This is a genomic window from Pseudomonas sp. BF-R-26, assembly GCF_019947395.1.
GTDB classification, from domain to species: domain Bacteria; phylum Pseudomonadota; class Gammaproteobacteria; order Pseudomonadales; family Pseudomonadaceae; genus Aquipseudomonas; species Aquipseudomonas farris.
Window position 1 is genome coordinate 113,889 of the sequence record NZ_JAGYGK010000002.1, and the last position, 115,343, is coordinate 229,231.

Here is a 115,343-nt window from a genome sequence, read left to right on the forward strand (position 1 = left end):
GACCTTGCAGAACCTTGATCAGCCGCCCGCCCACTTCGCCGGCACCGACCACACCGTAGGTGCGCCGAGTCAGGTCGGCACCTTCGATTTCGGCCAGGGTCAACAGGCTGCCCAGCACGTAATCGACCACACCCCGGGCATTGCAACCTGGCGCGCTGGACCAGGTGATATCGGCCTGCTGAAAGTAATCCAGATCCAGATGATCGGTGCCGATGGTGCAGGTGCCGACAAAGCGCACCTTGCTGCCTTCGAGCAATTCGCGGTTGACGTTGGTCACCGAGCGCACCAACAGCACATCGGCCTGCTCGACAGTGGCGCGGTCGATGGCACGTCCAGGCACCCGGCGGATTTCACCGAAACCTGCGAAGAAGGCATCGAGCAGCGGGATATTTTCGTCGGCAACAATCAGCATGGCAGGCTCCTTTGGCGGATCGGCAGTGTAGGCGGAGATGGCCGTGATGGGCCAGCAGGCATTGTTCACCTTAAATGTGAAGGGACCACTCATCCTGTGGGAGCGGGCTTGCTCGCGAAAGCGGTGCGTCAGGCAACATTGATGTCAACTGACACTCCCCCTTCGCGAGCAAGCCCGCTCCCACAGGGAATATCGCAACGTCCGAAAACCATTTACAAATCCGCAACACAGGACTTTTCCTGACCACTGCGTCAAGGCGTAGAATGCGCCGCCTGCGCATCAAAACCCTTTTGGACGTTTCGCCTTGAATTCCGTGACTGACCGCCCCTCCGCTATTTCCCTCAATCGCCCGGCCCGGGTTCGCCTGGAGCTTAAAAACCTGCTCGGCCTGGCGTTGCCGATCATGATCGCGCAACTGGCGACCACCGCCATGGGCTTCGTCGATGCGGTGATGGCCGGTCGGGTCGGGCCTCGAGATCTGGCGGCCGTCGCGCTGGGCAACTCGATCTGGGTGCCGGTGTTTCTGCTGATGACCGGCACACTGCTGGCCACCACGCCGAAAGTCGCCCAGCGCTTCGGCGCTGGCACTCACAGCGAGATTGGCCCGATCGTGCGCCAGGCGTTGTGGCTGGCGCTGGTGGTGGGTTTGATGGCGACCGGCATGCTGTTCAGCGCCGAACCGATCCTGCACATCATGAAGGTCGATCCCGAATTGATCGGCCCATGCATGCAGTATCTGCACGGCATCGCCAGCGGCCTACCTGCCGTCGCGTTCTATCACGTGCTGCGCTGCTTCAGTGACGGCCTGGGTCGCACCCGCCCGGCCATGGTCCTTGGCCTGTGCGGGTTGGCACTGAATATTCCGCTCAATTACATCTTCATCTATGGCCACTTTGGTGTGCCGGCCATGGGTGGCGTCGGCTGCGGCTGGGCCACGGCGATCGTAATGTGGGTGATGGCGCTGGGCATGGCCGGCTGGGAGCGCTGGGCGCCGGCCTATCAGTCGAGTGAGTTGTTCAGCCGTTTCGACTGGCCGCAGTGGTCGGTGATCAAGCGTCTGCTGGGCATCGGCCTGCCGATCGGCATTGCGGTGTTCGCCGAGTCGAGCATCTTCGCCGTGATTGCCCTGCTGATCGGCAGCCTCGGCGCCACCGTGGTCGCCGGGCACCAGATCGCGCTTAACTTCAGCTCGCTGGTGTTCATGATCCCCTACTCCCTCGGCATGGCCGTGACCGTGCGAGTCGGCCAGGCACTCGGCCGTGAGGAACCACGCGAAGCCCGCTTCGCCGCCGGTGTCGGCATGGGCACCGCCCTGGCGTATGCGTGCCTGTCGGCGAGCATGATGCTGTTGCTGCGTGAACCCATCGCTGCGATTTACACCGCCGACCCGACGGTGATTCAGGTGGCGGCAATGCTGATCGTGTATTCGGCGCTGTTCCAGTTTTCCGATGCGATCCAGGTGACGGCGGCGGGCGCACTGCGCGGCTATCAGGACACGCGGGTGACGATGATCCTGACATTGTTCGCGTACTGGGGGATTGGTTTGCCGGTGGGTTACGCCCTGGGCCTGACCGACTGGCTCGGTGCGCCGAGCGGCCCGAGCGGGCTGTGGCAGGGTTTGATCGTCGGTTTGAGTTGCGCGGCGCTGATGCTGTCGATCCGCCTGACGCGCAGTGCACGCAAGCGGATCCGCATCAGTCGTTCGGCGGGTTAGGCGAGTTTCTTACGGATCCAGTAGAGGTAGGTGCCTGCCTCTTCGTGCTGCGCGACCAGTTCGTGGTCGAGAAACACGCAAAACTTGGGGATGTCGCGACGGGTCGACGGGTCGGTGGCGATCACCTTCAGCAGGCCGCCGGGCACCAGGTCACGGATGTGCTGGTGCAGCATCATCACCGGTTCCGGGCAATTGAGGCCGGTGGCGTCGAGGGTGCCGTCTACCGGCGTATCGATCATTTCACTCATGATTTACTCCTGAAACTTGCCGGCATTGTCGCGCATTGCCGGGTGTTCGGTCATCTGTCGCGTACACCGTACCTGTGGGAGCGGGCTTGCCCGCGATAGCGGTTGATGAGCCAGCATAAATGCTGAATGTACCGGCCTCATCGCGGGCAAGCCCGCTCCCACAGAGTCCGTGTACTTTAACGGGATTTCGGTTTCTTCACGTCCAATCGGCGCAAATGGCAGGTCACTTCCTCACGATCGTGATACAGCTGCTTGCAGCCAATCTCGACCCGAATGCCCCGCGCCTTGAACCCGTCGGCAATACGTTCCAGCAAGCGCTTCACTTCGGCATAACGCTGTTTCATCGGCAGCTTGAGGTTGACCACCGCTTCCCGGCAATGCCCCTCGCCAATCCATTCTTCCAGCATCGCCGCGTTGCGCGCCGGTTTCTCGACGATATCGCAGACCATCCAGTCGACCGGTTGCTTGGGCTTGAAGGTGAAACCGTCGGCCATCAAGTGCTGCACCAAACCGGTGTCCATCAGGCTTTCGGCCATCGGGCCGTTGTCGATGGCGGTCACCAGCATGCCGCGGTTGACCAGCTGCCAGGTCCAGCCACCGGGCGCAGCGCCGAGGTCGACACCGGTCATGTCGCTGTGCAGGCGCTCGTCCCACTGGTCCCGGGGGATGAAATGGTGCCAGGCCTCTTCCAGCTTGAGGGTCGAACGGCTCGGCGCTTCACGCGGGAATTTCAGGCGTGGAATGCCCATCGGCCACATCGCCGAATTATTCGATTCCGCCAGGCCCATGAACACTTCGCGACCACTCTTGAAGGTCAGCAACAGCCGTGGCTTGTGGGCGTCTTCCACCAGTTTGCCGGCCGCCATCAGCGCCTTGCGCAGGTGGCCTTCGAATTTCTTGCAGAAGTTCGACAGCTCTTTGCCATCGTTGGTGTCGACCATTTCCAGCCACAGGCTGCCGCACAGCGGGAAGTCCGCCATGTGCGCAAGGATCACGCTGATGCGGTCGGTTTCCGGCAGATCGATGAAGATCCCGCGAGCCCACTGGCGAGGGAAGATCAGGTCAGAGAAACGCTGGCCACGCATTAGGCGCTCGGCGCCGTCTTCTTCGGTGCAGATAAATTCGGCGCAGGCGCTGGCGGTCTTGGCCTTGGCATAGCCGGCCACGTTCAGCCGCGCGGCATGTTCGGAAATCTCGGAACAGACTTCGCTTTCGAAGCCCGGCCGGCAATGCATAAAGAGGGTGTTCATTCTTACTCCTGGGCAGTTGGCGAAGAATTCAGCCACTGCGCGATGCCCAGACTTGCGTTGAAGCAAAGCCTGTCACGAAAACCGGCGCATGATAGCCGAGTTCGGAACCTTGGACTTGTCCATAGAGTCCAGTTATTAGCCAGCTACTGAAAACAGGGCTAGCTTTAATGCTCTGTCCGTCCCCTCAGTCCGTAGCCGTGCGGACTTAAAGGAGTGATCGCAATGCCGTCCCTCGATAGCCTGAACACCCTTAAAACCTTACAAGTCGACGACAAGACCTACCACTATTTCAGCCTGCCCGAAGCCGCCAAAAGCCTGGGCGATCTCGACAAGCTGCCGATGTCGTTGAAAGTGTTGCTGGAAAACCTGCTGCGCTGGGAGGACGAGAAAACCGTTACCGGCGCCGACCTCAAGGCGATTGCCGCTTGGCTCAAGGAGCGTCGCTCCGATCGCGAAATCCAGTACCGGCCCGCGCGGGTATTAATGCAGGACTTTACCGGCGTTCCCGCCGTGGTCGACCTGGCCGCCATGCGCGCCGCCATGGCCAAGGCCGGTGGCGACCCGCAGCGAATCAATCCGCTGTCGCCGGTGGACCTGGTGATCGACCACTCGGTGATGGTCGACAAGTACGCCAGCTCAAGCGCCTTCGAACAGAACGTCGACATCGAAATGCAGCGTAACCACGAGCGTTACGCCTTCCTGCGCTGGGGCCAGAGCGCCTTCGACAATTTCAGCGTGGTGCCACCGGGCACCGGCATCTGCCATCAGGTCAACCTTGAGTACTTGGGCCGCACAGTCTGGACCAAGGATGAGGATGGGCGCACCTATGCTTTCCCCGACACCCTAGTTGGCACCGACTCCCACACCACCATGATCAACGGCCTCGGCGTGCTCGGCTGGGGTGTGGGCGGGATCGAAGCGGAAGCAGCGATGCTTGGCCAACCGGTGTCGATGCTGATCCCGGAAGTGATCGGTTTCAAACTCACCGGCAAGCTCAAGGAAGGCATCACCGCCACCGACCTGGTGCTGACGGTGACCCAGATGCTGCGCAAAAAAGGTGTGGTCGGGAAATTCGTCGAGTTCTACGGCGACGGCCTCGCCGACCTGCCGCTGGCCGACCGCGCGACCATCGCCAACATGGCCCCGGAATATGGCGCCACCTGCGGCTTCTTCCCGGTGGACGAGGTGACACTGGAGTACTTGCGCCTGTCCGGCCGCACACCGGAAACCGTGAAACTGGTGGAGGCCTACAGCAAGATCCAGGGTCTGTGGCGCCTGCCCGGCAAAGAGCCGGTGTTCACCGACAGTCTGGCCTTGGACATGGGCAGCGTCGAGGCCTGCCTCGCCGGGCCGAAACGCCCGCAGGACCGCGTCTCGCTGCCGAATGTCGCGCAAGCGTTCACTGACTTTCTCGGCCTGCAATTCAAACCCTCCAGCAAGGAAGAAGGTCGCCTCGAAAGCGAGGGTGGCGGTGGCGTCGCGGTGGGCAACGCCGATCTGGTCGGCGAAACGGACTACGACCACGAAGGCCGCACATATCGGCTGAAAAACGGCGCGGTGGTGATCGCCGCGATCACCTCTTGCACCAACACCTCCAACCCCAGCGTGATGATGGCCGCGGGTCTGGTGGCGAAGAAAGCCATAGAGAAAGGCCTCAAGCGCAAACCTTGGGTCAAGAGTTCGCTGGCCCCTGGCTCGAAAGTGGTCACCGACTACTACAAGGCAGCGGGCCTGACCCAATACCTTGATGAACTCGGTTTTGCGCTAGTCGGTTATGGCTGCACCACCTGCATCGGCAACTCCGGACCGTTGCCGGAGCCGATCGAAAAAGCCATTCAGAAAGCCGATCTGACGGTTGCCTCGGTGCTCTCGGGCAACCGCAACTTCGAAGGTCGCGTACATCCGCTGGTGAAAACCAACTGGCTGGCCTCCCCGCCACTGGTCGTGGCCTATGCATTGGCCGGCACGGTGCGCATCGACATCAGCAGCGAACCGTTGGGCAACGACAAGGACGGCCACCCGGTTTATCTGCGAGACATTTGGCCGAGTACCAAAGAAATCGCCGACGCGGTGACTCAGGTGAACACTGCGATGTTCCACAAGGAGTACGCCGAAGTGTTTGCCGGCGACGAGCAGTGGCAGGCGATCGAAGTGCCGCAGGCGGCGACTTATGTCTGGAACAACGATTCGACGTATATCCAGCATCCGCCATTCTTCGATGACATCGGCGGCCCTGCGCCGGTGGTCAAGGACGTCGAAGGAGCGAAAGTCCTCGCGCTGCTCGGTGATTCGGTGACCACCGACCACATCTCCCCGGCCGGCAACATCAAGGCTGACAGCCCTGCCGGCCATTACCTGCGCGAGCAAGGGGTGGAGCCGCGGGACTTCAACTCCTACGGCTCGCGTCGCGGCAACCATCAAGTGATGATGCGTGGCACCTTCGCCAACATCCGGATTCGCAACGAGATGCTCGGCGGTGAAGAAGGCGGCAACACGATTTATATGCCGACCGGGGAGAAGCTGCCGATCTACGACGCGGCCATGCGTTATCAAGCGTCAGGTACGCCACTGGTGGTGATCGCCGGGCAAGAATACGGCACCGGTTCGAGCCGCGACTGGGCGGCCAAGGGCACCAATTTGCTGGGCGTGAAAGCAGTCATCGCCGAGAGCTTCGAGCGGATCCACCGTTCCAATCTGGTGGGCATGGGCGTATTGCCGTTGCAGTTCAAACTGGATCAGAACCGCAAGAGCCTGAACCTCACTGGCAGGGAAACTCTGGATATCCTTGGCCTCACTGGCGTCGAATTGACTCCGCGGATGAACCTGACGCTGGTTGTCACCCGTGAAGACGGCAGCAAGGAAAAGATAGAGGTGTTGTGCCGGATCGATACCCTCAATGAAGTGGAGTACTTCAAGGCCGGAGGGATTTTGCATTACGTGTTGCGGCAATTGATTGCCTCGTAACAGCCTCTGACAACGACACCGCCTTCGGGCGGTGTTTTTGTTTACGCGGTGTGCGTCTCTATAATCGCGCGCCCATTAGTTTTGTGTCGATCACAGGACAAATGTGGCCTGTGGTGAGGGGACCTGTGGCGAGGGGGCTTGCCCCCGTTTGAGGGCGTAGCACTCACAAGATCTTTGGTAATCAGAGATTTGGGGACTGCTTCGCAGCCCAACGGGGGCAAGCCCCCTCGCCACAGGGCTCCCACAGGGACTTAGGCAATCCGCAGAATCTCTGAAACAAGGACTTAACATGATCGCTCTGCCATGGACTTATCTGGCACTTCTCTCCATTGGCTACGGCCTGGCGTTGATCTATGGCCATCTCGGTTGGCTCGCTGGTATCTCCTTCGCGTTGCTGCTGTTCGCCGGTTTCGCGGTTCGCCAACAACACGTTCCCATTGGCCGCTATCTCGGCCACGGCTTGTTCATCGTCCTGGCGGTGGCGCTGGCAATGCACTGGCTTCCCGGTTTCTTCAATGGTCGCGCCATTGATCCCCAACGTTTCACCGACGATGCGGTGCCGTTTGCGATGTACCTGAATCAGGACAAACCTCTGATCGGCTTCTGGCTGTTGCTGGTTTGTCCATGGATTGTCGGCCGGCGCTCGTTGCGGCTGTCCGTTTATGCCACCGCCCTCGCCCTGACCGTAAGCGCTGTGCTGGCCTTGGGTGGCGCGCTATTGCTGGGCGTGATCAGTTGGGCACCGAAGTGGCCGGATGAGTCCTGGTTGTGGGTACTGAACAATCTGTTGCTGGTGACGCTGGTAGAAGAAGCGTTGTTTCGCGGCTACATCCAGGGCGGCCTGAGCCGGCAGTTCAAACACCTGCCTTATGGCGAAAATCTCGCCTTGTTGCTCGCATCAATGCTGTTCGGCCTCGTTCATCTGGGCGCTGGCTGGCAATGGGTGTTGTTGGCGGGCCTCGCGGGTGTCGGTTATGGCCTGGCCTACCGTTTCGGTGGATTGGGGGCGGCCATCGCCACCCACTTTGGTTTGAATCTGCTGCATTTCGGGCTGTTCACTTATCCGATGCTCGCCGGCTGACGCAATGGTCGTTTTGCGACACGTCACTGATTTATGAAAAAAACATTTCAATAAATGCCTGACGATGCCGATACCCCGTCAAAGCCTTGCGGATTGAAAAAGCCATGCGTAACAACCAGCCCATTACACAACGCGAACGGACCTTCCCGGCTCAGCAACGGTTGATTTCCACCACCGATGCCAAGGGCGTGATCACCTACTGCAACGACGCCTTCGTCGAAATCAGCGGGTTTTCTCGTGAGGAACTGCTCCGTGCGCCGCATAACCTGGTCCGTCACCCCGACGTCCCGGCTGCGGTGTTCGCGCACATGTGGGGCACACTGAAACAAGGCTTGCCATGGATGGGCATTGTCAAGAATCGCTGCAAGGCCGGTGACCACTACTGGGTTAACGCCTATGTCACACCCGTGTTCGACGGCAATCAGGTGATCGGTTACGAGTCGGTGCGGGTCAAACCCACCGCCGAGCAGATCCGCCGCGCCGAAGCGCTCTACCTACGCATCAATCAGGGCAAGTCTGCGATTCCCTCTACAGACAAATGGCTGCCGGTGCTTCAGGACTGGCTGCCGTTCATTCTGGTCAGCCAGTTGAGCTTCATGATCGGCGCCACCCTGACGTCCCAATGGGGCTTCGCCCTCGCCGCCGGCCTTTCGGTGCCGTTGGGCTTGATGGGTTTGAGCTGGCAACAGCGCGGTATCAAGCGTTTGCTGCGTCTGGCCGAACAGACCACGTCCGATCCGCTGATCGCGCAGATGTACACCGACAGCCGTGGTGCCCAGGCACGCCTGGAGATGTCGATCCTCAGTCAGGAAGCACGCCTGAAAACCTGTTTGACCCGTTTGCAGGACACTGCCGAACACCTGACCGAACAAGCGAAACAGTCCGACGCCCTGGCCCACAACAGCTCCACTGGCCTGGAACGTCAACGCGTCGAAACCGAGCAAGTGGCGACCGCTGTGAATCAGATGGCCGCTACCACTCAGGAAGTCGCCAGCCACGTGCAGCGCACCGCTGACGCCACTCAGGAAGCCAATCGCCTGACCGGTCGCGGTCGCGACATCGCCGGGGAAACCCGCGAAGCCATTCAACGTCTGTCGGTGGTGGTCGGTGAAACCGGCCTGACGGTCACGCAACTGGCCAAAGACAGCGACGAAATCGGCGGCGTGGTCGATGTGATCAAAGGCATCGCCGACCAGACCAACCTGCTGGCCTTGAACGCCGCGATTGAAGCGGCTCGCGCCGGTGAGATGGGTCGTGGTTTTGCGGTGGTGGCCGACGAAGTGCGTCAACTGGCGCAACGCACCAGCGAATCCACCGGGCAGATTCACGCCCTGATCGCCAAGTTGCAGCAAACCGCCAGCACCGCGGTACAAACCATGGAAGCCGGACATCGCCAGGCCGAAGAAGGTGTGGCGCGAGTGTTGGAAGCGGACCAGGCGCTGGTGGGCATCAGCGAAGCGGTGGCCAACATCACCGACATGACCACCCAGATCGCTGCAGCCACCGAAGAGCAAAGCGCAGTGGCCGAAGAAATCAGCCGCAACATCAGCAACATCTCACAACTGGCTGACCAGACCTCGGAACAGGCACAGCACTCGGCGCTGTTGAGTGAAGAACTGACCAAGACCGCGAATACCCAGTATTCGTTGGTGGAGCGGTTTAATCGCTGATAGCGCTTGAAGGCAAAAAAAACCGGACGGCGAAAGCGTCCGGTTTTTTATTATCCCCTTGAAAATTTGTTGCCTGTGAGGCCGCCATCGCGGGCAAGCCCGCTCCCACAGTGAACTGTGGTGTGGCGGGATTTTGGGATCGACTCGAAACCCTGTGGGAGCTGGCTTGCCCGCGAAGAGGCCCGAACTGGCACTGCAAATCTCACTGGAGAAACTCGGACACCTTCCCCGCCGCAGCCGCCAAATGCTGCTCATGCGTAAACCCCGAAGCCTTCAACGGCTTCAAATCATGGTCCCCTGCCGCCAGCCAGAACACCTCGATACTCGGCGCCAACGTGTAAGCCTCGACGGCCGCCAGACTGCCCAACGCATCCCGTTCACCCTGCACGATCAACGTCCGGGTCTTCAGCGCCGCCAGATGCTCGACCCGCGGCTTCTCCGGTTTGCCCACCGCATAAAACGGATACCCCAGGCACACCAGCGCATCCGCGCCCAACTCATCGGCCAACAAACTCGCCATCCGCCCGCCCATGGACTTGCCACCGATGGCCAGGCGCCCAGCGACATGGCGTCGCACCACGGCATACACCTCACGCCAGCATTCCTGCAGTTTGGGTGCCGGGTTCGGGGGACGTTTACCGCCATCGATACGCCGTTGCGCCATGTAGGGAAACTCGAAACGCAGCACGTTGACCCCATGCGCAGCAAGGCGCGCAGCCATGTCGCTCATCCAGCCACTGTCCATCGGCGCACCGGCGCCGTGAGCGAGAATCAGCGTTGCCGAAGCCGGCGCTGTGGCGGCATTCCACAACCATCCATGATCCCGCACACACTGCGCCCATTGATCCCCGTCAATACTGGCCTTGTGCTCTTTGCCCATGCTTGCCTCGCTTTTAGTCTGCCTATAACTCCAGGCGAAGGGAGCGTTGCCTTGCGCAAACGCCCTCACTTCGGCTGAACCGTGGATGGGGAACCATGAACACTTCTATCAGTACCGCCTACAACTACAAGGTGGTCCGCCAATTCGCCATTATGACGGTGGTGTGGGGCATCGTCGGCATGGGGCTCGGGGTTTTTCTCGCCGCCCAATTGGTCTGGCCTGAACTCAACTTCAACCTGCCGTGGACCAGCTTCGGCCGTCTGCGCCCGCTGCATACTAACGCGGTGATCTTTGCCTTCGGCGGTTGTGCCTTGTTCGCCAGTTCTTTCTATTCGGTGCAACGTACTTGCCAGACCCGTTTGTTTGCTCCCGCAATTGCGGCGTTCTGCTTCTGGGGCTGGCAGCTTGTGATTCTCTTGGCGGCCATCAGCCTGCCACTGGGTTACACCAGTTCCAAGGAATACGCCGAGCTGGAATGGCCGATCGACATCCTGATCACCATCGTCTGGGTTGCCTATGCCGTCGTGTTCTTCGGCACAATCATGCAGCGCAAGACCAAACACATCTATGTCGGTAACTGGTTCTTCGGTGGATTCATCATCACCGTGGCGATCCTGCACATCGTCAACAACCTTGAGCTGCCGGTGAGCTTCACCAAGTCCTACTCGGTGTACGCCGGTGCGACCGATGCCATGGTGCAGTGGTGGTATGGACACAACGCCGTAGGCTTTTTCCTCACCGCCGGCTTCCTCGGGATGATGTACTACTTCGTGCCGAAACAGGCCGAGCGTCCGGTGTATTCCTATCGCCTGTCCATCGTGCACTTCTGGGCGCTGATCACCCTGTACATCTGGGCCGGCCCGCACCACTTGCACTACACCGCGCTGCCGGACTGGGCACAGTCGTTGGGCATGGTGATGTCACTGATCCTGCTGGCGCCGAGCTGGGGCGGGATGATCAACGGGATGATGACGCTCTCGGGCGCCTGGCATAAGTTGCGCAGCGACCCGATCCTGCGCTTCCTCGTGGTGTCGCTGGCGTTCTACGGCATGTCGACCTTCGAAGGGCCGATGATGGCGATCAAGACGGTCAACGCCCTCTCCCACTACACCGACTGGACCATTGGCCACGTTCATGCCGGCGCGCTCGGCTGGGTGGCGATGATTTCCATCGGTGCGCTGTACCACATGATTCCGAAAATCTTCGGCCGCACGCAGATGCACAGCATCGGCCTGATCAACGCGCACTTCTGGCTCGCGACCATCGGCACCGTGCTGTACATCGCGTCGATGTGGGTCAACGGCATCGCCCAGGGCCTGATGTGGCGCGCCGTCAACGAAGACGGCACGCTGACCTACTCCTTCGTCGAAACCCTGGTGGCCAGCCACCCAGGCTTCGTCGTGCGACTGGTGGGCGGCGCGATCTTCCTCAGTGGCATGTTCCTGATGGCTTACAACACCTGGCGCACCGTTCGGGCCTCGCAGCCCGCCGAAGCCGCCGCTGCCGCGCAGATCGCCTGAGGAGTCCGCCATGAGACACGAAACAATCGAGAAAAACGTCGGCCTGCTGATGTTGCTGATGGTGTTCGCCGTGAGCATCGGCGGCCTGACCCAGATCGTCCCGCTGTTCTTTCAGGACGTGACCAATAAACCGGTGGAAGGCATGAAGCCCTACACCGCGTTGCAACTGGAAGGTCGCGACATTTACATTCGCGAAGGCTGCGTCGGTTGCCACTCGCAAATGATCCGCCCGTTCCGCGCCGAGACCGAGCGCTATGGCCACTACTCGGTGGCAGGGGAAAGTGTCTGGGATCACCCGTTCCTTTGGGGTTCGAAACGGACCGGACCTGACCTGGCCCGCGTCGGCGGTCGCTACTCCGAAGACTGGCACCGCGCGCATTTGTACAACCCGCGCAACGTAGTGCCTGAGTCGAAAATGCCGGCCTACCCGTGGCTGGTCGACAACAAGGTCGATAGCAGCCACACCGAAACCAAGATCCGCGCCATGCGCACCCTCGGCGTGCCCTACACCGACGACGACATCGCCGGCAGCGTCGCCTCGCTCCAGGGCAAAACCGAAATGGACGCGCTGGTCGCCTACCTGCAAGTGCTCGGCACTGCCATCAAGAGCAAGAGGTGAGCCATGTCCATGCCCTTTGAAATAGTAAGCGAAATGAGCAGTGGAATGATCCGCGGCCTGGGCACGGTCGTGGTGTTCGTGGCCTTCGTCGGCCTGACGCTGTGGGTGTTCAACAGCAAGCGCAATCCGGAGTTCGCCGAAGCGCGTCTGCTGCCGTTCGCCGACGAGCCGCAATCGGAAAACAGCACCCAACAAGAATCCGCCACAAGGAGTACCCGGCCATGACCACCTTCTGGAGTACGTGGATCTGCGTACTGACCATCGGCAGCCTGATCGGCCTGACCTGGCTGCTGATCGGTACGCGCCGAGGGGAAACCAAGGGCAGCACCGACCAGACCATGGGCCACAGCTTCGACGGCATCGAGGAGTATGACAACCCGCTGCCGCAGTGGTGGTTCATGCTGTTCGCCGCAACCTTGGTGTTTGCCGTCGGCTATCTGGTGCTTTACCCGGGCCTTGGCAACTGGAAAGGCATATTGCCCGGTTATGAGGACGGCTGGACCGGTGTCCACGAATGGGAAAAGGAGATGAACAAGGCTGACGCGAAGTTCGGGCCGATCTTCGCCAAATTTGCTGCCATGCCCATCGAAGAAGTAGCCAAGGACCCGCTAGCACTGAAAATGGGCGGTCGCCTGTTTGCATCCAATTGCTCGGTGTGCCACGGCTCGGATGCCAAGGGCGCGTTTGGCTTCCCGAACCTGGCCGACAGCAACTGGCGCTGGGGCGGCGATGCCGAAATGATCAAAACGACAATCATGGGCGGTCGCATGGCCGCAATGCCGGCCTGGGGTGAAATCCTCGGCGATGCCGGCGTGAAGAACGTCGCCGCTTACGTACGTCATGAACTGGCCGGCTTGCCCTTGCCGGAAGGCAGCACAGCCGACCTGCGCGCTGGACAGCAATCGTTCAGCACCACCTGCGTAGCCTGTCATGGGGTAAACGGCCAGGGCACTGAAGCCATGGGAGCGCCGAATCTGACGCAACCGGCCGGATTTATCTACGGTACAAGCCTGGCGCAACTGCAACAAACGATTCGTCATGGCCGCCAAGGCCATATGCCGGCGCAGAACGAACTGCTCGGCAACGACAAGGTGCAATTGCTGGCCGCTTACGTGTACAGCCTGTCTCAAGGCCTGAGCACCGAGCGTTTACAGGCTGAAGGCAAAAGCGAATAAATCTCGTCCGCGCAACGCCGCATTCACCCGGATGCGGCAGTTCCCTGCCCCTTTGCGACGCATTGTCGCACCCTCCCTAGGTCTTCCTTTCGGTTCGCCGGATTCAGGTCTAAGCTTCCCAGCGATGCGGACTGGCCAGCGCCGGTTCCAGGTCGATTCAACCCGATGTGTTCGACGAATTTGCTCGATGACAGGCCGCAAAGGCTGGTAGACACCGGCTATCGTCCCCGTTGCCCTCTGTTACCCGATCGTCGTGTTTGAACATACCCCGTTACAACTGACCTGAACCCCTCGCCTCTTTCATCCGTTGCGACATTTTGTCCGAGGGCAATTTTGTCCTTACGCGGCGCATGGAAAGGCCGCAGAATCAGCTTTTGAAAGCATTGACCCACGTCATGGCGCGTTGCAATGACCCCCCGCTTTCTACATACTTGCGGCCGATTTTTACTCCTAATAAAACACCCAAACCGTGGAACCTTAGAATGAGCACAGCAATCAGTCCGACTGCTTATAACTATAAGGTAGTCCGCCAGTTCGCCATCATGACGGTGGTCTGGGGGATCCTTGGCATGGGGCTCGGTGTCTTCATCGCCTCGCAACTGGTCTGGCCGGAGTTGAACTTCGGTCTGGCATGGACGAGCTTTGGACGCCTGCGCCCGCTGCACACCAACCTGGTGATTTTCGCCTTCGGTGGTTGTGCTCTGTTTGCCACTTCCTATTACGTCGTGCAGCGAACCTGCCAAACGCGACTGATTTCCGACAGCCTCGCGGCCTTCACCTTCTGGGGTTGGCAAGCAGTGATCGTCGGTGCGATCGTTACCTTGCCGATGGGTTTCACTACCACCAAGGAATACGCGGAACTGGAATGGCCTCTGGCTATTCTGCTGGCCATTGTCTGGGTCACCTACGGTCTGGTGTTCTTCGGCACCATCGTCAAGCGCAAGACCAAGCACATCTATGTCGGTAACTGGTTCTACGGTGCCTTCATCGTCGTGACCGCGATGCTGCACATCGTCAACCACGCGTCCCTGCCAGTCAGTTTCTTCAAGTCCTACTCGGCTTACTCGGGTGCGACTGATGCGATGATCCAGTGGTGGTACGGCCACAACGCGGTAGGTTTCTTCCTGACCACCGGCTTCCTGGGGATGATGTACTACTTCGTTCCGAAGCAGGCCGAGCGTCCGATCTACTCTTATCGTCTGTCGATCGTGCACTTCTGGGCGCTGATCACCTTGTACATCTGGGCCGGTCCGCACCACCTGCACTACACCGCATTGCCGGACTGGGCTCAGTCCCTGGGCATGGCGATGTCGATCATCCTGCTGGCACCAAGCTGGGGCGGCATGATCAACGGGATGATGACCCTGTCGGGCGCCTGGCATAAGCTGCGCACCGACCCGATCCTGCGTTTCCTCGTGGTATCGCTGGCGTTCTACGGCATGTCGACCTTCGAAGGCCCGATGATGGCCATCAAGACCGTCAACTCGCTGTCGCACTACACCGACTGGACCATCGGCCACGTACACGCCGGCGCTCTTGGCTGGGTAGCGATGATTTCGATCGGCGCGATCTACCACATGATCCCGAAACTGTTCGGTCGTGTGCAGATGCACAGCATCGGCCTGATCAATACGCACTTCTGGCTCGCGACCATCGGTACCGTTCTGTACATCGCCTCGATGTGGGTCAACGGCATCACCCAGGGTCTGATGTGGCGTGCAATCAACGACGACGGCACCCTCACCTACTCGTTCGTTGAAGCGCTGCAAGCCAGCCATCCTGGTTTCATCGTTCGCGCCCTGGGCGGTGCGTTCTTCGCCAGCGGCATGCTGTTCATGGCCTACAACGTATGGCGTACCGTACGTGCCTCGAACCCGGCTGAAGCCAAAGCTGCTGAACAGATTGCTGTAGTTGGAGCTCACTGATGAAGCATGAAGCAGTCGAGAAGAATATTGGCCTGCTGGCCTTCTTCATGGTTATCGCCGTCAGCATCGGCGGCCTGACTCAAATCGTTCCGCTGTTTTTCCAGGACGTCACCAACAAGCCGGTCGAGGGCATGAAGCCTCGCACCGCCCTTGAGCTGGAAGGCCGCGACGTGTACATCGCCAACGGTTGTGTCGGCTGCCACTCGCAGATGATCCGCCCGTTCCGTGCTGAAACCGAACGTTACGGCCACTACTCGGTCGCCGGTGAAAGCGTTTGGGACCACCCGTTCCTGTGGGGTTCCAAGCGTACCGGTCCGGACCTGGCTCGTGTCGGCGGTCGTTACTCCGATGACTGGCAGCGTGCGCACTTGTACAACCCGCGCAACGTAGTGCCTGAGTCGAAAATGCCAGCCTACCCGTTCCTCGTGGAAAACAAGCTCGACGGCAAAGACACTGCCAAGAAAATGGAAGTCTTGCGCACGCTCGGCGTCCCTTACACCGACGAAGACATCGCCGGCGCCAAGGATGCTGTGAAGGGCAAAACCGAAATGGACGCGCTGGTGGCCTATCTGCAAGGCCTGGGCACCATCATCAAAAGCAAACGGTGATTTAGATGGATATCGGGATGATTCGTGGCCTGGGCACCGTTGTTGTGATGGTGGCCTTCATCGGTCTGGCGCTATGGGTGTTCAGCCCCAAGCGCAAGTCGGAGTTTGAAGACGCGACCTTGCTGCCTTTCGCGGATGATCCCGAAGCCATCAAGCACGTCGAGCAAGCTTCTAGGAGTAACAAAGAATGACTACGTTCTGGAGTCTGTACGTCACAGTCCTCAGTCTCGGCACCATCTTCGCCCTGACCTGGCTGCTGCTGTCCACCCGCAAGGGCCAGCGCAGCGAATCCACCGATGAAACGGTCGGCCACTCCTTCGACGGGATCGAGGAGTATGACAACCCGCTGCCGAAATGGTGGTTCATGCTGTTCGTGGGCACCATCATCTTCGCCCTCGGCTATCTGGTGCTGTACCCGGGCCTGGGTAACTGGAAAGGCCTGTTGCCGGGTTACAACTACCTCGATAACGAGAAGCAGACCGCGTTCGCCAACGGCCAGACTGGCTGGACCGGCGTTCACGAATGGGAAAAGGAAATGCTCAGGTCGGACGCCAAGTTCGGCCCGATCTTCGCCAAGTTTGCTTCCATGCCGATCGAAGAAGTCGCCAAAGACCCGCAAGCCCTGAAGATGGGTGGCCGCCTGTTCGCCTCCAACTGCTCGGTCTGCCACGGTTCCGACGCCAAAGGCGCCTACGGTTTCCCTAACCTGACCGACGCCGACTGGCGCTGGGGCGGTGAAGCGGAAACCATCAAGACCACCATCATGGGCGGTCGTCATGCCGTGATGCCGGCCTGGGCTGCAGTGATCGGCGAACAAGGCGTTGCTGACGTTGCCGCGTTCGTGCTGACCAACCTGGATGGCCGCAAGCTGCCGGAAGGCACCAAGGCCGATCCGGTTGCCGGCCAGAAACTGTTCGCCGCCAACTGCGTGGCGTGCCATGGCCCGCAAGGTAAAGGCACCCCAGCAATGGGCGCCCCTGACCTGACCCACCCGGCGGCGTTCATCTACGGTTCGAGCTTCGCTCAACTGCAGCAGACCATCCGTTACGGCCGTCAGGGCCAGATGCCTGCGCAAGAACAGCTGCAAGGCAACGACAAGGTTCACCTGCTGGCCGCTTACGTCTACAGCCTCTCTCACGGTGAGAAGGCAGCGGACGCGAATGCCCAGTAAGGCAAACGCCTGAAACAAAAAAGGCCCCGCTAATGAAAATTAGCGGGGCCTTTTTTGTTTCAGCAATGTGCTCATAACTTGAGACAAATGCTTAATAGACTCGAATTTCAGTGCCCTGTAGCGTTCATTCCCACCCCGATGATCAACGTCAGGGCCAACTTTCATGGAAGAACCACATGTCAAAGAATGACGACAACATGCCACTTCATCAGCCCTCTCCCTGCCTGCACGACGACATTGAACCAGCGCTTCAGGACGCTGTAGACGTTAAACCTGAAGACTCAGCGACAGGTGCAGGCGCGAAAAATACCCGAATCAGGTCTTTCGCCGACATAACTGACCTGGATGACGCAGATGGCGTGGATAGAAAACGTGATACCGGCAGTGGACTGGATAGCCTGGGAGGCGGCAGGCTGCCCTGATCCCCGGCACGGCCCATCAAACATTTACTGAAGCTACAAAAACGGCCCCTCATCTGATGGGGCCGTTTGCATTCAAGCCGACAGGGTTGAAGGTCGCGATCTCCGAAGCGGGTGACCCGGCAAGGCTGGGTTGAGCACAATAATTTCAACTTGCTGGATCACGAGCAGGGTAACAACGTTTCTACATCGGCATTTTCAGGAGCCTACGCATGGCCATCACCACCATTTCCAGTCGTGAATTCAACCAGGACACAAGTAGTGCCAAAAAAGCCACGCGTCATGAGCCGGGGTTGTCATCACCGACCGTGGCAAGCCTGCTCACGTACTGCTAAGCATTGAGGAGTACCAAAAACTGACTGGCATAAACGCCAACATGGTCGATTTGTTGGTGATGCCAGAAGCGGCAGACATCGAGTTCGAAACCGAGCGCGCCACTATCATCCATCGCCCCGTGCATCTGTCCTGATGTCAATCCATGGGACGAATGAGTTCGCCGCCCCTGCAAAACCGTCCATAATTCACAAGTCAATTGATTCAAGTCATTACACCATCAATTGATTTCTCCCAACGCGACCAAAGGTCGCACCCTTGCGCTAGAGCTACAGGCGTATCATTGCGCCACTGCAACACCTCTTTTTGACCGCGGTCGGCACGTACTGACCGGGGCATTTTTCCACTGCCGTGGGATGCAATGATGAGCAATCAGATTCCGGTACACGACGTTACTCCGCCTGCCAAGAACGCAAACAACAGCGTCGACCTCTACGCCTCTCGAGAAAAGATCTACACCCGCGCCTTCACCGGCCTGTTCCGCAACCTGCGGATGATCGGCGGTGCCGGGCTGTTTCTGCTGTATTTCGGCACGGTGTGGCTGAACTGGGGCGGTCATCAGGCCGTCTGGTGGAACCTGCCGGAACGTAAATTCTTCATTTTTGGCGCGACCTTCTGGCCTCAGGATTTCATCCTGCTCTCAGGTATTCTGATCGTCAGTGCCTTTGGCCTGTTCTTCATCACCGTGTATGCCGGTCGAGTCTGGTGCGGCTACACCTGCCCGCAAAGCGTCTGGACCTGGATCTTCATGTGGTGCGAAAAAGTCACCGAAGGCGACCGCAACCAGCGCATCAAGCTCGACAAGGCGCCGATGGGCGCCAACAAATTCTTGCGCAAATTCAGCAAGCACACGATGTGGCTGCTGATCGGTTTCGTGACCGGCATGACCTTCGTCGGTTACTTCTCGCCAATTCGCGAACTGGTGCTCGATTTCTTCACCGGCCAGGCCGATGGCTGGTCGTATTTCTGGGTCGGTTTCTTCACCCTCGCCACCTACGGCAACGCCGGCTGGCTGCGTGAGCAGGTATGTATTTACATGTGCCCGTACGCACGCTTCCAGAGCGTGATGTTCGACAAGGACACGCTGATCGTCTCCTACGACCCGCGTCGTGGCGAAAGCCGTGGGCCGCGCAAGAAAGGCATTGATTACAAGGCTCAGGGCCTGGGCGATTGCATCGACTGCACCATGTGCGTCCAGGTCTGCCCCACCGGCATCGACATTCGCGACGGCCTGCAAGTCGAATGCATCGGCTGCGCGGCGTGTATCGACGCCTGCGATAGCATCATGGACAAGATGGATTACCCGCGCGGCCTGATCAGCTACACCACCGAGCACAACCTGTCGGGGCAAAAAACCAATAAACTGCGTCCGCGCCTGATCGGCTATGCCACGGTGCTGCTGGCGATGATCGCGTTGCTGATGACCGCGTTCTTCATGCGTTCGCTGGTCGGTTTCGACGTCAGCAAAGACCGCGTGTTGTACCGTGAGAACGCCGAAGGCCGGATCGAAAACGTCTACAGCCTGAAGATCATGAACAAGGACCAGCGCGACCATACGTACGTGCTGGAAGCCACCGGCCTGCCGGATCTCAAGCTGCAAGGCAAGCGCGAGATCAAAGTCGCCGCCGGGGAGATTTTCAGCCAGCCAGTCGAACTGTCCAGCGCACCGGAACAACTGCCGTCGAGCACCAACGAGGTGAAATTCATCCTCAAGGATGCCGATGACGCCAACGTCCACGTTGAAGCCAAGAGCCGATTCATCGGCCCACAAATTCGTTGAGAGAAGTGATCATGCCCGCAGCAACTGCCGCAAGTCCTTGGTACAAGCATCTTTGGCCGTGGATCATCATCGCCATCCTGGCCTGCTCGGTGACCTTGACCCTGTCGATGGTGACCATCGCGGTGAACAACCCGGACAACCTGGTCAACGACAACTATTACGAAGCCGGCAAGGGCATTAACCGTTCGCTGGACCGCGAACTGCTGGCCCAGACCCTGCAACTGCGTGCCAGCGTGCACCTGGATGACGTAACCGGCGAAGTCGACCTGCGCCTGAGCGGCAACAGCCAGCCGAAAACCCTTGAGCTGAACCTGATTTCGCCAACCCAGCCAGAGAAAGATCGCAAGATCACCCTGGCCCGCAGCGAAACCGAACAGGGCCGCTACATCGGCCAGTTGAGCGACAGGATTGAAGGTCGTCGCTTCGTCGAATTGCTGGGCGTGCAGGATGACAAGATCTGGCGCATGTTCGAAGAAGAACAGGTCAGCCATGCCAAGGATCTGCTGCTCGGTGATGAGCCGCTGCAGGGTGCGGAAGACCTGAAAAAATAAAGTCGCGATTCGCGCATCGCGAGCAGGCTCGCTCCCACAGTAGATCTGCGGTGTACATGAATTTTGTGCACGACATCGATCAAATGTGGGAGCGAGCCTGCTCGCGATGAGGCCCTCCCGGACGATATAGATTCCAGCTCATGAGTACTCCTACCCCCTGCTACCACTGCGCCCTGCCCGTCCCGGCCGGCAGCCGCTTCACCGCCGCCGTCCTCGGGGATACCCGCGAGTTCTGCTGCCCGGGTTGCCAGGCAGTGGCCGAGGCCATCGTGGCCGGTGGGCTGGAAAGCTATTACCAGCATCGCAGTGAAGCCTCGGCCAACCCCGAAGCCTTGCCGGTACAGTTGGTGGACGAGTTGGAACTCTACGACCGCGCCGACGTGCAGCAACCTTTTGTTCGCCACGAAGGCGAACTCGCCGAAACCACCCTGTTGATGGAAGGCATCAGTTGCGCCGCCTGCGGCTGGTTGATCGAGAAACACCTGCGCGCCTTGCCAGCGGTGGCCGAAGCACGCCTGAATCTGTCCAACCATCGCCTGCATGTACGCTGGGCCGACGCGCAATTGCCATTGAGCCAAGTGCTCAGCGAATTGCGCCACATCGGTTACGCCGCCCACCCTTATCAGGCCGACCGCGCCAGCGAACAACTGGCCAGCGAAAACCGCCTGGCCCTGCGTCAACTCGGTGTCGCCGGGCTGCTGTGGTTCCAGGCGATGATGGCGACCATGGCCACCTGGCCGGAATTCAACATCGACCTCAGCCCAGAACTGCACACCATCCTGCGCTGGGTCGCGCTGTTTCTGACCACCCCGATCGTGTTTTACAGCTGCGCGCCGTTCTTCAAGGGCGCGATGCGCGATCTGCGCACCCGTCACCTGACCATGGACGTCTCGGTGTCGCTGGCGATCGGCAGTGCCTATATCGCCGGGATCTGGACCTCAATCACCGGGGTTGGCGAGCTGTATTTCGATGCGGTAGGGATGTTCGCGCTATTCCTGCTGGCCGGGCGTTATCTGGAACGTCGTGCCCGGGAACGCACCGCCGCCGCGACCGCACAGCTGGTCAATCTGTTGCCCGCCTCTTGCCTGCGGCTGAGTGCTGATGGCCAGAGCGAGCGGATTCTGCTCAGTGAGTTGCGCGTGGGCGATCAGGTGCTGGTGCATCCCGGAGCAATTCTGCCGGCCGATGGCAAAATCCTCGACGGTCAATCGAGCATCGACGAATCCCTGCTGACCGGCGAATATCTGCCACAGCCACGAACCCCGGGCGATGCCGTCACCGCCGGCACCTTGAACGTCGAAGGTGCGCTGACCGTGGAAGTCCTGGCGCTGGGACAGGACACCCGACTGTCGGCCATCGTCCGCCTGCTCGATCGCGCCCAAGCCGAAAAGCCGCGACTGGCGGAAATCGCCGACCGCGCCGCCCAATGGTTTTTGCTGTTGTCACTTATCGCGGTGGCCGCCATCGGCCTGCTGTGGTGGGAACTGGATTCTTCGCGAGCCTTCTGGATCGTCCTGGCGATGCTGGTTGCGACGTGCCCGTGCGCCTTGTCGCTGGCCACGCCAACCGCCCTCACCGCCGCCACTGGAACGCTGCACAAGCTCGGTCTTTTGTTGACGCGCGGTCATGTGCTGGAAGGCCTGAACCAGATCGACACGGTGATATTCGACAAGACCGGCACCCTCACCGAAGGTCGCCTGGCCTTGCGTTCGATCCGCCCGCTTGGCCCCCTGACCAGCGATCAATGCCTGAGCCTCGCCGCCGCTTTGGAAAACCGCTCCGAGCACCCGATTGCCCGGGCTTTTGGCCGCGCACCGCTGGCCGCCGAAGAAGTTCACAGCACACCGGGCCTGGGTCTGGAAGGGTTGGTCGGCGCACAACGCCTGCGCATTGGCCAACCGGGTTTTGTCTGCGAACTCAGCGACGCTCAAGTGCCAGTAATGCCCGATGAGGCCGGCCAATGGCTGTTGCTCGGCGACAGTCAAGGGCCGCTGGCGTGGTTCGTACTCGATGACCGTTTGCGCGCCGACGCGCCCGCCCTGCTCGCAGCGTGCAAGGCTCGTGGTTGGCGCACGCTGCTGCTGTCCGGCGACAGCTCGCCGATGGTCGCCAGCGTCGCTGCCGAACTGGGCATCGACGAGGCCCGTGGCGGTTTGCGTCCGGACGATAAACTGCAGGTGCTGCAACAGCTGCACAAGGAAGGTCGCAAGGTGTTGATGCTCGGTGACGGGGTCAACGATGTACCGGTGCTGGCCGCCGCCGACATCAGCGTGGCGATGGGTTCGGCCACCGATCTGGCGAAAACCAGTGCCGACGCGGTGCTGCTGTCGAACCGTCTCGACGCGCTGGTGCAAGCCTTCAGCCTGGCCCGTCGCACCCGTCGGGTCATCATCGAGAACTTGCTGTGGGCGGCGCTGTACAATGGCCTCATGTTGCCGTTCGCCGCCCTCGGCTGGATCACTCCGGTATGGGCTGCGGTCGGCATGTCGATCAGTTCGTTGACCGTGGTGTTGAATGCCCTGCGCCTGACTCGCTTGCCGAGCGCGCCGGCCGTCAGCACCACGCCAGAAACCCGCCCGCTGCCGGCCTGAACCGCGCAGGCATGGAGTCCAGATGCCAGCTCTCTACGTGATGATCCCGGCCGCGCTGCTGATCGTGGCCATCGCTATCTATATCTTCTTCTGGGCAGTCGACAGCGGTCAGTACGACGACCTCGACGGCCCGGCCCACAGCATCCTGTTCGACGATCAGGACCCGAACCACAAGGCAGCGGTCGACGAGGCCAGCGGCCATCCGGCCAAACCGGACGACAAGGCGCCGCCCCATGCTTGAGTTGGCGCCACTGCTGGTGTCTGCGCTGATCCTCGGCCTGCTCGGCGGCGGGCATTGCCTGGGCATGTGTGGCGGCTTGATGGGCGCCCTGACCCTGGCGATCCCCAAGGAGCAACGCAGCCGACGCTTTCGATTGTTGCTGGCCTACAACCTGGGGCGAATTCTCAGCTACGCCGCGGCCGGCCTGCTGATCGGTCTGGCCGGCTGGGCCGTGGCCAATAGCCCGGCGGCGATGTTCATGCGCATCCTCGCCGGACTGCTGCTGATCGTCATGGGGCTGTACCTGGCCGGCTGGTGGAGCGGCCTGACCCGCATCGAAAGCCTCGGCCGTGGCCTGTGGCGGCATATCCAGCCGGTGGCCAACAAACTACTGCCAGTGTCGAACCTGCCCCGCGCCCTGCTGCTGGGCGCACTCTGGGGCTGGCTGCCGTGCGGGTTGGTTTACAGCACATTGCTGTGGTCGGCGAGCCAGGGCAATGCGCTGGACAGTGCGTTGCTGATGCTGGCATTCGGGCTGGGCACCTGGCCGGTGCTGCTCGCCACAGGGCTGGCGGCCGAGCGCGTCACGGGGTTGTTGCGCAAACGCAGCGTACGCATGACAGGTGGCTTGCTGGTGATGATGTTCGGCATCTGGACCTTGCCTGGGCCGCATCAACATTGGCTCATGGGGCATTAGATCGGCGGTGGCCCCATCGCGGGCAAGCCCGCTCCCACAGGACTTGAGGATTACCTCAATTCTGTGATCCAAACAAAGACCCTGTGGGAGCGGGCTTGCCCGCGATGGGGCCGGTACCAGCACCACAAATCCCGACCCTTGATGCAAATCAAGATGCCTTTGCGCACTTCTCCCTAGACTCGCCCACATGCCAGCCTATCTCGGGGGAATGCCCGCATGCTCGACGCCATTCGTTGGGACACAGATCTGATCCGCCGTTATGACCTGGCGGGACCGCGCTACACCTCGTACCCGACCGCCGTGCAATTCGACAGCCAGGTCGGCACCTTCGACCTGTTTCATGCCCTGCGCGACAGCCGTAAAGCCCTGCGGCCGCTGTCGCTGTATGTGCACGTGCCGTTCTGTGCGAACATTTGCTACTACTGCGCCTGCAACAAAGTCATCACCAAGGACCGTGGCCGCGCCCTGCCCTATTTGCAGCGCCTGGAACAGGAAATCCAGTTGATTGCCTGTCATCTCGACCCCTCGCAGAAAGTCGAGCAACTGCATTTCGGCGGCGGCACGCCGACCTTTCTCAGCCATGACGAACTGCGCCAGTTGATGGCTCAGCTGCGCAAGCATTTCAATTTGCTGGACGACGATTCCGGCGACTACGGCATCGAGATCGACCCTCGCGAGGCTGATTGGTCGACCATGGGCCTGCTCCGGGAACTGGGCTTCAACCGGGTCAGTATCGGCCTGCAAGACCTCGACCCGGCGGTACAACGGGCGGTCAATCGCCTGCAAAGCCTGGAAGAAACCCGCGCGGTGATCGACGCTGCCCGGACCCTGCAATTTCGCTCGATCAACATCGACTTGATCTACGGCCTGCCGAAGCAGACGCCCGAAAACTTCGCCCGCACCATCGACGAAGTCATCAGCCTGCAACCGGATCGGCTCTCGGTGTTCAACTACGCCCATCTGCCGGAACGCTTCATGCCGCAACGGCGGATCAACAGCGACGAACTGCCGACCCCGGCGCAAAAACTGGAAATGCTCCAGGGAACCATCGAGCAGCTGACCAAGGCCGGTTATCGATATATCGGCATGGACCACTTTGCGCTGCCCGACGATGAACTGGCGATTGCTCAGGAAGAATCGACCCTGCAACGTAACTTCCAGGGCTATACCACCCACGGTCATTGCGATTTGATCGGTCTGGGGGTATCGGCGATCAGCCAGATCGGCGATTTGTACTGCCAGAACAGCAGTGATCTGAACCAGTACCAGAATGCGTTGGCCAGCGCACAGCTGGCCACCAGCCGTGGCCTGCTGTGCAACGCCGATGACCGCCTGCGACGTGCCGTCATCCAACAACTGATCTGCACTTTCGGCCTGGAATTCGCCCAGATCGAACAAGCCTTCAACATCGACTTTCGGGGTTACTTCGGCGAACTCTGGCCACAGTTGCAGGGAATGGCCGACGACGGACTGATCGAACTTGATAACGAACGGATTACCGTACTGCCCGCCGGACGATTGCTGGTGCGTTCGGTGTGCATGGTGTTCGACGCGTACCTGGAACAGCAAAATCGCCAGCGGTTTTCACGGGTTATCTAGCCATCAGCTCACTGGCCGGTCTGCGAAACGTTTATTTTATGACCCTGCGACAAAATCGCCGCGTGCCTGAATGTCCTCCCGTGGGTTACCCTTACAGCTTATGTGTGTTTTCCCACAAGGATTAAAGAAATGTCCGAGCCAGTAAAGCTGCGCGCTCATAGCCAGGCCCATTGCAAGGATTGCAGCCTGGCCCCCCTCTGCCTGCCACTTTCTCTGAATCTGGAAGACATGGATGCGCTGGACGATATCGTCAAACGTGGTCGCCCGCTGAAAAAAGGCGAGTTCCTGTTTCGCCAGGGCGACACGTTCGATTCCGTTTATGCAGTACGCTCCGGCGCCCTGAAGACTTTCAGCCTGAGCGATGGCGGCGAAGAGCAGCTCACCGGTTTCCATTTGCCGAGTGAACTGGTCGGCCTGTCGGGCATGGACACTGAAAAGCACCCGGTCTCGGCGCAAGCCCTGGAAACCACCTCGGTGTGCGAAATTCCTTTCGATCGCCTCGACGAACTGGCCCTGCAACTGCCACAACTGCGCCGTCAGTTGATGCGGGTGATGAGCCGCGAGATTCGCGACGATCAGCAGATGATGTTGCTGCTGTCGAAGAAAACCGCCGACGAGCGCATCGCCACGTTCCTGGTCAACCTGTCGGCCCGTTTCCGCGCCAGGGGCTTCTCGGCCAACCAGTTCCGGTTGAGCATGTCGCGCAACGAAATCGGCAATTATCTGGGCCTGGCGGTGGAAACCGTGTCCCGGGTGTTCACCCGTTTCCAGCAAAACGAACTGATCGCCGCCGAAGGCAAGGAAATCCACATCCTTGATCCGATCCAGCTCTGCGCCCTGGCCGGCGGCTCGCTCGACGGCTGATCGTGGCGACGGCGGCTGAGCGAAACGGTTCAGCCGCCGTTATACTGCGACGTTTGCAGCCCGCCAGGACACCTCGACGATGGTCTTCGACTCCTTCGACATCAAATCCCTGATCCGCCCCGTGATCGACTTCCCCAAGCCGGGCGTGATCTTTCGCGACATTACCCCATTATTCCAGTCACCCACGGCCCTGCGCCTGGTGATGGACAGCTTTGCCCATCGTTACGTCGAAGCGGACTTCACCCACATTGGCGCCATGGATGCCCGTGGCTTTCTGATCGGTTCGATCCTGGCCTATCAGTTGAACAAACCGCTGGTGCTGTTCCGCAAGCAGGGCAAATTGCCGGCCGACGTGCTGGCCGAGGGTTATCAGACCGAGTACGGCGAAGCCTTTCTCGAAGTCCATGCCGACAGCCTGTGTGAGGGTGATGCGGTGGTGATGTTCGATGACCTGATTGCCACCGGCGGCACGCTGATCGCGGCGGCGAACCTGATTCGGCGCATGGGCGCGCGAGTGCATGAAGCGGCGGCGATCATTGACTTGCCGGAGCTGGGTGGTTCGCAGCGGCTGGATGACATGGGGATTCCTACTTTTTGCCTGACGCAGTTTGCCCTTACCGATAAATAAGCAGCGTCTGTACTGACGTCATCGCGGGCAAGCCCGCTCCCACAGGGATCACCTGAGACCTGTGGGAGCGGGCTTGCCCGCGATGGCGTCAGCCGCAACACCGCAAAACTCAAAGCCCCATCTGCTTACTGATGATCTCGTTCATCACTTCCCGCGTCCCGCCGCCGATCGACAGAATCCGGTTATCCCTATACAGCCGCTCCACCAGACTTTCACGCATGTAACCCAGACCGCCCAGAATCTGCACCGCATCGGTCGTAATGCGATCAGCCGTGTCGGTGGCGAAATTCTTGGCCATGGAAATCTCCTTGATCACGCTCTGCCCCGCGGCCATTTTCGCCGCCTGGCGATAGGTGAATTCCCGTGACACCTCCAGCGCCGTGGCCATTTCCGCAAGACGGTGCTTGAGCACCTGGAACTTGCCGATAGGTTTGCCGAAGGCTTCACGCTGACGGGCCCACTTCAGGCTCTCCTCCAGCGCCAACTGCGCGGTCATGTTGGCCATCAGCGCCAGGGCCAGACGCTCGCTCTGGAAGTTGCCCATGATGCAGGCGAAGCCCATGTTCTCGGCCCCGATCAGATGGCCCGCCGGTACTCGGCAATCATCGAAAAACAGTTCGGCGGTGTCCGACGCCCACCAGCCCATTTTTTTCAACTGACGACCGACGGTGAACCCGGGCGTGCCCTTCTCGATCAGCAACAAACTGATGCCGCCAAACCCCGGCTCGCCGGTGCGCACCGCGACGGTGTAGAAATCCGCACGAACGCCGCTGGTAATGAAGGTTTTGCTGCCGCTGACCCGGTAAAAGTCGCCGTCACGTATGGCGCGGGTTTGCAGGTTGGCGACGTCGGAGCCGCCGCTGGGCTCGGTGACGGCCAGGGCGCTGATCTTCTCGCCTGCGAGCACCTGAGGCACAACGCGATCGCGGACTTCGGACCTGGCCCACTTGAGGATCGGCGGCAAACCAATGTCCAGCGAGCCCAGCCCCGCGACCAGACCACCGGAACCGCAGCGCATCAGCTCTTCACTGGCAGCGATTTTGGCGAACACATCACCTTCGTGACTGCCACCCAAGGCTTCTGGATAACCAATGCCCAAAATCCCCGCCGCGCCGGCCTTCAGGTAGAGCTCACGGGGGAAGCTTTCGGCTTCTTCCCACTGGTCGATGTCCGGAAGAATCTCGCGCTCGACGAAACGTCTGACGCTGTCGCGGACCAATTGGTGGCTGGGATCGAAGTATTCCTGAAAGGCAGGCATCGGCGAGCTCCACTGAAGGTTCAGCGAAGTTAACCGAGCGCTTGCTTGGTTTTCAATAGAAGGAGTCGCGGAAGATCAAAAGATCGCAGCCTTCGGCAGCTCCTACGCGCCTGTGGGCGCCGCCGAAGGCTGCGATCTTTTGATTTTGATGCGGTTACAGCGAGATCGGCTTACGCCCGGCAAACGAATGCGCCAATGTCCCGCCGTCCACCAGTTCCAGCTCGCCACCCAACGGCACACCATGGGCGATGCGCGAGGCGATCAGGCCTTTGTTGCTGAGCAACTGGGCGATGTAATGCGCCGTGGCTTCGCCTTCCACCGTCGGGTTGGTGGCGAGGATGACTTCGGCAAACGTACCCGCCTCTTCGATCCGCGCCATCAATTGTGGAATGCCGATGGCGTCCGGCCCCAACCCGTCGAGGGGCGATAGATGGCCTTTGAGCACGAAGTAGCGACCGCGAAAACCGGTCTGCTCCACGGCGTAAACGTCCATCGGACCTTCCACCACACACAGCAAGGTGTCGTCGCGGCGAGGATCAGCGCATTGCGGGCACAGATCGTCTTCGGTCAGCGTGCGGCACAAGCGGCAGTGGCCCACTCCTTCCATGGCCTGGCTCAGCGCCTGGGCCAGTCGCGAACCGCCGCTGCGATCACGCTCAAGCAGTTGCAACGCCATGCGCTGGGCAGTTTTCTGACCCACACCCGGCAAAATTCGCAGGGCATCGATCAGTTGGCGAATCAAAGGGCTGAAGCTCATGGGGAAAAGTCCGACATAACAACGAGACGCGGTTTATACCCGCGCCTCTGTTTAGCGTCAAATAGCACCGTCAATTACTCAGTCTGCGCGACCCGCACCACCAGTTTGCCGAAGTTGCGTCCCTCCAGCAGACCGATGAATGCCTGGGGCGCGTTCTCCAGACCGTCGACCACGTCTTCACGGAATTTCACCTTGCCGTCCCGCACCCACGGGGCCATGGCGCTGATGAACTCCGGCTGACGATCACCGTAGTCATCGAACACAATGAAGCCCTGAATCCGTACGCGCTTGGTCAGCAGTGTGCGTTGCAACTGAGGCAAGCGATCCGGCCCGCTAGGCGCTTCATTGGCGTTGTAGGACGCAATCAGACCGCAAAGAGGAATCCGCGCCTTGGGGTTGAGCAGCGGCAGCACCGCATCGAACACCTTGCCACCGACGTTTTCAAAGTAGATATCGACGCCTTTGAAGCAGGCCAGCGCCAACTCTTCGGCGAAATCCGGGCGCTTGTGGTCGATGCAGGCATCGAAGCCCAGCTCCTCGACCACGTAGCGGCATTTGTCCGCACCACCGGCCACACCGACCACTCGCAAGCCCTTGATCTTCGCCACTTGGCCGACCACCGAACCCACCGCGCCGGACGCAGCCGCTACCACCAGGGTTTCGCCCTCCTTGGGCTGGCCGATGTCCATCAACCCCATGTAGGCGGTCATACCGGGCATGCCCAGTACACCCAGGGCCATCGAAGGACTCTGCAGCCCGGACGGGATCGGAATGATGTTGCGCCCGTCGCTGATGCTGTGGCTTTGCCACCCCGTGACGCCGACCACCAGATCACCCTCATGGAATTTCGGATGCAGCGAGCGTTCGACACGACTGACAGCCCCACCGGTCATCACCTCGTCGATTTCTATCGGTGCAGCGTAGGACTGCGCGTCGCTCATACGACCGCGCATGTAGGGATCGAGCGACAGATAAAGCGTCTTGAGCAACACCTGACCGTCGGCCAGGTCTGGCAGTGCTACCCGTTCCAGGCGGAAATTCTCTGGTGTCGGCGCGCCCACCGGGCGGGACACCAGAACGATTCGTTGGTTGAGGGTCAATGCTTGTGGCATGTGAGCGTCTCCTTGATCGATGAATTTCAGCGGTATAGGGAGCAGACATTTGTGGCGGTGTCGGGTTCGAAGTTTCGTCAGTTGTACCGAGGTGATTTCATCGCGGGCAAGCCACGCTCCCACAGGATTCAGGTGATCACTGTGGGAGCGGGCTTGCCCGCGAAGGCTGCCTCACCGGCACCATACTTCCAACAGACAGAAACAAAAATGCCAGGCGCGATGCCTGGCATTTTTTTGTAACCCATCCGATGCGCGTTGGCGAATCAGAATGGCAGTTTCATACCCGGTGGCAATTGCATGCCAGCGGTCACGCCGGACATTTTGTCCTGGCTGTTGGCTTCGATCTTGCGCACGGCGTCGTTTACGGCTGCGGCGAATACCGCCTCCAGCATTTCCTTGTCGTCTTCGCTCAGGCCTTCGACCAGGCTTGGGTCGATGGTCACGCGCTTGACGTCGTGACGACCGGTCATCACCACGGTGACCATGTCGCCGCCGGCTTTACCGGTGACTTCGGCGTTGGCCAGTTCTTCCTGCATCTTGGCCATTTTTTCCTGCATCTGCTGCGCCTGCTTCATCAGGCCGGCCATGCCACCTTTCATCATGGGAATCACCTCAAAAGTACTTGGATAAAAACAGCGCCCGGCGAATGCGGCCAAGCGCCTTCAGTTATTAGTCCTGACTGACCAGGGCCTCGACAGGTTCAATAGTATCGTGACGGACCACCGCCCCGAACTGCTGCATCATTTGCTGGATGAACGGATCGCCGTGGATCGATTCCTCGGCCTCGCGTTGACGGTTGGCACGCCGGCGGGATGAGGCCTGAGCCGGGGTTTCCTGCTCGGGCTTGATCAGCTCCATGCTCAGGGTCAGCGTGCGCCCGTGGAACTGGTTCAGTGCATCGTTGAGGCGACGTTGCTGTGTCGCGTTGAACAAGGCGCTGTGAGCCGGGTCCAGGTGCAACAACCAATTGTCGCCATCGACGGCGATCAGCGTGCAGTTGGCGGCGATGCTGGCGGTCATGCCGGACACCGGCAGTTTCGGGAACACCTCCAGCCATTGCAGGGCCAGACCCGTGGCCGGCATCGCGGCCGGTTCTGGCTCGGGTTCCGGCGCAGGTTCGGCGGTGTGCTCGCTGGCCAGTTCGTCGAGATAGCTATAGGCCGAATCCATGTCCGGCTCTATGTAATCCTCGTCCAGCGGCGGCTCGTCGTCCTGATCCATGCCAGGCGTGGCGGCATCGACTTCGGCCATGGACGGTTCCGGAATCGGCGCAGCGGCCCATTCCGGCGCGTCCGGCACCACACTGTCCGGCGTCGGCATGGGCATCGGTGGCAATTCGGGTTGTTCGCCAGCCGTTTCCAGCACCGGCTCGACCGCGGGCTGCTGGACAACTTCCGGCTCTACCGGGTCGTTCCACGGCAGATCGACGACTTCTTCGACCGCTACGGGTTCGGCAACAGGCTCGGGCTCGGGCTCAGGCTCAGGCGCGACCACGGGCACAGCCACGGGCGCGACCGGCTCAGGCGCAGCTACCGGGACAGGGGCCGGCGCCACCACGGGCGCAACAGGAGCCGGTGTAACGGCCGTAGCGACTACCGGCGCAACAACCGGCGCGGCAGCCACTGAATTTGCGGAATCAACTGTGGCCTGGCTGATCCCCACTGTCTTTAGCGGTTGCCTCGGCGCGTCCGCAGTGTCTGCCGGCCGGAACGCGAGCATTCGCAGCAGGACCATTTCGAAACCGCCGCGCGGGTCCGGCGCCAGCGGCAAGTCCCGGCGACCGATCAGGCCCATCTGGTAATAGAACTGCACGTCTTCAGCCGGCAATGCCTGGGCCAGAGCCAATACGCGATCACGGTCACCATGACCGTTGTCGACGCCTTCAGGCAGGGCCTGGGCGATGGCGACACGGTGCAGCACATTGAGAATTTCCGAGAGCACGCCGTTCCAGTCCGGGCCTTGTTCGGCCAGATGGCGCACGGCTTCGAGCAATGCCTTGGCGTCGCCTTCGATCAGCGCATGCAGGACGTCGTAGACCTGGCCGTGATCGAGAGTACCGAGCATGGCCCGCACGTCGGCGGCCATGACCTTGCCTTCACCGAAAGCAATGGCCTGATCGGTCAGGCTCATGGCGTCGCGCATCGAACCGTCGGCGGCGCGGCCCAGCAGCCACAGCGCGTCGTCTTCGAACGGCACGTTCTCGACGCTCAGCACGTGGGTCAGATGCTCGACCACCCGTTCCGGGGTCATGTTCTTCAGGGAGAACTGCAGGCAACGCGACAGAATCGTTGCAGGAAGTTTCTGCGGATCGGTGGTCGCCAGGATGAACTTGACGTAAGGCGGCGGCTCTTCAAGGGTTTTCAACAGCGCATTAAACGAATGGCTGGAGAGCATGTGCACTTCGTCGATCAGGTAGACCTTGAAGCGCCCGCGGCTCGGTGCGTACTGCACGTTGTCGAGCAGTTCGCGGGTGTCTTCGACCTTGGTCCGGCTCGCGGCGTCGATCTCGATCAGGTCGACGAAGCGGCCTTCATCGATTTCGCGGCACACCGAGCACTCGCCACAGGGGGTTGAAGTGATACCTGTTTCACAGTTCAGGCATTTGGCGATGATCCGCGCGATGGTGGTCTTGCCAACCCCGCGGGTACCGGTAAAAAGGTACGCGTGGTGCAGCCGTTGGCTGTCCAAGGCATTGATCAGAGCCTTGAGCACATGGGTCTGGCCGACCATTTCGCCGAACGAGCGCGGACGCCATTTACGTGCAAGAACCTGATAACTCATCGAAAACCGTCGCAACGAAGGAACAGAAGCGGCTAATGCTAGCGGAGCAAGGCCAAAATTGCATCCGGTGCGCTCGTCTATTCTGGCTAAGCTGCACTTTAAGGGGCTTTTAATGGCTCAGGTTTGAGCCGTACCGGAGCGTTTATGCGTTTTGCCTTGGGGGCACTGCTGTTGGTCAGCCTGAACGTCTCAGCCGCCGAGGCGCCGTTGCGCTTTGTCGTGTCCGACAGCTGGGCCATGCCCATGGCGCAGATGGAGCGCGGCGGCCGACCGACCCAGGGCATTCTGCACGACATCATGCTCAGCCTGGCGACACAGGTCGGCATGCCGGCGCAATTTCATGTCTTGCCTCGGGCACGGGTGCAAAACGCCATGGAACACGGCGAAGTCGATGTGCGCTGTTATATCTCAAAATCCTGGTTGCCGAACCTGTCCGGCAACTATATCTGGAGCGTTCCACTGCTGGTTCAGCGCGACTTGCTGATTGGCCGGCGAGGCTCACCCGACACGGTCAACCCGGCAGAGCTGCCGCAGCAGTCGATCGGCACAGTGCTCGGCTATAGCTACCCGACCCTGCAACCGCTGTTCGACGCCGACCGCCTGCACCGCGATGACGCGCGCAATCAGGAACAGGTGCTGGATAAACTCCTGGCCGGACGCTACCGATATGCCGTGAGCAGCCAATGGACCCTGGACTGGTTCAACCAGCGCCTGCTACCCGACCGACAACTGCAAAGCGTAGCGCTGGTACACGAACAAACCGTCGGCTGCTACGTGCGCAACGACCCCAAGGTGCCTGTGCAACGCATTCTGGACACGTTGCTGCAAATGAAAACGTCCGGGGAGATTGATGACATTATCCGGCTCTATACCGGTAACCCTGCTGCCAACCAGTAGCAGCTGCATGATGTCTCAGGCTGTCTGGCCGAGCGCCTGCCATTGCGACGGGGCGACAAACCCTGCCACCCAGCCAGGCACCTCACCGGGAGGCATCGGGCGGGCGATGAAATAGCCTTGAGCGACTTCGCATCCCAGCCGCAACAGCAATTCACCGTGCTCAACGCTTTCCAGCCCCTCGGCAATCACCTGCCGGCCGAACGCACGGGCCAGGCCAATCACCGCCGTGGTCAGAGCCAGGTCGTCGTGATCATTCAGAATGTCACGCACGAACGACTTATCGATTTTGATGGTTTGGGTACGTAAACGCTTGAGGTAACTCAGGGACGAGTAACCCGTGCCAAAGTCACCCAACGAGAACTGCACCCCCAACGCCTGACAGGCCTGCAAACAGGCACTGACATGCTGGATATTCTCGATCGCCACTGACTCGACGATTTCCAGATCGAGCATCTGCGGGGCGACTTGGGCATGTCGAGCGAGGACCTGCCTGAGCCGGTCGACAAAATCGGCGCGCTGAAAATGTCGCGCCGCGATATTGATACTGATCGGCCAGCCCTGCCCCGCTTGCTGCCAACGGTGCAACTGCGACAAAACCTGATCCATCACCCATTCGCCGATATCGATGATCAGGTCGGTGTCCTCCACCAGCGGCAAAAACTCCCGGGGTGGCACCATGCCGTTTTGCGGGTGCTCCCAACGCAACAACGCCTCGAAACCGACGACCACGCCGCGGCGCATGTTCACCTTGGGCTGAAAATGCAGGCGTAACTCACCGGCGACCAGCGCCTGACGCACCCGCTCGACGGTCTGGTGCGTGGCCTTGACCTCCTGATCCCGAGAGACATCGAATAGATGAAAGCGGTTTCGCCCGCTCTGCTTGGCCACATACATCGCCTGGTCGGCATGACGCAGCAGGGTTTCGGCATCTTCGTTATCGTGGGGAAACAGGGTGACGCCGATACTGGCGAACACATTGATGTCCTTGCCATGCAGTGTGTAAGGCGCCGAAATCGCCCCCAACACGCGATTCAGCGCCGCGCGCAACTCCTGCAGATCACGCACATAACGCAGCACCAGCACGAACTCGTCACCGGCCAGTCGGGCCACCACGTCTTCGCCGCGCACAATGTCGCGCAAACGCTTGGCCACTTCCACCAGCAACATATCGCCACTGGCGTGACCGTAACCGTCGTTGACCGCCTTGAACCCGTCGAGGTCAAGCATGCACACCGCCAACGGAATATTTTCATGCCGGGAGAATTCCAGCGCCTGATCCAGTAAATCCGACAGGAACGCGCGATTGGGCAGCCCGGTCAGCACGTCGTGCCCGACCCGCCATTGCAAGGATTGCAGGAGTTGGCGTTTTTCGCTGATGTCGAACCGAATCGACAGGTATCGGTGAATGCGCCCGGTGGAATCATCGAGCACCGGCACCATGGTGCTGTCGACCCAATACAGGCTGCCATCCTTGGCGCGATTACAGATTTCGCCCTTCCAGATATTACCCAGGGCGATGGTGCGCCACATGGCGGCGAAGAAGTCGGCGGAATGCAGGCCGGAGTTCAGCAGGCGATGGTTTTGCCCCAGCAGTTCCTCACGGCTGTAGCCGGACACGGCGCAGAATTGATCGTTGACATAGGTAATCCGGCCGTTCAGATCGGTCTCGGAAAAAATGGCGGCTGCATCCACGGCCCTGCGGTATTTCTCATCCATGAGTCAGGCTCACTGTCGCTAGCGGTGGTACCGCTCGACCAGCACAGGATGCCCGGAAGAGGTGTTTTGAGACGTACTGCGCAGAGACACGTTATCACTCCATGAACAGCATTTGATGGCCCCGGACCGCCGAAGATCCAGGGCAAAGTAGCAACACCGACTCTGGTAATATTTCGCGAGGTTTCAGACCGTCAGCGGCCTCTGTGCATACCCGGCAGGGAACGCAATGCTGGCTTTTTCATATCGCCTAAACTTCAGAAAGCAGATCACCCAATAACCCTTCGAAGCGGCGATTCTACGAAATGCATCACATTTTGCAAAGCAAGGTGATGGATCATGCAGTTGCCTAATGCAAAAATCTATCGTTAAGTTCTTGATTCTAAATGGGAATTGAGCGATGCAAATTTCAAGTTTGGGTCCAGCCATCCGACGCTACCGTAAGGTCGCAGGGCTTACTCAGGCTGAACTCGGCGAAAAAACCGGTTTTGACCCCAAAACCATCAGTCGCTTCGAAACCGGCACCTATACCCCCAGCGTGGAAGCATTGTTTTTGCTTGCCGACGTGCTGGGCGTGAAGCTGAAAGCCTTTTTCGCAGATCTGGAAGACGAAGATGAACAGCGGGCATACCTGTTCAGCGTCATACACAAAGCCACCCCGAAGGATCTGGGAAAGCTGATCGCAGCGGTTGACCAGGCCTTGTCCAAGCCTAGTGCCAGTAAATGAAAAAAAGAGGCCGATCTGTCGAATGCGACAGATCGGCCTCCTTTTTATATCCCGTACTTTAATTCGGAAACGACGAAACACCGCCCTGGATGAGCTCCGTGGCAGGGGACAAAACAGAATTTTTAGATAGAAAACACGAAAGAGCGTTCGTGTTGCGTTATGGAGGCAACCCCACCAGCCACACCCCGGCACACAATGTTCCCGCTGTGGCTGCTTCCTTCCGGATCTGACCAGGTTCACGGGTAATCGTTGCGGGGGGACCGATGGGGTCACCATAACGACGCTCACCTGACGGCGAGCCGCGCCATTGTACCTATCTGAGACGAAGTTACAACCGTTCGGGTGGATTAAAAAATATGAGCTGCGTCAAGGACATGCGCTGACCCTGAAACAATGCGACCTGTAGCAGCTGGCGCAGCCTGCGTTCGGCTGCGAAGCGGTCGTAAACCCGGTGTTCGCGGCTTATGTAAAAACCGGGCTGCCTGACTTCACGACTGCTGCGCAGCCGAACGCAGGCTGCGCCAGCTGCTACAAGGCTGCGATCTTTTGATCCTATTGCGCCAACACCTCATCCGCCCTGCCGCCCTCTTGCTGGATCACCAGATGAATGAAGTGCAGCTTGGCAATCACCGCCGGCGGCAGGACGAACGGATAGAAATCCGGTTGGCCCATGCTGCGTGACAGTTCGTTGAGCATGCCGGCCAGCTCGATCCATGCGTTGACGAACGACAGGAACGCCGGGCCTCCGGGGTGCTGCGGGTCGAATAGCGTGCTCGGCGGAAACGGCTGGTAGTCGAAATCCATTTCCTGCGCACTCATGCCAAAACCCAGGGCGGTGTCCACTGCATCCATCATGTGCAGGTAGTGAGCCCAGGTTTCGGCCCAGTCTTCCCAAGGGTGCATGGTCGCGTAGGCGCTGACGTAATGTTGCTGCCAGTCGAGCGGTGCGCCTTGCTGATAATGCCGCTCAAGGGCGTCGGCGTAGCTTGTTTGCTCGTCACCAAACAGATCGCGGAACGGTTCCAGCCAATGACTGTTGGCGACCAAGCGGTCCCAGTAGTAATGCCCTACCTCGTGACGAAAGTGCCCGAGCAGCGTGCGATAAGGTTCGTGCATCTGCACGCGAACTTGCTCGCGATGGGCGTCGTCGGCTTCCTTGATATCGAGGGTGATCAGACCGTTGGCATGCCCGGTGGTCGGCGGCTTGCCTTCGAGGTCGATACCGATGAAGTCGAAGGCCAGACCGATGTCTTCGTCCATGGATTTCGGAATGACCGACAAGCCCAGGCTGATCAACTGCGCCACCAGACGACGCTTGGCGATTTCCACTTTGCGCCAGCGCTCGTGGTTCTCGGGGATCGACAGGTCAGGGATGGTGCGATTCAGGCTACACGCAATGCATAACGCATCGTGATCATTGGCCGGCAGCAGCCAGTTGCATGCGGCTGGAGAGTCGAGATTGGCGCAGCGGCGGAACACCCCCGCGTCGGGATCGGCGTCGAGCAACCAGGTATCCGCTTGCGGGCCGGGTTGCAGCGAAGACAAGCGACTCTGCTGCGGCTGATAGCCCAGCGCTGCCGAACAGGCCAGGCACTGACTGTTGCGAAAGAACAGCGACTGCCCGCAACGGCAATGCCAGACCTTGCTGTTGCGCAAACGCTCACCCATGAAGGGCGCGGCGATGCGTGAACTGAGCTGTTCGAAGAAGCGGTACATGGCGATCTCTCCCTGGGGCCTGCCAAGACTAGATCATTCTTGTACCGTGATCGTTCCGCGTTCTTTGTGGCGAGGGAGCTTGCTCCCGTTGGGCTGCGTAGCGGCCCCAGAACCGGCAACCGCGATTTGTCAGACATACCGTGCAAGCAGGTCTTGCGACGGCTTCGCCGCCGAACGGGAGCAAGCTCCCTCGCCACAGGTCCCGCGCTAGATCGAGATGTTGTATTCCTTCAGCCGAGCCACAAACGCCTCTTCATCCAGCACCTTCAACCCCAGCTCATTGGCCTTGGCCAGCTTCGATCCCGCGCCCGGGCCGGCGACCACGCAATGGGTCTTGGCCGACACGGAACCGGCCACCTTGGCGCCGAGGCTTTCAAGTTTGTCCTTGGCGACATCGCGACTCATCAGCTCCAGCGAACCGGTCAGCACCCAAGTCTGCCCGGCCAGCGGCAACCCTTCGACGACCTTTTTCTCGCTCTGCCAATGCATGCCGAAATCACGCAGCTGCTTTTCGGCGGCCTCGGCGAGTTGACGATTTTCGGTCCCCGCAAAGAACTCGCGAACCGAAGTCGCCTGCTTCTCCGGCAATGCCTGACGCATGTCCAGCCAATCAGCACTCATCACCGCTTCGAGCGAGCCGAACTTGTCCGCAAGCTTCTGCGCCCCGCCCGGCCCGACCGACGGAATGTGCAACTTGTCGAGGAAACCGCCCAACGTGGTACTGGCGGCAAATTCGGCACCCAGCTCGCCCTGATCCTGAATCTGCAGGCCGTGCTTGAGCAGATCCTTGATCACCTGCTGGTTATGCGTGTCTTCAAAGAAGCTGTGAATCTCGTGAGCCACTTCCAGCCCGACATCCGGCAAGTACGTGAGTACTTGCGGCAACGCCTGCTGAACCCGCTCCAGAGAGCCGAGAGAACGTGCGAGGACCTTGGCCGTCTCTTCGCCGACATCGGGAATGCCTAAGGCGTAGATGAACCGCGCCAGGCTCGGCTGCTTGCTGTCTTGAATAGCGCCGAGCAGGTTCTTGCTCGACAGTTCGGCAAAGCCTTCCAGGTCGACGATCTGCTCGAACGTCAGGGCGTAGAGATCGGCCGGCGAACTCACCAGGCCTTCGTCCACCAGTTGCTCGACGCTCTTCTCGCCCAGACCTTCAATGTCCATGGCGCGGCGCGAAACGAAGTGAATGATCGCTTGCTTGAGTTGCGCACCACAGGCCAGACGCCCGACGCAGCGATACACCGCGCCTTCGCTGATGGTCTCGCGGCCCTTGCTGCGCTTGACCAGTTGCGTGCGCTCGACATGGGAGCCGCAGACCGGGCACTGCTCGGGAATCTGCACCGCCCGGGCATTCTCCGGACGGCGCTCGGTGACCACTTGCACCACTTGCGGAATCACATCGCCGGCGCGACGAATGATCACGGTGTCGCCGATCATCAGGCCCAGTCGCGCAACTTCATCCATGTTGTGCAAAGTCGCATTGGCCACGGTGACACCCGCGACCCTGACCGGCTTCAAGCGTGCCACCGGCGTCACGGCACCGGTACGGCCTACCTGGAATTCCACATCGAGCAGTTCGGTGAGTTCTTCCATCGCCGGGAATTTGTGAGCAATCGCCCAACGCGGTTCGCGAGCACGGAACCCCAGTTCACGCTGGGAAGCAATGCTGTTGACCTTGAACACCACGCCGTCGATTTCATACTGGAGCGCATTGCGACGCTCACCGATGTCGCGGTAGTAATCCAGGCATTCTTCGATGCCGTGCGCCAGTTTCAGCTCATGACTGATCGGCATTCCCCAGGCTTTGAGTTGCTGCAGAATGCCAATGTGCGTGTCGGCAATATCGGCCGAAATCTGGCCGATGCCGTAGCAGCAGAATTCCAGCGGACGGTTGGCGGTGATCTTCGAATCCAGCTGCCGCAAACTGCCCGCTGCCGCGTTACGCGGGTTGGCGAAGGTCTTGCCGCCCACTTCCAGTTGCGTGGCGTTGAGCCGTTCGAAACCGGCCTTGGACATGAACACTTCGCCACGCACTTCCAGGGTCGCCGGCCAGCCGGTGCCATGCAGCTTGAGCGGAATATTGCGCACGGTGCGCACGTTGACGCTGATGTCTTCGCCAGTGGTGCCATCGCCGCGGGTCGCGCCGCGCACCAGCACGCCATCCTGGTACAGCAGACTGACCGCCAGGCCATCGAGCTTGGGTTCGCAGCTGTACTCCACCGCTGCGCCACTGCCAAACAAGTCGCCGACCGGCAGATCCAGCCCTTCCGTCACCCGGCGATCGAATTCGCGCATGTCGGTTTCTTCGAAGGCGTTGCCCAGGCTGAGCATCGGCACTTCATGACGCACTTGGGTAAACGCCGACAGCGCCGCGCTGCCGACACGCTGGGTCGGCGAGTCACTGGTGATCAATTCGGGATGGGCCGCTTCGAGGGCCTTGAGCTCGTGGAACAGGCGATCGTATTCGACGTCCGGAATGCTGGGCTCGTCCAGCACGTGGTAGCGATAGTTGTGCTGATCGAGCTCGGCACGCAGCTCTAGAATGCGGTTTTTGGCGGCGGTCATGGGTGTTCTCTCATAAAGCAAAAGAGCAGCCGAGGCTGCTCTATCTCATCTCATCAAGATCAAGAGATCGCAGCCTCGTTTCACTCGACAGCTCCTACAGAAAATCGCGAACCCTGTAGGAGCTGTCGAGTGAAACGAGGCTGCGATCTTTTGACTTTAACGCTTCTGGGTCAAAGCGCGACGCTCGAACTCGACGATGCGCTGACGGTAGTGCTCAATCGTTTGGGCGGTCAGCACGCTGCGCTGGTCGTCTTTCAGTTCGCCGTTCAGCTCCTGGGACAGTTTGCGTGCCGCAGCCACCATCACGTCGAAGGCTTGCTTCGGATGACGCGGGCCTGGCAGACCGAGGAAGAAGCTCACTGCCGGGGTGCTGAAATGATCGATGTCATCCAGATCGAAGACGCCCGGCTTGACCGCGTTGGCCATGGAGAACAGGACTTCGCCGTTACCGGCCATGCTTTCGTGACGGTGGAAAATGTCCATCTCGCCGAAACGCAGACCGCTTTCCAGAATGTTCTGCAACAGCGCCGGACCCTTGAAGCCGGCCGGGTCGCGGCAGATCACGCTGATCACCAGCACTTCTTCGGCTTGCGGCTGATCTTTCTCGGTCGAGCTGGCGGGCTTGGTGTCATCCGGGAAATCGTCACGGCTGTTGAAGCTCGGGCCGCCGTCCAGGTCCAGGTTGAGGTTCAAGTCGCCTTGCGATGGCTCGCCATGGCCACGCTTGCCGCGCTTGGAACCCGACTCGCGGGGTTCACGGGCAGGCATGCTCACCGACGGCAGATCATGCTCGTCCAGTTGCGGTTCTTTGTGGTTATCCAGCACGCGGGGCGGGCCCAACAGCTCGGCGCTGGTGTCCTCGTCCGGCAAATTGGACAAACTTCGGTCAAGACGGAATTTCAGTTTTCCCTTGCCGCCGCGCATGCGACGCCAGCCATCGAAAAGAATACCGGCAATGACAATAATGCCGATGACGATCAGCCACTCGCGCAGACCGATTTCCATGTAATCCCGTGCCTCTATAAAAAATGCTGAAAAATAAGGGGTTTACATTGTGTAAACCGCTTTAAAACGTGGCGCCAACTCTATGTTCTGACAGGCGTTTTGCCCACGTATACGAAAAATTGACATTAAACTAGCACGACCAAAGGCAACTTTACACCGTCTGTCACAGTGGCTTGCGCGAATTATGTCGATTGGCCAGCAAGTCAAGGCAAGTAAAAAGCCCTACAGCTCAAAAATACCTGCCCTACAAGCAATGATTCAGGCATCCACCATTGCCATCGCCTCCTCCACATCCACTGCCACCAGACGCGAGCAACCGGGTTCGTGCATCGTCACCCCCATCAATTGATCGGCCATTTCCATGGCGATCTTGTTGTGGGTGATGTAGATGAACTGCACCGTCTGCGACATCTCTTTGACCAGCCGTGCGTAGCGTCCAACGTTAGCGTCATCCAATGGCGCGTCAACCTCATCGAGCATGCAGAACGGCGCCGGATTCAACTTGAAGATGGCAAAAACCAGGGCCAATGCGGTCAGGGCTTTTTCGCCACCGGAGAGCAAATGGATGGTGCTGTTCTTCTTTCCTGGCGGCTGCGCCATGATCGTTACCCCTGTATCGAGTAGATCTTCGCCCGTCAGTTCCAAATACGCGCGTCCTCCACCGAAAACTTTTGGGAAAAGGGCCTGTAAACCACCATTGATCTGATCAAAGGTATCTTTGAAGCGGTTTCGGGTTTCCTTGTCGATCTTGCGAATCACGTTCTCGAGCGTATCCAGCGCTTCCACCAAATCGTCGTTCTGCGCATCCAGATAACGTTTGCGCTCGGATTGTTGCTGGTACTCGTCGATGGCCGCGAGGTTGATCGCGCCGAGGCGCTGAATTCGAGCGGCGATGCGCTCGATTTCTTCTTCGGCGTCTTTCTCGTTGGCTCCGGCCAGCAGCGTGGCAAGCACGCCGTTGAGATCGTAGCCGTCCTCGAGCAATTGATCCTGCAAAGTCTTGCGCCGCACCGTCAGCGCTTGCCATTCCATGCGCTGCTGTTCGAGCTGGCTGCGAATCAACTGGGATTGCTGCTCGGCCTGAGTGCGGCGCTTTTCGGCGTCGCGCAGTTCGCGGTCGGCGTCTTCCATGGCGATTTGCGCGGTCTTGAGTTCTTCGTCGACGGTCATGCGCTTGTCGAGCAGCTCTTCGAGTTTCAACCGCAGCTCTTCCAGCGGCGCCTCGCCCTCTTCGAGGTTGAGGCTCAACTGTTCGCGCTTCTCGGTCAGGCGCTCGGACTGCATTTCCAGCCGCTCAAGGGCCTGACGAGTGGAATCATGTTGCGCCTTCAGCGAACCGAGGCGCACCGCCAATTGATGCGCATGATCCTTGTGCTGCCGGGCTTCCTGACGCACCCGGTCGAGGCGTTCGCGCAGGCTGTCGCGCTGGGCCAACAGCAACTCACGCTGCTCGGTGTCCAGCGCCATGCTGTCGAGGGCTTCCTGCAATTGCAGGCGCGCTTCGCCGATGTTTTCGTGTTCCAGGGCGCGCTGTTCGCTCAGCTCGGTGAGTTCTTCATCGAGACGGGTGCGGCGCAGGGTCAACTGCTCGACCTTGGCTTTGCCGGCGGACAACTGGGCTTTCAATTCGCCTTGCTGACGGGCTTCGTCTTGCAGCAAACGGCGTAAATGTTCGCGACCGTTTTCCTGCTGACGCTGTTGCGCCCGCAGGTTTTGCAATTGAGTTTCGAGGGTTTCGACCGTGGCTTCGCGCTCTTCGCGCTCAAGACCCAACCGCTGGATTTCCTGACCACGGGCGAGTACACCGCTTTCCGCTTCGCTGGCCCGGCGCACACGCAAAAAGTGTCGACCGACCCAGTAACCGTCGCGGCTGATCAGGCTTTGCCCGGCGGCCAATTGCCCGCGCAAGGCCAAGGCCTGCTCAAGGCTGTCGACCGGTTTGACCTGCCCCAGCCATGGCGACAAATCAATCTGCGCCTCGACCTTGTCGAGCAAACTGCCAGGCATGCGCACGCCATCGGTGGCCGGGCTGAGCAGGCGCAAATCGCCTTGGGCAAACCCGGCCAGATCGAAATCACCGAAGTCATCCACCAGCACCGCTTGCAGGTCGGCGCCGAGCACGGTTTCCACCGCCAGCTCCCAACCGGCCTCGACCTTCAGGCCTTCGGCCAGACGCGGACGATCCGCCAGATGCTGTTCGCGCAGCCATTCGGCAGTGCCGGTGCCTGGATCGAGCGCGGCTTGCTGCAAGGCTTCCAACGACGCCAGTCGACCGTTGAGCCGCTGTAAATCACCTTGGGCTTGCTGCTGCGCCGAGAGCGCTTGCTGCAGCTCCTGACGCAGTTGCTCGAGGCGCTCGACCTGAGCCTCCTCACTGGCTTGCAAGTCTTCGAGCGTGGCCTCGGACGCGGCCAACTGCTCGCTGAGTTCCATGATCGCCGCGTCTTCCGGATCCGCCGACAGCAACGCACGCTCTTCACCAAGACGTTTCTGGCGATCGGCCAAACGTTCCATGCTGGTTTCCAGCTGCTGGATCCGCGACTGCTGAACTTCAGACTGACGGCGTGGCTCGGCGGCGGTGAGGTTGAAGGTGTCCCACTGCTCCTGCCAGCCGTGCATGGTGGTTTCGGATTCTTCGAGCGCGGCAGCAGCTTCTTCGGCAGCGGCGCTAGTGACTTCCTGTTCCGGCGTGAGCATGTCCAGCTCTTCGCCCAAGGTCAGCAGCAAGGTGCGGTCGTGGCCCAAGTGAGACTCGGTTTCCAGCCGCGCGCGCTCGGCTTCCTTCAGGTCGTCCTGCAACTGACGCAAACGCTGCTGACCGTGCTGGATGCTCTGTTCGACCCGGGCGATATCACCGCCGACCGAATAAAAACGCCCCTGCACCAGATTGAAGCGTTCGGAGAGATCGTGATGACCGTCACGCAGGCGTTCGATGGCCGCGTCGGCATTACGTTGCTCGGCCACCAGGGCTTCGAAGGTGACCTCCTGAGTGCCGATGATCGACTCGCGCTGGCCGACCTGTTCGTTCAATGCCTGCCAGCGCAGGGCCGACAGCTGGGCCTTGAGCTGGCGCTCTTCGCCTTTGTATTCCTGATACTTCTTGGCGGCCTCGGCCTGGCGGTGCAAGCGTTCAAGCTGACGCTCGAGCTCTTCGCGCAGGTCGGTCAGGCGGGCAAGGTTTTCGTGGGTACGGCGGATACGGTTTTCAGTCTCGCGTCGACGTTCCTTGTACTTGGAAATACCGGCGGCTTCTTCGATGAAATTGCGCAGGTCTTCGGGCTTGGACTCGATCAGCTTGGAGATCATCCCCTGCTCGATAATCGAATAGCTGCGCGGGCCGAGGCCGGTACCCAAAAAGATGTCGGTGATATCGCGGCGACGGCATTTGGTGCCGTTGAGGTAGTAGGTGGTCTGGCTGTCGCGGGTCACTTTGCGGCGAATGGAAATCTCCGCATAGGCAGCCCATTCGCCAAGCAGGGTACCGTCGGAGTTATCGAACACCAGCTCAATGCTGGCCTGGCTCACCGGTTTACGGCTGGTCGAGCCGTTGAAGATGACGTCGGTCATCGACTCGCCGCGCAAGTTCTTGGCCGAGCTCTCGCCCATCACCCAACGCACGGCGTCGATGATGTTCGACTTGCCGCAACCATTGGGGCCGACCACTGCCGCCATGTTACTGGGGAAGTTCACCGTGGTCGGGTCGACGAAGGATTTGAACCCCGCCAGTTTGATGCACTTGAGCCGCACGCTTAAGCGACCGTCAGGGCAGAGACCACCAGATCGCAGCTGCGCTGGGCATACGCCGTCAGCACCACGCGGATCTGCGCAAAGTCACGAGCCAGCACGGCAGCGAGCAAGCGTTCGAACAGCTCGAGGAACTCGCTCATCGAGGCCTTGCGCTGATCCAGCGCAAGGAAATACGCGCGGCTCATGGCCGGTTGCAGATTCTCGACGGTTTCCTGCAAGTACGGGTTGTTGGCGAACGGATAGGCGGCGCGCATCACACTGAAGCTGTCGTCGACGAACGTGCGGATGTCCTGGCGTTCGTAGCTGTCGGTCAGGCGCTGCTGGATCTGCACGAACGGCGCCATGTCGGCCTGGACTTGCCAGCCGCTGGCCACGGCGTTGCCGAGCAGAATGTACAACTCGCTCATCAGCGTGCACAGGCTCTGCACCTTGTGCGCCGTGAGTTCGGTCACGTGGGCGCCACGTCGCGGCAAAATCGCGATCAAGTGACGGCGCTCGAGAATCAGCAAGGCCTCACGGACGGAACCGCGGCTGACATTGAGCGCCAGCGTGACCTTCTGTTCCTGAATGCGCTCCCCAGGCTTCATTTCGCCGCGAATGATACGTTCGGCGAGGTGGTGAGCGATTTGCTCGGCGAGGCTGTCCGGCGCCTTGAACGTCATGGTTGTCCTTCAAACTCTTCGATCTGCACAAGCGGCGCAGTGTAGCGCAATTGATGGGTCATGGCGGAGTGCCCACCCAGCGGTTTTTGGCACGATTCAAGCAAAAGGCAAGCTATCCCGTGAGGGTCAATAATGAAGGAACGAGTCGTTGATCGACAAAACACTATTTCCTGACCTTTAAGTCAGAAAATCATTGACCGAAAAGTCAGACCTGATAAATTCGGCTCATGTCGGTTAACAACAATAATGAGTTTGCGAGGCCTTCCGTGATCCAGTTTTTACTAAACCAGGAACTCCGTAGCGAGCACGCCCTGGACCCGAACCTGACCGTGCTCAATTACCTGCGCGAACATGTGGGCAAACCCGGCACCAAAGAAGGCTGCGCCAGTGGCGACTGTGGCGCCTGCACCGTGGTGGTCGGCGAGTTGCAGACGGACGACGATGGTCGCGAACATATTCGCTATCGCAGCCTCAACTCGTGCCTGACGTTCGTCTCCTCCTTGCACGGCAAGCAACTGATCAGCGTCGAAGACCTCAAGTACCAAGGCGAACTGCACAGCGTGCAAAAAGCCATGGTCGAGTGCCACGGCTCGCAATGCGGTTTCTGCACACCCGGCTTCGTGATGTCGCTGTTCGCGCTGCAAAAGAACAGCGATCAACCGGATTCTCACAAGGCTCACGAAGCGCTGGCCGGCAACCTCTGCCGCTGCACCGGCTATCGGCCGATCCTCGCCGCTGCCGAACAATCCTGCTGCGGCAAACAACCCGACCAATTCGATGCTCGCGAAGCGGACACCATCGCTCGTCTGAAAGCCATCGCTCCCACCGACATCGGCGAACTCAATAGTGGCGACAAACGCTGCCTGGTGCCGCTGACCGTGGCCGATCTGGCCGACCTCTATGACGCTTATCCACAGGCCCGCTTGTTGGCCGGTGGCACCGATCTGGCACTGGAAGTCACCCAGTTCCACCGCACCTTGCCGGTGATGATCTACGTCGGCAACGTCGCTGAAATGAAACGCATCGAACGCTTCGACGATCGTCTGGAAATCGGCGCCGCCACCGCCCTCTCCGACTGCTACGACGCCTTGAAGGCCGAGTACCCGGACTTCGGCGAATTGCTGCAACGCTTCGCGTCCTTGCAGATCCGCAACCAGGGCACCCTCGGCGGCAACATCGGCAACGCCTCGCCGATCGGTGACTCGCCACCACTACTGATCGCCCTCGGCGCGCAGATCGTCCTGTGCAAAGGCGAAGCCCGCCGCACCATGGCACTGGAAGATTACTTCATTGATTACCGGGTCACCGCACGTCAGGAAAGCGAGTTCATCGAAAAGATCATCGTGCCGCGCGCCAGCGTTGAACAGCTGTTCCGCGCCTACAAGGTGTCCAAGCGTCTGGACGATGACATTTCCGCCGTTTGTGCCGCGTTCAACCTGCGCATCGACACTGGCGTGATCGCCGACGCCCGCGTTGCTTTCGGCGGCATGGCGGCCATTCCAAAACGCGCCAAAAACTGCGAAGCCGCCCTGCTGGGTGCGCCGTTCAACAACGCCACCCTCGAACGCGCCTGCGCTGCATTGGCCGAAGACTTCACGCCACTCTCGGACTTCCGCGCCAGCAAGGAATACCGTCTGCTCAGCGCGCAGAATTTGCTGCGTAAATACTTCATCGAACTGCAAACACCGCACATCGAGACTCGGGTGACCGCTTATGTCTAATCATCACGCTGTAGAGAAGACCCAAGCCGAACTGGCTGAATTGTTCGCCAAGGACCTGACCACCGGAGTCGGCCGCAGCGTCAAGCACGACAGCGCCGACAAGCATGTGTCCGGTGAAGCGCAGTACATCGACGATCGGCTGGAATTCCCCAATCAGCTGCACGTTTACGCACGGCTGTCGGACCGCGCCCACGCGAAAATCGTCAGCATCGACACCAAGCCCTGCTATGCCTTCGAGGGCGTGCGCATCGCCATCACCCACGACGATGTGCCGGGCCTGAAAGACATCGGCCCACTGTTGCCGGGCGACCCGTTGCTCGCCATCGATGACGTGCAATTCGTCGGTCAACCGGTACTCGCCGTGGCGGCGAAAGACCTGGAAACCGCGCGCAAAGCAGCCATGGCTGCAATCATCGAATACGAAGATCTGGAACCGGTTCTGGACGTGGTCGAAGCCCTGCGCAAACGCCACTTTGTGCTCGACAGCCACACGCATCAGCGCGGCGATTCGGCCACTGCGCTTTCTACTGCAGAGCATCGCATTCAAGGCACACTGCACATCGGCGGCCAGGAACACTTTTATCTGGAAACCCAGATCTCTTCGGTGATGCCGACTGAAGACGGCGGCATGATCGTTTACTGCTCGACCCAGAACCCCACTGAAGTACAGAAACTGGTGGCGGAAGTGCTGGACGTGTCGATGAACAAAATCGTCGTCGACATGCGCCGCATGGGTGGTGGTTTCGGCGGCAAGGAAACTCAAGCGGCAAGCCCGGCATGCCTGTGCGCGGTGATTGCGCACCTGACCGGTCAGCCGACCAAAATGCGCCTGCCGCGTGTCGAAGACATGCTGATGACCGGCAAGCGCCACCCGTTCTACGTCGAGTACGACGTGGGCTTCGACAGCACCGGCCGCCTGCATGGCATTGCGCTGGAACTGGCCGGCAACTGCGGTTGCTCACCGGATTTGTCGGCATCGATTGTCGACCGTGCGATGTTCCATGCCGACAACTCGTACTACCTGGGCGACGCGACCATCAACGGTCACCGCTGCAAAACCAACACCGCGTCGAACACCGCTTACCGTGGCTTCGGCGGCCCGCAAGGCATGGTCGCCATCGAAGAAGTGATGGACGCGATTGCCCGCCATCTGGGCCTCGATCCACTGGCGGTGCGCAAGGCCAACTACTACGGCAAGACCGAGCGCAACATCACCCATTACTACCAGACCGTCGAGCACAACATGCTCGAGGAAATGACTGCTGAACTGGAAGCCAGCAGCCAGTACGCCGAGCGTCGCGAAGCGATTCGTCGCTACAACGCCAACAGCCCGATCCTGAAAAAAGGCCTGGCGCTGACTCCGGTGAAATTCGGTATTTCCTTCACCGCCAGCTTCCTCAATCAGGCCGGTGCACTGATCCACATCTACACCGACGGCAGCATCCACCTGAACCACGGCGGCACCGAAATGGGTCAGGGTCTGAACACCAAGGTTGCGCAAGTCGTGGCTGAAGTGTTCCAGGTGGAAATGGACCGCGTACAGATCACCGCGACCAACACCGACAAGGTCCCGAACACTTCGCCAACCGCCGCTTCGAGCGGCGCCGACCTCAATGGTAAAGCGGCGCAAAACGCGGCGGAAATCATCAAGAAACGCCTGGTGGAATTCGCCGCGCGGCAATACAAGGTCAGCGAAGAAGACGTGGAATTCCACAACGGTCACGTGCGGGTTCGCGATCATATCCTGACCTTCGAATCGCTTATCCAGCAGGCGTATTTCGCCCAGGTGTCGCTGTCGAGTACCGGCTTCTACAAGACGCCGAAAATCTACTACGACCGCAGCCAGGCCCGTGGCCGGCCGTTCTACTACTACGCCTTCGGTGCGGCCTGCGCCGAGGTGATCGTCGACACCCTGACCGGCGAGTACAAGATGCTGCGCACCGACATCCTTCACGATGTCGGCGACTCGTTGAACCCGGCGATCGATATCGGTCAGGTCGAGGGTGGTTTCATCCAGGGCATGGGTTGGCTGACCATGGAAGAACTGGTGTGGAACAACAAAGGCAAACTGATGACCAACGGCCCGGCCAGCTACAAGATCCCGGCGGTGGCAGACATGCCATTGGACCTGCGGGTGAAGCTGGTGGAAAACCGCAAGAACCCGGAAGACACGGTGTTCCATTCCAAGGCCGTGGGTGAGCCGCCGTTCATGCTCGGGATCGCCGCGTGGTGCGCGATCAAGGACGCCGTGGCCAGTTTGGGCGACTACCAGCATCAACCGAAAATCGACGCACCGGCGACCCCGGAGCGGGTGTTGTGGGGCTGCGAGCAGATGCGGCAGTTGAAGGTGGCCAAGGCTGCCGAAGCTGAGCCGGAGTTGGCTTCGCTTTAAGACCGCGTTGCGGCCATCGCAGGCAAGCCAGCTCCCACAGGTACGATGCAATCCTTGTGGGAGCGTGGCTTGCCCGCGATGAGGCCCGAACAGACAACAATGTTGTAGGGGTGAAAACATGTACAACTGGATCGACGCCCTCGCCGACCTGCAAACCCGGGGTGAACCCTGTGTGTTGGTGACTATCATCGAAGAGCTCGGCTCGACGCCGCGTAATGCCGGCTCGAAAATGGTCATCAGCGCCACGCAAACGTTCGACACCATCGGTGGCGGGCATCTGGAATACAAGGCCATGCAGATCGGCCGCGAGATGCTCGCCAGCGGCCGACAGGACACCCATCTGGAGCGCTTCAGCCTCGGCGCCAGCCTGGGCCAGTGCTGCGGTGGCGTGACCGTATTGCTGTTCGAACCGATGGGCCAGGTCCAGGCGCAAATTGCCGTATTCGGCGCCGGCCACGTCGGTCGGGCGCTGGTACCGCTGCTCGCCAGCCTGCCCTGCCGGGTGCGCTGGATCGACTCACGGGAAGCTGAGTTTCCCGAACAGATTCCCCACGGCGTACGCAAAATCGTCACCGAAGAACCGGTGGATGAAGTCGATGACCTGCCCGCCGGCAGCTACTGCATCGTCATGACCCACAACCACCAACTCGACCTCGAACTCACCGCCGCGATCCTCAAGCGCAACGACTTCGCCTACTTCGGCCTGATCGGCTCGAAGACCAAACGGGTGAAGTTCGAACACCGCCTGCGTGATCGAGGTTTCGACAGCAGCGTGCTGCAACGCATGCGTTGCCCGATGGGCATCGGCGAAGTCAAAGGCAAGTTGCCTGTGGAAATCGCCATCTCCATCGCCGGCGAAATCATCGCCACCTATAACGCGAATTTCGGCCAGCACACCGCCAGCGCCGGATCATCGATCGCCAAACTGCTGCCTGCTTCACGCCGCAGCCAAGCTTTGAACTGAAAAGCTTCGAACTAATTGAGAACTCACATGCCTCTGACTCGCAAAGCCTACCGCGCCGCCCTCCTGCACAGCATCGCCGATCCCGCCGAAGTGGGTATCGAAGCCTCGTACGAGTATTTCGAAGACGGCCTGCTGGTGGTCGATAACGGCCAGATCAGCGCCATCGGCCACGCCAGCGAATTGCTGCCCACGCTGCCGGCCGACATCGAGATCACCCATTATCAGGACGCACTAATCACCCCGGGCTTTATCGACACCCACATCCACCTGCCGCAAACCGGCATGGTCGGCGCCTATGGCGAACAGCTTCTGGACTGGCTGAACACCTACACCTTCCCTTGCGAAAGCCAGTTCGCCGACAAGGCCCACGCTGACGAAGTCGCGGATATTTTCATCAAGGAACTGCTGCGCAACGGCACCACCACTGCACTGGTGTTCGGCAGCGTACATCCGCAATCGGTGAACTCGTTCTTCGAGGCCGCCGAACAGCTGGACCTGCGGATGATCGCCGGCAAGGTGATGATGGACCGCAACGCACCGGACTACCTGACCGACACCGCCGAATCGAGCTACGTCGAAAGCAAGGCGCTGATTGAGCGCTGGCACGGCAAGGGTCGCCTGCACTATGCGGTCACCCCACGCTTCGCCCCGACCAGCACCCCGGAACAACTGACCCTCGCCGGCCAGTTACTCAGCGAATATCCGGATCTGTACATGCAGACCCACATCAGCGAAAACCTCAAGGAAGTCGAGTGGGTCAAGGCGCTGTTCCCGGAGCGCAGGGGCTACCTGGATGTCTACGATCACTACCAATTGCTCGGCGAGCGCTCGGTGTTCGCCCACGGCGTGCACCTGTGCGACGACGAATGTGCGCGACTGGCGCAGACGGGTTCAGCGATTGCGTTCTGCCCGACCTCGAACCTGTTTCTCGGTAGCGGCCTGTTCAATCTGCCGATGGCCGAGAAGCACAAACTCAATGTCGGCCTCGGTACCGACGTCGGCGGCGGCACCAGTTTCTCGCTGCTGCAAACCCTGAACGAAGCCTACAAAGTCATGCAACTGCAAGGTGCGCGGCTGAGCCCGTTCAAATCGCTGTACCTGGCCACCCTCGGCGGCGCCCGCGCCCTGCGCCTGGAAGACAAGATCGGTACCTTGCAACCGGGCACCGACGCGGACTTCCTGGTGCTGGACTACAACGCCACGCCGCTGCTCAGCTATCGCCTGAAGCAGGCCAATAACATTGCCGAGACGTTGTTTGTATTGATGACGCTGGGGGATGACCGGACGGTGTTGCAGACGTATGCGGCGGGGAATCTGGTGCATCAGCGCTAGTTTTCTCCAAGCATAAAAAATCCCCCGTAGCCGTACAGCCCGGGGGATTTTTATTGCCTGTCAGACCGCTATCGCGAGCAGGCTCGCTCCCACATTTGAAATGCATTCCCCTGTGGGAGCGAGCCTGCTCGCGATGGGCGCGACTCGGTCTATCAGAGTTTCGCGACCGGCCGCCCAGGCTTCTTGGTCTGCAACAAATGCGAAAACACCGCATGCAAATCATCCGACGCGCTTTCTTCGTCGAGGTTGAGTTTGCTGTCGATGTGGTCCATGTGGTGCATCATCAGGTCCACCGCCAGCGTCGCGTCCCGCGCTTCGATCGCGTCGATCAACTGGGTGTGTTCATCATACGAACAGTGGGAACGGTTGCCGCTCTCGTACTGGGCGATGATCAACGAAGTCTGGGACACCAGGCTGCGCTGGAAGCTGATCAGCGGCGCATTTTTCGCTGCTTCGGCCAGCTTCAAATGGAACTCGCCGGACAGACGGATACCGGCACCACGATCCCCACGGGAAAAGCTGTCGCGCTCGTCGTTGACCATCTGCCGCAGTTCGAGAAGTTGCTCGGCGGTGGCGTGCTGAACCGCCAATTCAGTGATCGCCCGCTCCACCAGACGCCGCGCCATAAATACCTGACGGGCCTCTTCCACACTCGGGCTGGCGACGACAGCGCCGCGATTCGGTCGCAGCAACACCACGCCTTCATGGGCCAGACGCGACAGCGCGCGGCGAATGATGGTGCGGCTGACCCCGAAAATTTCCCCCAGCGCTTCTTCGCTCAACTTGGTGCCGGGCGCCAGACGCTGTTCGAGGATGGCCTCGAAGATATGCGCGTAGACAATATCGTCCTGGGTACCGCTGCGGCCGGCTTTGCCTGCTCGCGGTTGTTTCTTGAGGGGTTGCAACTGTTCGTTCATGGGCACTCGAGTCGGGAGAACTGCGGCGAATTGACCGTGACTGTAATACGGCACAGTGGGTCGCTGGCAAGTATCGCGTAAAAAACACCGCGATTGTACACAATGGACGGTGGCAACACGACTGTACGGCTGTTTGTCGCCCTCGCTGTATTGCAACGACCGGTTACTTTTCAGTTTAGGCTTGAACGCAGAATCCTGTAGGAGCTGCCGAGTGAAACGAGGCTGCGATCTTTTGATCTTGGAAAATCCACATCAAAAGATCGCAGCCTCGTTTCACTCGACAGCTCCTACATTGGAAGACTTCACTTCGGAACATCTTCATACGTAAAAAGGAACACCGCTGTCATGACCGACGCCACGCACACGCAGCTTCGCCCCCTGACTGACACATCACCCTCGGCCATCGTCGCCGGGTTCATCGCCATGATGACCGGCTACACCAGCTCACTGGTGCTGATGTTCCAGGCCGGGCAAGCGGCGGGGCTGACTAGCGGGCAGATTTCGTCGTGGATCTGGGCGATCTCCATAGGCATGGCGGTGTGCTCGATCGGCTTGTCCCTGCGCTATCGCACGCCGATCACCATCGCCTGGTCGACCCCCGGCGCGGCGTTGCTGATCACCAGCCTGGGCGGTGTCAGCTACGGCGAGGCCATCGGCGCCTACATCACTTGCGCAGTGCTGGTGACCATTTGCGGCCTGACCGGCAGTTTCGAACGGTTGATGAAAAAGATTCCGGCCTCATTGGCGGCGGCATTGCTGGCGGGGATTCTGTTCAAGATCGGCAGCGAGATTTTCGTCGCCGCCCAGCACCGCACTGCACTGGTCCTGGGGATGTTCTTCACGTATCTGGTGGTTAAACGCCTGTCACCGCGCTACGCCGTGCTGGCCGCGCTGTTGATCGGCACTGCGTTGTCGGGGTTTATGGGTTTGCTGGATTTCAGTGGCTTCCACCTGGAAGTCGCGATGCCGGTCTGGACCACGCCGCATTTCTCCCTGGCCGCAACCATCAGCATCGGCATCCCGCTGTTCGTGGTGGCGATGACCTCGCAGAACATGCCGGGCATCGCCGTATTGCGCGCCGACGGCTACAACGTGCCGGCCTCACCGCTGATCACCACCACCGGCATCGCCTCGTTGCTGTTGGCGCCGTTCGGCTCCCATGGGATCAACCTGGCCGCCATCAGCGCGGCTATCTGCACCGGGCCGCATGCCCATGAGGATCGCAACAAGCGCTACACGGCCGCCGTCTGGTGCGGGATTTTCTACGGGATTGCCGGAGTGTTCGGCGCGACGCTGGCAGCGTTGTTCGCCGCATTGCCTAAAGAGTTGGTGCTGTCGATTGCCGCGCTGGCGCTGTTCGGCTCGATCATCAATGGGTTGAGCATTGCCATGGCGCAAGTGCAGGAACGGGAAGCAGCGCTGATTACCTTTATGGTGACGGCGTCGGGGCTGACGCTGTTTTCCATCGGTTCGGCGTTTTGGGGGATTGTCGCGGGGGTGTTGACCTTGCTGATCTTGAACTGGCGTAAAAGCTAAAAGATCGCAGCCTCGTTTCACTCGACAGCTCCTACACAGCGCCTACCTTCGTATGCGTTGCCCTGTAGGAGCTGTCGAGTGAAACGAGGCTGCGATCCTTTGATCTTCACAAAAAAAAACGGCGACCCTTGGGGCGCCGTTTTTAGAACATCAAGCTACCGGATTGATCGGCTTTTCCGGGTACCAGACGTCGATCAGCGGGCTGACGGTTGCTTCGGTCAGTTCGCTGCGGCCTTTGAGCCAGGCTTCAACAGCAGCACGCTGCTCTTCGGAAACCGAGCCACGCTTCTGCAGGCACACCAGACCGAAGTCGTCGCCGCCAACATAGCCCAGACCGTTGGCTTCCATGGCTTCTTTCAGGAACGCGTCGAGGAAAGCATCAATGGCTTCATCAGCCAAATCTTCTTTGAAATCCAGGTTCAGTTCGAAACCCAGCTCTTGAAATTCATCGACGCACAGTTTTTTGCGCAGACGCTGGGAACGGTTAGTCGCCATTGGAACAATCCTCATAAGTAATAACGGGCCGCACTTTAGCAGTTTAAGGCGCCGATTGCCCGTCTCAGAACGGCGCTACGCCTACCGTCGGTAAAAAAATAGCGGATTAGACGACCGGGGTACGGCACAAGCTGTTGCACCTTGGGGCATAATGCCGACACTTTCATGACCGCTGAGGGAATTTATCTCCATGCCCTCGTCTTTTTCCCCCTCGGCTGTAGGGTTTTATTTCAGATGATCAAATCTTTGCGTCCATTGCTGCTGGCCAGCCTTCTTCTGCCCCTGGCCCTTCCCGTTTCCGCCGCTTCGATCAACACCGCCCTGTCGCCCAACGTCGAAAAGGCTCTCAAGGCCAGCAAACTGCAGGACAGTGCCCTGTCGCTGGTGATGATCCCGCTCAATGGCCCGGGCACCCCAACCATTCATAACGCTGACGTTTCGGTTAACCCGGCCTCGACCATGAAGCTGGTGACCACGTACGCCGCGCTGGAAATGCTCGGCCCGAACCACCAGTGGAAAACCGAGTTCTACACCGACGGCACCCTCAGCGGTGGCATCCTCAACGGCAACCTCTACCTCAAGGGTGGCGGCGATCCGAAGCTGAACATGGAAAAACTCTGGCTGCTGATGCGCGATTTGCGCGCCAACGGCGTGACCCAGATCACCGGCGACCTGGTGCTGGACCGCGGCTTCTTCGTGCAACCGCAACTGCCTGAATTCAACGACGACGGCAATGACGAGAACAAACCGTTCCTGGTCAAACCCGACGCGCTGCTGGTCAACCTCAAGGCCCTGCGCTTCGTGGCCCGCAACGACTCGGGCAAGGTCCTGGTGTCGGTCGAGCCGCCGATTGCCAGCATCCGCATCGACAATCAGGTCAAGGCGCTCAACTCCAAGCAATGCACCGGTGGCGTACGTTACAACCCGGTGCCCCAGGCTGATGGCAGCGTCACCGTGACCGTCGGTGGCCAGTTGGGCGAAGGTTGCAGCTCCCAGACCTACCTGTCGCTGCTCGATCACGCGACCTACACCGCCGGCGCTGTGCGAGCGATCTGGAAGGAATTGGGCGGCAGCATCCAGGGCCAGGATCGTTTGGCACCGACGCCGAGCAACGCCAAGGTACTGGCCCGGGCCTATTCGCCAGATCTGGCGGAAATCATTCGCGACATCAACAAATACAGTAACAACACCATGGCTCAGCAGTTGTTCCTGAGCCTGGGCCAGAAGTTCCGCACAGACGCCGACGGTGACGACGCCAAGGCGGCTCAGCGCGTGGTGCGTCAGTGGCTGGCGAGAAAAGGCATCACTGCGCCGCACCTGGTGATGGAGAACGGCTCCGGCCTGTCCCGTGCCGAGCGAGTGAGTGCCCGTGAAATGGCCGCGATGCTGCAAGCCGCCTGGCGCAGCCCGTATTCCGCCGAGTTCATCAGCTCGATGCCAATCGCCGGCACCGACGGCACCATGCGCAAACGCCTGAAGACCACCGCGATGCGCGGTGAAGCCCACGTCAAGACCGGTACCCTGAACACTGTGCGCGCCATTTCCGGCTACAGCCGCGACGTCAATGGCAATACCTGGGCGGTGGTGGCGATCCTCAACGACAAGGCACCGTTTGGCGCCTCCTCGGTGCTGGATCAGGTGCTGCTGGATCTGTATCGCCAGCCGAAACTACCGGAAACGGCTTCGGTGTTGTAACCCTCTAAAGTCAAAAGATCGCAGCCTTCGGCAGCTCCTACATGGGAATGTGTACACCCCGTAGGAGCTGCCGAAGGCTGCGATCTTTTCCTCTCACCACAAACATCCTGCCTGACCTAACTCATCTGCCCCTCAACCCGATCCCTTCCCGCCTGTTTCGCCGCATACACCCCTGAGTCCGCCCGCAACAGCAGCGCATCCGCGCCCTCTCCGGCCCGCCAGCTGGCAATCCCGAAACTCGCGGTGACGATCCCGACCTCGTCGATCGGCGCACTGCGCAACCCCTGCCACAACTCAACGGCCAACACATGGGCCTGTTCGCCGTCGATATCCGGACAAAGCACCATGAACTCTTCACCCCCCAGGCGACAGAACACATCAGTGCGCCGCAGGCGACCGCCAATGCGCTCGCACACGGCCTGCAATACCCGATCACCCACGGCATGACCGTGCTGATCATTGATGCGTTTGAAGTGATCGATGTCGAGCATGATTACCGACAACTCGCCACCGCCGCGCTCGACCCGCGCCATTTCGGTGGTCAGGCGCTCCTGGAAGTAGCGACGGTTATGGATCCCGGTCAGGGAGTCGGTCACTGACAGTGCGCGCAACTCCTCTTCCACCCGCTTGAGGTCGGAGATGTCCGAGATGAAACCATGCCATAGCACACCGCCACCGGGCAGTTCTTCAGGAGTCGCTTCACCGCGGACCCAGCGCAGACCACGCTGGGGCAATTGCACGCGGTACTCTTCACGCCAAGGGCTGAGGGTGTCAGCCGACGCCAGGATCGAAGCGCGGACCCGACGTGCGTCCTGAGGATGAATCCGCGCGAACACCGCTTCGGCGTTGAGCAACAGCACGTCCGGCTCGAGTTCGTAGATATCGCGCATGCCGTCGCTGGCGTAGATCACGCTGAAGCGCCCATCGAATTCCATCTTGAACTGGTAGATCCCGCCGGGCACATGGGCGCTGAGTTTCTTCAACAACAGGTCCCGTGCCGCCAGGGCTTCATGGACGCGCTTGCGCTCGGTGATGTCGATACAAATCGCCAGGTGCCCGACCCACAAGCCTTGCTCGTCGAGTACCGGGGTCGCCAGCATGTTCACCGTCAAGTGACTGCCGTCGTGGCGCACCAGTGTCCACTCCCGGGCTTCGTGACCGCCCTCTTCCCCCCCTTCGACCAGCATCGCCTGACACGTCGGGATCGGCTTGCCATAACGCGCGCTCAACTCCGCCGAGCGCGCTTCGAGTTCCCGGGGCAGGTGCAGATTTTCCAGGGTCATGTGACCCACAACCTGCGCACTGAAGTAACCGAGCATCTGCTCTGCCCCAGCGTTGAAGGTGCTGATGATTCCGCGCAGATCGGTGGCGATGATCGCCACCTGAGTCGCGGCTTCCAGCACACCGCGCAACTGGCCATGCGTGCCGCGCAACTCTTGCTCACGGTCGTGAAGTTCCTGGGTCCGCTGCGCCACCATTTTCAGCGCCCGCTGGCGCTGGCTGACCAGCACATAGAGAAACACACTGAGCAGCAGGCTGAGCAAACCGCCGAGCACCACCAGGCTGGCCACCGAGGAATGGTTGGCTTTCAGGAACGCGGCGCTGGGGCGCATATCCACTTGATAATCATGGTCGGCCAGACGCAGCAATCGCGTGGAGGACAAGTCACTGGCCCCCACCGTGTTGGTCGACTCGTACAGCACTTCGTGTTGATCATCGGTAGACAAGTCGAGGATACGCACCGAGAGAGAGTCATGATTCTCTTCCGGCAGCCCGTCCGCCAACAGCTGGCGCATGCTGATCACCGCCATGACATACCCGGCGGGCGCGGCGCTCGGGAGGTTCTGATAGATAACTGGCGCTACCAGCAATACGCCCCGCGAATAGGCAGGCTCGATGCCTACCAGATGCAACGGTTGCGACACGGCCATGCGGCCATTGCGATTGGCCCGTTCCAGGGTCGAACGACGCAGGGGTTGAGCCAGCAAATCGTAACCCAGCGGCGCGGGCAGTCGGCTTTGGGTTTGGGTGTAGAGCACCGGTACGTACTCGTCGCGCTCTACGGCAGGTTGCAACTGGCCGTCGGCGGTAAGTTCGCGGAAGGTGAAACCGCTCAAGCCTTCTTCTCGCACCACGCGTTCAAGCAGGGGACGTTCGGCGCGGGAAACCCGGGGAGCCCAGGAGTAGGCCTGGGTGCGACGTAAAAGAGGTTTGGCGTAACCGTCGAATTCCTCGCGGGACACCGATCCGGAATTGATGAAGAACCGGCGCAGGCCGTCGAGGCGCTGCTCCTGATCTTCGAAACGTTCTTCGATACGGCTGTAACGTTCACTGGCGAGCAGCTGGAAACGTTGCCGCACTTGCTGATGAAATTGATTGAACGTCGCCCAAGCCAGCAATCCCGTGAGAATCCCGCCGACGAGCAACGCCAGCAGCGCGACCAGCCAGGCCGAAACATCTTCGCGGATAAAACCCAGGATCTTGGGGCGCACGGCGTGCAACGACATAGATACAACTCAAAACGCCAGGTGCCGGAAAAGCCCATTGGCCATGCGTTGAGTTATAGCTATTAGCCACTAATTTGACCAGCACTGAAAGAACCCAAGAGCCTTTAAAAATCAAGGCTCTGTGGATCCAATCAGGCTCAAGTGTCAGCGAGCAGTGATCTTCCAGGCACGGTGGATCTTGCCATTACGGGCAAAATCCGGATCGATGGTCTGTGCGGTGATTTCTTCAACGGCATATCGCTCGGTGAGGTTTTCCTCGAGCTGGAACTTGCGGAAGTTGTTGGAGAAGTACAACACCCCGCCCGGCGCCAGACGCGCCATCGCCAGGTCGATCAACTGCACCTGATCACGCTGCACGTCGAAGATCCCTTCCATGCGCTTGGAGTTGGAGAAGGTCGGCGGGTCGATGAAGATCAGGTCGTACTCGTCACGGCAGGCATCGAGCCAAGCCATCACATCGCCCTGCTCCAGACGGTTCTTGTCGGAGAAACCGTTCAGCGACAGGTTGCGACGCGCCCAATCCAGGTAGGTTTTCGACAGGTCGACGCTGGTGGTGCTGCGCGCGCCACCCTTGGCTGCATGAACGCTGGCCGTCGCGGTGTAGCAATACAGGTTGAGGAAGCGCTTGCCGGCCGCCTCTTTCTGGATTCGCATGCGCATCGGCCGGTGGTCGAGGAACAGCCCGGTGTCGAGGTAGTCGGTGAGGTTCACCAGCAGCTTCACGCCGCCTTCGTTGACCTCATTGAACTTGCCCTGTGCACTCTGGCGTTCGTACTGCTTGGTGCCACTCTGACGCTCGCGACGTTTGACCACCACGCGGTTCTTGTCGATGTTCAACGCTTGCGGGATCGCCGCCAGGGCATCGAACATCCGCGCCGAGGCTTTTTCCGGATCGATGGATTTCGGTGCGGCGTATTCCTGAACGTGGACCCAGTCGTGATACAGGTCGATGGCCATGGAATATTCCGGCATGTCGGCATCGTAGACGCGGTAGCAGTCGATGCCTTCACGCTTGACCCACTTGCCCAGCGCCTTGAGGTTTTTTTGCAGGCGGTTGGCAAACATCTGCCCGCCTTCGCTCAAGCGCGGTTGCTCGATCACCACCGGGGCCGGTTTGATCGGGTTGCCGTTCTTGTTGTACTTCTCATACTTGCCCGGCGCTTCGATGTTCGACGGCGCATCGGACTCGGCCTGTTCGCGCTCGATCTGGCGCTGTTCCGGAGTACGACGCTCGCCGGTTACGAACTGGTCCGGCGTGACCTTGATCAGCAGCAATTTGCACGGCAAGGCACCGTTCCAGAACGAATACTGCTTGTGGCTGCGGATACCCATGCGCTTGCCCAAGTCCGGGGCGCCGGTGAACACCGCCGCTTCCCAGTTCAGGCACGCCTGACGCAGACGTTCGCCGAGGTTCTGGTAGAGATAGAGCAGACTCGCCTCATCGCCCAGACGCTCGCCGTACGGAGGGTTGCAGATCACCAGACCTTTCTGGTTCTGGTCCGGGCGCGGCTCGAATGTCGCAACTTCGCCCTGATAGATCTTGATCCACTCGCTCAGGCCGGCACGTTCGACGTTATTGCGGCCCGGTTGAATCAGGCGTGGGTCAGCTTCATAACCGCGAATCCACAGCGGTGGCTTGGCCAGGCCGGCTGCGGCGCGTTCGGTGGCTTCTTCGTGGAGCTTTTTCCACAACGCAGGCACGTGACCGAGCCAGGCGGTGAAGCCCCATTGCTCGCGACGCAGGTTCGGCGCCATGTCGGCGGCGATCATCGCCGCTTCGACCAGGAACGTACCGACACCGCACATCGGGTCAGCCAGCGCGCCGCCATCGGCGGCAATTCGTGGCCAGCCGGAACGGATCAGAATCGCCGCCGCGAGGTTTTCCTTCAGCGGCGCCGCGCCCTGCTGCAAGCGGTAACCGCGCTGGTGCAGGCTGTGGCCGGAAAGGTCGAGGGACAAAATCGCTTCGCCACGGTCCAGGCGCAGGTGAATGCGCAGGTCGGGGTTGAGCTTGTCGATGGACGGACGATCGCCTTGCGGGGTGCGCAGTTTATCGACGATCGCATCCTTGACCTTCAAAGCGCCGAAGTGCGTGTTGTCGATACCCGAACCGTGACCGCTGAATTCGACGGCCAGGGTGCCATCGTTGAGCATGTGGTCTTGCCACTCGATATCCAGCACGCCGTGGTAGAGGTCTTCGGCGTCCTTCATCGGGAAACGCTTGAGCACCAGCAGCACGCGGTTCGCCAGACGCGACCACAGACACAGGCGATAGGCGGTTTCCATGGTGGCCATGCCGCGCACAGCCGAGGTGTGCTCACGTGCTTCCTCAAGGCCAAGCCCGACGGCTTCCTCGATGAGCAGGCCTTCAAGGCCTTTGGGGCAAGTGAGGAAGAGTTCGAAACGATCGGACATGGTAATTCCAGAGCCTTTAGCTAAGTGAACCGGCAACGCATTGCCGATCCGGTTTTCAATCAGGCGTTTTTCTAACAGAACGCCCGCGTGGCACGAAGGTGTGCCGTCCCACCCTGACTGCTCGGGTTAAAAGAGCTTAGATGCCAGGACAGATATAAAAGTTGATGCAACAAAATGTCATAAGTCGACCCTTCGTCGAATAGTCCCCAGGTGAACGGGTGTCATTCTCGTTAAAGGCCTCACCCCTCTCATCCAGCGCAGGGCCGATCATACCGGGGTTTGGCCAATAAACACGGGACAAATATCGTGTTACTTATGGCCATAGCATCTTTATGGTTACGTTCTTATGACAAAACGATCATTCCCTCGATGTGACGCATTGGTTAGAACTCAACACAGGTTGACGTCGCAACGGCGTCAACACCTTGGCTCGCGACGCCGGCAGCGAGCCGCCAACGGCAGGATTTTTCTGCCTGACCTCGATTGAGGTCGACGCGATAAATACAGTCAACAAGTGAGGGCAACACCCTATGAGAAGACTTAAGCGTGATCCGTTGGAAAGAGCATTTTTGCGCGGATATCAATATGGCGTTGGTGGTAAATCCCGTGAGCTTTGCCCTTTTACTCTACCGTCGGTACGCCAAGCCTGGATCAATGGCTGGCGAGAAGGACGCGGCGACAACTGGGACGGTATGACCGGCACTGCGGGAATCCACAGACTCAACGAACTTCACGCCGTCGGCTAATACAGGGCACACACTCCGACACGACAATCTGATTACGCAACGACTTAACCACGCACGTCCCATCCGGACGGCGGGCTTCGGCCCAAGGGCTCCTTCGAGGAGCCCTTTTTTATGTCTGATCCAAATTCAGCGAAGAAACAAATTGTGGCGAGGGGGCTTGCCCCCGTTGGGCTGCGAAGCGGCCCCAAAATCAGACAACGCGGTGAATCAGAGAGAACACGGACACAGGGTTTACGACTGCTTCGCAGCCGAACGGGGGCAAGCCCCCTCGCCACACAAGCCCTCGCCACAAGTCTCCTACCCTGGGATTAGCGCAGCGCGGCGATGGCATCCACCGATTCACGAATCAACGCCGGGCCTTTATAGATGAAGCCGGAGTAGAGCTGCACCAAACTCGCACCCGCGGCGATTTTCTCAGCCGCGTGCTTGCCTTCAGTGATGCCGCCCACGGCGATGATCGGCAAACGACCGGCCAGTTCCGCCGCCAGCACCTTCACAGTGTGAGTGCTCTTGTCGCGAACCGGTGCACCGGACAAACCGCCCGCCTCGTCACCATGTTCCATACCTTCGACACCGACGCGACTCAGGGTGGTGTTGGTGGCGATCACCGCGTCCATCCCGGTTTCGATCAACGCTTGGGCGACTTGAGCGGTTTCTTCATCGGTCATGTCCGGTGCGATCTTGATCGCCAGCGGAACATGCTTGCCGTGACGCAGGGCCAGTTCCGCCCGGCGGGTGGCCAGGTCGGCGAGCAATTGCTTGAGCGAATCGCCGAATTGCAGGCTGCGCAGGCCCGGGGTGTTCGGCGAGCTGACGTTGACCGTCACGTAGCTGGCGTGGGCATAGACCTTATCCAGGCAGATCAGGTAGTCGTCGACCGCACGCTCAACCGGCGTATCGAAATTCTTGCCGATGTTGATGCCCAGCACGCCCTTGTACTTGGCTGCCGCCACGCGAGTGAGCAAGTGATCGACGCCGAGGTTGTTGAAGCCCATGCGATTGATGATCGCCTCGGCGTCCGGCAAGCGGAAAATCCGTGGTTTCGGGTTGCCCGGTTGCGGACGCGGCGTAATGGTGCCGATTTCGACGAACCCGAAACCCAATTGGGCAAATCCATCGATCGCTGCGCCGTTTTTGTCCAGACCGGCCGCCAAACCCACCGGGTTCGGGAACTCCAGGCCCATGACCGTTACCGGCAGTTTCGCTGGCGCCTTGCACAGCAAGCCGTTAAGGCCCAAACGCCCGCCCGCGCCGATCAGGTCCAGGGACAGATCGTGGGAGGTTTCCGGGGAAAGTTTGAACAACAGCTGACGGGCCAGGGTGTACATGGGCAGGCTTGACTCGGTTGGCGATGAGAGGCGGCGATTATAGCCGCGCATCAGGGCTTCACGCGAGGCGCGCAACAAAATCAGCCAGCGATGGCATATGCCTTGCACCGTCAGAGGCATCAGCACTCATGCCAACGGCGGGATGAGTGGAAGGACAATGGCGTCGTCACCCGGCTTTGCCCACGCAAGGGCCTTGGGACGACGCTTTTTTTTGGAAGGTGCGAAATCGATGAACGAACCATCAGCCGGCCCACTGGCCTGGGTCAATGGCAGCGATGCCCCGGAAAAAACCGCAATCAACCTCGGCTTCATGGCCCTGAGCGACTGCGCCTCAGTGGTGGTCGCGGCCACTCAGGGCTTCGCCCAACCGTACGGCCTGACCCTGAACCTCAAGCGCCAATCGTCCTGGGCCAACCTGCGAGACAAACTGGTCAGCGGCGAACTCGACGCCGCCCACAGCCTGTACGGCCTGATTTACGCCGTGCATCTGGGGATCGGCGGCGTAGCCTCCACCGACATGGCCGTGCTCATGGGCCTGAACCAGAACGGCCAGAGCATCAACCTCTCCCACGGTTTGCAGGCCCTGGACGTGACCAGTCCTGAAGCACTGGACCGGCACGTGCACCAAAGTCGCCCAAAATTGACCTTCGCCCAGACATTTCCTACGGGCACCCACGCCATGTGGCTGTATTACTGGCTCGCGAGCCAGGGTATTCATCCATTGCAGGATGTCGACAGCGTAGTGGTGCCGCCGCCGCAAATGGTCGCGCACCTGCAAGCCGGGCGCATCGACGGTTTCTGCGTCGGCGAACCATGGGCAGCCAGTGCGGTGCAACAGAATCTCGGGTTTACGATGGCCACCAGCCAGACCCTCTGGCCCGATCACCCGGAAAAAGTCCTCGGCTGCACCCGCGCGTTCGTCGAGCAATACCCCAACACCGCCCGGGCGTTGGTGATGGCGATCCTCGAAGCCAGCCGATTCATCGAAGCCAGCCGCGAAAATCGCCGCAGCACCGCGCAACTGTTGAGTGCGCCTGAGTATCTGGATGCACCGCTCGATTGCATCGAACCGCGCTTGCTCGGTGACTACGCCGATGGTTTGGGCAATCGCTGGCAAGACCCGCACGCCATGCGTTTCCACGGTGGTGGCGAGGTCAATTTTCCGTATCTGTCCGACGGTATGTGGTTCATGACCCAGTTCCGCCGCTGGGGTTTGTTGCGTGACGACCCGGATTACCTCGGCGTGGCCCGTCAGGTCCAGCAACTAGACTTATACCGTGAGGCCGCCACCGCTGTCGGTGTGCCCGCCCGGTGCCAGGAAATGCGCAGCAGTCAACTGATCGACGGCAAAGTCTGGGACGGCTCGGACCCGGCCGGCTATGCCCGCAGCTTCACGCTGCACGCCATGAGCGACAGCGCTCCCCTTCTCGCCAGCCGCTGACAGGAGCCTACGAATATGTTGCGTATCCTGCTGATCAATGACACTGCGAAAAAAGTAGGGCGTCTGAAGGCGGCCCTGACCGAAGCCGGGTTCGAGGTCATCGACGAGTCCGGCCTGACCATTGACCTGCCCGCGCGCGTCGAAACGGTGCGCCCGGACGTGATCCTGATCGATACCGAGTCACCGAGCCGCGATGTGATGGAGCAAGTGGTGCTGGTGACCCGTGACCAACCACGGCCGATTGTGATGTTCACCGACGAGCACGATCCCGACGTGATGCGCCGCGCGATCAAGTCCGGCGTCAGTGCCTACATCGTCGAAGGCATTCACGCACAACGCTTGCAGCCGATTCTCGACGTGGCCATGGCGCGCTTTGAAAGCGACCAGGCCCTGCGCGCGCAACTGCACGCCCGCGACCAGCAACTGGCCGAGCGCAAGCGCATCGAGTTGGCCAAGGGGCTGCTGATGAAGATGAAGGACTGCAACGAAGAAGAGGCCTACACCCTGATGCGCCGCCAGGCCATGAGCCGCCAGCAGAAGCTGATACAGGTGGCGGAGCAGATCATTGCCATGAGTGAGTTGTTGGGCTGATCCGATCATTGTGGCGAGGGGGCTTGCCCCCGTTGGGCAGCGAAGCGGCCCCTTAAACTCCGTCATATAGACCTCGCACAAAGGTCTTGCGACGGCTTCGCCGCCGAACGGGGCGATGCGGCGTTCCGACAAGCCCCCTCGCCACAAAAGCAGATTGTTGGCACAAATCTCGCTAAGTAAATCACTGCAAGGTAACCAACGGCGGTTGCCCCACCTACGACAAAGACGTCGCTCACCTCATTCGCCCCCTTGGCGGATCGGGTAGCGGCGTTTTTCCGTTTTGGCCCCAGAGACCGGGGCTGGTGGTGCGGCCTTTGTGGCGCCCCACCTGCAAGCTCATGACTCCTTCTTGATACGCCTGACAGCTGAGGTGCGCGATGAATTCAAGCTTCTGGAAATCCGGCCATACCCCGACCCTGTTCGCAGCCTTCCTCTATTTCGACCTGAGCTTCATGGTCTGGTACCTGCTCGGCCCAATGGCGGTGCAGATCGCCGCCGATTTGCACCTGACCACCCAACAGCGCGGGCTGATGGTGGCCACGCCGATTCTGGCCGGGGCCGTGTTGCGCTTTGCGATGGGCCTGCTGGCTGATCGCCTGTCGCCAAAAACCGCCGGACTGATCGGCCAGGTGATCGTCATCTGCGCCCTGTTCGTCGCCTGGAAAGTCGGCATCCACAGTTACGAGCAGGCGCTGTTGCTGGGCCTGTTCCTCGGCATGGCCGGTGCATCCTTCGCCGTCGCCCTGCCGTTGGCCTCGCAATGGTATCCGCCCCAGCACCAAGGCAAAGCCATGGGCATCGCCGGTGCCGGTAACTCGGGCACCGTCCTCGCAGCCTTGATCGCCCCGGTACTGGCCGCTGCATTTGGCTGGAGCAACGTGTTCGGCTTCGCCCTGATCCCGCTGATCCTGACCCTGATCGTCTTCTACTGGCTGGCAAAGAATGCGCCTGAGCGCCCGAAACCCAAGTCCGTGTCTGACTATTTCAAGGCCCTGGGTGATCGCGACAGCTGGTGGTTCATGTTTTTCTACAGCGTGACCTTCGGTGGCTTCATCGGTCTGGCCAGTGCCCTGCCCGGCTACTTCAACGACCAATACGGCCTGAGCCCGGTGACCGCCGGCTACTACACTGCTGCGTGTGTGTTCGGTGGCAGCCTGATGCGTCCTTTGGGCGGCGCGCTGGCGGATCGCTTCGGCGGGATTCGCACCCTGCTGGCGATGTACACCGTGGCGGCGATCTGCATTGCGACAGTGGGTTTCAATCTGCCAAGTTCCTACGCTGCATTGGCGCTTTTCGTCTGCACCATGCTCGGTTTGGGTGCAGGCAACGGTGCGGTATTCCAGTTGGTCCCGCAGCGTTTCCGTCGGGAGATCGGTGTGATGACCGGGCTGATCGGTATGGCCGGCGGCATCGGTGGCTTCGCATTGGCAGCCGGCATGGGCGCAATCAAACAAAGCACTGGCAGCTATCAACTGGCGTTGTGGTTGTTCGCCAGCCTTGGCGTACTTGCCTGGTTCGGTCTGCACGGTGTGAAACGTCGCTGGAGAACCACTTGGGGTTCGGCAGCCGTCACCGCTGCACGGGTGTGAGGACTGAATGAGCCTGCAACTGAGCTTCGCCGAACACAGCGCCATCGGCCCCCGCGAGGAGAACCAGGACGCTCTGCGCCTGGTCACTCCGGCCCCGGCGCTGGCGGCGAGCAAGGGTTACCTGTTCGCCATCGCCGACGGCGTCAGCCAATGTGCCGATGGCGGGCTCGCAGCCCGTTCAACCTTGCAGGCCTTGGCGCTGGACTACTACGCCACCCCGGAAACCTGGGGCGTCGCCCAGGCATTGGACCGTCTGCTACTGGCGCAAAATCGCTGGTTGCAGGCTAACGGCGGCGGGCAACCGCTGCTGACCACGGTCAGTGCTTTGGTGATGCGCGGCCGGCGTTTCACCCTGGCGCATGTCGGCGATTGCCGGGTTTATCGCTGGCACGCCGACACGCTGCAACGGGTGAGTGAGGATCACGTCTGGGACCAACCGGGCATGCAACATGTGCTCAAACGGGCCTTGGGGCTGGATCAACACCTGGTGCTGGACTTTCTCGATGGCGAACTGCGCCTGAACGAGAGTTTCGTGCTGCTCAGCGACGGCATCTGGGCCGTGCTGGGCGACACCGCCATTGCAGGCATTTTGCGGGATCAGCCTGACCTGAACAGTGCCGCGCAGACCCTGGTCAGCGCTGCGCACCTGGCCGGCAGTCAGGACAATGCCAGCGCCCTGCTGGTGCGGGTCGATGCCCTCGGTGAAACCAGCATTGGCGATGCACTGATTCATCTGCAGCAATGGCCACTCCCGCCGGCGCTGAAGCAGGGCCAGACCTTCGAAGGCTGGCAGGTCGAAGGGATCCTCGGCCAGAGCCAGCAATCGCTGCTGTACCGGGTGCGCGACGCACAACAACAGCCCTGGCTGCTGAAAACCTTGCCCAGTGCGCTCCGCGACGATCACCAGGCCGGGCAGGCGTTGTTGTCGGAGGAATGGTTTCTCAAGCGTGTGGCTGGGCGGCATTTTCCTGAAGTCCATGCCGCCAGTCAGCGTCAGCATTTGTACTACGTGATGCGGGAATATTCCGGATCTACCTTGGCTGAGCTGCATGAGCGTGTCGCAACGCTGCCACTGGCTCAATGGCTGGACCTGGCCGAACGCCTGCTGCGGGCCATCGGCATCTTGCATCGGCGGCAGATTCTGCATCGCGATATCAAACCGGAGAACCTGCTGCTGGGGGACGACGGCGAGTTGCGCCTGCTGGATTTCGGCCTCGCCTACTGCCCCGGGCTGTCTGAAGATCAAACCTGCGCCCTGCCCGGAACGCCCAGCTATATCGCACCGGAAGCCTTTCGAGGTGACGCTCCTACACCGCAACAGGATTTGTATGCGGTCGGCGTAACCTTGTATTACCTGCTGACCGGGCATTATCCCTACGGCGAAATCGAAGCGTTCCAGCGCCCTCGGTTTGGTGTGCCTGTCAGCGCCAGTCGCTACCGGCCCGACCTGCCGGAATGGATTGCGCAAAGTCTGGAGCGCGCGGTGGCGGCGGCTCCAGATCAGCGTTTTGAAACGGCGGAAGAATGGTTGCTACTGCTGGAACAGGGAGAACGACGCAGCTTGAGCGTGCGCCCCAGACCGTTGCTGGAGCGAGAACCGCTGAAGGTCTGGCGGACGTTGGCGCTGGTGTCGTTGCTGGTAAATCTGGTGCTGCTGTTTTTGCTGTTTCACGGTTGAGTTTTGCACTGAACCCAAAAGATCAAAAGATCGCAGCCTGCGGCAACCCTACGGGTGCCCACGATCTCCTGCAGGAATGACCGCAGGCTGCGATCTTTTGACTTTTCTGCTTCAAAAACGGGCATAGCGCATTGAACCGGTGCACGCAAACACCCTCCTCCCACGCTGAAAGCCCATAAATTCGGCATTTGTGCGACTTGGCACAACCGCTGCATTACCTTTCCCAACATACATAAAGCCCAACCTTCAACGTGGAAGGCTGCGCTGCCCGAGAGAACGGGACAAGGACAAAGGCGTCCTCGCTAGTTAACTAGCGGGACGCCTTTTTTTGTTTGCGCAAAATTTTGTCGAGCAAGGCCTGAATGCCCTGATGAGGCAGGCCCGAGCTCCCCGGAGAACCTGATGAAAAAACTAAAACTAGTGATGATCGGCAACGGCATGGCCGGGGTTCGTACCCTGGAAGAACTGCTCAAGCTGAGTAATGAGCTGTACGACATCACGGTCTTCGGCGCCGAACCCCATACCAACTACAACCGCATCCTGCTGTCGCCTGTACTGGCTGGCGAACAGACGTTCGAAGAGATCGTGCTCAACGATCTGGACTGGTACCTGGAAAACAACATCAAGCTGCTGCTCAACCGCAAAGTGGTGGAGATCGACCGGGTCAAACGCCGGGTCATCGCCGAGGACGGCACCGAGGCCGAATACGACCGCCTGCTGATTGCCACCGGTTCGACCCCGTTCATCCTGCCGATCCCCGGCAATACCTTGCAGGGCGTGATCGGCTACCGCGACATTGCCGACACCCAAGCGATGATCGACACCGCCAAGACCCACAAGCACGCAGTGGTCATCGGCGGCGGCCTGCTGGGTCTTGAAGCCGCCAATGGCCTGATGCTGCGCGGCATGCACGTCACCGTGGTGCACATCGGCGAATGGCTGCTGGAACGGCAACTGGACAAAACCAGTGGCCAACTCCTGCAAACCGCCCTGGAAGCCCGAGGCCTGCATTTCCGCCTGTGCGAACAGACCCAGGCCCTGCACGCTGCCGGCAATGGTCGGGTCGGCTCGGTGCAGTTCAAGAACGGCGACATCATCCCCGCCGATCTGGTGGTGATGGCCGCCGGTATTCGCCCCAATACAGAACTCGCGGAAAAATCCGGCATCCCGTGCAATCGCGGGATTCTGGTCAACGACACGATGCAAACCTACGACCCTCGGGTCTATGCCATCGGCGAATGCGCCAGCCACCGTGGCATCGCCTACGGCCTGGTCGCGCCGCTCTTCGAACAGGCCAAGGTATGCGCCAACCACCTCGCCCAACTGGGTTTCGCCACCTACAAGGGTTCGGTGACTTCGACCAAATTGAAAGTCACCGGCATCGACCTGTTTTCTGCCGGCGACTTCATGGGCGGCGAAGGCACCGAGACCATCACCCTCTCCGACCCGATCGGCGGGGTCTACAAAAAACTGGTGATCAAGGATGACGTGCTGGTCGGGGCCTGTCTGTACGGCGATACAGCCGATGGCGGTTGGTATTTCCGGCAGATCCGTGAGAACCATGGCATCGGCGAGATCCGCGATCACCTGATGTTCGGCGAAAACGCCTTGGGCGACGTAGGACACCAAGGCCAGGACAAAGCCATGAGCATGGCCGACACCGCCGAAGTCTGCGGCTGCAATGGCGTGTGCAAGGGCACCATCGTCAAGGCCATCCAGGAGCACGGTCTGTTCAGCGTCGATGACGTGAAAAAACACACCAAAGCCGCCAGTTCCTGCGGTTCCTGCGCCGGTCTTGTCGAACAGATCCTGATCAACACCGTGGGCGGTGCGGCGGACGTCAAACCGAAAAGCGAAAAAGCCATCTGCGGTTGCAGCGACCTCAATCACGGGCAAATCCGCCAAGCCATCCGCGACCAGCACCTGCTGACCATCGCCGGCACCATGAGCTACCTGAACTGGCGCACCCCGAACGGTTGCGCCACGTGTCGTCCGGCCCTCAACTACTACCTGATTTCCACCTGGCCGGGCGAAGCCAAGGACGATCCACAATCGCGCCTGATCAACGAACGCGCCCACGCCAACATTCAGAAAGACGGCACTTACTCTGTAGTCCCGCGGATGTGGGGCGGTGTGACCAATCCTTCAGAGCTGCGGCGCATTGCCGACGTGGCCGATAAGTACAACGTGCCAATGGTCAAGGTCACCGGCGGCCAGCGCATCGACTTGCTGGGGATCAAAAAGCAGGACCTGCCAGGCGTCTGGAAAGACCTGGACATGCCCTCCGGCCACGCCTACGGCAAATCCATCCGCACCGTAAAAACCTGCGTCGGCAGCGAGTTCTGCCGCTTCGGCACCCAGAACTCCACGCAACTGGGCATCGAGCTTGAGCACGACCTGTTCAACATGTGGTCGCCGCACAAAGTGAAACTGGCCGTCTCCGGTTGCCCACGCAACTGCTCGGAAGCGGGAATCAAGGACGTCGGAATTATCGGCGTGGACTCCGGCTGGGAGATGTACATCGGTGGCAATGGCGGGATCAAAACCGAAGTCGCGGAGTTCTTCGTCAAACTGAAAACCGCCGAAGAAGTGCGCGAATACAACGGCGCGTTCCTGCAGCTGTATCGCGAAGAAGCCTTCTACCTCGAGCGCACCGTGCATTACCTGCAACGGGTCGGCATGGAACACATCAAGAAAGCCGTGCTGGAAGACCCGGAGCGGCGCAAGGCATTGAACGATCGCCTGCAATTTTCCCTGTCGTTCGAACAGGACCCCTGGAAGGAACGCCTCGAACAGCCGCTGCTGAAAAAAGAATTCGAGGTCATTCCCGTGAAGAACCTGGAGGTGTCGGTATGAACTGGCTGGATATCTGCGCACTGGAAGAGATCAACACCCTTGGCTCGCGGATCATCGCGGGCCCGAAAGGCGACATCGCGATTTTTCGTACGAGCGACGATGAGGTTTTCGCCCTCGACGACCGCTGCCCGCACAAGGGCGGGCCGCTCTCCCAGGGTTTGATCTACGGCAAACGAGTGGCCTGCCCGCTGCACAACTGGCAGATCGACCTGGAAACCGGCGAGGCCCAGGCCCCGGATATCGGCTGTGCCCACCATCATTCGGCACGGGTCGAGAACGGCCGCGTGCTGCTGGCCCTACGGGAAGCAAGCTGATGGACCGTCAAATCACCGCCTCGACCTGCTGCTACTGCGGGGTCGGCTGCGGCGTGCTGATCGAACACGACGGCGAGCGCATCCTCGGCGTCAGCGGCGATCCTGCGCACCCGGCCAACTTCGGCAAATTGTGCAGTAAAGGTTCGACCCTGCACCTGACCGGCGACTTGGCAGCACGGGCGTTGTACCCGGAATTGCGCCTGGGCAAAGGCCTGGCCCGCAGCCGCACCGACTGGGACACGGCTCTCGATCACGCCGCCAGCGTCTTCGCCGAGACCATCGCCGAGCACGGCCCGGACAGTGTCGCGTTCTACATCTCCGGGCAGTTGCTGACCGAGGATTACTACACTTTCAACAAACTGGCGCGAGCGCTGGTGGGCACCAACAACATCGACAGCAATTCGCGGCTGTGCATGTCTTCTGCGGTGGTTGGCTACAAACGCAGCCTCGGCGCCGATGCTCCGCCTTGCAACTACGAAGACCTGGAATTGAGCGACTGCGTGATGATCGTCGGCAGCAACATGGCCTACGCCCATCCGATCCTCTTTCGTCGCCTGGAAGAAGCCAAATCCCGCCGCCCACAGATGAAAGTCATCGTCATCGACCCACGGCGCACCGACACCTGCGATTTGGCCGACATGCATTTGGCGATTCTGCCCGGCACCGATGTCGCCTTGTTCCATGGGATTTTGCACCTGTTGCTGTGGGAAGACTGGGTCGACCGCGATTTCATCAAGGCCCACACCGAAGGCCTCGCCGAGTTGAAAAACCTGGTGCGTGATTACACCCCGACAATGGTTTCGCAACTCTGTGGCATCAGCGTCGAGCAACTGCATCAATGCGCGGAATGGGTCGGCACTTCACCGAGCTTTCTGTCGCTGTGGTGCATGGGGCTGAATCAGTCCACCGCCGGCAGCGCAAAAAACAGCGCGCTGATCAATCTGCACTTGGCCACCGGGCAAATCGGCCGGCCCGGTGCAGGACCTTTCTCGCTGACTGGTCAGCCGAATGCCATGGGCGGCCGGGAAACCGGCAGTTTGTCGAACCTGCTGCCAGGCCATCGCGAAGCGGCCAATGCCGAACACCGCGCACAAGTGGCCGACTACTGGGGCGTTGATCAACTGCCCGCGAACACCGGGCTGACGGCCATCGAACTGTTCGAACAGATGCGCAGCGGCAAGATCAAAGCCCTGTGGATCGCCTGCACCAACCCTGCACAATCGCTGCCGGATCAGACCGCTGTGCGCGCGGCACTGCAAGCCTGCCCGTTCGTGGTGTTGCAGGAAGCCTTTCGCACCACCGAAACCGCCGCGTTCGCCGACCTGCTGTTGCCCGCCGCCAGTTGGGGTGAAAAGGACGGCACGGTCACCAACTCCGAACGGCGCATTTCCCACGTCCGTCAGGCCATTGGCGCACCCGGTGAAGCACGGCCCGACTGGGCGATCACCGTGGATTTCGCACAGCGCCTGGAAAAACATCTGCGCCCTGAAGCAACCAGCCTGTTTGCCTTTGAAACCCCGGCGCAGGTCTTCGACGAATACAAACATCTGACGCGCGGCCGCGACCTCGACCTGTCCGGGATCAGCCATGAATTGATCGACCAGCTCGGTCCGCAGCAATGGCCCTTCCCCGCCGGTGCCCGTGAAGGCACGGCGCGACTGTATCTCGACGGAGTTTTCCCTACTGCCAGCGGGCGTGCACAGTTCGTCACCGACCCGTATCGCGCCGCCAAGGAGCAACGCGATGCGCGCTTCCCGCTGACCCTGATCACCGGCCGACTGCGCGATCAATGGCACGGCATGAGCCGCACCGGTACCGCCGCGCAGTTGTTCGGCCATGTCAGCGAAGCCGTGTTGAGCCTGCACCCGGATGAACTGCGTCGGCATCGCCTGCAACCGGGCGATCTGATCAATCTGAAAAGTCGCCGGGGCTCGGTGATCGTGCCCGTCAGCAGCGATGACAGCGTACGTCCGGGCCAGGCGTTTCTGCCGATGCACTGGGGCGACCGCTTTCTCAAGGGCGGTGTGAATACCCTCACCCTTCCCGCCTTCGACCCATTGTCGAAACAACCGGAACTCAAACACAGCGGCGTACGACTCGAGCCTGTGCAATTGCCTTGGCAGCTTTTCGCCCTGATAGAGGGCGATGTTCAACAGCACTTGGAGACGCTACGACCGCTCTGCGAGGCGTTTTCCTACGCAAGCCTCAGCCTTGCCGGCCGTGAGCGCCCTGCACTGCTGATACGCGCCGCCAGCGCCATCGCGCCAGAGCCGCAGCTGTTGCGTGATATCGATCAATGCCTGGGGCTCAACGACGGCCCAGTATTGGCCTACGACGATCCTCGACGCTCGATCGGCAAGCGGGTACGGATCGAGAACGGTCGGATCACCGCGATTCGCCTGGCCGGTGAAACCCTCGCTCAGCACTGGCTGCAAAGCCTGTGGCTCGAAGGTCGCGCCGACGAACAGCTACGCCGTTGGCTGCTGGCGCCTTTGAGTGCGCCACCGGGCAGCGCTGGCGGTCCGGCATCGGGCACCAAAACCCTGTGCAACTGCATGAACGTCAGCCAGAACGCGGTCTGTGCCGGCATCAGCCGTGGTCTGGATTTGCAGGGTTTGAAACAAGAATTGGGTTGTGGCACGCAATGCGGCTCCTGCGTCCCGGAAATCAAGCGTTTGCTGGCCGCCAATGCGCAGCCAGTCGCCGTCATCTCGTGAGGAAAACACTATGAGCGCAAAAGTCTGGCTGGTGGGTGCGGGTCCTGGCGACCCTGAATTGCTGACCCTCAAGGCGGTTCGAGCGTTGCGCGAAGCGGACGTGGTGTTGATCGACGATCTGGTCAATGACGCGGTGCTGGAGCATTGCCCGAATGCGCGAATTATTCCTGTGGGTAAGCGCGGCGGCTGTCGCTCCACGCCTCAAGCTTTCATTCATCGCCTGATGTTGCGCTATACACGCCACGGCAAATGCGTGGTGCGACTCAAGGGTGGCGATCCGTGCATCTTCGGGCGCGGCGGTGAAGAAGCGCAGTGGCTACGTGAGCGTGGCGTCGAGGTTGAGCTGGTCAATGGCATCACTGCGGGTCTTGCCGGTGCGACCCAATGCGATATTCCGCTGACGCTGAGAGGTGTCGCGCGTGGTGTGACACTGGTCACGGCGCACACTCAGGATGACAGCAGCCTGAACTGGCAGGCCCTGGCTCAAGGAGGCACCACACTGGTGATCTACATGGGCGTGGCGAAGCTCAGTGAAATCCGCGAGCAACTGCTGGCCGGCGGAATGGCTGCCGATACGCCTGTGGCGATGATCGAAAATGCTTCCCTGCCGCACCAACGGGAATGTCGGAGCGACTTGGCAGCCATGGAACTCGATGCCTGCGCCTTTGAATTGAAAAGCCCAGCCATTTTGGTGATTGGAGCCGTGGCAGCCTGTGCAACGTCATCTCTGTGGGAGCGTGGCTTGCCCGCGATGGCGGCCGATAAATCAGCCTGAATCTACCTGCCACCCCCTCATCACCAAATCCCAGACAAAGAAAAGCCCGGCCTAAGCCGGGCTTTTCCAGAGCTACGAGCTAATTACTTAGCGCTAGCTTCAACCTGCGCTTCTACGCGACGGTTTACAGCGCGACCAGCGTCAGTTTTGTTGTCAGCAACTGGGCGGGATTCGCCGTAGCCAACAGACTGAACGCGGGAAGATTCAACACCGTACTGGTTGGTCAGAACTTGCTTAACGGCGTTTGCACGACGCTCGGACAGTTTCTGGTTGTAAGCGTCAGGACCGACGGAGTCAGTGTGACCTTCAACAGTAGTAGTGGTGGATGGGTACTGCTTCATGAAGTCAGCCAGGTTCTTGATGTCGCCGTAGCTGTTAGGCTTGACTACCGACTTGTCGAAGTCGAACTTCACGTCCAGCTCAACACGAACAACTTCAGCAACTGCTGGGCAGCCATCAGCGTCAACAGTTACGTTGGCTGGGGTGTCCGGGCACTTGTCAACGTTGTCGCAAACGCCATCGTTGTCGCTGTCGGCGCAGACTTCAGCTGGTGCTGGAACTGGAGCAGCAGCAGGCTTGGAGCCGCCACCGAAGTTCACACCGATACCGACGCTAGGAGCCCACTCGGTGTCGCCCTGGTCGATGTTGTACTGAGCTTCAACGCCAGCACGGGCGTAGAAGTTGTCGGTGAAGTACAGCTTGGCACCGCCGCCAACGTTGGCGAAGGTGGAACCGTTACGACCACCGGAACCGTTCTGACCGATGCTCTGGTCGGAGAAGCCAGCCGATACGTACGGACGCAGCATGTCGCCCGGGTTGTTGAAGTGGTACAGAGCATCCAGAGCGGTGTTGGAGCCCTTGATGTTACGGCCATCTTCAGCACGTGCGTTGTGTACTTCGTCGTAGGCCAGACGCAGTTCAACGTCGTCGGTCAGGAAGTAACCGATCGAACCGCCGAACAGGTTGCCGTTGTTCTTGAAGTCACGAGCGCTATCGAACATTTCTTTCTTAGCGAAGCCTTCGATTTCAACTGCGCCTTGGCCTTGTGCCAGAGCGCCGAACGAAGTGGCAGCAATAAGAGAACCAATGGCCAAGCCCAAGGTGTTTTTCAGTTTCATCCGTTAAATCCCCATCTGGTGATTGTGAAGCAGTCCCGCAAACCGGGGGACAACTCGGCGGCAAGTCTATCAGAACTTGCCTACACGTAAGAGATATTTGCGCCGAACTAAGTTTCAGCAATGCCTGCAAATTTCTCACGCAATTTGTCTAGAGCGCGTTTGTAACGCATTTTTGTCGCACTCAAACCCATGTGCATTATGTCTGCGATCTCCTGAAATTCCAGCTCTGCGACAAATCGTAGCACCAGAATCTCACGGTCGATCGGGTTCACATACACCAGCCAGCGATCAAGTCCGCCCTTCTCCTCGGGTTTCGGCGTCTTTTCTTCAGACGCTTCCTCGAGGGGGTCCAGACTCAAAGCGTCCATCAAGCGACGCTTTCGCCGTTCCTTCCGATACTGCGTGATGCATTCGTTGTACGTGATGCTATATAGCCACGTCTTGAACTTCGATTTCCCCTCGAAGTTCTTCAGGCCGTACAGCACCTTCAACATCACTTCCTGACAGACATCGTCTGCATCACGATCGTTCCCAAGATACCGTGCACAAACGTTAAATAATGTTCGCTGGTAACGCCGCATCAGTTCTTCATAAGCGCGCGTTACGTGAAACAGCTCGTTATGCGAGCGCGCGACCAACTCCTCATCAGAGAGCTCGCGGGGGTCGTAGCGCGTGGAGAGCGATTGAGCTTTATTCAAAACAAGTCTGGCCGACAGTCAGGTCAATGTCCGCCGCAGCCCCTCAGGGCATTTTTGCGGCGGCATACATTAGCAGGATTTGCCGGGTTAGCGGCTACTCACATGCTGCTCCAAGAGAATCCGATTCGAGAGAGAGACTAGCTCACCCTCGTCGGTGAGCACGGTGGTTTTAACCGTGCCGATCTCTTCGATCTGACCTTCGACCTCGCCAACTCGCACTTGTTGCCCAACCTGATACAACTCACGCACATAGATTCCCGCAAGAATCTGCCCGGCAATTTCCCGGCTTCCCAACCCCATGGCCAGCGCAACCGCCAGACCAACGGTAATCAGGACGATCACGATCACATGGTTTAGCAGGTCAGTCTTGACCTCCAACTGGCTGATCGCAACCGAAATACTGATGATGATCACCAGGCCTTGGGCAATTCGCCCCAGGCCCGCCGCGTAATCAAGCCCTACACCTTCTGCCGCGCCACGCACCAGCCCATTGGCCAGTTGCGCCAGCAAGACACCCACCAGCAGCACCAGCGCAGCGCCAAATACTTTCGGCAAATACAGCGCCAACATGTCCAGCGTAGCCGAAACTCGCTCAAGTCCAAGTGATTCTGCGGCAGAAACCAGAAAAATCAGCAGAACGAACCAATAAACGATCTTGCCGATCAATGTTGAGATAGGCACCTGAAGGCCGGCGCGGGACAGCAACTTGGTCAGTCCGGTGCCGCCCATCAAGCGATCGAGGCCCAGTTTGGCAAGCAATTTGGAGAGCAGCGTGTCCAGCAGTTTGGCCACGACAAAACCCAGCAGCAGCACAACCAGTGCGCCAAACAGGTTCGGAATGAAGTTTGCAACCTTGGTCCATAACGCAGTCATTGCAGTGACGAGGCTCTGAGTCCAGAGATCAAGTTCCATATTCAATCAGCCTTATCAGCAGTGCGAGCGGTAGGTTTACGAAGACGGGAAACCGGCGAGATATGGGCCGATCCGTTATTCAGGGCGATCATCAGCGCGGGCAACCAGCGGCCCAGCAGGCTGAACAGATCGCCGGCGCCGACCTGGCGGTTGGCGGTTTTCAGCACGCGACCCAGGCAAGCATCGTCGTCACGACTGGACGGCGAAGCTTTGAGCATGTCACGCAAAGACTGTTCAAACGGATCGTGCATATGCACCTCTCGTGATATCTGTGAAAGACGCGGTCAAATTTGGTCGGGTCACATGACTCATCATCAGAACCAGCGCAAACGTCGGAATAGCCACCACTGCCCCAGCGCTACCGAGCCTGCCAGCAAGCAGGCGATCAGGAAGCCATAAGGGCTGGTGGAGAACGGAATACCGCCGACATTGATACCCAAAAGTCCGGTCAGAAAACTCATCGGCAAAAAGATTCCGGTGATGATCCCGAAGCGGTACATCGTGCGATTCATACGCACGCTCAGACGCCGGTCTTCGGCCTCCAGGACCAGCCCCACGCGCTCCCGGGTCAATTCCAGCTCCTCGAGATAACGGGTCAGGCTGTTGTTCAATTCGTTCCAGTAATCGCCATCGTCTTCGACGAACCATGGCAGTTTTATCCGCGTCAGCTGACCGAAAATATCCCGCTGCGGTGCCAGAAAACGTTTCAGTGCGGCCGCCCTGCGACGGATCTGCAAAACAGCCCCATGCTCCGGTGTATACCGTTCGTCGGTATCCAGCTTTTCTTCTTCCTCATCGACGATTTCCGAGAGGCAGCTGATCAGATCCTGCACTTTGTTAGTGAGGTATTGCGCCATATAAAGGATCAGTTCGGAGGCGGTTCTCGGCCCTTTTCCTTCGGCCAGTTGCACCAGCAACTCATCGGTGGCGCGCAACGGCCGCAGACGCAGGGAGATCACCCGCTGGGCCGAACCGAAGATCCGCACCGAGACCATGTCTTCCGGCTCGGCACCTGGATTGAGGTTGATCCCGCGCAGAAACAGCAACAGCTCAGAGTCCGGCAGCGGCAAAAGGCGCGGCCGGGTGTTCTCTTCCAGCAACAAGTCGCAACTAAATTCACTCAGACCGCTGTATTTACGCAGCCAGGTCTGGGTTTGCGGGTGACTACGATCCCAGTGCAACCACAGGCTTTCATGGGCCTGCAACTGCAAGTCATCGAGTTCAGTCCGGGCTATCGAACGCGCACCGCCTTTACCGTCCAGCACGAGGGCATGCACCAGCCCCCACTGCGCGTTTTCTTCCTCGAACATCCTCACCCCTTTATTGAAACGCGCTTTATTCAGGCATCTTCAGCGGGCTTGGCGAAATGATCACGCCGTTGTTGTCCGCATAAACATAGTGACCCGGGTGGAAGGTCACACCCGCGAAGGTCACGGCAATATTGAGTTCGCCAACACCGCGCCGGTCGGTTTTCATCGGGTGACTGGCCAGGGCCTGAACCCCCAGATCGGTTTGCGCGATGACGTCGACGTCGCGGATGCAACCGTAGATCACCAGCCCTTCCCACCCGTTATTGGCGGCTTTCTCGGCCAGCAGGTCACCCAACAGCGCGCGTCGCAGGGAACCGCCACCGTCGACCACCAGCACTTTACCGTTCCCCTTGAGCGCGACTTGCTCCTTGACCAGCGAATTATCTTCGAAACATTTGATGGTCACGATTTCGCCACCGAAAGAATCACGGCCACCGAAATTGCTGAACATCGGTTCCAGCACCTGCACCAGCTCCGGGTAGGCGTCGCACAGATCAGGCGTGATGTAATGGTTCATCGAGAAACTCCTGTAAGAAGGAAGACAATCGAATAGGCAGCATACGCGGGCCAAGGCTGAACGGCTGCAAACGCGCCGATCGAGTCGACCACCAAAAGTGACCAGAACCGCTTAATGCGTCATATCTTAGCCGCAAGCCGTTCCGAGCGAAATGCCCTTGTTAGAGCATCAGGCTCAAACTGCCGCAGCCAAATCCGGCTTTCCACCCAGCAACGGCGTCTGTTGATCCGCCAGCCAACGCGCCACCAACGGCCAGACTTCAGTCTGCGCAGCCTTGCTGACAAGCATTTCCACATGACCGAAATTATCGCCAAAGCCTTGCTCGCGGCCAAGGGTGATGAACTGCTTGTGCTCGGAGCCAACCTGATCGAACAGCTTGTGGCAGGCCCAGGTCGGGTCTTGATGATCGCCCGCGGCGCTCACGGCCAGCACTGGCAACTGGACCTCGGCCAAACCCGCCCACCAGTCCTTGTCGGCATCACCAAAACGGCCGAACAGCCCGTACCAGCGCATGCTTTCCAGGGCCAGGCCAATCGGCTCGTCCTCCGGGCCGCGCTTGAGCCGTGAACCTGACAGTTGGGCAAATCGCTTGAGAATGAAGCGCCCGCTCCACTCCACCGGCGGAAACTTCAACGGCCAGTAGGTGCGGCTGACCTGAGTGCCAAAAAACGCCGCAGACGCGACGACAGGCTCGCCGATGTATTCCCCACCCAGCGCCGCCGCCAGCGTAATGCCACCCAGCGAATGACCGATCCAGTGTGGGACCTGGCCGCTTTGTTCGCGCACGAACGCGCCAATGGCCGGCAAATCGTAACGCGCGTAGTCGGCGACGCGGTTTTTACGATAATCCTGATTGCGCTGAGACAGCCCATGACCGCGCATTTCCGGAATCCACACATCGAACCCCAGACGCGTCAGATAAGCCCCCAACCCCAGACCTTTGGGAGAGAACCAGAACCGTCGATTGGAAAAGCTGCCGTGCAACAGAATCACCGGCACGCCACGCACCGCCGGCTCATCGGCCAGGCCCAGGCGCGTCACAGCCAGTTCGACGGTGCCGTCGGGGCTGTTGCCGGGTTTCAAACGATAGACGTCTTCGCTCAAATCACCGCGCCGCTCGGCGCTGATCAGGGCGACAGGAAATAGGTTGCTGCTGCTTTGCATAATGCTCTTGCACAAAAAAGGGCGGCATCCAGAGGAGCCCGCCCTACTTGAATCTCTAAAAGGGCCGATCACAGATCGGCCCTTTCACTCACACCATCAGGCCGGAGCCTGACCTTCAGCCAGGAAGAACCAGGTTTCCAGCACGGAATCGGGGTTCAGCGAAACGCTTTCGATGCCCTGCTCCATCAGCCACTTGGCCAGATCCGGGTGGTCCGAAGGGCCCTGACCGCAGATGCCGATGTACTTGCCGGCCTTGTTGCATGCCTGAATAGCATTGGCCAGCAGCTTCTTGACCGCAGGATTACGCTCGTCGAACAGATGCGCGATGATCCCGGAGTCACGGTCCAGGCCCAGTGTCAGCTGAGTCAGGTCGTTGGAGCCGATGGAGAAACCATCGAAGAACTCGAGGAACTCTTCAGCCAGGATCGCGTTGGAAGGCAGTTCGCACATCATGATTACGCGCAGACCGTTTTCGCCACGGGCCAGACCGTTTTCGGCCAGCAGATCGACCACCTGGCTTGCTTCGCCCAGGGTGCGAACGAACGGCACCATGATTTCGACGTTGGTCAGGCCCATCTCGTTGCGCACGCGTTTGAGGGCGCGGCACTCGAGCTCGAAGCAGTCGCGGAACGATTCGCTGATGTAACGCGAAGCGCCACGGAAGCCCAGCATCGGGTTTTCTTCTTCCGGCTCGTAGAGTTTGCCGCCGATCAGGTTCGCGTATTCGTTGGACTTGAAGTCCGACAGACGCACGATGACCTTTTTCGGCCAGAACGCTGCCGCCAGGGTACTGATGCCCTCGACCAGTTTTTCGACATAGAAGCCGACCGGGTCGTTGTAACCGGCGATGCGCTTGTCGACGCTGTCCTTGATCTCTTGCGGCAGGCCGTCGTAGTTCAACAGCGCTTTCGGGTGTACGCCGATCATGCGGTTGATGATGAATTCCAGACGGGCCAGGCCCACACCGGCGTTCGGCAGTTGCGCGAAGTCGAAGGCGCGGTCCGGGTTGCCGACGTTCATCATGATCTTGAACGGCAGATCCGGCATGGCATCCACGGAGTTTTTCTTGATGTCGAAGCCCAGTTCGCCTTCGAAGATGTAGCCGGTGTCGCCTTCAGCGCAAGAAACAGTCACACCCTGGCCGTCTTTCAACAGCTGAGTCGCGTTGCCGCAACCGACCACGGCCGGGATACCCAGCTCGCGAGCGATGATCGCCGCGTGGCAGGTACGGCCGCCACGGTTGGTGACGATAGCGCTGGCGCGCTTCATGACCGGTTCCCAGTCCGGGTCGGTCATGTCGGAAACCAGAACGTCGCCCGGCTGGACTTTGTCCATCTCGGACACGTCCTTGATGATCCGCACCTTGCCGGCGCCGATGCGCTGGCCGATGGCGCGACCTTCCACCAGCACGGTGCCGGTTTCTTTCAACAGGTAACGTTCCATGACATTGGCCGAAGTGCGGCTCTTCACGGTTTCAGGACGGGCCTGAACGATGTAGAGCTTGCCGTCGTCACCGTCTTTGGCCCATTCGATGTCCATCGGGCACTTGTAGTGCTTTTCGATGATCATCGCTTGCTTGGCCAGCTCGCTGACTTCGGCGTCGCTCAGGCAGAAACGTGCACGATCAGCCTTGTCCACGTCGATGGTCTTGACCGACTTACCGGCCGTGGCCACTTCGCCGTAGATCATCTTGATGGCTTTGCTGCCCAGGTTGCGACGCAGGATGGCCGGACGACCGGCTTCCAGCGTGCCTTTGTGGACATAGAATTCATCCGGGTTCACCGCGCCTTGTACGACGGTTTCACCCAGGCCGTAAGCGCCGGTGATGAACACCACGTCACGGAAGCCCGATTCGGTATCGAGGGTGAACATCACGCCGGCGGTGCCGGTTTCGGAGCGGACCATGCGCTGCACGCCAGCCGACAGGGCAACCAGCTTGTGGTCGAAGCCCTGGTGGACGCGATAGGAAATCGCACGGTCGTTGAACAGGGAAGCGAACACCTCTTTGGCGGCGCGAATAACGTTTTCGACACCACGGATGTTCAGGAATGTTTCCTGCTGGCCAGCGAAGGAAGCGTCCGGCAAGTCTTCGGCGGTAGCGGAAGAGCGCACGGCAACGGCCATGTCAGGGTTGCCGGCCGACAGCGTGGCGAACGCGGTGCGGATCTCGGCGTTGAGCTTCTCGGGGAATTCGGCTTCCATGATCCATTGACGGATCTGGGCACCGGTTTTGGCCAGGGCGTTGACATCGTCGACATCCAGCGCGTCGAGGGCGGCATGGATCTGATCGTTCAGACCGCTCAGTTCCAGGAAATCACGATATGCCTGAGCTGTCGTGGCGAAGCCACCGGGCACCGATACACCGGCACCTGCAAGGTTACTGATCATCTCGCCCAGGGATGCGTTCTTGCCCCCCACATGCTCTACATCATGGACGCCGAGCTTATCGAGGGAAACTACGTACTCTACCAAGGTGATCTCTCCACTAACTGTGTTGGAAAAGCTCAGAAGCCGGCGACTCGGGGGAGCATTTGCCGGCTGTATGGCCTGGACCTGGAAAATAAGTGAGAATGCTGGCCACTGGCGGCCGACAAATCGCGCCTACTATATCCAAGAATCGTCACTAGCTTAAGGCCCAAGGTGCAAATGAAACGATCTGCTTTCTTTATCTCCGATGGCACGGGCATTACGGCCGAAACCCTGGGTCAAAGCCTGTTGGCGCAGTTCGAAAACATTACCTTCAGCAAAATCACGCGGCCCTACATCGACAACGCGGATAAAGCGCGGGCCATGGTACAACAAATCAACAAAGCCGCCGAAAACGATGGTTTTCGTCCGATTATTTTCGACACCATCGTCAATCAGGACATTCGTGAGATTCTCGCAACGTCGAATGGTTTCATGATCGACATTTTTTCGACCTTCCTGGCCCCGCTGGAACAGGAACTGACCGAGCATTCTTCCTACACCGTCGGCAAATCCCATTCCATTGGTGGCAACTCCAATTACATGGAGCGCATCGAGGCGGTGAACTTCGCCCTCGACAACGACGATGGCGCCCGCACGCACTATTACGACAAGGCCGACTTGATACTAGTGGGCGTGTCGCGATGTGGTAAGACGCCGACGTGTCTGTACATGGCCATGCAATTCGGCATCCGTGCGGCCAATTACCCGCTGACCGAAGATGACATGGAGCGCCTGCAACTGCCAACCGCCCTGCGCGCCCATCATCACAAGCTGTTCGGCCTGACCATCGACCCGGACCGGCTCACCGCGATCCGCAACGAACGCAAGCCCAACAGCCGCTATTCGAGCTACGCACAGTGCGAATTCGAAGTGCGCGAGGTGGAGAATCTGTTTCGACGCGAGAACATTGCCCACATCAATTCCACGCATTTCTCCGTGGAAGAAATCTCTGCGAAGATTTTAGTAGAGAAAGGTGTGGAGCGACGGTTCAAGTAATTTCCGGCGTCTGCTCCACCGCCATCGCGGGCAAGCCCGCTCCCACAGGGATCTGTGTTGAATGCAAAATCCAAACAATGGAGAGCCTGTGGGAGCGGGCTTGCCCGCGATTGAACGATGACGCGGTGTAACTAGATCACAAACAAATCCACAAACCGGTTCACCGCCGTCTCCTCAAGCCGCGCCTGGTCCTTGCACAACGCAAAGATCTCGGCACTCCGCTGCGCCGTGAAGCGCGTCGCCAGATTGGCCTTGAACTTCTCTTCCAGCAGCGGAATGCCATCGGTGCGGCGACGGCGATGGCCGATCGGGTACTCCACCACCACGTTCTCGGTGCTGGAGCCGTCCTTGAAGAACACCTGCACCGCATTGGCGATGGAGCGTTTATCCGGCTCCAGGTATTCGCGGGTGAAGCGCGGGTCTTCGACGATGGCCATTTTGTCGCGCAGCACGTCGATGATCGGATGCACGGCGTGGAAGTCGTCTTCATATTGCTCGGCCACCAGATTACCGAACACCAAGGGTACGGCGGTCATGTACTGGATGCAGTGGTCGCGGTCCGCAGCGTTGGCCAGCGGGCCGACCTTGGAGATGATGCGGATCGCCGATTCGTGGGTGGTGATGACGATCCTGTCGATTTCGTGCAGGCGATTCCTGACCAGTGGGTGCAAAGTGACGGCGGCCTCGCAGGCAGTTTGCGCGTGAAACTCGGCGGGAAAGCTGATCTTGAACAGCACGTTTTCCATCACGTAGCTGCCGAACGGCCGAGAGAATCTGAAGGCCCGCTTGTCTTCAGGCTTGAGCGCCATGTCATTGTTGGTGTGGCTGAACAGTACGTCGTAGAAACCCCATTGTTTGGCGGTCAGTACACCGGGAATGCCCATCTCCCCGCGCATTGCAATGTCCGCCAGACGCACGCCACGACTGGACGCATCCCCCGCTGCCCAGGATTTACGCGACCCGGCATTTGGCGCATGCCGGTAAGTACGCAGCGCCTGGCCGTCGGCAAAGGCATGGGACAACGCCGACAGCAGTTGCTCGCGATTGGCGCCCATGAGCTTGGCGGTGACCGCGGTCGAGGCGACTTTCACCAGGATGACGTGGTCGATGCCGACGCGATTGAAGGAGTTTTCCAACGCAATCACGCCTTGAATCTCGTGAGCCATGATCATCGCTTCCAACACCACGCGAAGGGTCAGCGGTGCGTCGCCATTGGCCTGGCGTTTTTGCGACAGATGGTCGGCCACCGCAAGAATGGCGCCGAGGTTATCGGACGGATGACCCCATTCGGCGGCGAGCCAAGTGTCGTTGTAATCAAGCCAGCGGACGATGCAACCGATGTCCCAAGCGGCTTTGACCGGATCAAGACGATAACTGGTGCCCGGCACGCGAGCACCGAAGGGAACGACAGTGCCTTCGACGATAGGTCCAAGGTGTTTGATGCATTCGGGAAAACGCAGGGCCAGCAGACCGCAGCCGAGGGTGTCCATCAGGCAATTGCGGGCGGTATCCAGCGCTTCTGGAGATTCGATTTTGAAGTTGAGGACGTAGTCGGTGATGTCCTGCAGGACCGTATCGTAGTCGGGGCGGTTGTTCAGGTCGACGTTGGCGCTCATGTTCGATTCACTCGGTCAGTGGTTCGCTGATGGGACCTCGGTTCAGGATCAATCTTAGTTGGTGACGCCATTCTTGTTATTGAAATGCAGTCCACTGTGGGAGCGGGCTTGCCCGCGATAGCGGTGTATCAGCCGACATAGATGTTGAATGTGAAGGCCTCATCGCGGGCAAGCCCGCTCCCACAGGGTTTTGGGTGACGTCTAAACTTATGTCAGAAACAATCCCCCGGCACGCGGACATAGCCTTCCATCAACACCCGCGCACTGCGGCTCATGATGGCTTTGTTCACGGTCCATTCACCGTTGACCTGAGTGGCCTCGGCGCCCACGCGCAAGGTCCCGGAGGGATGACCGAAGCGCACCGCGTTGCGTTCGATGCCGCCCGCCGCCAAGTTCACCAACGTGCCGGAAATCGCCGCCGCCGTGCCGATGGCCACCGCTGCCGTGCCCATCATCGCGTGGTGCAGTTTGCCCATGGACAGCGCACGCACCAGCAAGTCAATGTCGGTGGCCGCAATCGCCTTGCCGCTGGACGCAATGTACTCCGCCGGTTTGGCGACGAACGCCACCTTCGGCGTGTGCTGACGCTTGGCCGCTTCGTCCAGGTGCTGAATCAGCCCCATGCGCAACGCGCCGTAAGCGCGGATGGTTTCGAACATCGCCAGGGCCTTCAGGTCGCCATTGATCGCGCCCTGCAATTCGGTACCGGTGTAGCCGATGTCTTCGGCATTGATGAAAATGGTCGGAATGCCGGCGTTGATCAAGGTCGCCCTGAGCGTACCGACGCCCGGCACTTCGAGGTCATCTACCAGATTGCCGGTGGGGAACATCGAACCACCGCCACCCTCTTCTTCCGCCGCCGGGTCCATGAATTCGAGCTGCACTTCGGCCGCCGGAAAGGTCACACCGTCGAGTTCGAAATCGCCGGTTTCCTGGACCTCACCGTTGGTGATCGGCACATGGGCGATGATGGTCTTGCCGATGTTGGCCTGCCACACGCGCACCACCGCCACACCGTTGTGCGGAATGCGGCTGGCATCCACCAGGCCATTGCTGATGGCGAACGAACCGACCGCCGCCGACAGGTTGCCGCAGTTGCCGCTCCAGTCGACGAAAGGCTTGTCGATGGAGACCTGACCGAACAGGTAATCGACGTCATGGTCGGCCTTGATGCTTTTCGACAGGATCACGGTTTTGCTGGTGCTGGACGTCGCACCGCCCATGCCGTCGATTTGCTTGTCGTATGGGTCGGGACTGCCGATCACTCGCAGCAATAACGCATCGCGAGCCGGGCCGGGAATCTGTGCCGCTTCGGGCAGGTCTTTCAGGCTGAAGAACACGCCTTTGCTGGTGCCGCCGCGCATGTAGGTGGCGGGGATTTTGATCTGAGGTGCGTGAGCCATTGGTGCTCCTTATAGATAGACAGACACGGGCCTGAAATCCCGTGTCCGCACATCGTTGTTAAACGGCAACCGCCGATTCTTCGAGGAAGTCCTGAGCGAAACGCTGCAACACGCCGCCGGCCTCGTAGATCGACACTTCTTCAGCGGTGTCGAGGCGGCAGGTCACCGGCACTTCGACGCGTTCGCCGTTTTTGCGATTGATCACCAGCGTCAGCGTCGCACGCGGGGTGCGGTCGCCGATCACGTCGTAGGTTTCGCTGCCGTCGATGGCCAGGGTGTGACGGTCGGTGCCCGGTTTGAACTCCAGCGGCAACACGCCCATGCCCACCAGGTTGGTGCGGTGGATGCGCTCGAAACCTTCCGCAGCGATTGCTTCCACACCTGCCAGACGCACACCTTTGGCTGCCCAGTCACGGGACGAACCCTGACCATAGTCGGCGCCGGCGATGATGATCAGCGGCTGCTTGCGTTCCATGTAGGTTTCGATGGCTTCCCACATGCGCATGACCTGGCCTTCCGGCTCGACTCGCGCCAGGGAACCCTGCTTGACCTTGCCGTTTTCCTGAACCATTTCATTGAACAGTTTCGGGTTGGCGAACGTCGCGCGCTGCGCGGTCAAGTGGTCGCCGCGGTGCGTGGCGTAGGAGTTGAAGTCTTCTTCCGGCAGGCCCATTTTCGCCAGGTATTCACCGGCGGCGCTGTCGAGCATGATCGCGTTGGAAGGCGACAGGTGATCGGTGGTGATGTTGTCCGGCAGCACCGCCAGCGGGCGCATGCCCTTGAGCGGACGAGCGCCGGCCAGCGCGCCTTCCCAATACGGCGGACGACGGATGTAGGTGCTCATTTCGCGCCAGTCATACAGCGGCGTGACCTTCGGACCGGTATCTTCGTGGATGGCGAACATCGGAATGTACACTTGGCGGAACTGCTCCGGTTTCACCGAAGCCTTGACCACCGCGTCGATTTCTTCGTCGCTCGGCCAGATGTCTTTCAGGCGGATTTCCTTGCCGTTCGCGTCCAGGCCCAGCACATCTTTTTCGATGTCGAAACGGATGGTCCCGGCGATGGCGTAAGCCACCACCAATGGCGGCGAAGCCAGGAACGCGTTTTTGGCGTATGGGTGAATCCGCCCATCGAAGTTACGGTTACCGGAAAGTACGGCCGTGGCATACAGATCGCGATCGATGATCTCTTGCTGGATCACCGGGTCCAGCGCGCCGGACATGCCGTTGCACGTGGTGCAGGCGAAGGCCACGACGCCGAAGCCGAGTTGTTCCAGTTCTTTAGTCAGCCCGGCTTCATCCAGATACAGCGCCACGGTTTTCGAACCCGGCGCCAGCGAGGATTTGACCCATGGCTTGCGGGTCAGCCCGAGCTTGTTGGCGTTGCGCGCCAGCAGGCCAGCGGCAATCACGTTGCGTGGGTTGCTGGTGTTGGTGCAACTGGTGATGGCGGCGATGATCACCGCGCCGTCCGGCATCTGGCCGGGCACGTCGTCCCACTGGCCGGAGATGCCTTGCGCCGCGAGATCGGACGTGGCGACACGGGCGTGCGGGTTGCTCGGGCCGGCCATGTTGCGCACCACCGAGGACAGGTCGAAGCTCAGCCCTCGCTCGTATTGCGCGCCTTTCAGGCTGTCGGCCCAGAGACCGGTCTGCTTGGCGTAATTCTCCACAAGCTGCACTTGCTCGTCTTCACGGCCGGTGAGTTTCAGGTAGTCGATAGTCTGCTGGTCGATGTAGAACATTGCCGCCGTGGCGCCGTATTCCGGGGCCATGTTGGAAATGGTCGCACGGTCGCCCAAGGTCAGAGCCGAAGCCCCTTCACCGAAGAACTCCAGCCATGCGCCGACGACTTTTTGTTTGCGCAGGTATTCGGTCAGCGCCAGCACCATGTCGGTGGCAGTGATGCCCGGTTGCAGCTTGCCAGTGAGTTCGACACCGACGCTTTCCGGCAGACGCATCCACGATGCGCGACCAAGCATGACGCTTTCCGCTTCCAGACCACCAACACCAATGGCGATCACGCCCAGCGCATCGACGTGCGGGGTGTGACTGTCGGTGCCGACGCAGGTATCGGGGAAGGCCACACCGTCACGCACCTGAATCACTGGCGACATTTTCTCCAGGTTGATCTGGTGCATGATCCCGTTGCCTGGCGGGATCACGTCAACGTTCTTGAAGGCTTTTTTGGTCCAGTTGATGAAGTGGAAACGGTCTTCGTTGCGACGGTCTTCAATGGCACGGTTCTTTTCAAACGCTTCCGGGTCGAAGCCACCGCGCTCAACGGCCAGGGAGTGGTCGACGATCAACTGAGTCGGCACCACCGGGTTCACTTGCGCCGGGTCACCACCTTGCAGGGCGATGGCGTCGCGCAGGCCGGCGAGGTCGACCAGGGCGGTCTGGCCAAGAATGTCGTGGCACACCACGCGGGCCGGGAACCACGGGAAATCGAGATCGCGTTTGCGCTCGATGAATTGCTTCAAGGACTCAGTGAGCGTGGCCGGGTCGCAGCGACGCACGAGGTTTTCCGTCAGCACGCGGGAGGTGTACGGCAGGGTGTCGTAGGCGCCAGGCGCAATGGCATCGACCGCCGCGCGGACGTCGAAATAATCCAGATGGCTGCCGGGCAGCGGTTTGCGGAATTCAGTGTTCATCGTCAGGACTCGGTCACGGTGGTTTCAAAGGGTGGGGCCTGGCGCAGCTGTTGAAGCAAACACAATCCACTGTGGGAGCGGGCTTGCCCGCGATAGCGGTGTATCAGTCGACATCCATGTTGGATGTCAGTCCGTCATCGCGGGCAAGCCCGCTCCCACAGGGACCTGCGTTTTGTTCAGGTTCCTGTGCCGGCGCCCTCCCGGTCAGCGTTGTTCGATTGGCACGAACTTGCGCTGTTCGACGCCGACGTATTCGGCGCTCGGGCGGATGATGCGGTTGTTGGCACGTTGTTCGAACACATGCGCCGCCCAGCCGGTCAGGCGCGAGCAGACGAAGATCGGTGTGAACAACTTGGTCGGGATGCCCATGAAGTGGTACGTCGACGCATGGTAGAAGTCGGCGTTCGGGAACAGCTTCTTCTGTTCCCACATGGTTGCGTCGATGGCTTCGGAAACCGGGAACAGCACGGTGTCGCCCACTTCGTCGGAGAGTTTTTTCGACCAGGCCTTGATCACCTCGTTGCGCGGATCGTTGTCCTTATAGATCGCGTGGCCGAAGCCCATGATCTTGTCCTTGCGCGCCAGCATGCCGAGGGTGCCCTCGACCGCCTCTTCAGGCGACGAGAAGCGCTCGATCATTTCCATCGCCGCTTCGTTGGCGCCGCCGTGCAACGGGCCGCGCAGGGAGCCGATGGCCGCCGTGATGCAGGAATACAGATCCGACAGGGTCGAGGCACACACGCGGGCGGTGAAGGTCGAGGCGTTGAACTCGTGCTCTGCGTAGAGGATCAGCGAAACGTTCATCACCTTGACGTGCAACTCGCTCGGTTTCTTGTCGTGCAACAGGTGCAGGAAATGGCCGCCGATGCAGGCTTCGTCAGTCACGCAATTGATGCGTTTGCCGTCGTGGCTGAAGCGATACCAGTAGCACATGATCGCCGGGAACGCGGCCAGCAGGCGGTCGGTTTTGTCGTGCTGCTCGGAGAAGTCTTTCTCCGGTTCGATGTTGCCCAGGAACGAGCAACCGGTGCGCATCACGTCCATCGGATGGGCGTCGGCGGGGATGCGTTCCAGTACTTCTTTCAGCGCTTGCGGCAGGTCACGCAGCTTGCTCAGTTTGGTCACGTAAGCGGCGAGTTGCGCTTTGGTAGGTAGCTCGCCGTACAGCAGCAGGTATGCCACTTCTTCGAATTGGGCGTCAGCCGCCAGTTCGCGAACGTCATAGCCGCGATAGGTCAGGCCTGCGCCCGACTGGCCCACGGTGGACAGTGCGGTTTGCCCGGCAACCTGGCCACGGAGCCCGGCGCCACTGAGTACTTTTGCTTCGGCCATTGCTGTCTCCAGTTTTCTTGAATTTGTTAGGGAATCGGCAAATTGTGTTTCATCAGGTTCTTTGGGGATTGCCGAAAAGATCGCAGCCTTCGGCAGCTCCTACATTGACTGCGTTCGACAACAACCCTGTAGGAGCTGTCGAGTGAAACGAGGCTGCGATCTTTTGATCTTTTGATCTTTATTTCTTCGCCGCAAACAACGCATCGAGCTTCTGCTCGAAGGTGTGGTAATCGATGCGATCGTAAAGCTCCATGCGCGTCTGCATAGTGTCGATGACGTTCTGCTGCGTGCCGTCGCGGCGGATCGCGGTGTAGACGTTTTCCGCGGCTTTGTTCATCGCGCGGAACGCCGACAGCGGGTACAGCACCAACGACACGTCGGCAGCAGCGAGCTGCTCGGTGGTGTACAGCGGCGTCGCGCCGAATTCAGTGATATTGGCCAGGATCGGCGCTTTCACGCGGCTGGCGAACAGCTTGTACATCTCAAGCTCGGTGATGGCTTCCGGGAAGATCATGTCGGCGCCGGCTTCGATGCACGCGGCGGCGCGTTCCAGCGCAGATTCAAGACCTTCCACCGCCAGGGCGTCGGTGCGGGCCATGATCACGAAGCTGTCGTCGGTGCGGGCATCGACGGCCGCTTTGATGCGGTCGACCATTTCCTGCAGCGAGACGATCTCTTTATTAGGACGATGACCGCAGCGCTTGGCGCCGACCTGGTCTTCGATGTGGATTGCCGCCGCGCCGAACTTGATCATCGACTTCACGGTACGGGCGACGTTGAACGCCGAGGAACCGAAACCGGTGTCCACGTCCACCAGCAGCGGCAGGTCGCAGACGTCAGTGATGCGACGCACGTCGGTCAGCACGTCATCCAGACCGGTAATCCCCAGGTCCGGCACGCCGAGGGAGCCGGCAGCCACCCCGCCACCCGACAGGTAAATAGCCTTGAAACCGGCGCGCTTGGCCAGCAGTGCGTGGTTGGCGTTGATCGTGCCGACCACTTGCAGCGGATGTTCGCTGGCGACCGCATCGCGGAAACGCTGGCCTGGAGTGCTCTTGTTGGAACTCATGACTCACCTCGTTCAGTGGCTGTCGGGTTAGCGCCGTCCTGGTAGTGACGGGCGATATTGCGTTTGGAGGCGCCGATGTGACGGCGCATCAACAACTCGGCCAGCTCACCGTCACGGTCGGCGATGGCATCGAGAATTCGGTGGTGTTCGGCAAACGCCTGGCGCGGCCGATTGGGCGTGGTGGAAAACTGGATGCGGTACATGCGCACCAGCTGATAGAGCTCACCGCACAGCATCTGGGTCAGGGTGCGGTTGCCGCTGCCCTGGATGATCCGGTAATGAAAGTCGAAATCGCCTTCCTGCTGGTAGTAACCGACACCGGCCTGAAACGCCGCATCGCGCTCATGGGTTTCCAGCACCCGACGCAGTTCGTCGATTTCTTCGACCGTCATGCGTTCAGCCGCCAGACGGCACGCCATGCCTTCCAGGGATTCGCGAATTTCGTAGAGTTCCAGCAGTTCGGCGTGGCTCAGCGATACCACCCGCGCCCCGACGTGCGGCACGCGAACCAGCAGGCGCTGGCCTTCCAGACGGTGAATGGCCTCACGCAGCGGCCCGCGGCTGATGCCGTAGGTGCGCGCCAGCTCGGGCTCTGAGATCTTGCTGCCCGGGGCGATCTCGCCTTTGACGATGGCCGCCTGAATACGTCGGAAGACGTTTTCGGAAAGTGTTTCCGAGTCGTCCTGAACTGTGACCGGGGGATCGAGTTGATCCAGCATATTGTCGACACCTTGAAAACCAATGCCGCAAAAACTAGCGAATATGGCCAGATACGTCAAAGGATAATTCGATATTGTCGACAATCGTCTAATAACCACGCTGCACCATAAGGAAGCAACCCCTCAAGTTATAGCCGTCGGCCAACGCTGGCGCCATAAACCCACCGTGCTAGAATGCCGCCCGCATTTGCTTGTCATCTGCATTGCCTGTCATAAAAAACGGATAGGCATACGAGGGAGCTTGTGCAGCAATGCCAGGGCCTTGAATTGAAGAACGGACCGCTGCGCACCAGGATTTATGAGACTCAAGCCCTTCACCACATTCCTTTGTCTTTTTGGTCTGCCAGGTTTCGCCGCGGCAGGGGAAAAGACTGTGTACGGCCTCAATGAGTACGCTTCGCTGGAAGGCATCAATCTGGAAGTCGCCGCCAAACTCGACACTGGGGCGAAAACCGCTTCGCTGAGTGCCCGCGACATCAAACGCTTCAAACGCAATGGCGAGTCCTGGGTGCGCTTCTATCTGGCTATCGACGCCGCGCATTCGCATCCGATCGAACGACCGCTGGCCCGTGTCAGCAAGATCAAGCGCCGGGCCGGTGACTACGACCCGGAAGAAGGCAAAAAATACACCGCCCGTCCGGTCATCGAGCTGGATATCTGCATGGGTTCGGCTTTACGCAGCATCGAAGTGAACTTGACCGACCGCAGTGCCTTCCAATACCCGCTCTTGATCGGCTCCGAAGCGCTCAAACGCTTCGATGCGCTGGTCGACCCCAGTCTTAAATACGCTGCTGGCAAACCCGCCTGCGCCACCGACGCACATACCGCAGAGTAATTCCAATGCGCTCTCTTACCCTCCATCTGAAACTGCTGATCGCCATCCTGGTGGTGCTGGGCATTTCAGTTACGGCCTATCAGATTTTCGTGCTCGGAATTCCGGTGACCGAAGACGCTACCGACGACTTGTGGAACATCGACGCCAAGGTCGAGTTCGTCGCCAACGCCAAGGATCCGATCAAGATCCAGATGTTCGTGCCGCCGCTGAGCCGCGACTACGTGAGCCTCAACGAGAGTTTCATTTCCAATAATTACGGCGTGGCAGTGAACCGTGCCGATGGTAACCGCAAGGTCACCTGGTCGGCGCGTCGGGCCAAAGGCAACCAGACCCTTTATTACCGACTGGTGCTGACCAAGCGCTACAGCGGCGAAAAATCCAAGATCAAAGGCCCGACCTTCCGCGACAGCATTGCCGTCGAAGGCCCGGAAAAAATCGCCGCCGAAGCCTTGCTCGCGCCGATCCGCCAACACTCGGCCGACGTCGAAACCTTCATCGGCGAAGCCATCAAGCGCGTCAACAACCTCAACGACGACAACGTAAAACTGCTGCTGGCCGGCGATCCGTCCACCGTGAACAAAGCCAAAATCGTCGAACTGGTACTGTCCATCGCCCACGTGCCGGTGGAAAAGGTCCACACCATTCGCCTGGTAGCCGATCAGCCGCAAATGCCTGAACTCTGGTTACGCAGCTTCAACGGCACCGACTGGCTGTACTTCAACCCGGAAACCGGCGAACAGGGCCTGCCCACCGACCGCTTGCTGTGGTGGACCGGCGACGAAAACCTGATCACCGTCGATGGCGGTAAAAAAGCCAACGTCACCTTCAGCCTGAACAACAGCGAAATGAACGCCATTCGCCTAGCCAAGCTGACCGACGAAAACTCCGACGCCAACTTCCTCGATTACTCGCTGTACGGTCTGCCGCTGGAAACCCAGCAGACCTTCATGATCATGGTGATGATCCCGATCGGCGTGCTGGTGATCCTGATCCTGCGCAACCTGATCGGCATTCAGACACTCGGCACCTTTACCCCGGTGCTGATCGCCCTCGCCTTCCGGGAAACCCAGCTCGGCTTCGGTATTGTGCTGTTCACCATCATCACGGCGCTGGGGCTGTCGCTGCGCTCCTACCTTGAACACTTGAAGCTGCAAATGCTGCCGAGGCTGTCGGTGGTGCTGACCTTCGTGGTGGTGCTGATCGCGGCTATCAGCCTGTTCAGCCACAAACTCGGCCTGGAACGCGGCTTGTCGGTGGCGCTGTTCCCGATGGTGATTCTGACCATGACCATCGAACGCCTGTCGATCACCTGGGAAGAGCGCGGTGGCGGCCACGCGATGAAAGTGGCGATCGGCACGTTGTTCGCAGCCGCCCTGGCGCACCTGATCATGAGCGTGCCTGAGCTGGTGTACTTCGTGTTCACCTTCCCGGCGATCCTGCTGATCCTGGTGGGTTTCATGCTGGCCATGGGTCGCTATCGCGGTTACCGCCTGACCGAACTGGTGCGTTTCAAGGCTTTCCTCAAGAAGGCTGACGCCTGATGTTCGGTCTCTGGAAGACCTGGAAAGCCCTGGAGGCCCGGGGCATCATGGGGATCAATCGGCGCAACGCAGACTATGTACTCAAGTACAACAAGCGCAGCCTGTACCCGATCGTCGATGACAAGATCATCACCAAGGAGCGCGCCATCGCCGCCGGCATCCACGTGCCGGAGCTGTACGGCGTGATCTCCACCGAGAAGGAAATCGACAACCTCAGCGAGATCATCGGCGGGCGTACCGATTTCGTGGTCAAGCCGGCCCAGGGCGCTGGCGGTGATGGCATTCTGGTGATCGCCGACCGCTTCGAGGGCCGCTATCGCACGGTGTCGGGCAAGATCATCAGCCACGAGGAAATCGAGCATCAGATTTCCAGCATCCTGACCGGCCTGTACTCGCTCGGCGGTCACCGTGACCGCGCGCTGATCGAATACCGCGTGACCCCGGACCAGATCTTCAAAAGCATCAGCTATGAAGGCGTGCCGGACATTCGCATCATCGTGCTGATGGGCTATCCGGTGATGGCCATGTTGCGCTTGCCGACTCGCCAGTCCGGCGGGAAGGCCAACCTGCACCAGGGCGCCATCGGCGTCGGTGTCGATCTGGCCACAGGCCTGACATTGCGCGGCACCTGGCTGAACAACATCATCAACAAACATCCGGACACCACCAACGCAGTGGACGGCGTGCAACTGCCCTACTGGGACGGTTTCATGAAGCTCGCTGCCGGCTGCTATGAGCTGTGCGGGCTGGGTTACATCGGTGTCGACATGGTGCTCGACCAGGAAAAAGGGCCGCTGATTCTTGAGCTTAACGCCCGGCCCGGATTGAACATTCAAATCGCCAACGATTGCGGATTGACGTTGCGTACCCACGCGGTCGAAGCGCGGCTGGAAGAATTACAGGCCCGCGGGATAATCGAAACAGCGCAGGAACGCGTGGAGTTCGTTCAGGAAATGTTTGGGCATATTCCTGCGGTTGAGGGCTGACCTGTGGCGAGGGGGCTTGCCCCCGTTCGGCTGCGCAGCAGTCGTCAAACCAGCCGATGCGGTCTGTCTGATACGACCTGATTTTGGGGCCGCTTCGCTGCCCAACGGGGGCAAGCCCCCTCGCCACAGGCAAACCTCCCTCGCCACAGATGTATCTCTTGCCGACATCCCCTCTAGGAGCAAATCCTGCAGAGGACTACAATCGCTCCCCCGCCTCGATGGCTGATCTGCCCCGCCCATGTTGACCTGTTCCGTACACCCGCTGCCCTATCGCGCCAACCCCGCCGAATACTTCGCGGCGATTCGTCATGCCCCCGGTGCCGTGCTGCTCGACAGCGGCCGGCCGAGCGCCGAGCGTGGGCGTTTTGACCTGCTCAGCGCCTGGCCGCTGGAGCAACTGGCTGTATTACCGGATGAAAGCGGCAACCATTTCCTGCAACGCCTTCGCGACACTCTGACGCGACTCGGCGAAGCCACTGTTCCGTTCGACCTGCCTTTCGCCGGTGGCCTGATCGGTTATCTGAGCTATGACTTCGGCCGACATCTGGAAAACCTGCCGAGCCAGGCGCGGGACGACCTGCAATTGCCCGACGCACGTTTCGGGCTGTACGACTGGGCCCTGATCAGCGATCACCACCAGGCCACCAGCCAACTGGTGTTCCACCCAACGCTGATCGACAGCGAACGACAGCGGCTGATCGAACTGTTCACGCAACCTGCACCTCAGAAAATCGAGCCTTTCAAACTGGACGGCCAGATGAGTGCCGACCTGAGCGCCGACGACTATCGACAAGCCTTCGAACGCATTCAGCAGTACATCCAGGCCGGCGACTGCTATCAGGTCAACTTCGCCCAGCGCTTCCGCGCGCAATGCCAGGGTGATCCGTGGGCCGCGTACTGCGCGCTGCGGGCGGCGTGCCCGACGCCGTTTTCCGGCTTCCAGAGTCTGCCCGACGGCGACGCCGTGCTGAGCCTGTCGCCGGAGCGCTTCGTCAAAGTCAGCGAGCGCCACGTCGAAACCCGCCCGATCAAAGGCACCCGCCCCCGCGGCCTGAATGCAGTTGAAGATGCGGCGAACGCCGCCGAACTACTGGCCAGCCCCAAGGATCGTGCGGAAAACCTGATGATCGTCGATTTGCTGCGCAACGACCTCGGTCGCACCTGCCGCATCGGCTCGGTGCGGGTGCCGGAGTTGTTCAGCCTGGAAAGCTATCCGAACGTGCATCACTTGGTGAGCAGCGTTACTGGCGAGCTGGCGGATGACAAGGATGCGCTGGATTTGATTGCCGGCAGCTTCCCCGGCGGCTCGATTACCGGCGCACCAAAGATTCGCGCCATGCAGATCATCGACGAACTGGAGCCGACCCGTCGTGGGTTGTATTGCGGTTCATTACTGTACCTGGACGTGCGCGGCGAGATGGACAGCTCCATCGCCATTCGCAGTTTGCTGGTCAAGGATGGGCAGGTGTGTTGCTGGGGTGGCGGCGGGATCGTCGCGGATTCGGACTGGCAGGCGGAATATCAGGAATCGATAACCAAGGTGAAGGTGCTGCTCGATACTTTGGGGGGCCTTTAAAAGCTTCGCGGGCAAGCCCGCTCCCGCAGGATTTGTGTTGATCGACACATAACCTGCGGGAGCGGGCTTGCCCGCGATGGGGCCATCCCTGACGACTACAAACTCAACGCCCGATTCGAAGCCTTGATGAACTCTTGCTTCAACTCCGCAAAGCTGTGCACCGCCGGGAACTGTGGAAACTCACGAATCACATTGTCCGGCGCATGGAACAGAATCCCGGCATCCGCCTCGCCCAGCATCGTCGTATCGTTGTAGGAATCCCCCGCCGCGATCACCCGATAGTAGAGGCTCTTGAACGCCAATACCGACTGCCGCTTGGGATCTTTCTGACGCAACTGATAGCCCGTGACCCGACCGGCATCGTCGGTAATCAGACGATGGCAAAGCAAGGTCGGAAAGCCCAGTTGACGCATCAGCGGCTGGGAGAATTCGTAAAAGGTGTCCGACAGAATCACCACCTGAAAGCGTTCACGCAGCCAGTCGACGAATTCGCTGGCGCCTTCCAGAGGCTTGAGCGTGGCGATCACTTCCTGGATGTCGGAAAGCTTCAGGCCGTGCTCGTCGAGAATCCGCAAGCGCTGCTTCATCAACACGTCATAGTCGGGAATGTCCCGAGTGGTGGCCCTGAGGGAGTCGATCCCGGTTTTTTCGGCAAAGGCGATCCAGATTTCCGGGACCAGCACACCTTCAAGATCCAGACAGGCAATTTCCACAAGACACTCCCATTTTGTACTGTTTATTGAGTCGAGCGAGCAAAAGGACTGCCGAACTCTAGCGACTCGCCCTCCTCTGTGCAACGCAGAGGGCGCACCAGCCGCCGCAGGATTTTGTTACCATCAGGCATATATAGAGCGCCCAGCGCCACCGACCTGTAGGAAGCCGCCCTGATGAGCCCATCGTTCGATGTCGTGGAACTCGCCACGACCTATGCCAACAAATCCGCCCAGGACATCCTGAAACTCGCATTCGCCGAGTTCGGCGATGACCTGTGGATATCTTTCAGCGGCGCCGAGGATGTAGTGCTGGTGGACATGGCCTGGAAGCTAAACAAGAACGTCAAAGTGTTTAGCCTCGACACCGGCCGCTTGCACCCCGAGACCTACCGCTTCATCGAGCAGGTGCGCGAGCACTACAAGATCGACATCGAAGTGGTATCGCCGGACTACACCAAGCTCGAACCTTTCGTGAAGGAAAAAGGCCTGTTCAGCTTCTACAAGGACGGCCATGGCGAGTGCTGCGGCATCCGCAAGATCGAGCCATTGCGTCGCAAGCTGTCGGGCGTGACTGCGTGGGCCACCGGCCAGCGTCGGGACCAGAGCCCGGGCACCCGCAGCGCGGTCGCGGTGCTGGAAATCGATACCGCGTTCTCCACCCCGGAACGCACTCTGTACAAATTCAATCCGCTGGCGCAAATGACCAGCGAAGAGATCTGGGGCTACATCCGCATGCTGGAGCTGCCATACAACAGCCTGCATGAGCGCGGCTTCATCAGCATCGGCTGCGAGCCTTGCACCCGTCCGGTGCTGCCGAACCAGCATGAGCGCGAAGGTCGTTGGTGGTGGGAAGAAGCCACGCAGAAAGAATGCGGGCTGCATGCCGGAAACATCATCAGCAAATCCAAGGCTTAAAAGATCTCATCCCGCAACAGCTCCTGTAGGAGCTGGCGAAGCCTGCGATCTTTTGATCTTAGAAAAAAGTGCACACAGATATATCTGTGTGCACTTTTTATTTTTGCGCCCCAAAAAATTACATTTTTCTGTCTTGACTCCCTCATTCGATCATTCCCAGCCCCCCTCGTCGAAATAAATAGCTGTTCAATCGGCCCGTCCTGGCGCCGGTGCCAGGTTTCGACAGCGTCTCGCTGTTCTCCTGGCTGATTGGCGTCACGATTGCAGGGATGCTCTACCTGATCATCGCCAAACGGCAGCCTTACTACGCAGATGTCAGCGGTGAAGCCATCGCGGTCGATAACGTCAGCCATTGATCTCCGGGTGGCCCGGCAACGTCGGGCCGCAGAACCACTTCGCTATAAAAGGACCTCCCATGCGAATTCTCGTGGTCAACGTCAACACCACCGAATCCATTACCCAAGCCATCGCCCGCCAGGCCCAATCCGTGGCTTCGCCCGGTACGGAAATCATCGGCCTGACCCCGCATTTTGGTGCCGACTCCATCGAAGGCAATTTCGAAAGTTATCTGGCTGCTATTGCGGTGATGGATCGGGTCATGTCCTACGATCAGCCCTTCGATGCGGTCATCCAGGCCGGTTATGGCGAGCACGGCCGCGAAGGTTTGCAGGAGTTACTCAACGTGCCGGTGGTGGACATCACCGATGCCGGCGCCAGCACTGCGATGTTCCTCGGGCATGCCTATTCGGTGGTCACCACCCTGGACCGCACCGTGCCGCTGATCGAGGATCGCCTCAAACTGTCCGGTCTCTGGGACCGTTGCGCGTCGGTGCGGGCCAGCGGGTTGGCAGTGCTGGAGCTGGAGTCCGATCCAGAGCGTGCGCTGGAGGCGATTGTTCGGCAGGCGGAACTGGCGGTGAGTGAAGACAAGGCCGAGGTGATCTGCCTGGGCTGCGGCGGCATGGCCGGGCTGGATGAGCAGATTCGTCAGCGCACCGGCGTACCGGTGGTGGATGGGGTGACGGCGGCGGTGACCATTGCTGAATCGCTGGTGCGGTTGGGGTTGTCGACGTCGAAAGTGCGGACGTATGCGACGCCTCGGCCGAAGACCATTATTGGTTGGCCGGGGCGGTTTGGCAGGTAGACCGCGTTATCGTTCTTCGCGGGCAAGCCACGCGCCCACAGGGTTTTGAGTCGTCTCGTAATGATGTAAACGACACAAAACCTGTGGGAGCGTGGCTTGCCCGCGATGGCCACACCTCGGTCTTAAGCCAGGTTCAGAGCGCACTGAACCGCTGCCCCAACCCCTGCTCTGCAAACTGCTCAATGATGAAATCGACAAACGCCCGGGTCTTGCCCGGTAGCAGTTTGTGTTCGGCGTAATAGATGGAGATGTTGCCGTCGTCGACATACCAGTCGGGCAACACCCGCTGCAACGTTCCGGCATCCAGATAGCCCACGGCAAACGGCATGCTCACCAATGCAATGCCCAACCCCTGAGCCGCCGTGGCGCAGGCGGCTTCAGAATCGCTCATGGTCATCCGCGCCTTGAGCGTCAGCGGGCTGTGTTGCCGGGTGCGACTGGTCAACTGCCAGGAACGCACGCGCCCCGTCTGCGGCGAGCGTATCAAGATGCCGTCGTGGTGTTTGAGGTCGTCGGGCTCGACGATCGTCTCGTGCCCCGCGAGGTACTCGGCTGAAGCCACCAACACTCGATGGGCGGGCGTCAGCTTGCGCGCCACCACGCCTTGGGGCAGTTCGAATCCGCCACCAATCGCCGCATCGAAACCCTGGCCGATCAGGTCGACCTGGCGGTTATCGAAATGCCAGTCCGGGTTGATCGCGGGAAAGCGCCGCAGAAACTCTCCCAGCAACGGCACGATGTACAAACGCCCGAACACTGTGCCCATGCTGACCTTGAGCGTACCTGCCGGACGTCCTTCGGCGCTGGCCAGGTTGGCCACGGCATTCTGGATCGTGTGCAGGCTGGCGCTGACTTCGCCGAGAAATAGCTGACCGGCCTCAGTCAGCGTCAAGCTGCGCGTGCTGCGCTGGAACAGCCGCACACCCAGTCGCGCCTCCAGCTTGGCGACGCTCTTGCCCACCGCCGCCGGCGTCAGACTCAAGCGCCGCGCAGCTTCGGCGAAGCTGCCAACCTCGGCGCTACGCACGAAGCATTCGATACTGCTGAAGGTTTCCATAAGCGCCACTATAAACTTTTGGTTTACACAGACTATAGCAATGACGGTCTACCCGCAGGGTTATGCGAGGCCGATACTCGACTCCAACAACAAGGCAGCCCGCCTTGAATTTCTGGAGATCGACATGACCACTCAACACCTCAGCGGTAAAGTAGCTCTGATTCAAGGCGGTTCACGCGGCATCGGTGCTGCCATCGTCAAACGCCTGGCCGCGGAAGGCGCTACCGTCGCCTTCACTTACGTCAGCTCCACCGCCAAAGCAGAAGAGTTGCAAAACAGCATCACCAGCGCTGGCGGCAAAGCCCTGGCCATCAAGGCCGACAGCGCCGATGCCGTCGCGATTCGCAATGCCGTTAATGCCACCGTCGAAGCCTTCGGTCGCCTGGACATCCTGGTCAACAACGCAGGCGTTTTGGCCGTCGCACCGCTGGAAGACTTCAAACTCGAAGACTTCGACCAGACCCTGGCCATCAACGTGCGCAGTGTGTTCATCGCTACCCAGGAAGCGGCCAAACATATGACCGAAGGCGGTCGCATCATTAACATCGGCAGCACCAATGCCGAGCGCATGCCCTTCGCCGGTGGCGGTCCGTACGCCATGAGCAAATCGGCGCTGGTCGGCCTGACCAAAGGTCTGTCTCGCGACCTCGGCCCACGGGGTATCACCATCAACAACGTGCAACCGGGCCCGGTCGACACCGACATGAACCCCGCCAGCGGCGACTTCGCTGAAAGCCTGATCCCGCTGATGGCTGTGGGCCGTTACGGCAAAGTGGAAGAAATCGCCAGCTTCGTCGCCTACCTTGTCGGCCCCGAAGCCGGCTACATCACCGGTGCCAGCCTGACCATCGACGGTGGTTTCGGCGCCTGATACAGGTCACTTGTGGGAGCGGGCTTGCCCCCGTTCGACTGCAAGCAGTCGTAAAACCAGTCACCGCTGTCTAACTCAAGATCGCGGTGACTGGTTTCAGGGGTGCTTCGCGCCCCAACGGGGGCAAGCCCCCTCGCCACACAAGCCCGCTCCCGCATTTACCGGCATTAAGCCCAATCGAGTGCCGGCAGGCCACATGCTCCGGGCTTGAACGCCTTCAACGTACGAAGAATGCCATCGGCATGTGCGTACTTTTCGTCGGCCATCGCCGCATCCGGAATCGCAATCGCCGTCATCCCCGCCGCTTTCGCTGCGGTGACGCCGAACGGTGAATCCTCGAACACCAGGCAATCCTCAGGCGCAACACCCAGGCGCCGTGCCGCTGTCAGGAAGATATCCGGCGCTGGTTTGGCCGCGCCCACTTCCGGGTCATCAGCTGTGACGATGAAGTCGAACAGCGCGAACCAGTCGCGGTGCAAGGTGGTTTTCTGGCCGAACGACTGACGTGAAGAACTGGTGCCCACCGCAATAGGAATGTTGTTGGCCTTCAAGTGCCGAACCAGCTCCTCTGCGCCAGGCATCGCCAGCGCCGTTGGAAAACGCTCGCGCATCAACGGTTCGCGGATCACCAGAAACTCTTCGGCTGTAATCGGCAGGTCCAGCGCCTCGACCACATAGCGCGCCAGATCACCCGCGCCACGACCGATGATGTTCTGTTTGACGCTCCAGTCGAAGGTCCGGCCATAACGCTCGGCAATGATGGACGTGACCTCGGTGTAAATGCCCTCGGTGTCCAGCAACAAGCCGTCCATGTCGAAAATCACGGCCTTGATCGGGCCGAACTCATCCAAGGGTGCATTCATCGCATCTGATCCGTTTTCTCATGACATCCCAGGAGCGGCTAAGGCACGACCGGGTCCGTGATGGATTAAAGGGTTCAGCAGCATAGCGAGCGCGGTTGGCAGAGAGCAACGGGCAATGCCTGGCGGATACAAAAAACTGTGTCGAGACGCCCGCGATGATTTAGCGATTTCCCCTACACCAAACACCTCCTTTCCCGACTTCTTTCCTTGTTGATCCCCCGCAAAGTCTTGCGCTCCAGATTAATCAGCGCGAGGGACTGCGAATGTTCGAACCTGACAAGGTCCTGGCCTTGAACAATGCCATCGGCCTGCTGGTGGTCGCCGCCATGAACCCAGAGCAGCCGGACGTCGAAGCGTTGCTCGGTGATTTTCGACTCTGCCTCAACGACTACGACGCCTGGGCGGAAAACTTCTGGACCGGTGGGGCGCTGAATGTCGAGCAAGTGTTCAAGGTCGGCAATGAAGTCCGGCTCAGCGCCCCGAAGGACTCCACCCTCCCTGTCAGTTCGACGCTCGCCATATGTCCGGCCAGCGGTCCATTGACCCTGGTGCACCTGTTTGAGGCCACGCGTTTCGTGCCGATCGGCAATACGCCGGTGATGCTCGAACCGGTTATCTCGCAGCGTAATGGTGAACTGACGTTCGGTGAGCCCGTCCACAAAACCATCGGCCCCGGCGGCATCCTTGAAATCCCCGAATGCTGGCGTGGCCAGCGCTATCGCATCACCTTCTTTCCCAATGTTTGCGCTGAGCACGTCAAAGCGCTCTATGCCTCTTATCAAGGTGTTATCGGCGAGCTCGAAGGCTGGTTGCGCAATGAATGGACGAGCGAATTCCAGCCCCTGTGGGCAGGCTTTTCCCAGGCAGGGTTCACCCAGCGCTACGGCATGCTGCAACAGGCCGACTGGCGCGGTTTCGAGCGTTCGCTGCACGGTTTGTGGGATGACGTGAAGCAGGTCTACGCCCTGCTGGCAGACCTGCAAACCAATAGCGAAAAACTCCTTGAGTACCTGACCCAAGGCGAGCTTGGGACGCTGCTGAACGCCTCGGCTGAAGCCATCGCCAATGTGTTGCTGATGTTGAGCGATGAGCCGTTGATGTTCATCCATCTCGCGGCTTTTACCAGTTGGTTGAGGATGCTGCCGCCGCAGTACATCGCCGAAGTCGTGGCGCAAATTCGTACAGAACTGTTGATCAGTTTCCTGCTGGTACGCCTCACCGGCCCTACGGGTCTGAAGCTCGGCATGAGCGCCAAAGTATTGGACAAGATCAAGTCCCAGCAGGCTCGGCAGTGGTTGGCGGCGGCCAGTTTGCGGTTGGCCGAACTGACGGCCAGATCTGACCTGACAGCCCACGCTGGCGTGCTCAAACCGCTCGTGGTCAGCGCGCGGAATGCACCACTGAAACCGGCACCGACGGTTCCGCTACAGATCCGTGCCGGCGACTCTCCAGTTGTACAGGTGAACAATCCGGTTGCCATTGCTCGCGACAAGTCCAACGCCATGACCCGACTGGGGCGACACGAACCTCACGACGATGCATCGAGTCAGGCGAAAAACCCCAACGGCGACAGTGCCACTTGCGTGCCGTCCACCTGCAAGAACGGTTGCCCGGTGTCGATGGTCACCGGCGAAGAACTGCTGACCCTGACCGACGGTTCGCTGGACGGGATTCTGCCGTTCGACTTCACCCGGCTCTATCGCACCAGCGCCGCCGAGATCGATTGCGGGCTGGGTTGGGGCTGGAGCCATTCGCTGGCGCAGCGGTTGGAGCTGGACGATGAACAGGTCGTCTGGGTCGACCATGAAAACCGTCGTACGACGTTTCCGCTGCCGAGCGTCGAGCGCCCGGTGATCCACAACAGCCTGTCGCGGGCAGCGATTTACCTCGGGAACGAGCCCGAAGAACTGATCCTCGCCCAGGCCGGCGACGACGCGCGTTTCTACCACTTTCACAACGGTCGGCTGACGGCGATCAGCGACGCGTACGACAACCGCTTGCGTATTACCCGCGACCGTCAGGATCGTATTCAACGCCTCGATAACGGCGCCGGTCGTTCGCTGCTGTTTTGCTACGAGCGCAGGCACCTCGTCGCCATCGAATATCAGTCGTTTCATCCCATCGATGCCGTGGGTGAAGCCTGGCATACAGAGCAAACACTGGTTTTCTTTCGATATGACGCCCGCCAACGCTTGATCGAAGCGACCAACGCCGCGGGTGAAAGCGAGCGTTACGACTACGACGATCAGCATGTGATTTTGCAGCGGCAACTGGCCGGTGGCGCGAGTTTTTTCTGGGAGTGGGAAAGGTCTGGCAAGGCGGCGCGCTGCGTCCGGCATTGGGCGTCGTTTGCACAGATGGAGGCGCGCTACGTCTGGAATGACCAGGGCAGCGTCACCGTCCAGAACGTCGATGGCAGCGAAGAGGTTTATGTCCACGATGACCGTGCACGACTGGTGCGCAAGGTCGAGCTGAATGGTGGCGAACACCTCAAGGCCTATGACGATCAGGGCCGCTTGCTGGCCGAACAGGATCCGCTCGGGGCCGTCACTGAATATCGCTACGACGAAGTCGGGCGGTTGGTGGCGCTGATCCCGCCGGAAGACGAGCCAACATCCTACGAATACCGCAATGGTTTCCTGCATGCGCGCTATCGCGGTAAAGCGGTGTGGAAATATCAGCGCAATGCTCAGGGGGATGTCACCGAAGCCACCGATCCGGATGGCCAAGTCACTCACTATCACTACGACGCTCAGGGGCGTTTGCTGTCGATCCGTTACCCGGACACCAGTCGGCATGTGTTCGTCTGGGATGGTTTGGGCCAGTTGCTTGAGGAAACGCTGCCGGACGGTGGTCAGCGGCGGTTTTCCTACGATGCGCTGGGGCGTCAACTTACCCGTCAGGACGAACACGGTGCTGTCACCCAGTACCAATGGGACGCCGTCGGCCGCCTGATTCAGACGACGCTGCCGACTGGTGCCAGCCGCGCCTTCAGCTACAACGCCTACGGCAAGATCACTGCCGAACGTGATGAGCTGGGCCGCGTTACGCGCTACGAATACGTCGACGATCTGCACTTGGTCAGCCGCCGCATCAATGCCGACGGCACCCAGCTGAAATATCGCTACGACAATGCGCAGCTGTTGCTCACGGAAATCGAGAACGAATCCGGCGAGAAGTATCGGCTGGACTACACCCCCGGCGGCTTGATCCGACAGGAAACCGGATTCGATGGGCAGCGCACCGCCTATGCCTACGACCTCAACGGCCATCTGTTGGAGAAAACCGAGTTCGGTGATGACGGCTCGCAGCTGATCACCGCTTACGAGCGGGATTCTGCCGGGCGACTGCTGGTCAAAACCCTGCCCGACGGCATCAAGGTCGAATACCGCTACGACAGCCTCGGCCGCCTGATCAGCGTCGACGACGGCCACGACCATCCGCTGGAATTCGAATACGACCAACAAGACCGGCTGATCACCGAGCATCAGGGCTGGGGCACCCTGCGTTATGCCTACGACGCCTGCGGCCAACTCAATCGCCTGCGCCTGCCGGACGGCAGCAAACTCGACTACCACCACGCCAAGGGCGGTGCGCTGACCGCCATTGACCTCAATGGCACACGCCTCACCACCCACCAGTTTGCCTTCGGTCGCGAACAAAACCGCCAACAGGGTCTGCTGCTCAGCGAATATGCCTACGACGACCAGGGCCGGCTGAAAGCCCATGCCGTCAGCCAACATCAACATCCGCTGTACCGTCGCGATTATGCCTACAGCGCCAACGGCAATCTCGACCACATCGCCGACACCCGCCATGGCCAGCGCAGCTATCAGTATGACTCGCTCGACCGCCTGATCCGCGTCCGCCATTCCCGTGACCAATCGCCGGAAACCTTCGCCCACGACCCGGCGGGCAACCTGTTGATGCAGGATCGCCCCGGCGTTGCGAAGGTGCTGGGTAATCGCCTGCTGATGCAAGGTGACCGGCATTACGACTACGACGCCTTCGGCAACCTGATTCGCGAACGCCGCGGCACCGCGCAAAAACTCGTCACCGAATACCACTACGACTGCCAGCACCGGCTGATCGGCGCCACCCTGCCCAATGGCAGCCAAGCCACTTACCGCTACGACGCCTTCGGCCGCCGTATCAGCAAATCCGTCGACGGCAAAACCACCGAGTTCTTCTGGCAAGGCGACCATCTCGTCGCTGAACACAGCCAGGATCACCATCGCAGCTACATCTACGAACCCGGCACCTTCCGCCCGCTGGCCATGCTCGACGGCAAAGGCCCGCGCCAAGCGTGCCCGTTCTACTACCAACTCGACCACCTCGGCACACCGCAAGAACTCACCGACTACAGCGGCGACATCATCTGGGCCGCCCGATACACCGCCTATGGCCGCCTCACCCGCCTCAACCGCGACACCCACCAGATCCTCGATCAACCGCTGCGCTTTCAAGGGCAGTATTTCGACGCGGAAACCGGCCTGCACTACAACCGGCATCGCTACTACAATCCGGATGTCGGGCGGTACCTGACGCCGGATCCGAGCAAGCTTGCGGGTGGGTTAAACGGCTATCAGTACACGCGCAATCCGGCGGGCTGGGTTGATCCGTTGGGGTTGAGTGATTGTCCGGGGGGCGATGGATGTAAGAAGCCGTCGTTTGGGGATGAAGATCCGGCGGGTAAGGTGGGGGTTGATGAGGGGGAGCCCGGCCCCCCAAATCCAAAACAAGAGAACTATTATTTATACCGTGGTGACGACCGAGAACCATGGGAGATATTTGAGGCAGGATTTGAACCCTTGGGAGACAGTACAGATCTGTTTTTGCATGCATCAGATAACAGAAGCCCTCCCAGTTACTTTGTCAGCACTACGACAAACGAAAAAGAGGCAAAAAAGTTTGCCACAGGGTACGGTCTTGCCGACGGCTATATATATGTGCTGAAAAACATTCGCGGCATCGATGTAAATAAAGAACTGGGCATGATGTCACCACATCGGCGTGAGGTTGAGATAGCGTTCCCAGGAGGAATAAAAAATCACGACATCGTGGGCGTCACCCCCGTTTACGATGATGGTAGCTATAAGGGCTACTCAATACCCAACCCTTTCAGGAGGTAACCATGAAAACAATAGAAATTTTAATAAACAATCATGGGATCATAGAAAGGGCCACAATCGAATGCGACAGAAAAAAACCGACACTCACATTCACGATGCAAAGTGGTTTAAAAAAAGTTTATACAGCCTATGACCTTTACGTATGCTTTGGCATGTTAAGAGCCGACTATCCTGAGATAAAATTTCTGTGCAAAGGAGCCAAATTAAATGTTCATCCTTCAAGAATGTCGTCCCAAATGTCTAGCGGCTTAGTCGCATACGAACTTAAACTTGGAAAACCTAGCGAAGAAGAGGACATAGTAAGAATTTTCGACTACGAAGACAAAAACATTACTAGCAACATTGAAGAGCAAAAAACCTTCTATAAAAACTGGATCGAGTCATTAATTATTACAACGCAAAAAAAACCTGAAGATAATACTCAATAAAACAACCAACAACATAGAATCATGAACTCACGTAACACGCTCATCGAGCAAATGCGTCAAGCATCAGTGACGCCTGTGAAAAGCATCCAAAGCCCAGCTCGACGCTGGGCTCAGTTGTACAGTAAAAAAACTCTGACTTAACCGCCAGAACCACCGGTTTTACCTCCACTTCCTACTCCACCACCGCTCTCATCAATTTTAAAATCACCTGATTCTCCAGACCCACTTCCAGAACCACTCCCCATCGAACTTCCATCGCTCATCGACCCACTTCCCTTCCCCGGGCTGGTGCTACTTCCATTGGCATCGCCGCCATTCCCACCACCAATGGTATCCGGTGGCGGCGCCTTTCCGTCCGAGGTACCCGCATTCATTTCCGAGTAAGGTGGCATCCCGCCCTTGTCGACCGGCGCATCGCGGCCGGAAGATTGAGCAAATGCCGCCAATGAACTGATCGACAATAAGCCGACCACCGTCAGGGTCGTCAGTTTTGACCTGATCATGGCGCACCTCCATTAAAGAGTGCTTTACCTGATGTCTGGCAGCGGTCGCTTTTTTAAGGTGCCGCACAATCGACGAGCGGCGATGGATCGCTGCGCAGGCTTCAGCTCGGTTCTCCCGATAGATCGTCACCGGCAATGTCCGGGTCATCGGGATTGGCCTCCACATCCCCGCGCTCCACATCATCGGTATCGGTGGGCACCTGCTCCACGCCGGTGTCGTCATCGTCGGGCGGGCGCTGATCGCGACTCAGGGAGTCGGTGGGTGAAGGCAGCGGATACTCGGGGGTATCGTCGTCGATATCAGAGTCTTTTGGATCAGCGTTCATAACGCACCTCTCAATGGACCTGAAAAGCAGATCCTGACATTTCGAGGACAACACGATAGACGCGGTTCGATCAGAGGGACGATCGGTTGGCCCGCCCCCCCTGTCACTCGTCGTCTTCCTCGTCGTATTCGTCGTACTCGATATTGCCCACATCGCCTGCGTCATCGGCATCGTTGAGCGGCACCGTGGCGTCGTCCATCAGAGACCCCGGATCTTCGTTGCCAGGATCGTTGATCGGACCTTCATCTTCCATGCCTTCGGTTTCCGGAGTCATGACATGCCTCAAAACGTTCAGGGGTGTATGAAGTTCGAGGCGTCCTACGGGCAAACGTTCCAGAGTCCTACTAACAGAAACGAAAAACCCGGCACTGGGCCGGGTTTCTACTGTCACTCGATGTCGAGTTAGCGATGCTTGTACTTATTTTTATGCTTGTGTTTGTGATTGCCGCCACCGGAATGCGAGCTGCCGCTGTCATTACCCAGGTTGCTGCCCACCGCGCCACCGGCTGCACCGCCCACGCCAGCACCAATGGTCGAGCCGGTGGAGCCGCCCAGGCTATTGCCGATCACTGAGCCGCCCGCCGCGCCGATACCGCCGCCAACAGCCGCTTCTGTTCGGCTGCCTTTGCGCGCACCGACCGCGCTGCCTGCCGCACCGCCGACGCCAGCGCCAACCGCTGCTCCCGTGCTGCCACCTAATTGACCGCCGACCACGTTACCCAACGCGCCGCCAAGACCACCGCCCACTGCAGCGGTGCCGTCGCCGGCAGCCATCGCACCCTGAGCAACCAAAAGTCCCAAAACCACCGTGGACAATGTCAAACGCATGATATGAACCTCTAATTTCCGCATCGGGGGAAGATCGTGCCGCGGATAGGCCTCAGCCTGGCATCTGCGTCTGTTGAACAGCAAATCAGATACCGACTGTAAGAGATTTGAGCCATATACGGGAGAAACGTTCCAAAACGAAAAAGCCCGGCATCGAGCCGGGCTTTTTCAGCGGATCATTAAGATCAGTGGCGCTTTTTGGACAGATTGCTGCCCACGCCGCCGCCCAATGCACCACCCAGGCCGGCGCCGATGGTGGAACCTGTCTTGCCGCCCAGGCTATTGCCGATCACCGAACCGCCCGCCGCGCCCACACCGCCGCCGATGGCCGCTTTGGTGCGGCTGCCTTTGCGTGCTGCAACAGCACTGCCGGCTGCGCCCGCTACACCAGCACCAATCGCTGCACCTGTGCTGCCGCCCATTTTCTGACCGACCACATTACCCAGTGCGCCACCCAGACCACCACCGAGCGCGGCAGTGCCATCACCGGCAGCCATCGCACCTTGAGCAACCAAAAGGCCCAAAACCAGGGCAGGCAGTGTCAAACGCATAACGAGAACCTCAAAAAAGGGGGAAACCGAAAGGCCGGAGATTGAATGCTTTAGAGGAGGCAAAGTCCAGACACAAACACGGAACAACCTCGTCATTGGCGACGGTTGGACAGCATTTATGGAAAAGGTTTTATGACAGGCAAAAAAAAGCCCGCTGGGGAGACGGGCCAGGGTACTGCTTTCTAACGGATGAGCTGAGACTACGTAGGCAGGTGTGAAAAGTTTGTGAAAAAAAAACTAGCGCTCGTAAAGTTTGTAGGACGTTTTCCCGCATTGCCGCCAAGCCACGCTTTCTACCCTTCAAAAACAAGAAACCCCGCTCAATGGCGGGGCTCGTACGAGTCACTGTTTACTTCCTGGAAGGCGCACCCAGCTTGGGCATGAATTTCGACTTCGGCCCTCGAGTTCGAGGCACTGTAGATTTGATTTTGTTGATTTTGATACGGTCTTCACCAAAGCTCGGCACATAGTCCGTCTGACCACACTGCACGCAATTATTGATTGGAAACTCCGCCCCGTCGTCTTCGATATACGGCTCAGTCATATCTTCGCTCCTATCAACGGGTCGATACCGGCAAGCCCTATTTGCCTGAAAAATATCGACCACCCAGGATTTTGAGACTAGTCGGTCATTCCCGGACTTGTGATTCAGATTGTTACGTGCCCGACGAATGGCCAGCGCTTGCTTCCTACAAAATCAGATGGCGAATAAACAGAACGCGCACGCCCTTGGCACGGTGCCCTCAAGATTTTTTGACGCCAACTTACCTCAGTTTGACCGCCGTCCCGGTCACAAACACCACCACCATTCCCCCCTTGCCGGACGGCATGCTGATCTCATAATCGAGCCCTACCACTGCATCCGCCTGAAGCGCCCGCGCCCGCTCCTTGATCTCGTCGGTCGCCTGAATCCGCGCGTCCTTCAATGCCCGCTCCAACGTTTGAGAGCGCCCACCGAAAAAATCCCGCATGCCAGCGAACAGATCGCGGATCACGTTAACGCCTTGCACCGACTCAGCGCTGACGATGTCCAGGTAAGCGGTGATTTGCCGACCTTCGATGGTGTGGGTTGTGGTGGTGATCATGAAATGTCCTTGTTCAGAGCTGTCGTCGCCAGGGTGAAACGACGGGGAAAACGGCGCGAGAATTGAGTATAGAGATCGATTACCGTCGAGGGGGTTGGCAGTCTAACAGGAGGGCGGAATACGCCTGAAACGCGGCTTTGGGGGCAGCTTGAAAAGGTCGTACCCGAAAAGCAGTTAAGTCCTACATATCGTTCGGAAGCCGCTCCCCGTTCGCGCATTGCTCTGGTTTGGAGCGGGAGCGTATTGTCTGGACGTTGCCTAAATAGTGGTTCGGATTTGGCGACTCGACGATAAATTTGCAGAAGCCTCCAGGTTGGGACTGGTGCCTGAAGTATTAGAGCAGCTTGATCAACACCGCAGTAACGGTAGCTACCGTACCAATCAACCCAATAGCAACGGCCACTGGATACCAAAAAGTATCACGGGTCATCTTGCCGGCCTCGGCGTTCAGCTTGCGCTGTTCAGCGATCAGTTTGACGATCTCCACATGAACCTTTTCCAGCTCTGCCTGTTTCATGGTCATTTCCTGCATAACGTGCGCACGTCCGTTCCGGATAATGGGGGCGTCATTTGCGTTGCCCTTTGATTCATTTTGCACCCTGGAGGCGCAAAACAAATACCCTTCCCGAGATGGCTCATGTGAGGTGCTGAAACCTATGGAAGCACCCAACTGCCTAGCTTTCCAGCATTACTTCCCACACGCCTAGCACTTGTCCTACATCATTTTCGGACGCGTCTTTGCTGATGCGCCTGAGCCAGCGGCAGCCATGATTGAAAAATCCAGACACCAGAAACCACAAAACCCCTGACTTCTCTCGAAATCAGGGGTTTTGGTTACATCGAATTTGGCGGTGAAGGAGAGATTCGAAACCACCCGATTGCCTTTTTCGCAGAGTGAGTCCCCGGTTTATAAGGGTTTCATGGCGATAGTTAGCGCGCAAGCGTTCCCATGGCAGTCCCATGGAATCTGTGCGGCAACAGGAAGCGAGCTGGCGTATAGGGCTTTATGCGTTTTTCGGGAACGGCGTCGGAAATGAGTAATTTTGGTAACTCGATCCTCTGGTCTGCCTGAGAGGCTTGATTTCATTAGCCTATACAGGATTGGTGCAAGGTAATTTTTAAGTAATGTAGAAGTAAGGTAATTACCTTTAAAAGAAGTAATTTTTCTTTTTATTCATCTCTTATAAATCAATCACTTACGACCACATTACCATTTTCCTTACTCAAAATTACTTTCCGAGGTAATCCACCAAAGCCAATGAATTCGCGGGGTTTGGCGGTGTGAAAGCTTCCGAATTACCACCTTACTTTTTTCCGACTGCGCTCCTGAAAATCGGCGTCTGATGGTGACTCGCACCTGGCGACAAGCCACCTCTGGGGGAACACATCGGCGCCCTACCCTTCGCAGGGATTCGCAGGCTTTTTGCCCTCCACGATCATCACGGCAACACCCAGCCTTGGTTGCGCTCAGCCATGTGCAGGACTGCGGAAAAAAGGACCCATTAAGACCGGAGGCGAGGTGGGGGGACGACGGCGCGCGCCAGCACTCACCCGAGCTGGAGCTGGAGCTGGAGCAGGAGCAGGAGCAGGAGCATTTGGCCCTCTGCCGTGGTAGCGGAGGAAAGAACTCATAGCATCTTCTACACTGAGAAATTCCGTGCCATTGTTTTGGCATCGAGGCTAATAAAAGGCGAAATTATGGAAGATGGTGGTTATTACGCACTCAAGGGCTTTGACTTTCAAATAGACAAAACCATTATTGAGATTTTTTCGGCATCGGTGGATACCGAAGAAATCTCTATAGAAAGAATTCAGGATCTGAACTCGGACGCTTTTGTCACCCAAGTAAAATATAAAGAAACGCAGGCATTTTCCCTTTCAAAAATCAGAGACCCCGTAGTTCAGCTAATCCAGGAGTCCGAGTTTGATACAACAAACAAAACCTACATACTCTACTGTTATTTTTCCGATCAAGTAGAAAACATCAAAATGTTTGATGCCGCTGGAATAGATGACATTCTTGAAATAAAACTACATAAGAACTGCTCAGAAGCGCATCAAAAAAAATATGACACAATCAAGTCTATCCCTAGTTCCTTAAAACAATCTTTCTCAGCTAGATTCCAGCTTATTTTTGCACCT

The 115,343-nt window shown here is 59.6% G+C and carries 94 protein-coding genes, 1 other RNA gene and 2 pseudogenes (2 of these 97 cut by a window edge); 51 read left to right on the plus strand and 46 right to left on the minus strand.

Annotated elements, in window-relative coordinates; all coding sequences use genetic code 11:
* Nucleotides 1-412, minus strand: the start of a protein-coding gene (gene pdxB / locus KGB18_RS02705) for a 4-phosphoerythronate dehydrogenase PdxB (RefSeq protein WP_123720872.1). 731 nt of this gene lie to the left of the window's left edge; only the first 412 of its 1,143 coding nucleotides appear in the window; its start codon is at nt 410-412; the stop codon falls past the left edge of the window.
* 304 nt (nt 413-716) lie between these two features.
* On the opposite strand from pdxB, the gene KGB18_RS02710 reads away from it, so the two are divergent.
* Complete coding sequence (locus tag KGB18_RS02710; RefSeq protein WP_038979966.1) at nt 717-2,126, plus strand: MATE family efflux transporter; 1,410 nt, start codon at nt 717-719, stop codon at nt 2,124-2,126.
* Here the strand turns inward: KGB18_RS02710 and tusA are convergent.
* The gene (gene tusA, locus KGB18_RS02715) at nt 2,123-2,374 is read right to left on the minus strand and encodes a sulfurtransferase TusA (RefSeq protein WP_007907805.1); all 252 of its coding nucleotides are present in this window, start codon (nt 2,372-2,374) and stop codon (nt 2,123-2,125) included. The two genes, KGB18_RS02710 and tusA, sit on opposite strands and share 4 nt — an antisense overlap.
* A 176-nt stretch (nt 2,375-2,550) precedes the next feature.
* Entirely contained in the window at nt 2,551-3,624 is a 1,074-nt protein-coding gene (rlmM, locus tag KGB18_RS02720; RefSeq protein ID WP_123720871.1) for a 23S rRNA (cytidine(2498)-2'-O)-methyltransferase RlmM, read from the minus strand.
* Between the two features lie 222 nt (nt 3,625-3,846).
* Here rlmM and acnA point away from each other — a divergent pair, with 222 nt between their 5' ends.
* The 3 genes from acnA to KGB18_RS02735 all read left to right on the plus strand — a co-directional run bounded on the left by acnA (nt 3,847) and on the right by KGB18_RS02735 (nt 9,339).
* Nucleotides 3,847-6,588 (plus strand): aconitate hydratase AcnA, encoded by a 2,742-nt coding sequence (acnA, locus tag KGB18_RS02725; protein WP_223569349.1) that lies wholly within the window; start codon nt 3,847-3,849, stop codon nt 6,586-6,588.
* Nucleotides 6,589-6,877: 289 nt separating this feature from the next.
* A complete protein-coding gene (locus KGB18_RS02730) occupies nt 6,878-7,669 on the plus strand; it encodes a CPBP family intramembrane glutamic endopeptidase (RefSeq protein WP_201059258.1) in 792 nt (263 codons plus the stop codon).
* A gap of 104 nt (nt 7,670-7,773) precedes the next feature.
* A complete protein-coding gene (locus KGB18_RS02735; protein WP_123720867.1) occupies nt 7,774-9,339 on the plus strand; it encodes a methyl-accepting chemotaxis protein in 1,566 nt (521 codons plus the stop codon).
* A 202-nt stretch (nt 9,340-9,541) separates the two neighbouring features.
* On the opposite strand, the gene KGB18_RS02740 is transcribed toward KGB18_RS02735, so the two are convergent.
* On the minus strand, nt 9,542-10,219 hold the full coding sequence (locus tag KGB18_RS02740) for an alpha/beta family hydrolase (RefSeq protein WP_123720866.1): 678 nt from the start codon (nt 10,217-10,219) through the stop codon (nt 9,542-9,544).
* Between the two features lie 95 nt (nt 10,220-10,314).
* Here KGB18_RS02740 and ccoN (KGB18_RS02745) point away from each other — a divergent pair, with 95 nt between their 5' ends.
* The 18 genes and pseudogenes from ccoN (KGB18_RS02745) to KGB18_RS02830 all read left to right on the plus strand — a co-directional run bounded on the left by ccoN (KGB18_RS02745) (nt 10,315) and on the right by KGB18_RS02830 (nt 26,919).
* On the plus strand, nt 10,315-11,739 hold the full coding sequence (gene ccoN, locus KGB18_RS02745; RefSeq protein WP_123720865.1) for a cytochrome-c oxidase, cbb3-type subunit I: 1,425 nt from the start codon (nt 10,315-10,317) through the stop codon (nt 11,737-11,739).
* Between the two features lie 10 nt (nt 11,740-11,749).
* Nucleotides 11,750-12,358 carry a cytochrome-c oxidase, cbb3-type subunit II gene (gene ccoO, locus KGB18_RS02750; RefSeq protein WP_123720864.1) on the plus strand — a complete coding sequence of 203 codons (609 nt, stop codon included), beginning with the start codon at nt 11,750-11,752 and terminating at the stop codon, nt 12,356-12,358.
* A 21-nt stretch (nt 12,359-12,379) separates the two neighbouring features.
* Nucleotides 12,380-12,583, plus strand: coding sequence for a cbb3-type cytochrome oxidase subunit 3 (locus tag KGB18_RS02755; protein ID WP_123360719.1), 204 nt, complete (start codon nt 12,380-12,382; stop codon nt 12,581-12,583).
* The gene (gene ccoP, locus KGB18_RS02760; RefSeq protein ID WP_123720863.1) at nt 12,580-13,533 is read left to right on the plus strand and encodes a cytochrome-c oxidase, cbb3-type subunit III; all 954 of its coding nucleotides are present in this window, start codon (nt 12,580-12,582) and stop codon (nt 13,531-13,533) included. The genes KGB18_RS02755 and ccoP (KGB18_RS02760) overlap by 4 nt, the downstream gene beginning before the upstream one ends.
* Nucleotides 13,534-14,015: 482 nt before the next feature.
* Complete coding sequence (ccoN, locus tag KGB18_RS02765; RefSeq protein ID WP_052965444.1) at nt 14,016-15,458, plus strand: cytochrome-c oxidase, cbb3-type subunit I; 1,443 nt, start codon at nt 14,016-14,018, stop codon at nt 15,456-15,458.
* Nucleotides 15,458-16,066, plus strand: a complete 609-nt coding sequence (ccoO, locus tag KGB18_RS02770) for a cytochrome-c oxidase, cbb3-type subunit II (RefSeq protein WP_009042961.1) — start codon at nt 15,458-15,460, stop codon at nt 16,064-16,066. The genes ccoN (KGB18_RS02765) and ccoO (KGB18_RS02770) overlap by 1 nt, the downstream gene beginning before the upstream one ends.
* 5 nt (nt 16,067-16,071) lie before the next feature.
* On the plus strand, nt 16,072-16,257 hold the full coding sequence (locus KGB18_RS02775) for a CcoQ/FixQ family Cbb3-type cytochrome c oxidase assembly chaperone (protein ID WP_003175465.1): 186 nt from the start codon (nt 16,072-16,074) through the stop codon (nt 16,255-16,257).
* Nucleotides 16,254-17,237 (plus strand): cytochrome-c oxidase, cbb3-type subunit III, encoded by a 984-nt coding sequence (ccoP, locus tag KGB18_RS02780; protein WP_123720862.1) that lies wholly within the window; start codon nt 16,254-16,256, stop codon nt 17,235-17,237. Before KGB18_RS02775 ends, ccoP (KGB18_RS02780) begins: the two co-directional genes overlap by 4 nt.
* 176 nt (nt 17,238-17,413) lie before the next feature.
* A complete protein-coding gene (locus KGB18_RS02785; protein ID WP_123720861.1) occupies nt 17,414-17,659 on the plus strand; it encodes a hypothetical protein in 246 nt (81 codons plus the stop codon).
* A gap of 209 nt (nt 17,660-17,868) precedes the next feature.
* Nucleotides 17,869-18,125: pseudogene (locus KGB18_RS02790) on the plus strand (type II toxin-antitoxin system Phd/YefM family antitoxin).
* Nucleotides 18,126-18,353: 228 nt separating this feature from the next.
* Nucleotides 18,354-19,769 carry a cytochrome c oxidase accessory protein CcoG gene (gene ccoG, locus KGB18_RS02795; RefSeq protein ID WP_201059265.1) on the plus strand — a complete coding sequence of 472 codons (1,416 nt, stop codon included), beginning with the start codon at nt 18,354-18,356 and terminating at the stop codon, nt 19,767-19,769.
* 11 nt (nt 19,770-19,780) lie between these two features.
* The gene (locus tag KGB18_RS02800) at nt 19,781-20,320 is read left to right on the plus strand and encodes a FixH family protein (RefSeq protein WP_123720859.1); all 540 of its coding nucleotides are present in this window, start codon (nt 19,781-19,783) and stop codon (nt 20,318-20,320) included.
* Nucleotides 20,321-20,460: 140 nt separating this feature from the next.
* Entirely contained in the window at nt 20,461-22,911 is a 2,451-nt protein-coding gene (locus tag KGB18_RS02805) for a heavy metal translocating P-type ATPase (RefSeq protein WP_223569350.1), read from the plus strand.
* Between the two features lie 22 nt (nt 22,912-22,933).
* Entirely contained in the window at nt 22,934-23,152 is a 219-nt protein-coding gene (gene ccoS, locus KGB18_RS02810; RefSeq protein WP_007905420.1) for a cbb3-type cytochrome oxidase assembly protein CcoS, read from the plus strand.
* Nucleotides 23,145-23,828: a sulfite exporter TauE/SafE family protein gene (locus KGB18_RS02815; protein WP_201059270.1), complete on the plus strand. Its 684-nt coding sequence runs from the start codon at nt 23,145-23,147 to the stop codon at nt 23,826-23,828. The genes ccoS and KGB18_RS02815 overlap by 8 nt, the downstream gene beginning before the upstream one ends.
* A gap of 216 nt (nt 23,829-24,044) precedes the next feature.
* The gene (hemN, locus tag KGB18_RS02820) at nt 24,045-25,427 is read left to right on the plus strand and encodes an oxygen-independent coproporphyrinogen III oxidase (RefSeq protein ID WP_123720856.1); all 1,383 of its coding nucleotides are present in this window, start codon (nt 24,045-24,047) and stop codon (nt 25,425-25,427) included.
* Between the two features lie 129 nt (nt 25,428-25,556).
* Nucleotides 25,557-26,291, plus strand: a complete 735-nt coding sequence (gene fnr, locus KGB18_RS02825) for a fumarate/nitrate reduction transcriptional regulator Fnr (RefSeq protein WP_052965436.1) — start codon at nt 25,557-25,559, stop codon at nt 26,289-26,291.
* Between the two features lie 79 nt (nt 26,292-26,370).
* A complete protein-coding gene (locus KGB18_RS02830) occupies nt 26,371-26,919 on the plus strand; it encodes an adenine phosphoribosyltransferase (protein WP_223569351.1) in 549 nt (182 codons plus the stop codon).
* 109 nt (nt 26,920-27,028) lie between these two features.
* Here KGB18_RS02830 and KGB18_RS02835 read toward each other — a convergent pair whose 3' ends face one another.
* From KGB18_RS02835 to dnaX, 5 genes are all read right to left on the minus strand, one after another.
* On the minus strand, nt 27,029-28,177 hold the full coding sequence (locus tag KGB18_RS02835; protein WP_123720855.1) for an acyl-CoA dehydrogenase family protein: 1,149 nt from the start codon (nt 28,175-28,177) through the stop codon (nt 27,029-27,031).
* Nucleotides 28,178-28,331: 154 nt separating this feature from the next.
* Nucleotides 28,332-28,934, minus strand: coding sequence for a recombination mediator RecR (gene recR, locus KGB18_RS02840; protein WP_008075173.1), 603 nt, complete (start codon nt 28,932-28,934; stop codon nt 28,332-28,334).
* A gap of 74 nt (nt 28,935-29,008) precedes the next feature.
* Nucleotides 29,009-30,046, minus strand: coding sequence for an NADP-dependent oxidoreductase (locus KGB18_RS02845; protein ID WP_123720854.1), 1,038 nt, complete (start codon nt 30,044-30,046; stop codon nt 29,009-29,011).
* Nucleotides 30,047-30,309: 263 nt separating this feature from the next.
* Nucleotides 30,310-30,648 carry a YbaB/EbfC family nucleoid-associated protein gene (locus tag KGB18_RS02850; protein ID WP_007905413.1) on the minus strand — a complete coding sequence of 113 codons (339 nt, stop codon included), beginning with the start codon at nt 30,646-30,648 and terminating at the stop codon, nt 30,310-30,312.
* 67 nt (nt 30,649-30,715) lie between these two features.
* Nucleotides 30,716-32,827: a DNA polymerase III subunit gamma/tau gene (gene dnaX, locus KGB18_RS02855; protein WP_201059278.1), complete on the minus strand. Its 2,112-nt coding sequence runs from the start codon at nt 32,825-32,827 to the stop codon at nt 30,716-30,718.
* Between the two features lie 144 nt (nt 32,828-32,971).
* Between dnaX and KGB18_RS02860 the strand changes: the two genes are divergently transcribed.
* Nucleotides 32,972-33,724, plus strand: a complete 753-nt coding sequence (locus KGB18_RS02860; RefSeq protein ID WP_123720851.1) for a substrate-binding periplasmic protein — start codon at nt 32,972-32,974, stop codon at nt 33,722-33,724.
* 15 nt (nt 33,725-33,739) lie between these two features.
* Here KGB18_RS02860 and KGB18_RS02865 read toward each other — a convergent pair whose 3' ends face one another.
* Nucleotides 33,740-35,440 (minus strand): putative bifunctional diguanylate cyclase/phosphodiesterase, encoded by a 1,701-nt coding sequence (locus KGB18_RS02865; protein WP_223569352.1) that lies wholly within the window; start codon nt 35,438-35,440, stop codon nt 33,740-33,742.
* A 397-nt stretch (nt 35,441-35,837) separates the two neighbouring features.
* On the opposite strand from KGB18_RS02865, the gene KGB18_RS02870 reads away from it, so the two are divergent.
* A complete protein-coding gene (locus KGB18_RS02870) occupies nt 35,838-36,164 on the plus strand; it encodes a helix-turn-helix domain-containing protein (RefSeq protein ID WP_007905395.1) in 327 nt (108 codons plus the stop codon).
* Nucleotides 36,165-36,333: 169 nt separating this feature from the next.
* Here KGB18_RS02870 and ffs read toward each other — a convergent pair.
* From ffs to KGB18_RS02900, 6 genes are all read right to left on the minus strand, one after another.
* Nucleotides 36,334-36,430: signal recognition particle sRNA small type (gene ffs, locus KGB18_RS02875), an RNA gene on the minus strand.
* Nucleotides 36,431-36,716: 286 nt separating this feature from the next.
* Nucleotides 36,717-37,880: a putative zinc-binding metallopeptidase gene (locus tag KGB18_RS02880; RefSeq protein WP_123720849.1), complete on the minus strand. Its 1,164-nt coding sequence runs from the start codon at nt 37,878-37,880 to the stop codon at nt 36,717-36,719.
* A gap of 207 nt (nt 37,881-38,087) precedes the next feature.
* Nucleotides 38,088-40,445 carry an NAD-dependent DNA ligase LigA gene (gene ligA / locus KGB18_RS02885; RefSeq protein WP_223569353.1) on the minus strand — a complete coding sequence of 786 codons (2,358 nt, stop codon included), beginning with the start codon at nt 40,443-40,445 and terminating at the stop codon, nt 38,088-38,090.
* Nucleotides 40,446-40,601: 156 nt separating this feature from the next.
* The gene (gene zipA, locus KGB18_RS02890) at nt 40,602-41,450 is read right to left on the minus strand and encodes a cell division protein ZipA (RefSeq protein WP_123720847.1); all 849 of its coding nucleotides are present in this window, start codon (nt 41,448-41,450) and stop codon (nt 40,602-40,604) included.
* A 258-nt stretch (nt 41,451-41,708) separates the two neighbouring features.
* Nucleotides 41,709-45,197, minus strand: coding sequence for a chromosome segregation protein SMC (smc, locus tag KGB18_RS02895; protein WP_123720846.1), 3,489 nt, complete (start codon nt 45,195-45,197; stop codon nt 41,709-41,711).
* 2 nt (nt 45,198-45,199) lie between these two features.
* Nucleotides 45,200-45,859, minus strand: coding sequence for a GntR family transcriptional regulator (locus KGB18_RS02900; protein WP_223569354.1), 660 nt, complete (start codon nt 45,857-45,859; stop codon nt 45,200-45,202).
* A gap of 266 nt (nt 45,860-46,125) precedes the next feature.
* On the opposite strand from KGB18_RS02900, the gene xdhA reads away from it, so the two are divergent.
* The 4 genes from xdhA to guaD all read left to right on the plus strand — a co-directional run bounded on the left by xdhA (nt 46,126) and on the right by guaD (nt 52,268).
* Complete coding sequence (xdhA, locus tag KGB18_RS02905; RefSeq protein ID WP_050681873.1) at nt 46,126-47,580, plus strand: xanthine dehydrogenase small subunit; 1,455 nt, start codon at nt 46,126-46,128, stop codon at nt 47,578-47,580.
* On the plus strand, nt 47,573-49,972 hold the full coding sequence (xdhB, locus tag KGB18_RS02910) for a xanthine dehydrogenase molybdopterin binding subunit (protein ID WP_123720844.1): 2,400 nt from the start codon (nt 47,573-47,575) through the stop codon (nt 49,970-49,972). The genes xdhA and xdhB overlap by 8 nt, the downstream gene beginning before the upstream one ends.
* Before the next feature lie 118 nt (nt 49,973-50,090).
* On the plus strand, nt 50,091-50,936 hold the full coding sequence (xdhC, locus tag KGB18_RS02915; RefSeq protein ID WP_123360034.1) for a xanthine dehydrogenase accessory protein XdhC: 846 nt from the start codon (nt 50,091-50,093) through the stop codon (nt 50,934-50,936).
* Nucleotides 50,937-50,963: 27 nt separating this feature from the next.
* Nucleotides 50,964-52,268: a guanine deaminase gene (guaD, locus tag KGB18_RS02920; protein ID WP_123720842.1), complete on the plus strand. Its 1,305-nt coding sequence runs from the start codon at nt 50,964-50,966 to the stop codon at nt 52,266-52,268.
* A gap of 152 nt (nt 52,269-52,420) precedes the next feature.
* Here guaD and KGB18_RS02925 read toward each other — a convergent pair whose 3' ends face one another.
* Complete coding sequence (locus KGB18_RS02925; protein WP_052965420.1) at nt 52,421-53,185, minus strand: GntR family transcriptional regulator; 765 nt, start codon at nt 53,183-53,185, stop codon at nt 52,421-52,423.
* 345 nt (nt 53,186-53,530) lie between these two features.
* On the opposite strand from KGB18_RS02925, the gene KGB18_RS02930 reads away from it, so the two are divergent.
* Entirely contained in the window at nt 53,531-54,721 is a 1,191-nt protein-coding gene (locus tag KGB18_RS02930; protein WP_201059285.1) for a benzoate/H(+) symporter BenE family transporter, read from the plus strand.
* Between the two features lie 150 nt (nt 54,722-54,871).
* Here the strand turns inward: KGB18_RS02930 and KGB18_RS02935 are convergent, their stop codons facing one another.
* A complete protein-coding gene (locus tag KGB18_RS02935; RefSeq protein ID WP_007896965.1) occupies nt 54,872-55,216 on the minus strand; it encodes a YggL family protein in 345 nt (114 codons plus the stop codon).
* A gap of 234 nt (nt 55,217-55,450) precedes the next feature.
* Between KGB18_RS02935 and dacB the strand changes: the two genes are divergently transcribed.
* Nucleotides 55,451-56,911 (plus strand): D-alanyl-D-alanine carboxypeptidase/D-alanyl-D-alanine-endopeptidase, encoded by a 1,461-nt coding sequence (gene dacB / locus KGB18_RS02940; protein WP_123720840.1) that lies wholly within the window; start codon nt 55,451-55,453, stop codon nt 56,909-56,911.
* A gap of 116 nt (nt 56,912-57,027) precedes the next feature.
* On the opposite strand, the gene KGB18_RS02945 is transcribed toward dacB, so the two are convergent.
* Together KGB18_RS02945 and rlmKL are read right to left on the minus strand one after the other, a co-directional pair.
* Complete coding sequence (locus tag KGB18_RS02945; RefSeq protein WP_223569355.1) at nt 57,028-59,418, minus strand: diguanylate cyclase; 2,391 nt, start codon at nt 59,416-59,418, stop codon at nt 57,028-57,030.
* A 144-nt stretch (nt 59,419-59,562) separates the two neighbouring features.
* Nucleotides 59,563-61,833 carry a bifunctional 23S rRNA (guanine(2069)-N(7))-methyltransferase RlmK/23S rRNA (guanine(2445)-N(2))-methyltransferase RlmL gene (gene rlmKL, locus KGB18_RS02950; protein WP_123720838.1) on the minus strand — a complete coding sequence of 757 codons (2,271 nt, stop codon included), beginning with the start codon at nt 61,831-61,833 and terminating at the stop codon, nt 59,563-59,565.
* A gap of 530 nt (nt 61,834-62,363) precedes the next feature.
* On the opposite strand from rlmKL, the gene rmf reads away from it, so the two are divergent.
* Entirely contained in the window at nt 62,364-62,579 is a 216-nt protein-coding gene (gene rmf / locus KGB18_RS02955) for a ribosome modulation factor (protein ID WP_003223300.1), read from the plus strand.
* Between the two features lie 308 nt (nt 62,580-62,887).
* On the opposite strand, the gene KGB18_RS02960 is transcribed toward rmf, so the two are convergent.
* Nucleotides 62,888-63,907 carry a quinone-dependent dihydroorotate dehydrogenase gene (locus tag KGB18_RS02960; RefSeq protein ID WP_123721246.1) on the minus strand — a complete coding sequence of 340 codons (1,020 nt, stop codon included), beginning with the start codon at nt 63,905-63,907 and terminating at the stop codon, nt 62,888-62,890.
* 229 nt (nt 63,908-64,136) lie between these two features.
* On the opposite strand from KGB18_RS02960, the gene KGB18_RS02965 reads away from it, so the two are divergent.
* The 8 genes from KGB18_RS02965 to cobA all read left to right on the plus strand — a co-directional run bounded on the left by KGB18_RS02965 (nt 64,137) and on the right by cobA (nt 75,868).
* On the plus strand, nt 64,137-65,348 hold the full coding sequence (locus tag KGB18_RS02965) for a CmpA/NrtA family ABC transporter substrate-binding protein (protein WP_201059292.1): 1,212 nt from the start codon (nt 64,137-64,139) through the stop codon (nt 65,346-65,348).
* 15 nt (nt 65,349-65,363) lie between these two features.
* The gene (locus KGB18_RS02970) at nt 65,364-65,939 is read left to right on the plus strand and encodes an ANTAR domain-containing response regulator (RefSeq protein WP_008006986.1); all 576 of its coding nucleotides are present in this window, start codon (nt 65,364-65,366) and stop codon (nt 65,937-65,939) included.
* A gap of 377 nt (nt 65,940-66,316) precedes the next feature.
* The gene (locus tag KGB18_RS02975) at nt 66,317-67,528 is read left to right on the plus strand and encodes a nitrate/nitrite transporter (RefSeq protein WP_123720836.1); all 1,212 of its coding nucleotides are present in this window, start codon (nt 66,317-66,319) and stop codon (nt 67,526-67,528) included.
* 7 nt (nt 67,529-67,535) lie between these two features.
* A complete protein-coding gene (locus KGB18_RS02980; protein WP_223569356.1) occupies nt 67,536-69,206 on the plus strand; it encodes a bifunctional protein-serine/threonine kinase/phosphatase in 1,671 nt (556 codons plus the stop codon).
* A 402-nt stretch (nt 69,207-69,608) separates the two neighbouring features.
* Nucleotides 69,609-72,062, plus strand: a complete 2,454-nt coding sequence (gene nirB, locus KGB18_RS02985) for a nitrite reductase large subunit NirB (RefSeq protein WP_223569357.1) — start codon at nt 69,609-69,611, stop codon at nt 72,060-72,062.
* Complete coding sequence (gene nirD, locus KGB18_RS02990; RefSeq protein ID WP_007902067.1) at nt 72,059-72,376, plus strand: nitrite reductase small subunit NirD; 318 nt, start codon at nt 72,059-72,061, stop codon at nt 72,374-72,376. Before nirB ends, nirD begins: the two co-directional genes overlap by 4 nt.
* Entirely contained in the window at nt 72,376-75,093 is a 2,718-nt protein-coding gene (locus KGB18_RS02995; protein WP_223569358.1) for a nitrate reductase, read from the plus strand. The genes nirD and KGB18_RS02995 overlap by 1 nt, the downstream gene beginning before the upstream one ends.
* A 10-nt stretch (nt 75,094-75,103) precedes the next feature.
* Nucleotides 75,104-75,868, plus strand: coding sequence for a uroporphyrinogen-III C-methyltransferase (gene cobA, locus KGB18_RS03000; RefSeq protein ID WP_223569359.1), 765 nt, complete (start codon nt 75,104-75,106; stop codon nt 75,866-75,868).
* An 83-nt stretch (nt 75,869-75,951) separates the two neighbouring features.
* Here the strand turns inward: cobA and KGB18_RS03005 are convergent, their stop codons facing one another.
* The 8 genes from KGB18_RS03005 to ppsA form a co-directional block, all read right to left on the minus strand.
* Complete coding sequence (locus tag KGB18_RS03005) at nt 75,952-76,986, minus strand: OmpA family protein (RefSeq protein ID WP_008074091.1); 1,035 nt, start codon at nt 76,984-76,986, stop codon at nt 75,952-75,954.
* A gap of 107 nt (nt 76,987-77,093) precedes the next feature.
* Nucleotides 77,094-77,684 carry an RNA polymerase sigma factor SigX gene (gene sigX / locus KGB18_RS03010; RefSeq protein ID WP_123720832.1) on the minus strand — a complete coding sequence of 197 codons (591 nt, stop codon included), beginning with the start codon at nt 77,682-77,684 and terminating at the stop codon, nt 77,094-77,096.
* A gap of 87 nt (nt 77,685-77,771) precedes the next feature.
* Nucleotides 77,772-78,596 carry a mechanosensitive ion channel family protein gene (locus tag KGB18_RS03015; RefSeq protein WP_007902078.1) on the minus strand — a complete coding sequence of 275 codons (825 nt, stop codon included), beginning with the start codon at nt 78,594-78,596 and terminating at the stop codon, nt 77,772-77,774.
* Between the two features lie 2 nt (nt 78,597-78,598).
* Nucleotides 78,599-78,847, minus strand: coding sequence for a hypothetical protein (locus tag KGB18_RS03020; RefSeq protein WP_007902080.1), 249 nt, complete (start codon nt 78,845-78,847; stop codon nt 78,599-78,601).
* Nucleotides 78,848-78,910: 63 nt separating this feature from the next.
* Nucleotides 78,911-79,906 carry a zinc transporter ZntB gene (locus KGB18_RS03025; RefSeq protein WP_123720831.1) on the minus strand — a complete coding sequence of 332 codons (996 nt, stop codon included), beginning with the start codon at nt 79,904-79,906 and terminating at the stop codon, nt 78,911-78,913.
* A gap of 25 nt (nt 79,907-79,931) precedes the next feature.
* Nucleotides 79,932-80,423 carry a ribonuclease E activity regulator RraA gene (gene rraA / locus KGB18_RS03030; RefSeq protein ID WP_038979910.1) on the minus strand — a complete coding sequence of 164 codons (492 nt, stop codon included), beginning with the start codon at nt 80,421-80,423 and terminating at the stop codon, nt 79,932-79,934.
* 174 nt (nt 80,424-80,597) lie between these two features.
* The gene (locus tag KGB18_RS03035) at nt 80,598-81,587 is read right to left on the minus strand and encodes an alpha/beta fold hydrolase (protein ID WP_123720830.1); all 990 of its coding nucleotides are present in this window, start codon (nt 81,585-81,587) and stop codon (nt 80,598-80,600) included.
* A gap of 96 nt (nt 81,588-81,683) precedes the next feature.
* The gene (gene ppsA / locus KGB18_RS03040) at nt 81,684-84,059 is read right to left on the minus strand and encodes a phosphoenolpyruvate synthase (protein WP_050681879.1); all 2,376 of its coding nucleotides are present in this window, start codon (nt 84,057-84,059) and stop codon (nt 81,684-81,686) included.
* 174 nt (nt 84,060-84,233) lie between these two features.
* Between ppsA and KGB18_RS03045 the strand changes: the two genes are divergently transcribed.
* Entirely contained in the window at nt 84,234-85,052 is an 819-nt protein-coding gene (locus KGB18_RS03045; RefSeq protein ID WP_007902088.1) for a pyruvate, water dikinase regulatory protein, read from the plus strand.
* Nucleotides 85,053-85,183: 131 nt separating this feature from the next.
* Here KGB18_RS03045 and prpD read toward each other — a convergent pair whose 3' ends face one another.
* The 6 genes from prpD to KGB18_RS03075 form a co-directional block, all read right to left on the minus strand.
* Nucleotides 85,184-86,668 carry a 2-methylcitrate dehydratase gene (gene prpD, locus KGB18_RS03050; RefSeq protein WP_223569360.1) on the minus strand — a complete coding sequence of 495 codons (1,485 nt, stop codon included), beginning with the start codon at nt 86,666-86,668 and terminating at the stop codon, nt 85,184-85,186.
* Between the two features lie 212 nt (nt 86,669-86,880).
* Nucleotides 86,881-88,071, minus strand: coding sequence for a 2-methylaconitate cis-trans isomerase PrpF (prpF, locus tag KGB18_RS03055; RefSeq protein ID WP_201059301.1), 1,191 nt, complete (start codon nt 88,069-88,071; stop codon nt 86,881-86,883).
* Between the two features lie 58 nt (nt 88,072-88,129).
* Nucleotides 88,130-90,727 (minus strand): Fe/S-dependent 2-methylisocitrate dehydratase AcnD, encoded by a 2,598-nt coding sequence (acnD, locus tag KGB18_RS03060; protein ID WP_223569361.1) that lies wholly within the window; start codon nt 90,725-90,727, stop codon nt 88,130-88,132.
* Between the two features lie 204 nt (nt 90,728-90,931).
* On the minus strand, nt 90,932-92,059 hold the full coding sequence (prpC, locus tag KGB18_RS03065; RefSeq protein WP_223569362.1) for a 2-methylcitrate synthase: 1,128 nt from the start codon (nt 92,057-92,059) through the stop codon (nt 90,932-90,934).
* Between the two features lie 178 nt (nt 92,060-92,237).
* Complete coding sequence (prpB, locus tag KGB18_RS03070) at nt 92,238-93,128, minus strand: methylisocitrate lyase (RefSeq protein ID WP_223569363.1); 891 nt, start codon at nt 93,126-93,128, stop codon at nt 92,238-92,240.
* Nucleotides 93,125-93,847: a GntR family transcriptional regulator gene (locus KGB18_RS03075; RefSeq protein WP_007902102.1), complete on the minus strand. Its 723-nt coding sequence runs from the start codon at nt 93,845-93,847 to the stop codon at nt 93,125-93,127. Before KGB18_RS03075 ends, prpB begins: the two co-directional genes overlap by 4 nt.
* Nucleotides 93,848-94,145: 298 nt before the next feature.
* On the opposite strand from KGB18_RS03075, the gene KGB18_RS03080 reads away from it, so the two are divergent.
* The 4 genes from KGB18_RS03080 to pabB all read left to right on the plus strand — a co-directional run bounded on the left by KGB18_RS03080 (nt 94,146) and on the right by pabB (nt 98,785).
* Nucleotides 94,146-94,682: an ATP-dependent zinc protease gene (locus KGB18_RS03080; RefSeq protein WP_123720824.1), complete on the plus strand. Its 537-nt coding sequence runs from the start codon at nt 94,146-94,148 to the stop codon at nt 94,680-94,682.
* A 5-nt stretch (nt 94,683-94,687) separates the two neighbouring features.
* Nucleotides 94,688-96,223, plus strand: a complete 1,536-nt coding sequence (locus KGB18_RS03085) for an inactive transglutaminase family protein (protein WP_123720823.1) — start codon at nt 94,688-94,690, stop codon at nt 96,221-96,223.
* Complete coding sequence (locus KGB18_RS03090; RefSeq protein WP_123720822.1) at nt 96,223-97,209, plus strand: alpha-L-glutamate ligase-like protein; 987 nt, start codon at nt 96,223-96,225, stop codon at nt 97,207-97,209. Before KGB18_RS03085 ends, KGB18_RS03090 begins: the two co-directional genes overlap by 1 nt.
* A gap of 238 nt (nt 97,210-97,447) precedes the next feature.
* Entirely contained in the window at nt 97,448-98,785 is a 1,338-nt protein-coding gene (pabB, locus tag KGB18_RS03095) for an aminodeoxychorismate synthase component I (protein ID WP_223569364.1), read from the plus strand.
* Nucleotides 98,786-98,880: 95 nt separating this feature from the next.
* Here pabB and thrH read toward each other — a convergent pair whose 3' ends face one another.
* A complete protein-coding gene (gene thrH, locus KGB18_RS03100; protein WP_008074130.1) occupies nt 98,881-99,498 on the minus strand; it encodes a bifunctional phosphoserine phosphatase/homoserine phosphotransferase ThrH in 618 nt (205 codons plus the stop codon).
* 174 nt (nt 99,499-99,672) lie between these two features.
* Between thrH and KGB18_RS03105 the strand changes: the two genes are divergently transcribed.
* The 3 genes and pseudogenes from KGB18_RS03105 to KGB18_RS03115 all read left to right on the plus strand — a co-directional run bounded on the left by KGB18_RS03105 (nt 99,673) and on the right by KGB18_RS03115 (nt 101,557).
* On the plus strand, nt 99,673-100,413 hold the full coding sequence (locus KGB18_RS03105; RefSeq protein WP_008074131.1) for a phosphoadenylyl-sulfate reductase: 741 nt from the start codon (nt 99,673-99,675) through the stop codon (nt 100,411-100,413).
* 197 nt (nt 100,414-100,610) lie between these two features.
* A pseudogene (locus KGB18_RS03110) lies at nt 100,611-100,769 on the plus strand (NCS1 family nucleobase:cation symporter-1); the annotation flags it as partial.
* A gap of 59 nt (nt 100,770-100,828) precedes the next feature.
* Complete coding sequence (locus KGB18_RS03115) at nt 100,829-101,557, plus strand: aspartate/glutamate racemase family protein (protein ID WP_123360060.1); 729 nt, start codon at nt 100,829-100,831, stop codon at nt 101,555-101,557.
* Between the two features lie 133 nt (nt 101,558-101,690).
* Here KGB18_RS03115 and KGB18_RS03120 read toward each other — a convergent pair whose 3' ends face one another.
* Nucleotides 101,691-102,614 carry a LysR family transcriptional regulator gene (locus KGB18_RS03120; RefSeq protein WP_123720820.1) on the minus strand — a complete coding sequence of 308 codons (924 nt, stop codon included), beginning with the start codon at nt 102,612-102,614 and terminating at the stop codon, nt 101,691-101,693.
* Between the two features lie 124 nt (nt 102,615-102,738).
* On the opposite strand from KGB18_RS03120, the gene KGB18_RS03125 reads away from it, so the two are divergent.
* Entirely contained in the window at nt 102,739-103,485 is a 747-nt protein-coding gene (locus tag KGB18_RS03125; RefSeq protein WP_123721245.1) for a 3-oxoacyl-ACP reductase family protein, read from the plus strand.
* A gap of 167 nt (nt 103,486-103,652) precedes the next feature.
* Here the strand turns inward: KGB18_RS03125 and KGB18_RS03130 are convergent, their stop codons facing one another.
* Nucleotides 103,653-104,348 carry an HAD-IA family hydrolase gene (locus tag KGB18_RS03130; protein WP_123720819.1) on the minus strand — a complete coding sequence of 232 codons (696 nt, stop codon included), beginning with the start codon at nt 104,346-104,348 and terminating at the stop codon, nt 103,653-103,655.
* A 263-nt stretch (nt 104,349-104,611) separates the two neighbouring features.
* On the opposite strand from KGB18_RS03130, the gene KGB18_RS03135 reads away from it, so the two are divergent.
* Both KGB18_RS03135 and KGB18_RS03140 read left to right on the plus strand, forming a co-directional pair.
* The gene (locus KGB18_RS03135) at nt 104,612-109,480 is read left to right on the plus strand and encodes an RHS repeat-associated core domain-containing protein (RefSeq protein ID WP_223569365.1); all 4,869 of its coding nucleotides are present in this window, start codon (nt 104,612-104,614) and stop codon (nt 109,478-109,480) included.
* 2 nt (nt 109,481-109,482) lie between these two features.
* Complete coding sequence (locus KGB18_RS03140) at nt 109,483-109,908, plus strand: hypothetical protein (protein ID WP_201059314.1); 426 nt, start codon at nt 109,483-109,485, stop codon at nt 109,906-109,908.
* A gap of 137 nt (nt 109,909-110,045) precedes the next feature.
* On the opposite strand, the gene KGB18_RS03145 is transcribed toward KGB18_RS03140, so the two are convergent.
* The 8 genes from KGB18_RS03145 to KGB18_RS03180 form a co-directional block, all read right to left on the minus strand.
* Nucleotides 110,046-110,411, minus strand: coding sequence for a hypothetical protein (locus KGB18_RS03145; protein WP_201059316.1), 366 nt, complete (start codon nt 110,409-110,411; stop codon nt 110,046-110,048).
* A gap of 101 nt (nt 110,412-110,512) precedes the next feature.
* On the minus strand, nt 110,513-110,737 hold the full coding sequence (locus tag KGB18_RS03150; protein WP_038979875.1) for a hypothetical protein: 225 nt from the start codon (nt 110,735-110,737) through the stop codon (nt 110,513-110,515).
* 103 nt (nt 110,738-110,840) lie between these two features.
* A complete protein-coding gene (locus KGB18_RS03155; RefSeq protein WP_167344811.1) occupies nt 110,841-111,011 on the minus strand; it encodes a hypothetical protein in 171 nt (56 codons plus the stop codon).
* A 128-nt stretch (nt 111,012-111,139) separates the two neighbouring features.
* Nucleotides 111,140-111,565, minus strand: a complete 426-nt coding sequence (locus KGB18_RS03160; RefSeq protein ID WP_201059318.1) for a glycine zipper domain-containing protein — start codon at nt 111,563-111,565, stop codon at nt 111,140-111,142.
* A 185-nt stretch (nt 111,566-111,750) separates the two neighbouring features.
* Entirely contained in the window at nt 111,751-112,116 is a 366-nt protein-coding gene (locus tag KGB18_RS03165) for a glycine zipper domain-containing protein (protein ID WP_038979874.1), read from the minus strand.
* Between the two features lie 349 nt (nt 112,117-112,465).
* The gene (locus KGB18_RS03170) at nt 112,466-112,660 is read right to left on the minus strand and encodes a hypothetical protein (protein WP_008072999.1); all 195 of its coding nucleotides are present in this window, start codon (nt 112,658-112,660) and stop codon (nt 112,466-112,468) included.
* Nucleotides 112,661-112,880: 220 nt separating this feature from the next.
* A complete protein-coding gene (locus KGB18_RS03175) occupies nt 112,881-113,201 on the minus strand; it encodes a YbjQ family protein (protein ID WP_038979872.1) in 321 nt (106 codons plus the stop codon).
* Nucleotides 113,202-113,535: 334 nt separating this feature from the next.
* Nucleotides 113,536-113,718: a hypothetical protein gene (locus KGB18_RS03180; protein WP_123720815.1), complete on the minus strand. Its 183-nt coding sequence runs from the start codon at nt 113,716-113,718 to the stop codon at nt 113,536-113,538.
* A 1,181-nt stretch (nt 113,719-114,899) separates the two neighbouring features.
* On the opposite strand from KGB18_RS03180, the gene KGB18_RS03185 reads away from it, so the two are divergent.
* Nucleotides 114,900-115,343, plus strand: partial view of a hypothetical protein gene (locus KGB18_RS03185; RefSeq protein ID WP_223569366.1) — the 5' portion only. Its footprint extends 762 nt past the window's final position; only the first 444 of its 1,206 coding nucleotides appear in the window; its start codon is at nt 114,900-114,902; its stop codon lies beyond the right edge, outside the window.

Excerpts from the sequence above, each read along its gene's own strand:
- tusA (WP_007907805.1), bottom strand. The coding sequence starts at position 2,374 with ATGAGTGAAATGATCGATACGCCGGTAGACGGCACCCTCGACGCCACC.
- rlmM (WP_123720871.1), bottom strand. The coding sequence starts at position 3,624 with ATGAACACCCTCTTTATGCATTGCCGGCCGGGCTTCGAAAGCGAAGTC.
- acnA (WP_223569349.1), top strand. The coding sequence starts at position 3,847 with ATGCCGTCCCTCGATAGCCTGAACACCCTTAAAACCTTACAAGTCGAC.
- KGB18_RS02730 (WP_201059258.1), top strand. The coding sequence starts at position 6,878 with ATGATCGCTCTGCCATGGACTTATCTGGCACTTCTCTCCATTGGCTAC.
- KGB18_RS02735 (WP_123720867.1), top strand. The coding sequence starts at position 7,774 with ATGCGTAACAACCAGCCCATTACACAACGCGAACGGACCTTCCCGGCT.
- KGB18_RS02740 (WP_123720866.1), bottom strand. The coding sequence starts at position 10,219 with ATGGGCAAAGAGCACAAGGCCAGTATTGACGGGGATCAATGGGCGCAG.
- ccoN (WP_123720865.1), top strand. The coding sequence starts at position 10,315 with ATGAACACTTCTATCAGTACCGCCTACAACTACAAGGTGGTCCGCCAA.
- ccoO (WP_123720864.1), top strand. The coding sequence starts at position 11,750 with ATGAGACACGAAACAATCGAGAAAAACGTCGGCCTGCTGATGTTGCTG.
- ccoP (WP_123720863.1), top strand. The coding sequence starts at position 12,580 with ATGACCACCTTCTGGAGTACGTGGATCTGCGTACTGACCATCGGCAGC.
- ccoN (WP_052965444.1), top strand. The coding sequence starts at position 14,016 with ATGAGCACAGCAATCAGTCCGACTGCTTATAACTATAAGGTAGTCCGC.
- ccoO (WP_009042961.1), top strand. The coding sequence starts at position 15,458 with ATGAAGCATGAAGCAGTCGAGAAGAATATTGGCCTGCTGGCCTTCTTC.
- KGB18_RS02775 (WP_003175465.1), top strand. The coding sequence starts at position 16,072 with ATGGATATCGGGATGATTCGTGGCCTGGGCACCGTTGTTGTGATGGTG.
- ccoP (WP_123720862.1), top strand. The coding sequence starts at position 16,254 with ATGACTACGTTCTGGAGTCTGTACGTCACAGTCCTCAGTCTCGGCACC.
- KGB18_RS02785 (WP_123720861.1), top strand. The coding sequence starts at position 17,414 with ATGTCAAAGAATGACGACAACATGCCACTTCATCAGCCCTCTCCCTGC.
- ccoG (WP_201059265.1), top strand. The coding sequence starts at position 18,354 with ATGAGCAATCAGATTCCGGTACACGACGTTACTCCGCCTGCCAAGAAC.
- KGB18_RS02800 (WP_123720859.1), top strand. The coding sequence starts at position 19,781 with ATGCCCGCAGCAACTGCCGCAAGTCCTTGGTACAAGCATCTTTGGCCG.
- KGB18_RS02805 (WP_223569350.1), top strand. The coding sequence starts at position 20,461 with ATGAGTACTCCTACCCCCTGCTACCACTGCGCCCTGCCCGTCCCGGCC.
- ccoS (WP_007905420.1), top strand. The coding sequence starts at position 22,934 with ATGCCAGCTCTCTACGTGATGATCCCGGCCGCGCTGCTGATCGTGGCC.
- KGB18_RS02815 (WP_201059270.1), top strand. The coding sequence starts at position 23,145 with ATGCTTGAGTTGGCGCCACTGCTGGTGTCTGCGCTGATCCTCGGCCTG.
- hemN (WP_123720856.1), top strand. The coding sequence starts at position 24,045 with ATGCTCGACGCCATTCGTTGGGACACAGATCTGATCCGCCGTTATGAC.
- fnr (WP_052965436.1), top strand. The coding sequence starts at position 25,557 with ATGTCCGAGCCAGTAAAGCTGCGCGCTCATAGCCAGGCCCATTGCAAG.
- KGB18_RS02830 (WP_223569351.1), top strand. The coding sequence starts at position 26,371 with ATGGTCTTCGACTCCTTCGACATCAAATCCCTGATCCGCCCCGTGATC.
- KGB18_RS02835 (WP_123720855.1), bottom strand. The coding sequence starts at position 28,177 with ATGCCTGCCTTTCAGGAATACTTCGATCCCAGCCACCAATTGGTCCGC.
- recR (WP_008075173.1), bottom strand. The coding sequence starts at position 28,934 with ATGAGCTTCAGCCCTTTGATTCGCCAACTGATCGATGCCCTGCGAATT.
- KGB18_RS02845 (WP_123720854.1), bottom strand. The coding sequence starts at position 30,046 with ATGCCACAAGCATTGACCCTCAACCAACGAATCGTTCTGGTGTCCCGC.
- KGB18_RS02850 (WP_007905413.1), bottom strand. The coding sequence starts at position 30,648 with ATGATGAAAGGTGGCATGGCCGGCCTGATGAAGCAGGCGCAGCAGATG.
- dnaX (WP_201059278.1), bottom strand. The coding sequence starts at position 32,827 with ATGAGTTATCAGGTTCTTGCACGTAAATGGCGTCCGCGCTCGTTCGGC.
- KGB18_RS02860 (WP_123720851.1), top strand. The coding sequence starts at position 32,972 with ATGCGTTTTGCCTTGGGGGCACTGCTGTTGGTCAGCCTGAACGTCTCA.
- KGB18_RS02865 (WP_223569352.1), bottom strand. The coding sequence starts at position 35,440 with ATGGATGAGAAATACCGCAGGGCCGTGGATGCAGCCGCCATTTTTTCC.
- KGB18_RS02870 (WP_007905395.1), top strand. The coding sequence starts at position 35,838 with ATGCAAATTTCAAGTTTGGGTCCAGCCATCCGACGCTACCGTAAGGTC.
- KGB18_RS02880 (WP_123720849.1), bottom strand. The coding sequence starts at position 37,880 with ATGTACCGCTTCTTCGAACAGCTCAGTTCACGCATCGCCGCGCCCTTC.
- ligA (WP_223569353.1), bottom strand. The coding sequence starts at position 40,445 with ATGACCGCCGCCAAAAACCGCATTCTAGAGCTGCGTGCCGAGCTCGAT.
- zipA (WP_123720847.1), bottom strand. The coding sequence starts at position 41,450 with ATGGAAATCGGTCTGCGCGAGTGGCTGATCGTCATCGGCATTATTGTC.
- KGB18_RS02900 (WP_223569354.1), bottom strand. The coding sequence starts at position 45,859 with ATGACGTTCAAGGCGCCGGACAGCCTCGCCGAGCAAATCGCTCACCAC.
- xdhB (WP_123720844.1), top strand. The coding sequence starts at position 47,573 with ATGTCTAATCATCACGCTGTAGAGAAGACCCAAGCCGAACTGGCTGAA.
- xdhC (WP_123360034.1), top strand. The coding sequence starts at position 50,091 with ATGTACAACTGGATCGACGCCCTCGCCGACCTGCAAACCCGGGGTGAA.
- guaD (WP_123720842.1), top strand. The coding sequence starts at position 50,964 with ATGCCTCTGACTCGCAAAGCCTACCGCGCCGCCCTCCTGCACAGCATC.
- KGB18_RS02925 (WP_052965420.1), bottom strand. The coding sequence starts at position 53,185 with ATGAACGAACAGTTGCAACCCCTCAAGAAACAACCGCGAGCAGGCAAA.
- KGB18_RS02930 (WP_201059285.1), top strand. The coding sequence starts at position 53,531 with ATGACCGACGCCACGCACACGCAGCTTCGCCCCCTGACTGACACATCA.
- KGB18_RS02935 (WP_007896965.1), bottom strand. The coding sequence starts at position 55,216 with ATGGCGACTAACCGTTCCCAGCGTCTGCGCAAAAAACTGTGCGTCGAT.
- dacB (WP_123720840.1), top strand. The coding sequence starts at position 55,451 with ATGATCAAATCTTTGCGTCCATTGCTGCTGGCCAGCCTTCTTCTGCCC.
- KGB18_RS02945 (WP_223569355.1), bottom strand. The coding sequence starts at position 59,418 with ATGTCGTTGCACGCCGTGCGCCCCAAGATCCTGGGTTTTATCCGCGAA.
- rlmKL (WP_123720838.1), bottom strand. The coding sequence starts at position 61,833 with ATGTCCGATCGTTTCGAACTCTTCCTCACTTGCCCCAAAGGCCTTGAA.
- rmf (WP_003223300.1), top strand. The coding sequence starts at position 62,364 with ATGAGAAGACTTAAGCGTGATCCGTTGGAAAGAGCATTTTTGCGCGGA.
- KGB18_RS02960 (WP_123721246.1), bottom strand. The coding sequence starts at position 63,907 with ATGTACACCCTGGCCCGTCAGCTGTTGTTCAAACTTTCCCCGGAAACC.
- KGB18_RS02965 (WP_201059292.1), top strand. The coding sequence starts at position 64,137 with ATGAACGAACCATCAGCCGGCCCACTGGCCTGGGTCAATGGCAGCGAT.
- KGB18_RS02970 (WP_008006986.1), top strand. The coding sequence starts at position 65,364 with ATGTTGCGTATCCTGCTGATCAATGACACTGCGAAAAAAGTAGGGCGT.
- KGB18_RS02975 (WP_123720836.1), top strand. The coding sequence starts at position 66,317 with ATGAATTCAAGCTTCTGGAAATCCGGCCATACCCCGACCCTGTTCGCA.
- KGB18_RS02980 (WP_223569356.1), top strand. The coding sequence starts at position 67,536 with ATGAGCCTGCAACTGAGCTTCGCCGAACACAGCGCCATCGGCCCCCGC.
- nirB (WP_223569357.1), top strand. The coding sequence starts at position 69,609 with ATGAAAAAACTAAAACTAGTGATGATCGGCAACGGCATGGCCGGGGTT.
- nirD (WP_007902067.1), top strand. The coding sequence starts at position 72,059 with ATGAACTGGCTGGATATCTGCGCACTGGAAGAGATCAACACCCTTGGC.
- KGB18_RS02995 (WP_223569358.1), top strand. The coding sequence starts at position 72,376 with ATGGACCGTCAAATCACCGCCTCGACCTGCTGCTACTGCGGGGTCGGC.
- cobA (WP_223569359.1), top strand. The coding sequence starts at position 75,104 with ATGAGCGCAAAAGTCTGGCTGGTGGGTGCGGGTCCTGGCGACCCTGAA.
- KGB18_RS03005 (WP_008074091.1), bottom strand. The coding sequence starts at position 76,986 with ATGAAACTGAAAAACACCTTGGGCTTGGCCATTGGTTCTCTTATTGCT.
- KGB18_RS03015 (WP_007902078.1), bottom strand. The coding sequence starts at position 78,596 with ATGGAACTTGATCTCTGGACTCAGAGCCTCGTCACTGCAATGACTGCG.
- KGB18_RS03020 (WP_007902080.1), bottom strand. The coding sequence starts at position 78,847 with ATGCACGATCCGTTTGAACAGTCTTTGCGTGACATGCTCAAAGCTTCG.
- KGB18_RS03025 (WP_123720831.1), bottom strand. The coding sequence starts at position 79,906 with ATGTTCGAGGAAGAAAACGCGCAGTGGGGGCTGGTGCATGCCCTCGTG.
- rraA (WP_038979910.1), bottom strand. The coding sequence starts at position 80,423 with ATGAACCATTACATCACGCCTGATCTGTGCGACGCCTACCCGGAGCTG.
- KGB18_RS03035 (WP_123720830.1), bottom strand. The coding sequence starts at position 81,587 with ATGCAAAGCAGCAGCAACCTATTTCCTGTCGCCCTGATCAGCGCCGAG.
- KGB18_RS03045 (WP_007902088.1), top strand. The coding sequence starts at position 84,234 with ATGAAACGATCTGCTTTCTTTATCTCCGATGGCACGGGCATTACGGCC.
- prpD (WP_223569360.1), bottom strand. The coding sequence starts at position 86,668 with ATGAGCGCCAACGTCGACCTGAACAACCGCCCCGACTACGATACGGTC.
- prpF (WP_201059301.1), bottom strand. The coding sequence starts at position 88,071 with ATGGCTCACGCACCTCAGATCAAAATCCCCGCCACCTACATGCGCGGC.
- acnD (WP_223569361.1), bottom strand. The coding sequence starts at position 90,727 with ATGAACACTGAATTCCGCAAACCGCTGCCCGGCAGCCATCTGGATTAT.
- prpC (WP_223569362.1), bottom strand. The coding sequence starts at position 92,059 with ATGGCCGAAGCAAAAGTACTCAGTGGCGCCGGGCTCCGTGGCCAGGTT.
- prpB (WP_223569363.1), bottom strand. The coding sequence starts at position 93,128 with ATGAGTTCCAACAAGAGCACTCCAGGCCAGCGTTTCCGCGATGCGGTC.
- KGB18_RS03075 (WP_007902102.1), bottom strand. The coding sequence starts at position 93,847 with ATGCTGGATCAACTCGATCCCCCGGTCACAGTTCAGGACGACTCGGAA.
- KGB18_RS03080 (WP_123720824.1), top strand. The coding sequence starts at position 94,146 with ATGAGACTCAAGCCCTTCACCACATTCCTTTGTCTTTTTGGTCTGCCA.
- KGB18_RS03085 (WP_123720823.1), top strand. The coding sequence starts at position 94,688 with ATGCGCTCTCTTACCCTCCATCTGAAACTGCTGATCGCCATCCTGGTG.
- KGB18_RS03090 (WP_123720822.1), top strand. The coding sequence starts at position 96,223 with ATGTTCGGTCTCTGGAAGACCTGGAAAGCCCTGGAGGCCCGGGGCATC.
- pabB (WP_223569364.1), top strand. The coding sequence starts at position 97,448 with ATGTTGACCTGTTCCGTACACCCGCTGCCCTATCGCGCCAACCCCGCC.
- KGB18_RS03105 (WP_008074131.1), top strand. The coding sequence starts at position 99,673 with ATGAGCCCATCGTTCGATGTCGTGGAACTCGCCACGACCTATGCCAAC.
- KGB18_RS03115 (WP_123360060.1), top strand. The coding sequence starts at position 100,829 with ATGCGAATTCTCGTGGTCAACGTCAACACCACCGAATCCATTACCCAA.
- KGB18_RS03120 (WP_123720820.1), bottom strand. The coding sequence starts at position 102,614 with ATGGAAACCTTCAGCAGTATCGAATGCTTCGTGCGTAGCGCCGAGGTT.
- KGB18_RS03125 (WP_123721245.1), top strand. The coding sequence starts at position 102,739 with ATGACCACTCAACACCTCAGCGGTAAAGTAGCTCTGATTCAAGGCGGT.
- KGB18_RS03130 (WP_123720819.1), bottom strand. The coding sequence starts at position 104,348 with ATGAATGCACCCTTGGATGAGTTCGGCCCGATCAAGGCCGTGATTTTC.
- KGB18_RS03135 (WP_223569365.1), top strand. The coding sequence starts at position 104,612 with ATGTTCGAACCTGACAAGGTCCTGGCCTTGAACAATGCCATCGGCCTG.
- KGB18_RS03140 (WP_201059314.1), top strand. The coding sequence starts at position 109,483 with ATGAAAACAATAGAAATTTTAATAAACAATCATGGGATCATAGAAAGG.
- KGB18_RS03145 (WP_201059316.1), bottom strand. The coding sequence starts at position 110,411 with ATGATCAGGTCAAAACTGACGACCCTGACGGTGGTCGGCTTATTGTCG.
- KGB18_RS03150 (WP_038979875.1), bottom strand. The coding sequence starts at position 110,737 with ATGAACGCTGATCCAAAAGACTCTGATATCGACGACGATACCCCCGAG.
- KGB18_RS03155 (WP_167344811.1), bottom strand. The coding sequence starts at position 111,011 with ATGACTCCGGAAACCGAAGGCATGGAAGATGAAGGTCCGATCAACGAT.
- KGB18_RS03160 (WP_201059318.1), bottom strand. The coding sequence starts at position 111,565 with ATGCGTTTGACATTGTCCACGGTGGTTTTGGGACTTTTGGTTGCTCAG.
- KGB18_RS03165 (WP_038979874.1), bottom strand. The coding sequence starts at position 112,116 with ATGCGTTTGACACTGCCTGCCCTGGTTTTGGGCCTTTTGGTTGCTCAA.
- KGB18_RS03170 (WP_008072999.1), bottom strand. The coding sequence starts at position 112,660 with ATGACTGAGCCGTATATCGAAGACGACGGGGCGGAGTTTCCAATCAAT.
- KGB18_RS03175 (WP_038979872.1), bottom strand. The coding sequence starts at position 113,201 with ATGATCACCACCACAACCCACACCATCGAAGGTCGGCAAATCACCGCT.
- KGB18_RS03180 (WP_123720815.1), bottom strand. The coding sequence starts at position 113,718 with ATGAAACAGGCAGAGCTGGAAAAGGTTCATGTGGAGATCGTCAAACTG.